The organism is Corallincola luteus, assembly GCF_004336975.1.
Lineage (GTDB): Bacteria > Pseudomonadota > Gammaproteobacteria > Enterobacterales > Neiellaceae > Corallincola > Corallincola holothuriorum.
On record NZ_SJXE01000009.1, the window covers coordinates 1 to 115,343 of the forward strand.

93 protein-coding genes (1 of these 93 running past the window's edge) are annotated in these 115,343 nt (G+C 49.2%); 35 read left to right on the forward strand and 58 right to left on the reverse strand.

Features of this window, described 5'->3' with window-relative positions; all coding sequences use genetic code 11:
* Positions 1 to 171 precede the first annotated feature (171 nt).
* From EZV61_RS15225 to EZV61_RS15260, 8 genes are all read right to left on the reverse strand, one after another.
* Complete coding sequence (locus EZV61_RS15225; RefSeq protein ID WP_131416693.1) at positions 172 to 375, reverse strand: hypothetical protein; 204 nt, start codon at positions 373 to 375, stop codon at positions 172 to 174.
* Positions 376 to 745: 370 nt separating this feature from the next.
* Positions 746 to 1,561, reverse strand: a complete 816-nt coding sequence (locus EZV61_RS15230) for an SDR family oxidoreductase (protein ID WP_131416695.1) — start codon at positions 1,559 to 1,561, stop codon at positions 746 to 748.
* 24 nt (positions 1,562 to 1,585) lie between these two features.
* The gene (gene mmsB, locus EZV61_RS15235; protein WP_131416697.1) at positions 1,586 to 2,476 is read right to left on the reverse strand and encodes a 3-hydroxyisobutyrate dehydrogenase; all 891 of its coding nucleotides are present in this window, start codon (positions 2,474 to 2,476) and stop codon (positions 1,586 to 1,588) included.
* A 55-nt stretch (positions 2,477 to 2,531) separates the two neighbouring features.
* Positions 2,532 to 3,677: an enoyl-CoA hydratase/isomerase family protein gene (locus EZV61_RS15240; RefSeq protein WP_240695219.1), complete on the reverse strand. Its 1,146-nt coding sequence runs from the start codon at positions 3,675 to 3,677 to the stop codon at positions 2,532 to 2,534.
* 70 nt (positions 3,678 to 3,747) lie between these two features.
* Positions 3,748 to 4,548: an enoyl-CoA hydratase gene (locus tag EZV61_RS15245; RefSeq protein ID WP_131416699.1), complete on the reverse strand. Its 801-nt coding sequence runs from the start codon at positions 4,546 to 4,548 to the stop codon at positions 3,748 to 3,750.
* A gap of 63 nt (positions 4,549 to 4,611) precedes the next feature.
* A complete protein-coding gene (locus EZV61_RS15250) occupies positions 4,612 to 5,769 on the reverse strand; it encodes an acyl-CoA dehydrogenase family protein (protein ID WP_131416701.1) in 1,158 nt (385 codons plus the stop codon).
* A gap of 14 nt (positions 5,770 to 5,783) precedes the next feature.
* Positions 5,784 to 7,280: a CoA-acylating methylmalonate-semialdehyde dehydrogenase gene (locus EZV61_RS15255; protein WP_170308612.1), complete on the reverse strand. Its 1,497-nt coding sequence runs from the start codon at positions 7,278 to 7,280 to the stop codon at positions 5,784 to 5,786.
* An 83-nt stretch (positions 7,281 to 7,363) separates the two neighbouring features.
* Positions 7,364 to 8,644 carry an acetyl-CoA C-acyltransferase gene (locus EZV61_RS15260; protein WP_131416705.1) on the reverse strand — a complete coding sequence of 427 codons (1,281 nt, stop codon included), beginning with the start codon at positions 8,642 to 8,644 and terminating at the stop codon, positions 7,364 to 7,366.
* 524 nt (positions 8,645 to 9,168) lie between these two features.
* Between EZV61_RS15260 and EZV61_RS15265 the strand changes: the two genes are divergently transcribed.
* The 7 genes from EZV61_RS15265 (at position 9,169) to EZV61_RS15295 (ending at position 18,701) form a co-directional block, all read left to right on the forward strand.
* A complete protein-coding gene (locus tag EZV61_RS15265; RefSeq protein WP_131416707.1) occupies positions 9,169 to 9,612 on the forward strand; it encodes a MerR family transcriptional regulator in 444 nt (147 codons plus the stop codon).
* Positions 9,613 to 9,668: 56 nt separating this feature from the next.
* Complete coding sequence (locus EZV61_RS15270; protein ID WP_131416710.1) at positions 9,669 to 10,838, forward strand: isovaleryl-CoA dehydrogenase; 1,170 nt, start codon at positions 9,669 to 9,671, stop codon at positions 10,836 to 10,838.
* A gap of 141 nt (positions 10,839 to 10,979) precedes the next feature.
* On the forward strand, positions 10,980 to 12,587 hold the full coding sequence (locus tag EZV61_RS15275) for a carboxyl transferase domain-containing protein (protein ID WP_165569635.1): 1,608 nt from the start codon (positions 10,980 to 10,982) through the stop codon (positions 12,585 to 12,587).
* 14 nt (positions 12,588 to 12,601) lie between these two features.
* Positions 12,602 to 13,459: an enoyl-CoA hydratase-related protein gene (locus EZV61_RS15280; RefSeq protein WP_131416908.1), complete on the forward strand. Its 858-nt coding sequence runs from the start codon at positions 12,602 to 12,604 to the stop codon at positions 13,457 to 13,459.
* Entirely contained in the window at positions 13,456 to 15,705 is a 2,250-nt protein-coding gene (locus tag EZV61_RS15285; protein WP_131416712.1) for an acetyl/propionyl/methylcrotonyl-CoA carboxylase subunit alpha, read from the forward strand. Before EZV61_RS15280 ends, EZV61_RS15285 begins: the two co-directional genes overlap by 4 nt.
* Positions 15,702 to 16,622 carry a hydroxymethylglutaryl-CoA lyase gene (locus tag EZV61_RS15290; protein WP_131416714.1) on the forward strand — a complete coding sequence of 307 codons (921 nt, stop codon included), beginning with the start codon at positions 15,702 to 15,704 and terminating at the stop codon, positions 16,620 to 16,622. Before EZV61_RS15285 ends, EZV61_RS15290 begins: the two co-directional genes overlap by 4 nt.
* Positions 16,623 to 16,655: 33 nt before the next feature.
* Complete coding sequence (locus tag EZV61_RS15295) at positions 16,656 to 18,701, forward strand: acetoacetate--CoA ligase (protein ID WP_240695221.1); 2,046 nt, start codon at positions 16,656 to 16,658, stop codon at positions 18,699 to 18,701.
* Between the two features lie 105 nt (positions 18,702 to 18,806).
* On the opposite strand, the gene EZV61_RS15300 is transcribed toward EZV61_RS15295, so the two are convergent.
* Complete coding sequence (locus EZV61_RS15300; RefSeq protein ID WP_130565443.1) at positions 18,807 to 19,943, reverse strand: SO_0444 family Cu/Zn efflux transporter; 1,137 nt, start codon at positions 19,941 to 19,943, stop codon at positions 18,807 to 18,809.
* Positions 19,937 to 20,365, reverse strand: coding sequence for a Zn(2+)-responsive transcriptional regulator (zntR, locus tag EZV61_RS15305; protein WP_131416716.1), 429 nt, complete (start codon positions 20,363 to 20,365; stop codon positions 19,937 to 19,939). The genes EZV61_RS15300 and zntR overlap by 7 nt, the downstream gene beginning before the upstream one ends.
* Before the next feature lie 186 nt (positions 20,366 to 20,551).
* Here zntR and EZV61_RS15310 point away from each other — a divergent pair, with 186 nt between their 5' ends.
* The 5 genes from EZV61_RS15310 (at position 20,552) to EZV61_RS15330 (ending at position 24,067) form a co-directional block, all read left to right on the forward strand.
* Positions 20,552 to 21,154 (forward strand): lipoprotein intramolecular transacylase Lit, encoded by a 603-nt coding sequence (locus tag EZV61_RS15310; RefSeq protein ID WP_158538044.1) that lies wholly within the window; start codon positions 20,552 to 20,554, stop codon positions 21,152 to 21,154.
* A 38-nt stretch (positions 21,155 to 21,192) separates the two neighbouring features.
* A complete protein-coding gene (locus EZV61_RS15315) occupies positions 21,193 to 21,657 on the forward strand; it encodes a hypothetical protein (protein ID WP_114338603.1) in 465 nt (154 codons plus the stop codon).
* 165 nt (positions 21,658 to 21,822) lie between these two features.
* Positions 21,823 to 22,026, forward strand: coding sequence for a hypothetical protein (locus tag EZV61_RS15320; protein WP_131416718.1), 204 nt, complete (start codon positions 21,823 to 21,825; stop codon positions 22,024 to 22,026).
* 55 nt (positions 22,027 to 22,081) lie between these two features.
* Positions 22,082 to 22,474 (forward strand): VOC family protein, encoded by a 393-nt coding sequence (locus tag EZV61_RS15325; RefSeq protein ID WP_240695222.1) that lies wholly within the window; start codon positions 22,082 to 22,084, stop codon positions 22,472 to 22,474.
* Positions 22,475 to 22,768: 294 nt separating this feature from the next.
* Positions 22,769 to 24,067, forward strand: coding sequence for a serpin family protein (locus EZV61_RS15330; RefSeq protein ID WP_131416720.1), 1,299 nt, complete (start codon positions 22,769 to 22,771; stop codon positions 24,065 to 24,067).
* A 61-nt stretch (positions 24,068 to 24,128) separates the two neighbouring features.
* Here EZV61_RS15330 and EZV61_RS15335 read toward each other — a convergent pair whose 3' ends face one another.
* Positions 24,129 to 25,277, reverse strand: coding sequence for an iron-containing alcohol dehydrogenase (locus EZV61_RS15335; RefSeq protein ID WP_131416723.1), 1,149 nt, complete (start codon positions 25,275 to 25,277; stop codon positions 24,129 to 24,131).
* Between the two features lie 196 nt (positions 25,278 to 25,473).
* Between EZV61_RS15335 and EZV61_RS15340 the strand changes: the two genes are divergently transcribed.
* Positions 25,474 to 26,352: an AraC family transcriptional regulator gene (locus EZV61_RS15340; RefSeq protein WP_131416725.1), complete on the forward strand. Its 879-nt coding sequence runs from the start codon at positions 25,474 to 25,476 to the stop codon at positions 26,350 to 26,352.
* Positions 26,353 to 26,485: 133 nt separating this feature from the next.
* On the opposite strand, the gene EZV61_RS15345 is transcribed toward EZV61_RS15340, so the two are convergent.
* The gene (locus EZV61_RS15345; protein WP_407642941.1) at positions 26,486 to 26,920 is read right to left on the reverse strand and encodes a hotdog fold domain-containing protein; all 435 of its coding nucleotides are present in this window, start codon (positions 26,918 to 26,920) and stop codon (positions 26,486 to 26,488) included.
* A gap of 529 nt (positions 26,921 to 27,449) precedes the next feature.
* On the opposite strand from EZV61_RS15345, the gene EZV61_RS15350 reads away from it, so the two are divergent.
* The gene (locus EZV61_RS15350; protein WP_131416727.1) at positions 27,450 to 27,941 is read left to right on the forward strand and encodes an Sbal_3080 family lipoprotein; all 492 of its coding nucleotides are present in this window, start codon (positions 27,450 to 27,452) and stop codon (positions 27,939 to 27,941) included.
* A 138-nt stretch (positions 27,942 to 28,079) separates the two neighbouring features.
* Here EZV61_RS15350 and EZV61_RS15355 read toward each other — a convergent pair whose 3' ends face one another.
* On the reverse strand, positions 28,080 to 29,045 hold the full coding sequence (locus EZV61_RS15355; RefSeq protein ID WP_131416729.1) for an electron transfer flavoprotein subunit alpha/FixB family protein: 966 nt from the start codon (positions 29,043 to 29,045) through the stop codon (positions 28,080 to 28,082).
* Complete coding sequence (locus tag EZV61_RS15360) at positions 29,045 to 29,794, reverse strand: electron transfer flavoprotein subunit beta/FixA family protein (RefSeq protein ID WP_131416731.1); 750 nt, start codon at positions 29,792 to 29,794, stop codon at positions 29,045 to 29,047. The genes EZV61_RS15355 and EZV61_RS15360 overlap by 1 nt, the downstream gene beginning before the upstream one ends.
* A 181-nt stretch (positions 29,795 to 29,975) precedes the next feature.
* Between EZV61_RS15360 and EZV61_RS15365 the strand changes: the two genes are divergently transcribed.
* From EZV61_RS15365 to EZV61_RS15375, 3 genes are all read left to right on the forward strand, one after another.
* On the forward strand, positions 29,976 to 31,640 hold the full coding sequence (locus EZV61_RS15365; RefSeq protein WP_131416733.1) for an electron transfer flavoprotein-ubiquinone oxidoreductase: 1,665 nt from the start codon (positions 29,976 to 29,978) through the stop codon (positions 31,638 to 31,640).
* Between the two features lie 106 nt (positions 31,641 to 31,746).
* Positions 31,747 to 32,541, forward strand: coding sequence for a substrate-binding periplasmic protein (locus EZV61_RS15370; protein WP_131416735.1), 795 nt, complete (start codon positions 31,747 to 31,749; stop codon positions 32,539 to 32,541).
* 96 nt (positions 32,542 to 32,637) lie between these two features.
* Complete coding sequence (locus EZV61_RS15375) at positions 32,638 to 34,836, forward strand: tetratricopeptide repeat protein (protein WP_131416737.1); 2,199 nt, start codon at positions 32,638 to 32,640, stop codon at positions 34,834 to 34,836.
* A gap of 76 nt (positions 34,837 to 34,912) precedes the next feature.
* On the opposite strand, the gene EZV61_RS15380 is transcribed toward EZV61_RS15375, so the two are convergent.
* From EZV61_RS15380 to EZV61_RS15405, 6 genes are all read right to left on the reverse strand, one after another.
* Complete coding sequence (locus EZV61_RS15380) at positions 34,913 to 35,326, reverse strand: hypothetical protein (protein WP_131416739.1); 414 nt, start codon at positions 35,324 to 35,326, stop codon at positions 34,913 to 34,915.
* A gap of 243 nt (positions 35,327 to 35,569) precedes the next feature.
* Complete coding sequence (locus EZV61_RS15385; RefSeq protein ID WP_131416741.1) at positions 35,570 to 36,382, reverse strand: hypothetical protein; 813 nt, start codon at positions 36,380 to 36,382, stop codon at positions 35,570 to 35,572.
* Between the two features lie 28 nt (positions 36,383 to 36,410).
* The gene (locus tag EZV61_RS15390; RefSeq protein ID WP_131416744.1) at positions 36,411 to 36,638 is read right to left on the reverse strand and encodes a hypothetical protein; all 228 of its coding nucleotides are present in this window, start codon (positions 36,636 to 36,638) and stop codon (positions 36,411 to 36,413) included.
* Positions 36,639 to 36,825: 187 nt separating this feature from the next.
* Positions 36,826 to 37,500, reverse strand: a complete 675-nt coding sequence (locus EZV61_RS15395) for a response regulator (protein WP_170308613.1) — start codon at positions 37,498 to 37,500, stop codon at positions 36,826 to 36,828.
* A 93-nt stretch (positions 37,501 to 37,593) separates the two neighbouring features.
* The gene (locus EZV61_RS15400; RefSeq protein ID WP_131416748.1) at positions 37,594 to 38,475 is read right to left on the reverse strand and encodes a YbaY family lipoprotein; all 882 of its coding nucleotides are present in this window, start codon (positions 38,473 to 38,475) and stop codon (positions 37,594 to 37,596) included.
* A 144-nt stretch (positions 38,476 to 38,619) separates the two neighbouring features.
* Positions 38,620 to 39,348 carry a sulfite exporter TauE/SafE family protein gene (locus EZV61_RS15405; protein WP_199405224.1) on the reverse strand — a complete coding sequence of 243 codons (729 nt, stop codon included), beginning with the start codon at positions 39,346 to 39,348 and terminating at the stop codon, positions 38,620 to 38,622.
* A gap of 215 nt (positions 39,349 to 39,563) precedes the next feature.
* Between EZV61_RS15405 and EZV61_RS15410 the strand changes: the two genes are divergently transcribed.
* Both EZV61_RS15410 and EZV61_RS15415 read left to right on the forward strand, forming a co-directional pair.
* Positions 39,564 to 41,450: a Na/Pi cotransporter family protein gene (locus EZV61_RS15410; RefSeq protein WP_205695397.1), complete on the forward strand. Its 1,887-nt coding sequence runs from the start codon at positions 39,564 to 39,566 to the stop codon at positions 41,448 to 41,450.
* Entirely contained in the window at positions 41,447 to 41,728 is a 282-nt protein-coding gene (locus tag EZV61_RS15415; protein ID WP_131416750.1) for a hypothetical protein, read from the forward strand. Before EZV61_RS15410 ends, EZV61_RS15415 begins: the two co-directional genes overlap by 4 nt.
* A gap of 18 nt (positions 41,729 to 41,746) precedes the next feature.
* Here the strand turns inward: EZV61_RS15415 and EZV61_RS15420 are convergent, their stop codons facing one another.
* Positions 41,747 to 42,640 carry a LysR family transcriptional regulator gene (locus EZV61_RS15420; RefSeq protein ID WP_240695223.1) on the reverse strand — a complete coding sequence of 298 codons (894 nt, stop codon included), beginning with the start codon at positions 42,638 to 42,640 and terminating at the stop codon, positions 41,747 to 41,749.
* A 130-nt stretch (positions 42,641 to 42,770) separates the two neighbouring features.
* Here EZV61_RS15420 and EZV61_RS15425 point away from each other — a divergent pair, with 130 nt between their 5' ends.
* Positions 42,771 to 43,022 (forward strand): DUF2798 domain-containing protein, encoded by a 252-nt coding sequence (locus EZV61_RS15425; protein WP_131416754.1) that lies wholly within the window; start codon positions 42,771 to 42,773, stop codon positions 43,020 to 43,022.
* Between the two features lie 95 nt (positions 43,023 to 43,117).
* On the opposite strand, the gene EZV61_RS15430 is transcribed toward EZV61_RS15425, so the two are convergent.
* A complete protein-coding gene (locus tag EZV61_RS15430) occupies positions 43,118 to 43,549 on the reverse strand; it encodes a hypothetical protein (RefSeq protein ID WP_131416756.1) in 432 nt (143 codons plus the stop codon).
* Positions 43,550 to 43,659: 110 nt separating this feature from the next.
* Complete coding sequence (locus EZV61_RS15435) at positions 43,660 to 44,103, reverse strand: hypothetical protein (protein WP_131416758.1); 444 nt, start codon at positions 44,101 to 44,103, stop codon at positions 43,660 to 43,662.
* 305 nt (positions 44,104 to 44,408) lie between these two features.
* On the opposite strand from EZV61_RS15435, the gene bfr (EZV61_RS15440) reads away from it, so the two are divergent.
* Together bfr (EZV61_RS15440) and bfr (EZV61_RS15445) are read left to right on the forward strand one after the other, a co-directional pair.
* A complete protein-coding gene (bfr, locus tag EZV61_RS15440; RefSeq protein ID WP_114338577.1) occupies positions 44,409 to 44,873 on the forward strand; it encodes a bacterioferritin in 465 nt (154 codons plus the stop codon).
* Positions 44,874 to 44,894: 21 nt separating this feature from the next.
* Positions 44,895 to 45,365 carry a bacterioferritin gene (bfr, locus tag EZV61_RS15445; protein WP_131416760.1) on the forward strand — a complete coding sequence of 157 codons (471 nt, stop codon included), beginning with the start codon at positions 44,895 to 44,897 and terminating at the stop codon, positions 45,363 to 45,365.
* A 169-nt stretch (positions 45,366 to 45,534) separates the two neighbouring features.
* On the opposite strand, the gene EZV61_RS19715 is transcribed toward bfr (EZV61_RS15445), so the two are convergent.
* Positions 45,535 to 45,678: a PEP-CTERM sorting domain-containing protein gene (locus tag EZV61_RS19715; protein WP_131416762.1), complete on the reverse strand. Its 144-nt coding sequence runs from the start codon at positions 45,676 to 45,678 to the stop codon at positions 45,535 to 45,537.
* A gap of 351 nt (positions 45,679 to 46,029) precedes the next feature.
* On the opposite strand from EZV61_RS19715, the gene EZV61_RS15455 reads away from it, so the two are divergent.
* A complete protein-coding gene (locus tag EZV61_RS15455; protein ID WP_205695398.1) occupies positions 46,030 to 49,002 on the forward strand; it encodes a DUF5060 domain-containing protein in 2,973 nt (990 codons plus the stop codon).
* A 211-nt stretch (positions 49,003 to 49,213) separates the two neighbouring features.
* Here the strand turns inward: EZV61_RS15455 and EZV61_RS15460 are convergent, their stop codons facing one another.
* From EZV61_RS15460 to EZV61_RS15470, 3 genes are all read right to left on the reverse strand, one after another.
* Entirely contained in the window at positions 49,214 to 49,984 is a 771-nt protein-coding gene (locus EZV61_RS15460) for a rhomboid family intramembrane serine protease (protein WP_131416763.1), read from the reverse strand.
* 139 nt (positions 49,985 to 50,123) lie between these two features.
* On the reverse strand, positions 50,124 to 51,416 hold the full coding sequence (gene codB / locus EZV61_RS15465) for a cytosine permease (RefSeq protein WP_131416765.1): 1,293 nt from the start codon (positions 51,414 to 51,416) through the stop codon (positions 50,124 to 50,126).
* 79 nt (positions 51,417 to 51,495) lie between these two features.
* Positions 51,496 to 52,776, reverse strand: a complete 1,281-nt coding sequence (locus tag EZV61_RS15470; RefSeq protein WP_131416767.1) for an amidohydrolase family protein — start codon at positions 52,774 to 52,776, stop codon at positions 51,496 to 51,498.
* A gap of 218 nt (positions 52,777 to 52,994) precedes the next feature.
* Here EZV61_RS15470 and trpB point away from each other — a divergent pair, with 218 nt between their 5' ends.
* Positions 52,995 to 54,218, forward strand: coding sequence for a tryptophan synthase subunit beta (gene trpB, locus EZV61_RS15475; protein WP_131416769.1), 1,224 nt, complete (start codon positions 52,995 to 52,997; stop codon positions 54,216 to 54,218).
* A gap of 125 nt (positions 54,219 to 54,343) precedes the next feature.
* Here the strand turns inward: trpB and EZV61_RS15480 are convergent, their stop codons facing one another.
* Both EZV61_RS15480 and EZV61_RS15485 read right to left on the reverse strand, forming a co-directional pair.
* Entirely contained in the window at positions 54,344 to 54,922 is a 579-nt protein-coding gene (locus tag EZV61_RS15480; protein ID WP_131416776.1) for a PEP-CTERM sorting domain-containing protein, read from the reverse strand.
* A 365-nt stretch (positions 54,923 to 55,287) separates the two neighbouring features.
* Complete coding sequence (locus EZV61_RS15485) at positions 55,288 to 56,565, reverse strand: esterase/lipase family protein (protein WP_131416779.1); 1,278 nt, start codon at positions 56,563 to 56,565, stop codon at positions 55,288 to 55,290.
* A 572-nt stretch (positions 56,566 to 57,137) separates the two neighbouring features.
* Between EZV61_RS15485 and EZV61_RS15490 the strand changes: the two genes are divergently transcribed.
* The 3 genes from EZV61_RS15490 to EZV61_RS15500 all read left to right on the forward strand — a co-directional run bounded on the left by EZV61_RS15490 (position 57,138) and on the right by EZV61_RS15500 (position 62,731).
* Positions 57,138 to 59,312, forward strand: a complete 2,175-nt coding sequence (locus EZV61_RS15490) for a glutamine synthetase III family protein (RefSeq protein WP_114338568.1) — start codon at positions 57,138 to 57,140, stop codon at positions 59,310 to 59,312.
* A gap of 329 nt (positions 59,313 to 59,641) precedes the next feature.
* Positions 59,642 to 60,133, forward strand: coding sequence for an Hsp20 family protein (locus EZV61_RS15495; RefSeq protein WP_131416781.1), 492 nt, complete (start codon positions 59,642 to 59,644; stop codon positions 60,131 to 60,133).
* Positions 60,134 to 60,307: 174 nt separating this feature from the next.
* Entirely contained in the window at positions 60,308 to 62,731 is a 2,424-nt protein-coding gene (locus EZV61_RS15500; protein WP_131416783.1) for a fatty acid cis/trans isomerase, read from the forward strand.
* Between the two features lie 64 nt (positions 62,732 to 62,795).
* Here the strand turns inward: EZV61_RS15500 and EZV61_RS15505 are convergent, their stop codons facing one another.
* Complete coding sequence (locus EZV61_RS15505) at positions 62,796 to 63,845, reverse strand: CNNM domain-containing protein (protein ID WP_114338565.1); 1,050 nt, start codon at positions 63,843 to 63,845, stop codon at positions 62,796 to 62,798.
* Between the two features lie 824 nt (positions 63,846 to 64,669).
* Here EZV61_RS15505 and EZV61_RS15510 point away from each other — a divergent pair.
* Positions 64,670 to 66,433: a S8 family peptidase gene (locus EZV61_RS15510; protein ID WP_131416785.1), complete on the forward strand. Its 1,764-nt coding sequence runs from the start codon at positions 64,670 to 64,672 to the stop codon at positions 66,431 to 66,433.
* A gap of 434 nt (positions 66,434 to 66,867) precedes the next feature.
* Here EZV61_RS15510 and EZV61_RS15515 read toward each other — a convergent pair whose 3' ends face one another.
* The 13 genes from EZV61_RS15515 to acsA all read right to left on the reverse strand — a co-directional run bounded on the left by EZV61_RS15515 (position 66,868) and on the right by acsA (position 82,732).
* Positions 66,868 to 67,416, reverse strand: coding sequence for a hypothetical protein (locus tag EZV61_RS15515; protein ID WP_114338563.1), 549 nt, complete (start codon positions 67,414 to 67,416; stop codon positions 66,868 to 66,870).
* A 189-nt stretch (positions 67,417 to 67,605) separates the two neighbouring features.
* Entirely contained in the window at positions 67,606 to 68,448 is an 843-nt protein-coding gene (locus tag EZV61_RS15520) for a DUF7281 domain-containing protein (RefSeq protein ID WP_131416787.1), read from the reverse strand.
* Positions 68,445 to 69,674 carry a phosphoenolpyruvate carboxylase gene (locus tag EZV61_RS15525; RefSeq protein ID WP_131416789.1) on the reverse strand — a complete coding sequence of 410 codons (1,230 nt, stop codon included), beginning with the start codon at positions 69,672 to 69,674 and terminating at the stop codon, positions 68,445 to 68,447. The genes EZV61_RS15520 and EZV61_RS15525 overlap by 4 nt, the downstream gene beginning before the upstream one ends.
* Before the next feature lie 12 nt (positions 69,675 to 69,686).
* Complete coding sequence (locus EZV61_RS15530) at positions 69,687 to 70,331, reverse strand: hypothetical protein (RefSeq protein ID WP_114338560.1); 645 nt, start codon at positions 70,329 to 70,331, stop codon at positions 69,687 to 69,689.
* Complete coding sequence (locus EZV61_RS15535) at positions 70,332 to 74,015, reverse strand: ATP-binding protein (protein ID WP_130565410.1); 3,684 nt, start codon at positions 74,013 to 74,015, stop codon at positions 70,332 to 70,334.
* Between the two features lie 68 nt (positions 74,016 to 74,083).
* A complete protein-coding gene (locus EZV61_RS15540; protein ID WP_131416791.1) occupies positions 74,084 to 74,917 on the reverse strand; it encodes a hypothetical protein in 834 nt (277 codons plus the stop codon).
* A 259-nt stretch (positions 74,918 to 75,176) separates the two neighbouring features.
* Complete coding sequence (locus tag EZV61_RS15545; protein WP_114338557.1) at positions 75,177 to 75,575, reverse strand: ACT domain-containing protein; 399 nt, start codon at positions 75,573 to 75,575, stop codon at positions 75,177 to 75,179.
* Positions 75,576 to 75,709: 134 nt separating this feature from the next.
* Positions 75,710 to 77,299 carry a methyl-accepting chemotaxis protein gene (locus EZV61_RS15550; RefSeq protein WP_114338556.1) on the reverse strand — a complete coding sequence of 530 codons (1,590 nt, stop codon included), beginning with the start codon at positions 77,297 to 77,299 and terminating at the stop codon, positions 75,710 to 75,712.
* A 228-nt stretch (positions 77,300 to 77,527) separates the two neighbouring features.
* Entirely contained in the window at positions 77,528 to 77,773 is a 246-nt protein-coding gene (locus EZV61_RS15555; protein WP_114338555.1) for a phosphopantetheine-binding protein, read from the reverse strand.
* The gene (locus tag EZV61_RS15560) at positions 77,761 to 78,981 is read right to left on the reverse strand and encodes a dihydrolipoamide acetyltransferase family protein (RefSeq protein WP_131416793.1); all 1,221 of its coding nucleotides are present in this window, start codon (positions 78,979 to 78,981) and stop codon (positions 77,761 to 77,763) included. The genes EZV61_RS15555 and EZV61_RS15560 overlap by 13 nt, the downstream gene beginning before the upstream one ends.
* Before the next feature lie 15 nt (positions 78,982 to 78,996).
* Entirely contained in the window at positions 78,997 to 79,971 is a 975-nt protein-coding gene (locus EZV61_RS15565) for an alpha-ketoacid dehydrogenase subunit beta (protein ID WP_131416795.1), read from the reverse strand.
* Between the two features lie 5 nt (positions 79,972 to 79,976).
* A complete protein-coding gene (pdhA, locus tag EZV61_RS15570; RefSeq protein WP_131416797.1) occupies positions 79,977 to 80,981 on the reverse strand; it encodes a pyruvate dehydrogenase (acetyl-transferring) E1 component subunit alpha in 1,005 nt (334 codons plus the stop codon).
* Entirely contained in the window at positions 80,978 to 82,732 is a 1,755-nt protein-coding gene (acsA, locus tag EZV61_RS15575) for an acetate--CoA ligase (protein ID WP_114338629.1), read from the reverse strand. The genes pdhA and acsA overlap by 4 nt, the downstream gene beginning before the upstream one ends.
* 399 nt (positions 82,733 to 83,131) lie before the next feature.
* Between acsA and EZV61_RS15580 the strand changes: the two genes are divergently transcribed.
* The gene (locus tag EZV61_RS15580; protein ID WP_114338551.1) at positions 83,132 to 83,605 is read left to right on the forward strand and encodes an NYN domain-containing protein; all 474 of its coding nucleotides are present in this window, start codon (positions 83,132 to 83,134) and stop codon (positions 83,603 to 83,605) included.
* Between the two features lie 33 nt (positions 83,606 to 83,638).
* On the opposite strand, the gene EZV61_RS15585 is transcribed toward EZV61_RS15580, so the two are convergent.
* The 3 genes from EZV61_RS15585 to EZV61_RS15595 form a co-directional block, all read right to left on the reverse strand.
* A complete protein-coding gene (locus EZV61_RS15585) occupies positions 83,639 to 84,055 on the reverse strand; it encodes a hypothetical protein (protein WP_131416799.1) in 417 nt (138 codons plus the stop codon).
* 780 nt (positions 84,056 to 84,835) lie between these two features.
* Complete coding sequence (locus tag EZV61_RS15590) at positions 84,836 to 86,173, reverse strand: polysaccharide lyase family protein (protein WP_131416801.1); 1,338 nt, start codon at positions 86,171 to 86,173, stop codon at positions 84,836 to 84,838.
* Between the two features lie 117 nt (positions 86,174 to 86,290).
* A complete protein-coding gene (locus EZV61_RS15595; protein ID WP_131416803.1) occupies positions 86,291 to 88,912 on the reverse strand; it encodes an H-type lectin domain-containing protein in 2,622 nt (873 codons plus the stop codon).
* A 207-nt stretch (positions 88,913 to 89,119) separates the two neighbouring features.
* Between EZV61_RS15595 and EZV61_RS15600 the strand changes: the two genes are divergently transcribed.
* Together EZV61_RS15600 and EZV61_RS15605 are read left to right on the forward strand one after the other, a co-directional pair.
* Positions 89,120 to 89,908 carry a helix-turn-helix transcriptional regulator gene (locus EZV61_RS15600; protein ID WP_165569636.1) on the forward strand — a complete coding sequence of 263 codons (789 nt, stop codon included), beginning with the start codon at positions 89,120 to 89,122 and terminating at the stop codon, positions 89,906 to 89,908.
* A gap of 32 nt (positions 89,909 to 89,940) precedes the next feature.
* Complete coding sequence (locus EZV61_RS15605; RefSeq protein WP_205695399.1) at positions 89,941 to 90,132, forward strand: NYN domain-containing protein; 192 nt, start codon at positions 89,941 to 89,943, stop codon at positions 90,130 to 90,132.
* A 335-nt stretch (positions 90,133 to 90,467) separates the two neighbouring features.
* Here EZV61_RS15605 and EZV61_RS15610 read toward each other — a convergent pair whose 3' ends face one another.
* The 5 genes from EZV61_RS15610 to EZV61_RS15630 form a co-directional block, all read right to left on the reverse strand.
* Entirely contained in the window at positions 90,468 to 90,809 is a 342-nt protein-coding gene (locus EZV61_RS15610; RefSeq protein ID WP_131416809.1) for a hypothetical protein, read from the reverse strand.
* Positions 90,810 to 90,938: 129 nt separating this feature from the next.
* Positions 90,939 to 91,676: a TIGR00266 family protein gene (locus EZV61_RS15615; RefSeq protein ID WP_233496483.1), complete on the reverse strand. Its 738-nt coding sequence runs from the start codon at positions 91,674 to 91,676 to the stop codon at positions 90,939 to 90,941.
* 9 nt (positions 91,677 to 91,685) lie between these two features.
* Positions 91,686 to 92,369: a TIGR00266 family protein gene (locus tag EZV61_RS15620; protein ID WP_131416811.1), complete on the reverse strand. Its 684-nt coding sequence runs from the start codon at positions 92,367 to 92,369 to the stop codon at positions 91,686 to 91,688.
* Positions 92,370 to 92,395: 26 nt separating this feature from the next.
* Positions 92,396 to 93,058 carry a TIGR00266 family protein gene (locus tag EZV61_RS15625; protein ID WP_131416813.1) on the reverse strand — a complete coding sequence of 221 codons (663 nt, stop codon included), beginning with the start codon at positions 93,056 to 93,058 and terminating at the stop codon, positions 92,396 to 92,398.
* Between the two features lie 56 nt (positions 93,059 to 93,114).
* Complete coding sequence (locus EZV61_RS15630; RefSeq protein WP_131416815.1) at positions 93,115 to 94,323, reverse strand: M48 family metallopeptidase; 1,209 nt, start codon at positions 94,321 to 94,323, stop codon at positions 93,115 to 93,117.
* 668 nt (positions 94,324 to 94,991) lie between these two features.
* Here EZV61_RS15630 and EZV61_RS15640 point away from each other — a divergent pair.
* Together EZV61_RS15640 and EZV61_RS15645 are read left to right on the forward strand one after the other, a co-directional pair.
* The gene (locus EZV61_RS15640; protein WP_165569637.1) at positions 94,992 to 96,053 is read left to right on the forward strand and encodes a beta/alpha barrel domain-containing protein; all 1,062 of its coding nucleotides are present in this window, start codon (positions 94,992 to 94,994) and stop codon (positions 96,051 to 96,053) included.
* A 206-nt stretch (positions 96,054 to 96,259) separates the two neighbouring features.
* Positions 96,260 to 97,102, forward strand: a complete 843-nt coding sequence (locus EZV61_RS15645; protein WP_131416819.1) for an alpha/beta hydrolase — start codon at positions 96,260 to 96,262, stop codon at positions 97,100 to 97,102.
* A 272-nt stretch (positions 97,103 to 97,374) separates the two neighbouring features.
* Here the strand turns inward: EZV61_RS15645 and EZV61_RS15650 are convergent, their stop codons facing one another.
* Together EZV61_RS15650 and EZV61_RS15655 are read right to left on the reverse strand one after the other, a co-directional pair.
* The gene (locus tag EZV61_RS15650) at positions 97,375 to 97,776 is read right to left on the reverse strand and encodes a hypothetical protein (protein ID WP_131416821.1); all 402 of its coding nucleotides are present in this window, start codon (positions 97,774 to 97,776) and stop codon (positions 97,375 to 97,377) included.
* Positions 97,766 to 99,754 (reverse strand): DUF4132 domain-containing protein, encoded by a 1,989-nt coding sequence (locus tag EZV61_RS15655; RefSeq protein ID WP_131416823.1) that lies wholly within the window; start codon positions 99,752 to 99,754, stop codon positions 97,766 to 97,768. The genes EZV61_RS15650 and EZV61_RS15655 overlap by 11 nt, the downstream gene beginning before the upstream one ends.
* A gap of 190 nt (positions 99,755 to 99,944) precedes the next feature.
* Here EZV61_RS15655 and EZV61_RS15660 point away from each other — a divergent pair, with 190 nt between their 5' ends.
* Both EZV61_RS15660 and EZV61_RS15665 read left to right on the forward strand, forming a co-directional pair.
* Positions 99,945 to 100,184 carry a hypothetical protein gene (locus EZV61_RS15660; RefSeq protein WP_131416825.1) on the forward strand — a complete coding sequence of 80 codons (240 nt, stop codon included), beginning with the start codon at positions 99,945 to 99,947 and terminating at the stop codon, positions 100,182 to 100,184.
* 19 nt (positions 100,185 to 100,203) lie between these two features.
* Complete coding sequence (locus tag EZV61_RS15665) at positions 100,204 to 100,845, forward strand: LysE family translocator (protein WP_131416827.1); 642 nt, start codon at positions 100,204 to 100,206, stop codon at positions 100,843 to 100,845.
* 78 nt (positions 100,846 to 100,923) lie between these two features.
* On the opposite strand, the gene EZV61_RS15670 is transcribed toward EZV61_RS15665, so the two are convergent.
* From EZV61_RS15670 to recC, 5 genes are all read right to left on the reverse strand, one after another.
* On the reverse strand, positions 100,924 to 102,813 hold the full coding sequence (locus EZV61_RS15670; protein WP_240695226.1) for an AsmA family protein: 1,890 nt from the start codon (positions 102,811 to 102,813) through the stop codon (positions 100,924 to 100,926).
* A 276-nt stretch (positions 102,814 to 103,089) separates the two neighbouring features.
* Positions 103,090 to 106,335 (reverse strand): RICIN domain-containing protein, encoded by a 3,246-nt coding sequence (locus EZV61_RS15675; protein WP_131416831.1) that lies wholly within the window; start codon positions 106,333 to 106,335, stop codon positions 103,090 to 103,092.
* Between the two features lie 535 nt (positions 106,336 to 106,870).
* Positions 106,871 to 108,733: an exodeoxyribonuclease V subunit alpha gene (recD, locus tag EZV61_RS15680; RefSeq protein WP_131416833.1), complete on the reverse strand. Its 1,863-nt coding sequence runs from the start codon at positions 108,731 to 108,733 to the stop codon at positions 106,871 to 106,873.
* On the reverse strand, positions 108,730 to 112,458 hold the full coding sequence (gene recB / locus EZV61_RS15685; protein WP_131416835.1) for an exodeoxyribonuclease V subunit beta: 3,729 nt from the start codon (positions 112,456 to 112,458) through the stop codon (positions 108,730 to 108,732). The genes recD and recB overlap by 4 nt, the downstream gene beginning before the upstream one ends.
* A 2-nt stretch (positions 112,459 to 112,460) precedes the next feature.
* Positions 112,461 to 115,343: the 3' portion of an exodeoxyribonuclease V subunit gamma gene (gene recC, locus EZV61_RS15690; RefSeq protein ID WP_131416837.1), read on the reverse strand. The gene runs 504 nt beyond the window's last position; the window shows 2,883 of its 3,387 coding nt (coding positions 505-3,387); its start codon lies beyond the right edge, outside the window; it ends in the stop codon at positions 112,461 to 112,463.

Genomic DNA, 115,343 nt, shown 5'->3' on the forward strand with positions numbered 1-115,343 from the left:
TTTTAGGAGAATACGATGGCTAGTTTTTTAGCAGGGATCAGTGCGTCAAACTTGACAGAGGGAGTCATACCAACGCCAAGCTAAAGGGCAAAGGCCAGCGGCTCCGCCACGTCGTGGCCTTTGTCCCCGAGGAGCGAAGCGACGAGTTAGTGAGCCGCATTGTTATATTTACTAATCACCTTTAGCCATATCTGGTGAAGATGGGTCAATATTTTTAAGTGAACCATCGTTTAAACCGTGTATGAGATGAATCAATTGTTCCATGTGACCATGAGAAAGTGCGAAGTGTACTCCGTCCTTAACAAAGACGTAACGACCCTGTTTATCTTTAAAAGCATCACCATTTCCTTTACGAATGACCTTGACTCTACTCATTGCTAAAAGTCCTACCTCTTACATTTCTGACGTAAATATAACAGTATAAGTAGAAGGAATTTTTCCTCCTATGCCGGAGCAAATATTTCCTTCTATGTCTAAACAGTAAAACTACCTTATCAGCTATTTAGCCGTTCAAACAAGCAGTTAACACACAGGTTTAGCAAAGGCTAAGCCGTGATCACGGGAAAGTTTCCTGTTATGCCGGAACGAAGCGAAAATACCTGCAAACGGTGCGAATGCGCCATTTAAAAAAGGGAGGATTCAGCGAGTACACAACACGTTAGGCACTCGCTTTTAATGTGGTTAATTACAAATCAGTAAAACTAACCGAGCCTGATATAGATTTGATCGGATGCTCCTGTTTTATCTACACCCTTATCCCACCATCCAGCTCCAACACCCGGCCAGTGTAGTAGTCATTTTCGATGATAAACCGGGCGGCGTGTGCGATCTCTTGCGCTTCGCCTAGCCGCTTGGCTGGGATCGCCTGCTTCAGTCGTTCCATCGCTTCCGGTTTCATGACTTCGGTCATGGGGGTGGCAAACACGCCGGGGGCGATGGCTGCAGCGCGGATACCAAATCGAGCCAACTCTTTCGCCCACGTGACTGTCATTGCTGACACGCCTGCCTTGGCTGCAGAATAGTTACTTTGGCCCATATTGCCGGCGCGGGAGACACTGGCCAGATTGATGATCACCCCTTCACACTGATGCTGAACCATCTGAGCAGCGGCTTCACGGCCACAGAGAAAACTGCCAGTCAGGTTGACATGCAGAACGGTATTAAACACACCGAGGGACATCTTATCGACCACCTTGCCCTCTTTGACTTTCAGCAGCATGTTGTCCCGCATAATGCCAGCGCTGTTTATCAGCACATGTAACGCACCAAAGTCGTTAGCAATGGCATCGAAACAGTGTTCCACTTCCGCCTCATTGGTGACATCAAGCACATAGCAGCGACAAATAGGTGGTTTGCTGGTATCTCGGGTGGTTTGCGAAGGCTCGCCCTCTGCCGATTGACCCTTTGCTGCTTCAATCAAGGTCGCCGTATCGCTGAGGGCATCGGCGTTAAGATCCAGCAAGGCCAAATGAGCGCCCTGGGCGGCAAAGCTCAACGCCATCGCACGGCCTAAACCGCTACCGGCTCCAGTAATAGCCACCACTTTACTGACGATCTGCATAACTTTACTCCCTCTGCTTTTCGCTCATTTGTTGTCGCTGAACCGCGTTAGTACACTGGAGAAATCTTTATCGTCCCAACCGTCGCGACCATGCTGGGCATAAATTGAACGCGCCATTGCACCCAAGGGCGTTGGCGTACCGCTAGCCAATGCCGTTTGCATTGCTAAGCCAAGATCTTTGGTCATCAACTTCACCATAAAACCGGGTTCATAATCATGACTGGCGGGGGCTGCTGGCATCTCGCCCGGCCACGGGTGGTACTTGTTCAACACCCAGTTGTCGCCCGAACTTTGTCGCATGATCTCGGTGAGCTTGGCAATATCCAAGCCATTATCGGCTCCCAACTGCAGCGCCTCACTGGTACCTATCATCAGAGCGGCCAGTAGCATGTTGTTACACGCTTTTGCTAATTGACCATCCCCCACTTTGGCACCAGCATGGAAGACGTTGGCGCCCATGTTTTTTAGTACCGGCTGCACTCGTTGAAAGGCCGCATCCGGCCCTCCCACCATAAAGGTTAAGGTAGCCGCCGCGGCCCCCACTGTTCCACCGGAGACTGGCGCATCTATCATCGAAGTACCCATCGCATCGGCCTGTACAGCAATCGTTTGCGAGGTTGTCGCGGCCACCGTTGAACAATCAACAAATAGGGTCGAACCGTTGCCATGACTTAATAAGCCGTGCTTAGCAAGATAGAGGTCTAATACCTGCTGATCACCGGGCAACATGGTGATGACGATAGCACTGCTCTCCACCGCTTCTGCGGCACTGCTCATCACTATTGCACCGTCCTGCTCTGCGGCGCTCACTGCGCTGGAACTCAGGTCAAACACCTTGAGGGTATGCCCAGATCGCAGCAAGTTCTGCGCCATCGGTAATCCCATATTGCCGAGACCGATAAAGCCGATAGTCATGCTATGTTCTCCTTCTTCCACTCGTCATATTCACTCCGCCTTTTCAACAAGAGCATCAATGACCTAATGAGCGCAGCGGGTGCACATCGGCAGGCCACGGCGAACTAAAATGATGTCGCACCACAGACTCTGGTACTTGGTTCACATCTGCAAACTGCCATTGCGGTTTGCGGTCTTTATCGATCAATAGCGCCCTTACCCCTTCGGCAAACTCGCCGCTCTCAGCACAACGGCACGACATGCCCAACTCTTGCCGAAAAGCTGACGCTAGATCTGCCGGTGGCTGCTGGATCATCTGCCAAATAAGATGGGCGGTGTTCGGACTCCCTGCACGCAAATTGGCCTGCGCCCGTTGCAACCAAGGATCTTCAGTATCCTGGTTTAGGATCGCTGCCACGACCTGTTGCAAGCTCTCGCCAGCACGAAGATCAGATACGGTTTGCTGGTGACTTAAGTAGCCTTCGGGCAGGGCGACATCTTTGTTTTTGATGGACAGTTCATGGTCACGAAAAAAATCGCTGAGCATGGCAAAATCATGGTTATCTCCCTGCCACGATAAATTCGCTAAACCTGCTTTCAGTTGAGTTTGTTTCGCAGAGCTCACCCGGTGATCCGCCATATTCAGATGCACCGCGTCACGACCGTTGATTTGCGCGCCTGTCAGCCCTAAGAACAGCCCCGCATTGTCAGGCATTTTCGGCAGAAACCAACTGCCCGCCACATCGGGATACAACCCTATAGATATCTCTGGCATTGCCAGTCGCGAACGTTCCGTTACCAAACGGTGACTACCGCCCACCATCAAGCCGATACCGCCGCCCATCACAATGCCATCACCCCAGACGATCACCGGCTTAGGAAAGGTATGGATCAAGTGATCTGTCTGGTACTCCTGAGTGAAAAAGTGACACACTTCCGCTTGTACCGTGTGGGGCGTTGCGACCATGGCATGATACATATCAACGATGTCGCCACCGGCGCAAAAAGCTTTGTCACCCGCGCCTTGCAACCAAACGGCAGCTATCTTTTTATCGTTTGCCCAAATGCGCAGCTGCGCTCCTAGCCCCTCCACCATGCTCAAGCTTAAGGCATTGAGCTTGGTTGGCGCATTCAGCGTTACCACCCCAATCTTGAAGCGCTTACCGACCGTCATCTCGCTGATCAAAAGATCCGCTGCCATGATCTGAGTTGTATCTGTCATGGGATTGCTCCAACCTCTTATTGACTGGCGTTATAGGGGCTAATGGTCAACGGCCAAGGGCACGCGAGCATCAACCGTTACGCCAAACCGGTGCGCGTTTTTCTAAGAAGGCCTGTACGCCTTCCGCCTGATCAGCAGTGCCAAATAGGCTGACAAAGTATTCACGCTCTTTTTCTAATCCCTGCCACATCGGGTTTTTCCGACCGTGTTGGATCAACCGCTTGCACGCTCCTACCGCCAGTGGGCTCTGCTTTTCGGCTTGTTTTGCCCAAGCCAATGCCGTTGTCAGTGCCTCACCTGTCTCTACCACGACTTCCACTAGGCCTATCTTTGCAGCTGTATCAGCATCCACTCGTTCACCGCACAAAATCATCCGCTTAGCCCACCCCTCGCCGACCAAGTGCGGTAAGTTTTGGGTGCCACCAGCACAAGGTAATAAGCCAACACTGGCCTCTGGCAGCGCCATTTTCGCGTGAGATTCAGCGATACGAAGATCGCACGCCATGGCAACCTCCAAGCCCCCGCCCATGGCATAGCCATTAATGGCTGCGATGGTTAAACCACGAAACTCACTCAATGCTTCAAACGCAGTACCAAAGCTATGCGCCATTGCACGCGCGGTTTCCGGGTCGCCATCGGCAAACAAGCTTAAATCGGCGCCGGCAGAAAAGAATTTATCGCCTTCGCCAGTGATGATCAGAGTGTAGATGTCACGCTCATTGGTCACGCTACGAATAAGCTGAGAGAGATCATCCAAGCTTTGCTTGGTCCAGGTGTTCGCTGGCGGATGACTGATGGTGATCACCAGCGTATGCCCATGCCGAGTCAGTTTGAGTAACTCACTGTCATGGATAGATAAATGCTCACTCATATGAAAACTCCTTACACCCATAAGCCCCTACCGGAGGCACCAACAGTTCGGCTTTTCAATGCCTTACGTAATGCTCGCCATGCCATCAGCCAACACCCGCCGACTAATAATCAACCGCATAATCTCGTTTGTACCTTCAAGGATCCGGTGCACTCGCAGATCCCTTAGATAACGCTCTAGGGGGTATTCATTAATATAGCCATAGCCACCAAACAGCTGCAGCGCATCATCAACCACCTTAAAGCCAACATCGGTAGCAAAACGCTTCGCCATGGCGGCATAGGTGGTGGCATCACTATCACCGTTATCAAGCTTGCTGGCAGCCATCCGCACCAGTTGCCGCGCGGCAACCAATTCAGTCGTCATGTCTGCCAACATAAACTGCAATGCCTGGAAATCGGCCAACGGCTTACCAAACTGCTTACGTTCAGATAGATAACGACTGGCGTCTTCCACAGCCTGTTGCGCGGTGCCTACGGAGCAGGTAGCAATGTTAATCCGGCCACCATCCAGCCCCTTCATGGCCAGCGCAAAACCCTGCCCCTCTTCAGCCAACAAGTAGTGCGCAGGCACAGCAACCTTGTCGAAACTAACACTGCGGGTAGCCTGACTGTTCCAGCCCATTTTCGGCTCACGACGGCCATAGCTAATGCCATCGGCATCAGCAGGCACCATAAAGGCACTGACCCCTTTCGGCCCGGAACCACCAGTACGTGCCATGACAATCAGTAGGTCGGTATCGCCCGCACCGGAGATAAACACCTTACTGCCACTGATCAGATAACTGTCACCAACCTTTTCGGCTCTGGTCGCCAGCGCCGCGGCATCACTGCCCGCATTTGGTTCCGTTAAGCAGTAGGAAGCCAATTTCTGACCGCTGGTTAGCAACGCCGCCCACTCTTCAGCCGCTTGATCTGTTGCCCAGGTAGAGACCATCCAACTGGCCATATTGTGAATAGTTAAATAAGCGGTAGTACTGGTACACCCCGCCGCCAGTTGTTCGAATATCAAACTGGCATCGAGCCGAGACAAGCCAAGCCCGCCATGTTTGGGCTGACAGTACAAACCACAAAAGCCCATCTCGCCGGCCGCTCTTATGACATCGATGGGGAAGGTATGCTCACGATCCCAATCAGCCGCACTTGGCGCTAACATCTCGCGAGAAAACTGCGCGGCGGCATCGACAAATGCGCGTTGTTCTTCATTCAGTTCGAAATTCACGACACAGACCTCACTTACTTCAATTGGATCGTCATATTGGGAGCGCCCGCCACATCGCCATCAAACCAACGGCTGGTGATGGTTTTGGTCTCGGTATAGAAACGCACCGCTTGCTTACCATAGGCGTGCAGATCACCAAAGAACGAGCCTTTCCAACCAGTAAATGAGAAACAGGGCAAAGGCACAGGTATTGGCACATTGATACCTACTTGACCAACCGTCACTTCCCGCTGAAAGGTGCGTGCCGCTGCGCCGCTGGAGGTAAAGATTGAGCAGCCATTACCAAACGGGTTTCGGTTAATCACAGTGAGTGCGTCATCGAGCGAATCTGCCGTCATCAAGAGCAAGACGGGGCCAAATATCTCCTGCTGATAGATCGCCATCTCAGGTGTGACATTCGCAAATAATGTTGGGCCGAGCCAATTACCATCGGCAGCGGTAAGGTCTGCAATGCGGAAGTCACGGCCGTCTAGTAAGCACTCTGCCCCCTCTTCTATCCCCTGTTGAATGAGTCCGGCCACACGCTGCTTGGACGCCGCACTGATTAATGGCCCGTAACCAGCCTCTGGGTCATTCCAAACCCCAGGCCGAACCTTTTTCATCTCCATCTGAATTTGCGGGATCAGCGCTTTGGCATCCCCCACCAATACCGCGACAGAAATGGCCATACAACGCTGGCCAGCCGCGCCCACAGAAGCGCCAACCAATGCATTTACCACTTGTGACGCATTCGCATCGGGCATAACCACCATATGGTTCTTCGCCCCAGCAAATGCTTGCACCCGTTTATTGTGTTGACTGCCAGTATGATAAATATGCTCCGCCACGGGCGCGGAACCGACAAAAGAAACAGCTTTGATATCTGGATGCGTTAACAGCGCGTCCACCTGTTTCGGCCCACCGTGGAGCACTTGCAGGAGATTTTTTGGCGCTCCGCATTCAACAAACAGCTCGGCAATGCGATTCGGTACAAGCGGATCCTGTTCTGACGGTTTGAGGATAAAACTATTACCGCACGCCGTCGCTAACGGAAACATCCATAGCGGGATCATGGCGGGGAAATTAAAGGGGGTGATACCGGCACACACCCCCAGTGGCTGCAAATAGCTGTAACAATCGATGCCACGAGCGGCGTTTTCCAAAGTTTCGCCCATCATCTGCGAAGCGATACCACACGCCTGTTCAACCACTTCAATTCCGCGCCAAACATCCCCTTTGGCATCGGCAAAAGTTTTACCTGTGTCCTGCGCCAACAACTCGCCAAGTTCATCATGATGCAACTTCAAGCTGTGCTGGAAGTTCAGCATCAATCGGGCGCGTTCCGGCGCTGGCACTTCACGCCACTGCAGAAAAGCCAGTTCAGCAGCGGCAACAGCACGTTCAAGCTGCAGATCACTGGCCGCTGTCTGAGTAGCGAGAACGTTCTGGTTGGCAGGGTTAACCACATCGATCATTGTTTGCCCTTCGCCTAGTTGCCACTCACCATTAATGAGGTGTTTCACTTGCTGCATCACAACGCTCCGTTAATTATCCTGCCGCCAATACCCGCTATGCCTTACTGGCAATCACACCTAACAACCTGTCGCCGAATCGGCTAAAGCGTTTCAATAGCCATCGCCGTGGCTTCACCGCCACCAATACACAAACTGGCAATGCCACGTCCTCCCCCGCGCTGACGCAACGCATGCAGCAGGGTCACAAGAATTCTTGCGCCAGTGGCTCCCAATGGATGACCCAACGCGCAAGCGCCGCCATGAACATTGACCTTGGCCGGATCTAAGTCCAGTTGCTGGATAGCCAACAATGTCACCATGGCGAATGCTTCGTTGATTTCGTAAAGATCTGGCGTGGTTGTCGACCACCCCAGCTGGGTTAATAACTTGGAAATGGCACCAACCGGAGCTTGCGTAAACTCTGACGGCGCTCGGGCGTGGCTAGCCTGCCCTAGTACTTTAGCCAGGGGCTTAACCCCTAACCGCTTCGCGTAAGCGCCTGACATCAGCAATAACGCTGCGGCACCGTCAGCCATTGAACTAGCATTGGCGGCAGTGACGCGACCTGATCGACCAAAGGCGGGCTTTAGCGTCGGTATCTTGGCTTCGTTGGCTCTAAACGGTGCTTCATCCTGAGAGATGACAGACTCTTTGCCGCGATGAATAACTGTCAGCGGCACGATCTCATCACTAAAATCGCCATCATTGATCGCCCGTTTTGCTTCGGTCAGCGAATGCAACGCAAAACCATCCATCTGTTCTCGGCTGATATCAAATTGTTCGGCAGAATCATCAGCAAAGCAGCCCATCAAACGCCCACTGTAGGCATCTTCCAAGCCATCCAAATAAAGATGATCAAGCATCTGACCATGGCCAAAACGCTGTCCTGCTCTGACGCTTGGCAACAGGTGCGGCGCGTTACTCATGCTTTCCATCCCGCCAGCGATCACGGCTTGCGATTGCCCCAAACGGATCTCGTCACAAGCCAACATGGCGCTTTTCATTCCTGAGCCACACACTTTATTGATAGTGGTACAGGCAACACTTTGTGGTAAACCGGCAAACAGTGCTGTTTGACGGGCAGGTGCTTGCCCTAAGCCCGCCGGCAACACGCAGCCCATATAAAGCGCTTCGATGAGGCCCCGCTTACTGTCGTCACATGCGCTGTCATTCAGATCACAGGTAAAGGCAAAGCCCGCCTGTTCGGCACACGCGGCGACAACAGCAGCTCCCATGTCGGTCGCACTTAGCGATGACTGCTGCCCAAGAAACGCTCCCAAAGGGGTGCGCTTAGCCGCACATATCAATACATCACTATCACTAAACGCCGGGACTGAAGCTGCTTTGTCTTCGTCAAACGAGTTGGTTATCAGCTCTTCCATTCCACCTATTCCGTCTGTTACCGATCTTGATAAGCACCTACTACCAGAGCCCTAACTAACCCTTGTTTGATACCTAACTAGCTCACCTGTCAGATAGAAAAAAGGCGGTGCTGGCTTAGCACCGCCGAGGTTCACTAATATCAAAACACAAAGGGATGACTCTTTTTATTTGCAGCACTTACACCCCTTATTAAGAATTACGCTAACGTAAACGTCAAGTCGTTGTTAAAACCTATGACCAAGTAGCGGCTTAAGCTATTGGCAACACAAGTTGACGGCATTAAAAACACACTTTATTAATGGCTTAGCACTTATATATCGGGGTTCTGAGGTAAGGAAAGCATAGGCAGCGTGGCAATTTTTCGTTACTATAAGCTGTGCACCGAGAAGATTTTTACGTTTAATCACGGCTTACAGGCCGCTCACAGTGGGCTTTCTTACATTTTTCAGCATCAATGTTAGCCGCCAACTTTACGTGCGCGTAAACCTACTCTAATGTTATTTCACAACACGACGAGCATCTTATGTCGGAAAAACAGACTTACAGCATCAGCGAGCTGGCTCAAGAGTTCGATATCACCACTCGCAGTATTCGCTTTTACGAAGATCAGGGCTTACTGAGACCAAAACGTCGCGGCCAAACTCGGATCTACGACAAGCAGGATAAAGTACGCCTGAAACTGACATTACGTGGTAAACGGCTTGGCTTTTCACTGGCTGAAACCCGGCGTTTGTTTGATATGTACGACGCCGACCGTACCAGTGAAACCCAGCTAAACACCATGTTGACGCTTATCGAGGAGAAGCGCGGCGTTCTGCGCCAGCAGTTGGAAGATATAAATGTCCTACTGATGGAGCTAGGCGCGGCGGAAAAACGCTGTCAGCAAGCCTTAGAAAAGGTAAAAGATGACAGCGTCCCGCACGGTGCAACAGCCTCAACAACAGCTGACAGTACCGTGGATAACTAAGCTCCGGCGCCATACGCTTTTAGACAGCCGCCGGACAAGTTTGCTCTGGAGTGGTGATGTTAGAGAGTTACATGGGATTGGCATGCGGACTAGATGATACGGGCCGCATGCTGCAACAACAGGTCAATAGCTTTGCTGCGGCTGAAATTGCACCCCTGGCTGCGCAGATCGATTCGGACAACGCCTTCCCTCACCCCCTCTGGCGAAAGCTCGGTGAGATGGGACTCCTTGGTATTACCGTCAGTGAGCAGTATGGTGGCTCCGCCATGGGGTATCTGCATCATGTCATCGCCATGGAACAGATCAGCCGAGCCTCAGCCTCTGTCGGTCTCAGTTATGGTGCTCACTCCAACCTCTGTGTGAATCAAATATTCCGTAATGGTAACGACCAGCAGCGGCAAGCCTACCTACCTAAATTATGCAGCGGTGAATATGTTGGGGCGTTAGCCATGAGCGAACCTGGCGCGGGCTCTGATGTGGTCAGCATGACCTTAAATGCCGCCGACAAAGGTGATCATTACCTGCTCAACGGCAACAAGATGTGGATCACCAATGGTCCTGAAGCGGATGTACTGGTGGTATATGCCAAAACAGATGCCGACGCAGGGCCAAAAGGGATCAGCGCTTTCATTATCGAAAGTGGTTTCAGCGGTTTCTCAACCGCGCAGAAACTCGACAAGTTAGGCATGCGCGGTTCCAACACCTGTGAGCTAGTGTTCCAGGATTGTGTGGTGCCAAAGCAAAACCTATTAGGCCCGCTCAACGACGGCGTCAAAGTGTTAATGAGTGGCCTAGACTACGAACGCGCCGTGCTAGCCGCTGGGCCGTTGGGTATCGCGCAAGCCTGTCTTGATGTGGTGCTGCCCTATGTTCACGAACGCAAGCAGTTTGGGCAGTCGATAGGCGAATTCCAGCTGGTTCAGGGCAAGGTTGCAGATCTCTACACCCGCCTGAGTGCAGCTCGCAGTTACGTCTACATGGTCGCCAGTGCTTGTGATCGCGGTGAATCAGTCAGAAAAGACGCCGCCGGTGCCATCTTATTTGCCGCAGAGATGGCAACACAAGCCGCGCTGGATGCAATACAGCTGCTTGGTGGCAACGGTTACATCAACGAGTACCCCACGGGTCGCCTGCTTCGAGATGCCAAACTGTATGAAATTGGCGCGGGTACCTCAGAGATACGTCGCATGTTAATTGGCAGAGAGTTGTTCCGAGAAACCGCTTAGGCGGTTTCTCAAACATGGCGTCGGCATTGCCGATGCTAATCCAGGGAGAAGGCGGCGGGCATAAAATAATAAACAAGAGCCCGCCAAGTTCTTCAGTGCTGATTAGCTTATCGATTCAGCGGTAGCAAAAAGGAGGGATAGGTGGCAATTATTACGTCCAAACTTCAGGCATCCGACAACGAGTTTCGCCAGCGCAGTGCCGCTATGCAAAAGCTGGTTGATGAACTGCAGTCACTACAAAGCAAACTGCAGATCGGTGGCGGTGAACAAGCACGCCAGCGTCATCTCGACAAAGGCAAATTGCTCGCCAGAGATCGTATCGATTGTTTGCTGGATGTTGGTTCGCCTTTTTTGGAGCTCAGTCCGTTAGCCGCCCTGCATGTTTATGAAGATGATATACCCTGCGCCGGTGTTGTCGCGGGTATCGGCAGAATCGAAGGCGTTGAATGCATGATCGTCGCCAATGACGCCACAGTAAAAGGCGGCACCTACTATCCGTTAACCGTAAAAAAGCACCTACGCGCCCAAGAGATAGCCGCCAAATGTCACCTGCCCTGCGTTTATCTGGTGGACAGCGGTGGCGCCAACCTGCCGCAACAGGACCAAGTGTTTCCAGATCGCGACCACTTCGGGCGTATCTTTTTTAATCAGGCAAACCTTTCTGCCGCAGGGATCCCGCAAATAGCCGTGGTGATGGGCCCGTGCACCGCCGGCGGTGCTTATGTACCCGCCATGGCCGATGAAAGCATTATGGTGGCGGGTAAAGGCACCATATTTCTTGGCGGCCCACCGCTAGTGAAAGCTGCCACCGGTGAAACCGTCAGCGCGGAAGATCTCGGCGGTGCCGATGTCCACTGCCGTCAATCCGGTGTTGCCGATGGTTATGCCCGCGATGATCACCATGCACTGCAGTTGGCTCGTCGCGCCATTGCCAACATTAATCATCAAAAAGCAGCCCCCCTTGTACAACACACGCCCGTTGAACCACGCTACCCCGCCAGCGAACTGTACGGCGTAGTCGGCACCGATCTGAAGAAGCCTTTTGATATCAAAGAGGTGATCGCCCGATTGGTTGATGACAGCGAGTTCGACGAATTTAAGCCGCTATTTGGTGAAACTCTGATCTGTGGTTTTGCCCGGTTACACGGCTACCCGGTCGGGATATTAGGCAACAACGGCATTCTGTTTTCGGAATCAGCTCAAAAAGGGGCACACTTTATTCAGCTCTGCTGCCAACGTCAGATCCCACTCATCTTTTTGCAGAATATTACCGGCTTTATGGTGGGACGAGAGTATGAAGCGGAAGGGATCGCCAAGCACGGCGCAAAACTGGTAACCGCCGTGGCCTGCGCCAAGGTACCGAAGCTCACGGTCATTGTTGGCGGCAGTTACGGGGCGGGTAACTACGCCATGTGTGGTCGCGGCTATGATCCGCATTTTCTCTGGATCTGGCCTAACGCACGTATCTCGGTAATGGGCGGGGAGCAAGCCGCTAACGTGATGGCAACCGTGCGCGAAGAACAGCTACAACGACAAAATAAGCCATGGTCGGACGAAGAGAAAGCCGCATTCAAAAAACCGATCAGTGAGCAGTACGAAACCCAAGGCCACCCTTACTATGCGTCCGCACGACTCTGGGATGACGGTGTCATCGATCCTGCACAAACCCGAGAAATACTGGCATTGGGGCTAAGTGCGGCACTAAATGCTGACAGCCAACCCAGTCATTTTGGCATCTTCAGAATGTAGGTCGAAACATGGATATGAATCAGCAACTCGCCCATATCAAATGCAGCATAGATCACCGCGGCGTGGCATCTATTACCCTTGCCCGCGAAGCCAAGCGCAACAGCTTTAATCAGCAAACGATAACGGAACTGATCACCACAATCGAGCTCTTTGCCGAACATCCGGGGATCCGTGTATTGCTGCTACAAGCCAAGGGTAAGGTGTTCAGTGCTGGTGCCGACTTGGCCGGTATGCAACAGATGGCAGACGCCTCGCCGGAACAGAACTATCAAGACGCGCGATTGCTGGCGCAATTGATGCGGGTATTAGACACCTTTCCTGCGCCAACGGTCGTTCTGGTGCAAGGCGCTGCCTTTGGTGGCGCATTAGGACTTATCTGCTGTTGCGATATAGCCCTGCTGGCAGATGATGCAAAATTCTGCCTAAGTGAGGTGAAACTGGGCTTAATACCCGCGGTGATAAGTCCTTATCTACTTCGCACCATCGGGCATCGGCAACTCTCTCGCTACTTACTCAGTGCCGAAATAATCAACGCCACAACGGCGGTCAACCTCGGTCTGGGTCACGCCAGTCATAAAGTAGACCAATTAGCGGACGCTGGAGAGCAGATGGTAAAACAACTTCTGCTAAATGCACCAATGGCACAACAGCGGGGCAAACAACTCATACGGCAGATCGCCGACCACCCGATTAATGACACACTGGCAGATGTCACGGCTGAAAAGCTGGCACTGATCCGGAATGATAGCGAAGCGCGTGAAGGATTAGCCGCGTTCTTTGAAAAACGCCCTCCCAACTGGCAGCTCAATGGTGATGAGGCCGCACTCAGTCAAGCAACCACCATTACAGATCCAAAGAGGTCGCAACAGTGAAGCAGCTATTGATCGCCAACAGAGGTGAGATTGCCTGTCGTATTATTCGCAGTGCCCGCGCAGCTGGCTGGCATACGGTAGCGATCTACTCGGACGTTGACGCCAATGCGCGCCATGTCCGTTTAGCAGACGAGGCACACTTGATCGGTGTCGCCGCAGCTGAAAAATCCTATCTGGCACAGCACAAGATCCTCAGTCTGGCGAGTACGTTAAACGTCGATGCAATACACCCCGGCTATGGTTTTCTCGCAGAAAACGCAGAGTTTGCCGCGGCCTGCGAACAAGCGGGTATCGCTTTTGTGGGGCCGTCATCAGATGCTATAGATGCGATGGGTGACAAAGCCAACGCGAAGGCAATTATGGCCGCTGCTGGCGTGCCCTTACTGGCCGACTATCGTGATGCTGAGCAACGCTTACCCCACCTGCAACAAGCCGCTCAGGCCATTGGCTATCCATTGCTGATCAAAGCCACTTGCGGCGGAGGCGGCCGTGGCATGCGCATTGTTGATCATGCCGATGACTTCGAAACAGCATTAGCCAGCGCGAAACGGGAAGCGAAAGCAGCGTTTGGTGATGACCGCGTGCTACTTGAGCCTTACTTGAAAACGCCGCGCCATGTGGAGGTACAGATCCTCGCCGACCAACAAGGCAATACCATTTACTTGGGCGATCGTGACTGTTCGGTGCAACGACGCCATCAAAAAGTGGTAGAGGAAGCCCCTGCCCCCGGTTTACCTCCGGCGCTAAGAACCGCGATGGGCGAAGCAGCGGTGCAAGCGGCAAAAGCCATTGGCTATGTTGGTGCCGGTACCGTTGAGTTTCTGCTGGATGACAAACAGCAGTTCTATTTTATGGAGATGAATACTCGGCTGCAGGTAGAACACCCGGTGACAGAGATGGTGTGCGGCATCGACTTGGTGCGCTGGCAGTTAGCTATCGCCGAAGGCAAACCACTAACAATGCAACAACAGCAGGTTCAGGTACGTGGTCATGCCATTGAAGTGCGGCTCTGTGCTGAAGATCCAGCATTGCAATTTATGCCCACCAGCGGCAGGTTAACCCGCTTGAAATGGCCAGCTAATGGCAAGGTATCGGCGGCGAAAGACACTGACCTGCTGCCCTATCAAGATCTGCCCTTGCGCATAGAGACAGGCTTCGAACAGGGTGATTTAATCCCTGCCAATTATGATTCGATGCTGGCAAAGGTTATCTATATGGCTGATAACCGGCAACAAGCCGCCGCCGGTCTTTATCAAGCATTAACGCAAACTGAGATAGCCGGTGTGGCCACCAATTTGGGACTACTCACTCAGGTGTTGGGTCATCCTGTATTCAAGCAAGATGCTGACCATTTGCAGTTCGGCGGATTGCACACGGGGTTTCTGCAACAGTACCAAATTTTAGAAAACCTGCAGGCAACCGCCCCCATTTACGCCTGGCATATGGCAGCCATAGCAATGATAAGCCGCTATGTGGGCTCAGATGCCAGCCCCTCTCATGAAGGTGGCAGCAACAACCCTTGGCTTACCTTGTCAGGTTGGCGTCTGAATGCCCCAGTAAAAAGCCTGATCGCGATACAGCTTAGCGCTGATGGCGTTGAGCCGAAATCAGCAGGCACGACACCACGTTTCACCATCTCCAAGGAAACATCGGCAGGCTCTACGGTTTGGCATCTCAACGATGATAGCGGCAGTTGGCGTTATCAAGCGCTGACAAGTCCGTCAGGGCAGATCAAGTTGAGGTTATTGGCTCGCCCTCTCGCTCCGGTGCCCAACACGAAAGAAGAAGCAACTGGCAACAGCAAAGACAGCAGCCTTGCGATTGGTCAGGTATTGATAGCAAAAATAGGTCAATGTGAGTTAAATAATCCCCGCCATAGCCATAGCCATAGCCATAGCATCACGCTAACCCTCACAAACTCCTTTGGCGAAGCTTACGCTGGCTGTCGCTATCATTGGCTATCGGCAACAGACAGCGCAGATGAGCCTATGCCGACTGAGAACTTGGATGCCCTGAATGCGCCACTTCATGGCACTGTCGCGGCGATTGAAGTCAGCAAAGGAGACACAGTAAAGAGCGGCCAACTGCTGATGGTATTGGAAGCGATGAAGATGGAGTATCCAGTAAAAGCGCCATTTAACGGCGAGGTTAGCAGGCTAAACTTTGCTGTTGGTGACACTGTTGAGCGTGGACAAGCACTCCTGGCACTGATCATGGCAGAAGAAGAGAGTGGAGCGGCCCCATGAACGACCATGTGACGTTAATGGAAGTGGGCCCACGTGACGGCTTGCAAGGTGAGAAGGTACTGCCGGTGGCAACACGATTAGCGCTAATAAAACAGCTATTAGCCGCTGGATGCCGCCATATTGAAGTGGGCAGCTTTGTAAATCCTAAGCGCGTACCGCAAATGGCCGATACGGCAGAGCTATTTCCCCTACTCCCATCAAATACTCCCGCACGTTTTTCCGCCCTGGCCGCCAACAGCCGTGGTTTAGAGCAAGCACTGACAGCCAACGCCGACGCCATCGCTCTGTTTACCGCTACCAGCGACACCTTTTGTCAGCGCAACATCGGCATGGACAGCGCGCAAAGTGTACAGCAGTTTCGTGAGCTAGCCGCCCATGCGCAAACATCCGGTCTGCCGGTTAGAGGCTATGTGTCAACAACCATCGCTTGCCCCTATGAAGGAAAAACCGCTCCGGCCAAGGTAGCAAAACTTGCATATGAACTGCATCGCGCCGGTTGTTATGAAGTGTCCCTCGGCGACACTATCGGCGTGGGCACACCGAGGCAGGTAAAGGCGATGCTGCAAGCAGTCCTGAGTGAACTTCCCGCCAGTGCAGTAGCGGTGCATTTCCACGACACCTATGGTCAGGCATTGGCGAACGTCTGTTGTGCCCTTGAACTAGGTATTCGCACCGTCGATGCGTCAGTCGCAGGGCTGGGTGGCTGCCCCTACGCACCAGGGGCTTCGGGTAACTTGGCTAGCGAAGATCTGATTTATCTGCTCAATGGATTGGGCATGAACAGCGGAGTGGATCTACCCTTGCTAGTAGCCGCGGGCGAATTCATTTCCCAGCAGCTAGGTAAACCTGCGTGCTCCAAGGTCAACCAAGCAATGCGTGTCAGTGTGAAACAGACGCACAGTGATGCAAAACTGTAATGCTAACCGTCGAGGCAAGGGCTCCATCAAGGAATGAATAAACACTCTCAGACATCCATGCCCTCCCCGGTATGGGCACCGTCGGACGAACGAGTTAAAAGCTCGGCGATGGATAAGTTTCGTCGCTGGATTAACACTCAATATCATTTGGCACTAGAGAACTACCAGCAACTGCACCGCTGGAGTATTGAAGAGCCAGAGCGGTTTTGGCAGTCGATCTGGATCTTTACTGAGGTCAAGGGAGAGATGGGCGTGGGCCCCTATCTACTTAACGCGGAGCGGATGCCAGGCGCACAATGGTTCCCCAATGCCACTCTCAACTACGCTGAAAACCTACTCTATCCCGAAGGCTTTGAGTGCTTCAACGACCATGAACGCGAGCAAATGAGCGACAAAGCAGCACTGATCTGTTTTGGCGATGATGGCATAGAGGGGATCAGGAAAGAGGTCACTTATCAGGTACTGCGACGCCGTGTTGCCAAGCTGCAACGTGCCCTAGAAGAGAGCGGGGTCGGTGCTGGCGATGTGGTTGCGGGCTACCTGCCTAACTGCTTCCAAACCGTGATAGCGATGCTGGCAACCTCTTCATTGGGTGCCGTATGGACCAGCTGTTCACCAGATTTCGGCGTAAAGGGCGTTCTGGATCGTTTCAGCCAGACCAAACCCAAAGTGCTGTTTACCGTTGATGGTTATCAATACGGTGGCAAAGAGATCGATATGCGTGACAAGTCGGCCGCTGTGGCCGATGCATTGCCATCGTTAAGCGCCGTGGTACAAGTTAATTTCCTCCATCCAGACGCAACGCTACCGGTGTTGCATAAACAGAGTAACGTGACCTATTTCCAGGTGTACATGGACAATGACGCCATAACGCCGACGTTTCACCCCTGCGCCTTCGATGATCCGCTATATGTCCTCTATAGCTCTGGCACCACAGGTACGCCGAAATGCATTGTCCACGGTATTGGCGGCACCTTACTGCAGCATCGCAAAGAGCATCTGTTACATTGCGACATCACTCAGCATGACGTGTTGTTTTTCTTTACCACATGCGGTTGGATGATGTGGAACTGGCTTGCTTCTGGGTTAGCCAGTGGCGCAACGATTGTATTGTTTGATGGCAATCCTTTAGATCGTGAAGACAAACTGTGGCGTATCGCTGAGCAGGAAAAGATCTCAGCACTTGGTACCAGTGCCAAGTACCTTTCAGCATTGGAACAATCGGGTTTTAAACCCGCAGTTCAGTGCCAACTCTCCGAGCTAAAGCTGATCATGAGTACCGGCTCTCCGTTATCACCCTCAAGCTATGACTTTGTCTATCAAGACATTGCTGAAGACCTCTGCCTGGCATCGATATCTGGCGGTACGGATATTGTTTCCTGCTTTGCCTTAGGCAACCCCACCCTGCCCGTATGGCGCGGTGAATTGCAAAGCCTAGGATTGGGCATGGATGTTGCGGTATACGATAGCGAAGGTCGTGCGGTGTTTGGCGAAAAAGGGGAACTGGTGTGTTGTCACCCCTTCCCCTGTATGCCGTTAGGGTTTTGGGATGATAATACCAACGACATACCCCATGGCCATAAGTATCACAGCGCCTATTTCGAGCGCTTCTGCAATGTATGGGCTCATGGCGATTATGCTGAGATAACGCCAAATAACGGTCTGGTGATCCATGGCCGTGCCGATGCCGTGTTGAACCCCGGCGGTGTAAGGATTGGCACTGCCGAGATCTATCGACAAGTGGAACGATTAGATGACGTAGTTGAGAGTCTCGCCATTGGCCAGCCGTGGGAAGATGATCAACGTGTGATCCTGTTTGTGGTACTGAAAACTGGTTCAGTACTGACAGAACTGCTGCAGCAAAAAATACGTCGGCAGATCCGAGACAACACCACTCCTAGGCATGTTCCCGCCAAAATCATTGCTGTCCCCGAATTACCCCGCACCATCAGCGGCAAACTGGTAGAGCTCGCAGTCAAACAGGTGGTGATGAACGAAACTGTCACCAACACAGATGCCTTGGCAAATCCCGAGGTATTAAACTATTTTGCTGCGCTGCCTGAATTGACAAAAGACTAACGCCGACCCTTTTACCACGGCCTTTTGCAAATAAAGCGAGAGTAAAAGGCGGCGTCAACAAAAACCAACGAGCGGGAAAATGCCCACGCCACATCTCTCACTCGGTTAGGACTTAGAACAGCAATCACTACCCTTTGATTCCGCTGTTTTGGCGCAACACCCAGTCTCTTTCGGTGACGGTGTTAAGTATCTAACGCGAATATCAATCCAAACCAAACGTAATATCGCGATCCCCAACACCAGCGCACACAGCTGGGCGAACAAGCCTTCTGACGCCATATGTTGATGCGCAGAGCCACTGATATCCCATGCTTGAGATTCAACCAGTAAATTGAGTAGATACCCAAACAGAAAACTGGCGATCACAACGCCACCTAAATAAGCCACTAGTGCACGCTTACCTAGCTCTTTACCAACAATCGCCAAGGTGCCCAAGTTGGTTGCAGGCCCCGCCATCATAAACACCAATACAGCACCGGGAGATACCCCTGCCATGAGGAGCCCGGCGGCAATAGGAGTCGATGCGGTGGCGCAGATATACATAGGCACGCCAATTAACGCCATCACCACAAAGGCGATAAAACCACTGCCCCACTGAGCCAGAAAACTGGCAGGCACCCAAGTCTGTACCGCTGCAGCAAATGCTAAACCGATCAGCAACCAGAAGGCGATATCCTTGAGCATATCGTGAAAAGAAAACCCCACACCGGCGACCAAGCGCTGATAAACAGAGGGCTGCTTTGTGACTGGCGGCAGTTCACTACTACAACTACTTTTTGAGCTACAACAGCTGGATGTTGCCTTCTCTGCGTCAGCTGATGCAGCAAGACTGCCATCAGAGGCTTCCGCTTTACCCACTAAGACACCGGACAAAATACCGCTGAAAATAGCAGCAATCGGACGCACGATCGCCATCACCGGACCAAGCAATGCATAAGTCACGGCAATAGAGTCTACGCCTGTCTCAGGCGTCGCAACTAAAAATGAAACCGTCGAGTTTTTCGAAGCGCCACTGCGACGTAAGCCCAATGCCGCAGGTACCACGCCACAAGAGCAAAGTGGCAGAGGCGCACCAATCACAGCCGCTTTCACCGTGGCCTTCAAACCTTTGCCGCCTAAATGGCGACTTAAGAAATCTGTTGGAACAAAACTCTTAATCAAACCAGCAACAATAAAACCGAGCAGTAGCCAGGGAGCGGATTCAATAAACAGTCCAATCAAATTATTGGCAAAATCTAACATGACACCTCCTGCGTAATAGGCTCGCCGGTTTCCAGCGCTTGTAAGATCGTGCAATGCTCTGCGGAAATATCACCACCGCAACACGCGTCATTCATCAGTTTCAAGGCGTCTTTAATCCGCCTTAATTCAGTAATTTTTTGCTCAATCTCGGACAGCTTATCCTCGGTCATCTGCTTCACTTCAGCGCAGGAATGGTGTGCCTTATCTAGACGCAGTGACAGTAGCTCTTTAATCCCGTCCAAGGTAAAACCTACCATTTTAGCTCGCTGAATGAACCGCAGGCGCTCCAAGGCTGCAGGCTCATAGAGGCGGTAACCTGCTGCAGTACGATCGGCTGGCAGGATCAATTCCATCTTCTCGTAATAACGTAACGTGTCATTGCTCACGCCCGTTAGTCGGGAGAGCTCGCCAATCTTATACATGGAACCTCGCTCAGATCTCACCGGATCATAAATATTCGTAATCTCTATACCGTAATGATAAACCCTAGAGCTAGGTCTAAGGTCAAGTGTTCACATTTTTTTAACTCTGGGCTGTGCAAAGCTATAAGGCTCGATATACTGCGGCCATCACTTATTCGATCCATATGCGTCAGGAACACGCCCTTTATGGCATTAGTAAGCAGACTAAGAACCATCGTATTGGCGCTCAGCCTGTTTTACGCGACCTTCTATCCCGCACTCGCATCAGTGATCTATACCCCTACCAGCTACCAAACCGCCTGCCATTTTCACGGGCGCTGCCTCGCCAGAGGAGTCGAATGGTTAGATCAGCGCATTGATGAGTTAGTGGAATATTGGCGTCATGATCGTTATCGATTACCGAGAAACTGGACCATTAAAGAACGACAACACCTAAAAGAAGTTAGAGCGATGTACGATCAATTGGTGTGGGGATTACCAATCGCGTTGATCCTGCTACTCGCCTTCGCCAACCAGAAGCAGATGTTAGCCGCCGCACGCTTTAATACGCTGTTTGTCGTGTCATTACTGCTGCTGATCCCAGTGTTTAACCCGTTCTGGAAAGAGGTTTTTCATCCGTTACTGTTTGATAACCTGATGTGGAAAAACAACCGTGCCGACACCTCCTGGTACTTTATGCCGAAGACCTTCTTTCGCGTCAGTACCATCTACATCATCTGCGCAACAACATTCGTAAACCTGATCATATGGCAATGGTTACGAATCTCCTCTCGCCGGAGAACAGAATAATAATCATTAAGATAGATAATCAAAAAAAGGAAGTTGTAATGAAAGCAATAATACTGGCCTCTTTCACCGCCCTAGTACTCAGTGGTTGTGTATCCGTTGATGTTGATGCCGTTCAAAGGGTTTCAGTAAAAGAAGCAAGGAACACTCAGCCAATCGATGGTACGGCGGCAACATGTTCTAGCATGGGAGAGCTCACCAAAAGCTGCGACAACTGGGATGGCGCTAACAAAGAAATTGAAATAGATGGCCATAAGATGCGGATCGGAGCCAATGAAGCAGGAACTACGGTATTAATAATGTTTCACTCCGATGATTGTGGCGTGAGCGAGCTTCCCTGCATGACAGGCGCAAGTAATACTGCATACAAGTTGCTAAAAAGACACTATGAGAATGCAGACATCAACATCATTTCAGTTCAAGCGTTTGCAGTTGGAGAATATGTCGCGGGCTATCTAATAACACTGGATAAAGATGGGTTCAGCGTATTTGAGAATGCAAGCTAAATAGGACCAGCCCCCCCAAAATACCGCGGTCAAATCTACCGCGGTAGTTCAGTAACTCACTTCGTATACGTAAACCTCTCATTGTTTCACTCCAAGTCGCTACACGAATTTAGATGGCAAGCAAAGGTATAACTTCGCGGAAGAAGTTCATTTGAAACGCAATGAATGGCTACTATCAAATGCCGCATATTGCAGTTCCATGACCCACGGGGAAATATTGATAAACAAAAACTCGCCGACATCGTAGCGCTAAAGCTGCCCAATCAGAACGGTTTTCATCCTAGCGAGATACAAGCAAAAGCTGTCACCAGCGAAGTAGAGCTAGCACAGTTGTTCCAACAGCAGGAGTTAACGCTGGCGATCCGCTAGCTGTTTTGCATTACTATATTGATAAGAGTTAGAGCTATCACTTGAAAGGTCACCGATGATAAAGCTAGAGCACATTGCCATCTGGACTAGAGATCTGGAGGGGTTAAAAACCTTTTACGTTGACAACTTCGAAGCCACAGCCAGCCAAAAATATACCAATGAAGCAAAAGGCTTTAGCTCCTATTTTCTCGCCTTTGATGGTGAGGCTCGTATCGAACTGATGCAAAACAAAAGTATTCCCGACTGCACCAACGATCCTTATCAACAGGCAACGGGTCTTACTCATATGGCGATATCCGTTGGCTCTGAATATGCAGTAGACAACCTGACCGAGCGCCTGAAAGCTGATGGCTACGAGGTACTGGATGGCCCCCGCCGCACTGGCGATGGTTACTACGAAAGCGTAGTGTTAGATCCAGAAAACAATCGGATTGAGATAACAGCTTAGCATTGATACTACCCATAACTACTCGGTAACTTTCATTAGCGCCCACTGTTGCAATAGCTTATATTAAGTTACGCTAGCTCAAGGTGTTAGCTATGTAAGCAAGCTCTACGCAATACCTATAAGTTTCATGGAGGAAGATAATTTGCAGCACAAATCATGGATAGCACTCGCCACCGCATTGACGCTCTACGGCTGCGGTTCTTCATCTGATTCGACTGAGCCCTCAGTACCGGAAGCGACAGCCCAGCTGAAGAGGTTCCCACACCGGAACCACCGTTTTTCACCACTTTCCCTGTGGATGAAGACGCCGTTACTGATATTCGAGATTATCTCGTTGAATCACCTGCACTACAGCTTGTAGAAGTCAGCGATGACCAAGTACTCACAACGATAGAAGATATAAATCGTCATAGTTTGGACGCTTATCAAGAGGTGATATCAAACTCTCGCAGGAACTGGGGCGAGAACAGCTTATCTTTGGTTGCTGGCTTTGAAGAAATTCGCGCGCAAGCTATGGTTGGCCTAGGAGAAAGAAACTCCTCTGTCGCTAATATGATTGATTCACGCCAAAGTGATGAACAGCTGAATGCTTCCTTATTAGAGATCCAGAAGGTCATCTGGCAAACACTGCCACCAGAACAACATACCGAAACAAACCATGTTTGGTTACAAACAAACTACCCACTGGATAGGCAATATCTTGGTGAATTAGAAAGCTACTATAACGCCAAGTTAGAGCCTGCCGATTTTATAACAAACAGTGACACTGTTGAGGACCTTATCGGCCAGTGGTTTGTAGCGCATTCAGGTTCATATCATTGGGGTTATGCAGCATCAAAAACCCGAGTCGTTCAAGCTACCACCTCCTACACAAACCTTAACTGGCATGAAAGTAACGTGGTGGAAGCAATATTTGAGTACGCCGAAGATTCTGGTACGTCCAATGATGAACTACTCGACAATATCTACCCCGGAAAGGTCGCTGCCATAGCAATCAAAAATTCCGCGGTGCGTTCAGCCAATACGGAATTTGAACAGTTCGATATTGCCCTTGGAAGTTCGAAGCTTATTCTACGAGTGATCATGCCGTTCCATGGTCATTTTGATGCAGTAGAACAAACCTATATCGAAGGCAATTTAGCGGACACAGTTGCTCTTCCATTAGACGAAGCTGACGCTGTAATTCTACCCTGCATCTCATTTGAAAAATCAGATTTGGAGCCTGAAGATACGAGCTTTTATGATTCAGATTTCGAACGAATCAACACTTACGGTGCGCTGGAGCTTAGCGTTTATAATCAATTCAGTAAGATAACACTAAACAAACATGGAATAACCAAAGAGTTTAATCAGAGCATGAGCTTACAAGGTACTGCAGAAGAAAATTATTATTTCGCTGGAGCCATAGGTGACGGCTCTGGCTGGTATAAAGTTACTCCTCACATTGATACCACTGGTATACAATCGATTATTCGCCCATTTATCTTTGAGCTCCGTGACCCTACCACCGATGTTGTTATAAATAATGGTAGAGTTCGACGCTTGGTATCGAGCGAAACACTTGCGGAAGATTTAGAAAGTTGTCGCAACTAATAAAAAACGAGGCACTACGCCTCGTTTTTTATGCTCTTAATTGTCTTCAATTCTCAGCAAACTACGCGACTGCTTGCTCCAATATTTCACGGCTCTGTTCAAGGCTGATTTTCTGATGTTCACCCAGCGCAGTCATACCGTGGCTTTCCAGGTTACCAACAATGCTGCTGATGGCGGCGGCTTTATCCGCGCCATGCTCGGTCAGCTGGGTTGGCACATCTAAGCTGTGATAGAAGGCTTCTATCGCTTGCACGGTCCGCTCTGCCAAGTCATCACCAGCATCGAAACCGAACACATTACGCCCCATCTGCTCCAGCTTGGCCTTTTTATCGGCCATCTGGTTACGTAACAAAGATGGCTGCACAATCGCCAGCGAACGAGCATGATCAACGCCATACAAAGCGGTCAACTCGTGGCCTATCATGTGCGTCGCCCAATCCTGTACCACACCGGCACCAATCAAGCCATTCAACGCTTGGTTAGCAGTCCACATCAAATTTGCACGCCAGCTATCGTTATCACGATCAGCAAATTGCGACGCTAACACCCTCAGATTCTTTAATAAGGCTTCTGCGTAACCATCCTGCACCATCGCATCTGCCGGAAAGGTCAAATACTGCTCACAGGTATGCACCCACGCATCAACGATACCGTTAGCCAATTGGCGCTCAGGCAATGTCTTCATTACATCAGGGTCCATTACGGCAAACTTGGGTTGTACCGCAGGTGCCAAAAAGGCCAGTTTGGTTTGCGTCGCGGCTTTAGTGATCACGGCGCCCATATTTGATTCTGAGCCTGTCGCTGGCAAGGTTAAGATCGCCGCCAATGGTACGGCCTCTGTCACCTGGTGTTTGCCTTCAAGGATATCCCAACCGTCGCCGTCATATAACGCCGCTGCGGCGACATATTTAGAGCCATCTATCACCGAGCCACCACCCACAGCAAGAATATAGTCAACGCCCTGCTCCTTCACGATAGCCACTGCTTTATTCAGTGTCTCCGCCGTTGGGTTGGCTTCAACCCCAGAAAATTCTAGCCAGTCATACCCTTCTAATGCCGCGCCCACTTGATCATAAACGCCGTTGCTCTTAATTGAGCCACCACCATAAATCACCAGCACTTTCTGCTGTTTCGGGATCAATCCACTAATAGAAGCAATCTGACCCTGACCGAACTGGATCTGTGTTGGATTAACATAAGAAAATTGCATTGAATTCACCCTTAATTTCTAAATTCTTTAACAACACGGACTCAACGAAGCGACAACCATCGCTCCATCGATAAACTTGTGACTAGCATAATAGTATTAATGGGCGTAACCAAATAGGTCGATTACTGCCTTTATCTTGCCTAATTCTATCAGGCAGTTTATTCTCTCTTTCAAATTGTCTGTACAGGTTATCCCTATGTCGATCGCGACACTGATGAATCATTACGTCGAAGCGCAGCAGCTCGATCATCTAGACGGCATTAAAGAAACAGGGATTCCAGGCGTGCGTTTTTACCGCGCCCCGCACAGTAGCGCCAGGCAGCCGCTGCTTTACCAATCCGGGATAATCATCATAGGTCAGGGTCGTAAGTTGATCCATTTAGGCGAGCATAGCGTTGGCTACGGCGCTGGTGACTATCTGGTACTTGGCGTGCCCCTGCCGCTGGAGTGCGAAGCCTTCACTGATGGGGATAAACCCATTCTCGGTTTAGTCATCGATATTGAGCCTGCCGTACTCCATAAACTGGTGGACCTAATTGAACAACAGACAACTGCAAACGACTGCCTAAATACACCAAGCCGCGGCGTCCATTCAGTAGCTTTAGATCCCGCAATGGAGCTATCACTAGAGCGATTGCTCACAGCAATGGCTTGCCCTTTAGATAGTGCAGTATTAGGCCAACATCTGCTGGAGGAGATCATCTATCGCGTATTGATGGGACCACAGGGCAACACCCTATTTGGACTCGCGCAGCAGGACGGACATTACGCCCGCATCGCCAAAGCGCTAAATCGTGTACACAGTGATTACGCAGCACCGATCACCATCGTTCACCTCGCAGATGAAGCCAACATGAGTGTATCTGCGTTTCATCGCGCGTTCCGCCAAGTCACCTTGGAATCACCACTGCAATACTTAAAGAAAGTTCGCTTAGTGAAGGCAAAGGAACTTATCTTGCTCGAAAGAAAACGCGCCAATGACGCTGCGCGACTGGTTGGTTACACTAGCCCTTCCCAATTCAGCCGCGAGTTTAAGCGCCACTTCAATCGCTCTCCGAGCACAATGCGGGCATAGTAATTCTTTCCCTGTAAACGAAAAGGCAAAAGCCCCCTCACTCTTGCCCTCTCCCAGTCTCTTTAAAAAAGAATTTAGGAACATTGGCTTTAACTATTAATGCTTTCATTTTGAAGCGGGAATAACCCAATAACTATTTGCTTGGCTTTTCTGAGATCCACAGATTAATACTGCCTTTGACCACGACCGTGTCATTATCGTCTAACGCGGTCACCGTGACAGGCATATCTCCGACCTGCCATGCCGACTGATCTACCTCAGCCACACAGCGGATGTCCGACCCTGCTTTCGCCGTGTAATCCAGTGTCATCCCTTTCGGGATCCAACGAAGGTGGCGAGGAATAGAGGCTTCCGCCATGGTTCCCATCGCCATCTCTAGGCCATTTGCGATGGCGATAACATGAACTGTACCGATGTGATTTTCAACACCACGGCGCTTGCGGATCAAACATTCGCACTTACCTGGAATAACCTGAGTAATACGCGGCGTAATTGTGCCGAAGTATGGCGCACGACGGCTGATGACCTTGCCAAATAACCAACTACTAAAGGGAAGCTTGGAGAGCAGTCTCTGGGTTCTCAGCACGTAATTTTCAGCCACAATATACTCCTAACATCTGTATTCTTCTGCAGATGGCTATCAAAGTGGATACATCTGTCATTCGTAGCGCTCAGTAAAACAAGTACTGGTCGGATGTGTCAACCTTAATATAATTCCACGTTAAACAACACTCGCAATTAACACATAATCAAGAGCATATAGTCCGGCGTGAATCAGGCGAACTATAGCCCGTCTCTCTGCAAGAGAAAGAGCCGTAACCAATCAATACAGAGTCGCGTCAGTGATACAAATAATCAAATCACTTATCACTCAACATAAAACGCTTGCGTCACCAGCTAGGTTAACAAACTGTTAATTTTTGTTTGAACTTATGTGACTATCTACTGATTAATAGGTAGACTATTGCCCGCTTTACCTTGAAACAAGTCTTATTAAATTTCTCGAGAACGATGAAGTTAGCATTAAGACGTGTGTGAAGCGTATATTTTGAAGGTTGTTTCCAACCGCCCATTAATTATCCAATGAAGGTCATGGAATGAAGTATTCAATAATTTTTGTGTTTATGCTTTTTGTCACCGGTTGTGCAACTGACAAGGGAGTCACTTATCTCGAACAAGTTAACGTAGAGCCCGGTGCAAAAATCGTCATTTTGAAAGATGAACCCACCAGAGAAAGCGTTTTGCCAGTATTGGTCAAGTGGTTCAAGGATAATGGCTACGACTCAACCGTTGTCATGGCAGTCAGCGAGTCGACCCCTGACGACTACGTATTTTCATATAGAGCATGGTGGGGTTGGGATATTGCTACTTATATGAAAGACGTTGAGATGACGGTCAATAAGAACGGTGAAAGGTTGGGTGCACTTAATTTTGATGCATTGCAATATGGTGGCTTTGGGAAGTTTGGTGATGCCGAACAACGCTTACAGATTTTACTGGATGTGTTATTTGGAAAAATAACAGTTGACCAAGCGAATGAACAATTAAAAGTCACACAAGAAGAAACTGCAGAGCCTCCTCTACGGTAACACCTGCCCTCCCACAAAAGCTAAATATCATTTAGCTTAATTAAAGAGCAGGGCTGAGGAGAGAGGACAACGATAACTTGTCACTCTCCTCTTACTAGCTAAGAGTCACTTAATTTAATTGCCAGCAATACAAAATATTTATGATTGAGGGAGTCTCTTAATCATTTCAGGAACAAGATCAAACAGATCACCCACCAAGCCGTAATCTGCCACATCGAAAATAGGCGCATCGGCATCTTTATTTATCGCGACCACCACTTTAGCGTCTTTCATCCCTGCGATATGCTGAATAGCCCCTGAGATCCCCAATGCGATATACAGATCCGGCGCAACTATCTTACCTGTCTGCCCGACTTGAAAATCATTGCCGATAAAACCCGCGTCTACAGCAGCTCGCGATGCACCTACAGCGCCATTAAGTTTGTCAGCCAGTTGTTCAACCAGATGAAATTGTTCAGCACTTTGTAGACCCCGACCGCCCGACACAACGACCTTAGCGGCGCTGAGCTCTGGTCGTTCACTTTCTGTTATCTGTTCACTTACAAACGACGACAAGTCATTCACGGCCAATGCTGCGATATCCTCTCTCACTCGCACCACAGTGACGGGATCACTGCCATCAGTTAGCGGCAAAGCAAATGCAGCACTACGGATAGTAATGACCTTAATAGCATCATGGCTACGCACTTTGGCGATGGCATTTCCCGCATACATTGGGCGAATAAATGTATCCTCGGATTCAATCGCGATCACATCAGACGTCATACCAACATCGAGCATTGCCGCTACCCGCGGTAATAGGTCTTTAGCAAACGTACTGCTACCAGCCACTACAGCTTGATAATCCACAGCCAGTGCCGCGATCACCGGCGCCAAAGATTCTGCTAAACCATGTTCGACCGCGGCACTCTCCAATAGGTGGATCTGTCCGAGCGGATAGCCCTGCAACTGATCTACGATATGGGCGCTAGACGCTCCCCACAACAACAGCTCAACATTCTCGGAGAGCTGCTGCGCTGCAGTCACCGCGCGGCAGGTTTGCTCACTGAGTCGCTGACCAGCAGCACCATCACTTTGTATCTCTGCGATCACTAACACGGCCATCAGATCACCCCCGCTTCATTGCGTAACTTATCGACCAGTTCATCGACACTACTGACTTTAACCCCGGATTTTCGGGGCGCGGGCGGCTTCAGTTCTAGTATCTCTATATGTTGAGACAGAGCCGATAGATGCTCATCAACCGGCTCCGATTCCAGCGGTTTCTGACGCGCTTTCATGATGTTGGGCAGAGATGCAAAACGTGGAGTATTCAAGCGCAGATCGGTAGTGATTACAGCAGGTAACGTCAGGCATAATGTTTGTAGTCCTGAATCCAGCTCTCGCGTCACATTGACCTTATTCCCGTCAATCTCGACTTTGGATGCAAACGTACCCTGTGACCAGTTCAGTAGCCCGGCAAGCATCTGGCCAGTTTGATTATTGTCGCCATCAATCGACTGCTTACCCAGCAGCACTAGTCCGGGTGACTCACGGTCAACCACCCCTTTAAGCAGTTTGGCGACATTTAGCGGTTCCAGTTCACTATCTGTTTGCAAGTGAACCGCACGATCGGCGCCCAATGCTAAGCTAGTGCGCAACAGCTCCTGACTTGCCCCGTCACCAATTGATACGGTAACCACTTCACTTGCAAGACCAGCCTCCTTCAGCTGCACGGCTTGCTCTACTGCTATCTCACAAAATGGATTAACGGCCATTTTAACCCCAGCGGTCTCAACCCCTGTGCCATCAGCCTTAACCCGCACCTTAACGCTGGGATCGACCACTCGCTTAATCGCTACTAAAACCTTCATTTCTACCCCATTGATTCAACCAGACTAGGCTAAATGCCTGTGCCATTAGCACGCCAGAGCGCTGCTGTAAGAATGGCTTTCCAATCTGTCATGTTTTGATTATCTTAGTTTTCGTTGACGTTAACGTAAACCTGTATCAAGGTGACAACTATCAGGTTTTGTGTAAAGGGAACTGAACAAGATGCAACGGGAACAGATGAGTTTCGATCTGCTGATCGTGGGCGCAGGGGCAGCGGGGCTTTCAGCAGCGATCCGAGCGAAGCAACTGCAGCCAGAAATGAATATCTGTGTATTGGAAAAAGGCCCGGAGGTCGGTGCACATATCCTTTCTGGTGCCGTATTCGACCCGATAGCACTGCAAGAGTTGTTTCCCGACGAACTCTGGCGCCAAGCTCCATTAGGCCTTAGCGTCAATCAAGATCAGTTACTTCGCCTCTCCCAAACAGCCAGCAAGTTGATGCCAGAATGGACTGTACCCAAAGCCTTACACAATGACGATTGCAAGATCCTGAGCCTTGGCAAACTCTGCCGCTGGCTAGCGGAACAAGCACAAGCATTAGGCGTCGATATCTTTCCCGGCTTCAGTGCGCATCAACTTAAATATGAAGGTGAACAAGTCGTTGGCGTGATCACCGGTGACATGGGGCGTGATAAGCAGGGAGAGCTTAAGCCCGGTGGCATGTTAGGGATGGAGATCCTTGCCCCTTATACCCTGCTGGCAGAAGGCTGCCGAGGTCACTTAGGCAAACAGGTCGTAAATAGGTTTGCGCTGGATGCAGGCAAAGATCCGCAGCATTACGCCCTTGGCTTTAAAGAAGTATGGCGCGTCAGTAAAGACAAGCACCAACCAGGGCTAACCCAACATACCTTCGGCTGGCCACTGACTGAGGGCAGTGGCCACAAAGCGAACGGCGGCGGCTTTATCTATCACGGCGAGAACCAGCAGGTATATATCGGGTTAATCGTCGACCTTAACTATCAGAATCCGCACCTGGATCCATTTGAAGAGTTTCAACAGTTTAAGCGCCACCCGATGCTCAATCATCTGCTCGCAGAGGGCGAGCGTCTGAGCTACGGCGCCCGCACCATTGCAAAAGGTGGTTGGCATTCATTGCCGAAAATGAGCTTCCCTGGCGGTATGTTGATCGGCTGCGATGCGGGCACATTAGATGCTGCACGTATTAAAGGCTCCCATACTGCGATGAAGTCCGGCATGTTAGCCGCCGAAGCTATCGCAGCCGCCGCAACTAAAGGAGCTGCAGAGGCAACAGAGAACACAGCGACGAACCATACAATCACAGATTTCGACAGTCGGGTCGAAAACTCGTGGTTAGGCAGATCACTTTATTGCCATCGCAACAGTGTCGCTAACCTACATCGTTTTGGGCTACTGGCAGGCGGGGCGCTAAATTGGTTAGAACAAAATCTGCTGAACGGACACCTTTTTTGGCATAGCCGCGACCAAAGCCATGATCATGAACATATGCTAACCGCGGCTGATGCGCCGCCTATCAACTATCCAAAGCCCGATAAAACCATCACCTTCAGTCGTACGGCATCACTGTTTTTGTCCAATCTAAATCACGACCATGACCAGCCAAATCATCTGCAACTCACGGACGACAGTATCCCGATCAACGTAAACCTAAGCCGTTACAACGAACCAGCACAACGCTACTGCCCCGCTGGCGTATATGAAGTACAACAGATCGACGGCAAAACCAACTTTGTTATCAATAGCCAAAACTGCCTGCACTGTAAGTGCTGTGATATTAAAGACCCTTCCCAGAATATTCAGTGGGTCACCCCGGAGGGTGGGTCAGGACCGCAATATACGGATATGTGACCAAAACAAGCGTATTAATCAGCTGAGTAATTTGTTGTTCTGCAACGTGAAAAATCAACTATTGTTAGAGATTAAGTAAGATCCCAACAGGATTAATGACGAGCCAATGCAGTTAGTTAATTTTAGCCCCTACAAACTAGCGCTGCTGTTGACATTCCTAGCCAGTGGGATCGTTGAATCAGCCGCCGGATCAAAGCTTAAATCTCCCGTTCAGCAAGGGACTATCCAGTTAGGCGTGCAAGACTTCCCATTCTACGCGCCATACTCGCTCTGGGAGAAAGATAGTTATCAGGGGTTTAATCGCGAGTTATTTGATCTTTTTGCGAGCTATTTAAATAAACAGATCCGCTACCAACCTTACTCAGTAAAGCGACGAACGTTGACACTGATAAGCGGCGAATCTGCGCTTATCTACCCAGATAACCCCCAATGGGCTCCAGAAGCAAAAAAGAGCAACAAAATATACTACAGTCAGCCAGTTACCAGCTATATCGACGGTGTTATGGTTACGCCATCTCAGCAGGCTATGACACTGCCCTCACTAAAAAGATTGGGCATTCTCCTCGGATTTACTCCACTACCGTATCAGGCGATGATCGACCGCGGTGATATTGAAATACATACCGATTCAAACATCGGAGTGTTAATAAACATGGTGATCAGTGGCGCGTTGGACGGGGTGTATTTAAATACCGCAGTGACTAAGCAATACCTGCAACAAATCATAGCTAAACCTAACGCTTTGGTGGTCGCCGAGCAGTTGCCGTTGATTCGCAGTTCACGCCATTTAAGCACAGCACACTACCCCGGACTTATCGCAAGCTTTGACAAGTTCCTGAAAACTCATCAGCAAAGTGTGGACGCACTGAAACAGAAATATGGCTTGCCGCATAACAACTGAGTATGGTCGATTACAGCACAATTCTTGGTTATCAATAGACATAGGCGTCAAGCCGAATAAAATACCCTGCATTAGACTCATCTTACGTGTACCCCCATGCTTCGTTACTTTGTCCCGCTTATCATCCTCTTCTGCTACGCAAAATTGGTGTGGGCTGATGAGCAATCACAACCCCTTCCAGAAGAGTTAGTCGCTGATAACACACTAAGCGCAGAACAGATCAGCAGCAGAGTGACGCTGATCGAACGCTATTTAACGGCTGGACACTATGACCAACAGCCCCACGTTAGATTGGAAGCGATGGACAGGTTGGTACAGTTGCTTCGTACCACTGGGCGACTGAAACAAGCGGAACAATATAACTTGCAACTGCTTGGTGACTCCTTAGAGCAGAGGCAGCCCTTGTACCAGATCCGGGCCGAAAATAACCTAGGTAATATTGCGTATACCCGCAGCAACTATTTAAAAGCGATCGCGCACTTCAAGACGGCACTGTCACTGGCAGAGCAAACAGACAGCCGTCGCGCCGTCGCCCGTGCCAACCTGAATGTGGCGCGCGGGTTACGAGCGATATCCCGCTTGTCGGAAGTGCAGCCTTATGCCCAAAAAGGGCTCACATTGAGCCAGCAAGTGGGTTACCTCGATGGCATTCTCTCTGCGAACACCCTGCTATCTCAACTGTTCGAAAAACGTGGTCAGTATGATCTTGCGTTGAGCTATATGCAGAAAAATTTAGCATTAGAAACCGAACTAAACGATGAGAGAGGGATAGCGAGTACGCTATACAACATTGGCTCACTGTACATTGACACTGGGGATTTCGAGCGAGCAGAAAGCTACTTCAACCAAGCACTTAACATTGACAAGAAATACGACAATGCCAGTGACATTGGCCACGACTACATGAAATTAGGAATACTCGCAGCCGAACCCAAACAGTGGGAACAAAGCACGCGGCTCCTTCTTCAAGCCCTTGAAAAATTCAAAAGCATCGACGCCAACAGAAACCAAGGTTGGGCACTCATCAATCTTGGCCGCAGTTACACCAAGCAAGGCCAGTATCTGCTCGCTGAAGGGGTTTTAAAACAGGGATTAGATAAAGCGACGACTGCCGAAGATAAACACTTAGTGGCACTTGGACAAAGATTTGAGGCCGAACTTGCCGGTAAATTAAAACAGTTCGACCGCGCCCATGCCTTGGTGGATCGCGCATTGGTAAAAGCCATCGAAGAAGAAGACCTCGATGGCTTAGCCAAGCTGTATTTGTTACGCAGCGAGCTGTTCGAATTAGAAAATATGCCGTTTAAAGCATTAAAGGCCTATAAAGAGAGCGCCCTGGTAGAAAAGAAGCTTTTTGGCCAAGGAAAAAATCTGACCATAGGTCACTTGCAAGCGAGCGTAGAATCACTTAACAAAGAGCATAAAATCAGCCTGTTAGAAAAGGATCGAGCCTTACAGCAAGCCGTTGCCAAACAACACAAGCTGGAACGAAACAGACTAATTACAGTTCAAATATTTAGCATACTAATTTTGATCGGGTTGATCCTCTACCTCTACAGCAAACGGCGGGTCGCGCAGTTAAAGAACCAGGTCATGGAAGAAGCTATCGCCCGAAAGAATAATCTGCTGGCAGAAGTTTCTCATGAACTCCGTACGCCGCTTGCTGTGCTTAAGCTACAACTTGAAGGGCTGGAATATGATCTAGTCGACGACCGCCAAGGAGCTTATCGCAAACTGCACGGAAAGATTGCTGAGCTTAACCAACTGATCCACGATATCTATCAGTTGGCTCGCGCGGATAGCGGACTACTGGAGTTGAACTTTCAAACACTTCCCGCCCTTGAGCTGTTAGAAGAAGCGGGAGACGAATTTCAGGAGCTCGGCGAAGATGCAGGATTTGATATTGAAGTTCGCTTAAACATCGATGCGCAACTGCATATTGATGTTGATGCTGTGCGCTTTAAACAAGTGCTGGTTAACCTATTGCGAAACAGTATACGTTACACCGACACACCGGGTTGTATTCGCCTCTTAGCAAGACAGCAAGCCCATGAACTGCATATCCGCGTGGAAGATTCTGCACCAGGCGTGATGAACGAGGATTTGCCAAGGCTATTTGAACGACTATTTAGAGCCGAAGGATCGCGCAGCAGGGATACCGGCGGCTCGGGTCTCGGCTTGTCCATCTGTAAAAGCTTAGTGGAGGCGCATTCTGGCACTATTGCTGCGGCAAGAAGCAAACGCGGCGGCTTACGAATAGACATACGCCTTCCAATCAGTACAGCAATGGGCTGATTGGATGCCGCCATCACCCCTTTAGAACTGCGATAGAAACCAGCATTGAATATACGCCTCACCAGCGATATCTTGCTTACTCAATACACGACTTAACACTATTAACAACTTGAATAGGCGCGCTTTTTGCCGAACCAACCCAGTTGCCGAATCGGCCAGAGTAGATCTCTCTTGCAAGGTAGTTAATTACCGCTTTATCTTGCAACCTGTCACTTGAGGTGAATGTGTCATGAACACTTGCGACATCAGTGGGATAAAGAGTCACCAAGCCTAATTCTTCCGCTGGTGGAACCAAAAGTCCTCCATCCACCGTCGATTCACTATTGCTCAAGGTGATCTCTGGCACTTCGTAAAAAATCCCCAGTACGTCACTGGTTTTGGTAATAACAGTGAGGTTGCTTTTACCTACATTCTGCAGGTGAAGATAGATCTGATATTGGTAACGCCCCCTGTCATCTAGCCCTGTGCAGACCACCTGCCCCTGTTTCACGATCAAATCATTCGCCCATAGAGATGACGATAATGCGCATAAAACCGTTGCCAAAACTAGCCCGGCACATCTGCAAAAGGTCATAAATTCACCAGTAAAGTAATTGTATTCAGCAGGTTATAGCACTTAGACTAATGAATTCTCAACGCCATATAGAGATATACTTAGGCTGCCATGATCTACAGCGACAAATGCAGGAGTTAAGCAACATAAAGCGCTCGCTAAAAAAAGCTGACATAGCGTCTAATGCCCTATAGAGAGTCCTACCACCTGCAAGCTTGCCGGCTGTGCACTGGCGATGAAATCGGTGGGGATGACAGGCGTTTGGGATGGCTCATCGAGTGACACCCTATTGATCATGCTTCGTCCTAACTTACAGGCGCCAAGCACTTCCCGCGCAAGTTTTATCTCTCGCCAGTGATCACTATGACGTAGCGTATTGATGGCCAGCCGATCCGAATCAGGCAAATGATCTGACGGGTGCAGGTCATGGCTCATCTTGGCGGCTTCCAAGCGCCATAAAAGTTCCAGATTAGCATCACGCATATAGTTAACTAGAAACTGACGACTGCTATCAGCATCCTCAACTGCCATTAGCTGGTCTCGTCGTTGGCTAACGCCATATAGGCGACTCAATTTTTGGCGAAGACCTTGTGCGGCTGCAGATATTTGGTCCGACCTTTTCAATGGCAGATGTTGCGGCAGCAACTTGATCTCCCCTCCTTCGCCGAAAACAACATCAAAACCGCTGCCAGCTCCCTTTAACATCTCCGCTAACTGATTGACCACGGCTTCGCTGGATTCTCCTCTGCCTAAATCCAGCCATTGCTCGCTATTTTGCGGCAAAGACAAAGGCGTAAAAACAATGAGGTCAGCGTTGTTAGACCCGATTTCGTCACTTGACGGAAGCAGGTTTACCTTAACAAACAGCGCCAGCAACCATATTGAAATTAAGCTAAACAAGATCGGAATAGCGCACTTATTGATCCATAAGTGCGCTTTTATAACTGTGCAATGCAGCTTGCCAACGATTTGCTGCTGATAGCTTGTAGCCATATTTGCTTACCGTCCCTGGTTTGCTCGTTTACTCGATTAGTGCCAATGTTTCTTCTGCTTGGCGCCGTATTCCCGAATGCAATGTGTCATCGGACGCCATCATGTTCAGTAACATTATCAGCTCTTGGGCGTGGTCTATGGTGACCCCGGGGGCTTGCTCTACGGCAAGCTTCAAGAATGGTGATTGTTCGATAAATCTTGATGTCTCAGAACATTTACTAAAATGCTGGCTGACGTTGTGGTTTGCAACACACATTAAAAACTCCACTGAATCGATTGAAAGCGCATAACTGGTAAGCGCTTTGCTTTAGCTCAGGAGAAGTATCAAACAGAAATGTGCAGCGATTGTGGAGATTGTGCAGGTCAGAGGTGTAACCAGGGATAATTCAGTAAATACCCAGCTAATGGCCACGCACCCTGCTTTTTTGCATTGTACGCTTCGACTAGCTTGCCGCCGGTTCGTACTTATAGCCCACTGAATAAACGGAGCAGACTGGCTCAGCTGGCATATTAAGACACTTAAGCTTCTTGCGCAGGTTTCGGATATGGCTGTCTACCGTGCGATCAGATATCACGCGATAGTCTTTGTATACCAGATCCATGATCTGTTGCCGTGAATAGATACGGCCGGGCTGACTGTGTAACAAAGCCAACAGGTTAAACTCTACCGCAGTAAGCTGCTCACTGACGTCACCATAACTGACCGTAAATCGCTCATGATCTAAAAGAAGCTGCTTTGTTGGCGCAGACTTTGGTTGAATACGTCGAAAAATCGCCTTTATTCTCATCACCAGTTCAGGTGCGCTAAACGGCTTACATACGTAGTCATCCGCACCGATCTCAAGCCCAATCAAACGGTCAACCTCTTCCGTTTTGGCCGTTACCATGATGATAGGCACTTCTGAAAAAGCTCTGATCTCTTTACAGCAGGTTAAACCATCTTTGCCTGGCAACATCAGATCCAGTAACACCAAATCGGGACGATGCTGTTGCACAAACTCCGCAACACCAACCCCTGTAGAAAAGTGGGTAACATTAAAGCCTGCCGCCTGAATGAATTTCACCACCATTTCAGCAATGTCGGCTTCATCTTCAACAAGTAAAATTGAGGGTTCCAAAGAGATATCCGTGTACCTAGCTTAGCCATATTTGTAAGGGCTGAACGAAACCATCAGCCCCACGCGAATGCTTTATCATCACAGCGCCGTATGCTATTGCCCGCGAACCAAGGTTGCAATCTCAACTTCATCGCCATTGAGTAAACTCAGCTGATGTTTTGTCACGGTGAAGTACTTGCTTTGAGACAGCATAGCCAACATCGCAGATTCCACCTCCATGATGCGCTGACACATCTTTCGTGTACCAGCAATGGGCCCAAAAGAGAGTGTGGGTCTACCCTCTCCTTCCGTACTGATCACGTAGTCGCCACGAAAATGATTACATCCTGAGAAACCTGATGCCGAACCACTGGTCATCAAGGTCAATTTCAGATTTGATTCTTCTGCTGTTTTAGCCAACACATCACCGTTAAGAGATAACAACGTCCAATCCCCGATAACGGCACTGATATCGACAGCTGACGCTGCAGGAGACTCGGTGGGCTCATCCACAGCAACCTCCGGCGCATCTACCGCTGCGCGTTTGCCACCAACCTTTTCAAGCAACATGTCAATCCGTGGCACGCCAAATGGCTGATACGCTTGTGTGGTTGTAAACAGCAGCTGGTCAGCCATGTATATCTGCCCACGCAAGCTATATCGTGCTTTCGGCTTTAACTTGGCCGGCTCATAACTTAATTCGAATTCGTAAGGCGGCGCCGTCGTCAAAGTTTGCCTTAAGCTCGCAACAGTTTCGCTCGCGGCATCCGCTTTCGACACATCTTCAAGCGATATAACCAACTCAGCACCCGGCGGCAAAGCGATCCTTTCACGGTAGCTAGCGCTCCCCACTAACTTAGCTGCCATTGTCTCTTCCTGTTGTGCTTGCTCAGTTGGAACCGTCTGGTTCTGACTGTCACAGCCAGTGACAATACCTGCACTCATGCCAGCAAGCATCAAGGTAGCGCCTAATCGGCAAAGGTGAAGTGTACGCATCTTAGAACTCCTATCGTTCCCATATCATCAGTATGGGAGCATAAACTTTGTTAACCATTACATTGGCATTAACGATAAACGCTAGCCTAAAAACCAAGTAAACGATCATTAACAACCAGTGAGGCACGAATTAAGCGAGCCGACCTAAATGCCTCCCCAAATAGCACCAACCAGTGCCACTGTTCCTGCGACGCCACAAAGCCACATTAAGATAGGGCGAAACCGGCCACCGTCAATATAGCCACGGCTGCGCGTTCCCAGCATCAGCCCCAATACTGATATTGGTACAAAGCTAAGGCTTTGCCATAACAGCTCACTATTTAAGATCCCACCGACACTATAGCCAGCCAAACTCAACAGACAGGAACACATAAAGTACAACGACAAATTGGCGCGGATCCGGTATGGCTCACCATGTTGCATCACCAAGGCTAACGGTGGGCCACCGACCGCAGTGGTCGAACCCATCACCCCCGAAACAAGCCCCGCCCAAGCTAATCGTCCTCGGGTGGCCTCAAATTTACGCCCCCAAAACGAAATAACCACAGCCATCAGCACCGCTGTCGCCACGGATATCTGTAGCCATTGCACGTTGAGTGTCATCAATAGCCAAACGCCGATAACCGTACCCGGCACCCTGGCGACAATAGGCACGGCCATCATTCTCAGTTGAATATGGTGCCGTAACTGCCAAACATTCATGGCGCTCAGGGGCAGCGCCACCACAGTGAGCATCACGGGCACCCACTCCGGCTTGATCAGCACGATAATAGGCGCCGCGACAATCGCCAGACCAAAACCCAGCGCCGATTGCAACCAGCAACCCGCCAACACCATTAAGGCCGAAATCGACCAAATCAACAGTTCACTCACAACAATCTCTAATATCCAGTTTCATGCCCGTTTGACCTGTCTGATAAAAGCGATAAAACACACTGAACGATATCGCCCTGGAAGGTACCCGAAATGCTACGCCCATCGGCCGCGTGTGACTACGTCAACGTATTAAAAGTCATTGAATGCGAATGCTTTCTTGATCACACCCAGCAAACAAGCGTTGGCTATACTGAACGATAGCCAAGGAGGTCATGATCAAGAAACTCATTCTCCCATTAATCTTAGTGCTATTAAGCTACGGCTTTTGGGCCATGCCACAGCTAAAGGAGATCTTAGCCGGCGTCGCTATTTTCCTGTTTGGTATGTTAGCGCTAGAGGACGGCTTTAAATCTTTCACTGGCGGTGTTCTAGAGCGCCTACTCAAGCGCACCACCAATAAACTCTGGAAAAGCCTGTCATTCGGTGTACTCACAACGACCCTGATGCAGTCCAGCTCACTGGTCACCATTATTACCATCTCCTTTCTCAGTGCCGGATTACTCCCCCTCATGCAAGGCGTCGGTATTATTTTTGGCGCAAACCTGGGAACAACCACGGGCGCCTGGCTGGTCGCCGCTTTTGGCCTAAAAGTAAAAATTTCCGCTTACGCCATGCCGTTGTTAGTGTTTGGCGTGATCCTGGTGTTCCAAAAACTAAAAACCTTAAAAGGAGTGGGTTACCTGCTCGCCGGTATCGGTTTCCTGTTCCTTGGCATTCACTATATGAAAGAGGGATTCGAAACCTTTCAATCCAGTATTGTACTCTCAGATTATATGGCGGATGGCATCGCTGGCCTGCTTATTTTTACCTTATTGGGAATGGCCGCGACCGTGGTCATGCAGTCTAGCCATGCCACCCTGGTATTGATCATTACCGCACTAGCCGCCGGACAAATCACCTATTACAACGCCTTAGCGCTGGCGATCGGAGCCAACGTTGGCACCACCATCACTGCCATCATCGGCGCGTTGGGGGCGAACATCGAAGGTAAACGCCTTGCTGCGGCGCATCTGGTGTTTAACTTGGTCACGGGTATCACCGCATTGGTACTGATTGTACCGCTAGCTAACTTGGTGGATGGCATTGCCGAAACCGTCGGCATCGGCGAACAAAACTACACCCTAAAACTCGCGCTTTTCCATACGCTATTTAACGCCTTAGGTATCGCGCTGATGTTGCCATTTATCAAAGCGCTGTGTCGCGGATTGGAGCACTACCTGCGCACCGATGAACGTCGAGAAAGCGTGTCTTTGCCTCTGTCCCGCCCCGATAGAAGGCGTGAACAGGTGAAGCCGCTCTATCTTAAAAAAGCCGTACTAAATAACCCTGATACGGCACTGAAATCGATGATCATGGAAACCCATCATCTATTCGATAACGTCTACGGCGTTATTGCCCGCGGCCTCATGTTGGATCGTTCCGTGGTTGAATCAGATAAAGACCTTAATTCACAGCTTGAATCTCCGGTTTCTAAAGATGCATTCTGTGATATCGATGAGCTGTACCAGCGTTACATTCAACCAGTCTATAGCGAGTTGTTTACGTTCGCAGCCACGGCACAGCCGGAAATGAACAGCGCACAAAGCAAAGAACTATTTGCGATAAAAGCCACCGCGCGCGATCTAGTCAACGCAGTCAAAGATATTAAACACCTGCAAAAAAACCTGCGCCAATATCTGGTGTCAGATAATGTGCATATTTGTCAGCAATATGGCGAGATCCGCAGCCAAATTGCGTTCTTACTGCGACGACTCTACTTTATCCGCCACGATTCCCTCGCGCAGGAAGACAACGACGCCGAGCTGGTGATCAGCCAATTACGCATGACACTAGAAAAAAATGACGTCATCTCCAATGACGCACTCGACGAACTTATCCGTCACCGTGAGCTAACCCCCAGAATGACAAGCTCATTAATGAACGACAGTCATTACTGTCGGTCTATATCTAAGAACCTGATAGATACCGTTGAAGTATTGATGACAGCAGGATCTGGCGGCGAAGGCGTGCTCAGCAGAGAGCTCGCCCTGGCACCCGAAGAAGTTGAAGCCCTACTGGCATCAGAGCAGTCTGAAACAGAAGCAGGAGATAATGGGTGAACAGGTCGATCGAACGTCTTGCCAGCTGGTTTAATCGGTTCCTCACCGAGGACGCCGAACACAACAAAGAGCAGCTGGAACGAGTAAAAAAGAAGCTGAATAAGCTGAAGCGTAAATCCCATATGCTGCAACAACTGATCGACGAAACTAACGATGAACAGGAAAAAGAGACATTACAAAGCGAACTAAAGATCGCCAAAGCGATCCGCATTAAAGCCCAACAAAAGTATCGTGAGTTAAAAGACGAATTTAAAACCACGCGTAAAAACAAAGAGTAAAGCGAAGTAATGCCGCAACTAATCACCGATAGATGAAAGTATCGTTTTTGCCTGAAGATGGTCAAATATCAGATCGCGAAAAGCCGCCACGCGAGCAGGGATCAATTTTCTATCCGCCCAAACCATATAAGCCACCCCTGCTGGGCACTCAACCTCGGCTAACACCTGAGTTAGCAACCCCTGCGACTGCAACGCATGTAGATTATCTTTTGGCATCAAGCAGATCCCCACGCCGTCACACGCAGCCTGAATGGAAAGCCGCAGACTATTTACAAAATACTTGGGTTTCAAAGGAATACGAATAGACTCACCGGCCTGATTAAATAACCAGCTCTGCTGAGTGTTTCCTGCCAACAGATCGTGGTTCAGCAGCTCCTCAACGGATGCAGGCGATCCGTGGGAAGCTAAATAGGATGGCGAAGCAGCAAGTGCGGTTTCAGAGCTAAACAGGCGTTTCTGCACTAAGTGTGGCGCTTCAGTCGCGCGGGTCACAATCGCTAAATCGATATGTTCATCGAAGAAGTGCTCAGTGTCAGAAGCAAAGTGAATATATATCCGTACCTGCGGATGTTGTGCCATAAAATCGATAGCTAGACCTTGCAAGAAGTAATCGGCGAACGGCTCAGGACAAGACACATGAACATCGCCCGAGTAGGTAGGCTGCACATTTGAACGTTGCCCCCACTGCTCTTGCAGCGCCATAAACAAACCTGCAAACCGCTGGTAATACTCCTCGCCAGCTGTTGTAAGCTGAAACTGCTTCGCATTGCGGTGAATGAGCTTTTCTCCAACCTGTTGCTCAAGTTGAGAGACCGCGCGCGATAGCGTAGGAGCCGACGCACCGACATGATGACTAGCCGCAGCAAAGCCACCAAACCCGACGGCTTGGCAGAACCAGTAAAGGTTCGACATCTCCTTAGCTTTCATATTTGCACGCTTAAGTTTCTATATTGCCTGTTTTTGAATGATAAGCCGCAGAGTAACCTAACACCAGTTTCGAACGCACATAGATATAGATCGACAAAAACATAGGGTGCAGGCAATGAAAAAACTTCCAAAGAAATTTCAATATCCACTGATAATTTCCATGGTTATGCCAACCATGTTGTTGGGCATGCCCGCCATCTTCGCTTTTCGCCAGCTACCCGGAGACAGCTTTCAGTTCAAGGAATGGGTCAACGTATGGCAAAGCACAGTAGTTGAGTTTGTTCCTTTCGCCTTCTTGTTGCTGGTCATTGTCGCGTCAACTGCCCGCTTACTTGTAACCAAGTTACTTATTGAAAACGACGCCTGAACCACTGTTACGGCATTGAAAAACGCGGAAGCAGCTAAAAGCAGTACGGGCGATGTAGGTAGTGAAATATCTCACCGACCGTTCTTTGACTGCTACTAATCGCCCCAACAGGTGTTTTCAGCTAGATCCTCTAACCATTCAAGAACAGCTTGCGATGCGCCCGGCGGAGACGGTAGCTCGTACATTTGACCATTAGACTCATCACCGATCTCTCCCACGACAAACGCCATCTTTCCGTTATTACGGCTATATAAGATTGTATTCCCGTTTATCTGCCCTGATTGCAACGAGAAGCCGACATGTTGTGGTGGCTGCCCTATTCGATGCTCTTGCGTTACACCCAAGGTAAGATTGCCCAGCTGAAATTCTCCGAATGTATGCCAAGCCATAGCGATCTTGATTGGAGATATCTTAATTGATTCAGGATCATCGGGATTAACTAATTGTTTAAGTGACCACTTTTCAAGCCCTGGCACTTCTTCAATGGCTTCACGAACCAAGGTGAACATTCTATTTTTTTGCATCATTAACCTTTACTTCAATGTCCGAGATTATCGCCATGGCGAATAGCGCATCTCAGAAAAACTACGATATGAGGGATCGCCCCGCATCCCGAAAAATGCTGTACCAGCGTTGCTTACTTGCACCGTTCCGCTGGATTTTCAACTACTGCCTTTATGTAAAGGCCAAATAGGGAGAGCGCTGTGATCACAGCGATTCCAAGGCCGACTATATCAAAGTGATAGTAAGTGACACCTGTTTGCAAACTCATGACAGGAATGAGCATAGCGGCCAGATTCAGCTTCCATGCCACCGCACTTATCGGCGTGGTTTTGGTGACAAAATACAGCCAAATCGTCGTGATAACGATAACGGGTGTTGTAATGATCATATGAATGAGCAATTGCATGCCACCCGGTTCGTGAGCCACTATCCAGCCGTGCAGTGACAGATAGATGACAGCAGCATAAACAAGATTACAGATTGAGACTGCAATGGCTGCGGTTAGATTTAGCATATGTTCCTTTTCTATTGTAGAAGGAAAATGTCCTCTTATACCGGAGGGAAGTTTTCCTGCCATCACTCATGAATCAAACCACTCTATCAGCTATTTAACTGCTCAAACAACCAGTTACAACACACTTTAGTCTGTTCTCATCGCTAAAAATGGATAACTTTGCAGCTATGTTGATATCCATTCGCAAGCACACTAGTAGCGACGGAAAAATACGGGTTTGGTTCATGGGCTCAAATCGACATACGAATAGCAACCATTCTAACCTAGATTATCAAACAGGTTATTTTTCAATTGTTTAATGGCAGTTCTCTGCTGCCCTAGCTACTTTTATAACTGGCTATCAATTCCTACTAATTTCCGGAGGCTCAATGCGCGGCGACACAGATATCATCAGCTGTTTAAATCAGGTTTTAACCACTGAACTGACCTCAATTAATCAGTACTTTCTCCATGCTCGGATGTTTAAGAACTGGGGACTGTCAGCGCTGAATGAGAAGGCTTATAAGAAGTCGATTAAGGATATGAAGCAAGCCGATGCGCTGATTGAACGCGTGCTGTTTTTGGAGGGGTTACCTAACTTGCAGAAGCTGGCACATCTACGGATCGGTGAGCACACCGAAGAGATGATCAGCTGCGACATGGAGCTGGAGCATGACCAACTGATCCAGCTACGCTCTGCTATCTCTTTGTGTGAAACAAAGAAGGATTATGTCAGCCGTCAGTTGCTTGAAGAGATCCTTGAGGATGAAGAGGAGTATCTTGATTGGCTAGAAACCCAGCAGCATCTGATCAAAGAGATCGGTCTCGAAAACTATCAACAAGCCCAGCTTTAGCAGCGGATAAGGAGAACAAAGATGAAAGGTAATGCAAAAGTCATCGGCGCACTAAACACCCTACTCGCGGCTGAACTAACCGCAATGGATCAGTATTTTGTTCACTCTCGCATGTATCAGGACTGGGGATTAGAAAAACTGTACGAACGCATCGCCCATGAGTTTGAAGATGAAAAAGGCCATGCCTCACTGCTGATTGAGCGAATTCTGTTTTTAGAAGGTGTGCCCTGCATGACCAAGCGCGACGGCCTGCGCATCGGTAGCAACGTAGAAGAGATGCTGCAAAACGACCTGCAGCTTGAGTACGATGTCGCCACCAGTCTAAAAGCAGCGATCGCGCTGTCTGAAGCAGAGCAGGATTATCAAAGCCGTGAGATCCTCGAAAAGCTGTTAGAAGACACCGAAGAAGATCACGCATACTGGCTGGAGCAACAGCTGGGATTGATCAAGCGGATTGGCTTACAGAACTATCAGCAATCGCAAATGGCGTAATTTTAGTCGCAAAATAGCGGCTGCAAATAAAAAAACAGGCTTAACCGCCTGTTTTTTTTTGGGTAAAAACCGGCAGGCTCATCGCTCTTATAAAACACAATACGCTTATCTAACGTAACAAAGCCCCGATCAAGGTCGAGGCTAATATTTGTTAAGACAAATCTCAGATCTAAGCAGAATGTCTCTTTCTTGCAAAAGCAAACCCTGCGACGGCTAAACCTAGCAAAGCGATACTAGCAGGCGCAGGAACTGTGGCAGAGTTCCACTGAATATTATCTACACCGTATGGGTTAAATCCGCTACCGAAGCCCATCCAGCGCACTTCATCCACCGCTGTCGAAAGCGCTAGCGTTGCTCATCACTTTATCGTGCCAAACATGATATTTAGAAGTTCAGCTAATGCACTTAATGAATACCTTGAACGCCTTTCTGAAAGCTAATAGTCAAAAAATAACTCCGAATTAACCTTTGCTTTATAAGGAAAAAATGCTTTTAGTCAATTTTTTGACGCAAGCACAACCTTTCGGCATACTCAGTAGTCTGACCACTTCAGCATTGTAGTTTCTGTGGGTTGTATTCCGGATTTGCTGTCGTGATCGACTGACTAAAAAGTCGTCCACCTTGGTCCTTTACGAAGGGCTCAGCCAATAATAGGAACATAATAATGAATAACGGGATACTAAAGGCACTGTGCCTTTTAAGCCTGCTGATTGGTCAATTTGCGTACGCCGCTCAAAATAACGGGATCGACCTATCCGCAGGCCCTGCTCCTTACGAAAACCTATTCGCCCGCAGCCATACAATGGTGGTTGCTGCAGTAGATCCTGATGAATGTGACACCACAGCAGAGTGTCGCGCCCAGTATGGCAATGAAGCCTATGACTGCGTTAACTCCTACTCAAACGAAAGCTATTGTCTATGCAATGACGGTGTCTGCAGTGAGTTGAGTGAGCCAGATGCGCCAGCACAAGAGCAACCGCAGTTAGGTGATGAATGTGACACCACGGCACAGTGCAAAAATATATATGGCGAAACCGCTTACGATTGTGTCAACTCACAATCAGACCAAAGCTATTGCCAATGTGATGATGGCGTATGTAGTGAACTAAATGAGCCGGATGAACCACCAGTAGAAGAAGAACCCGATTATGGGGATGAGTGCGACACCACTGCACAGTGTAAAAACATTTACGGCCAGAGCGCCAATGACTGTGTTAATTCACGCTCCGATCAAAGCTACTGCCAATGCGGTAATGAAGTGTGTCGTGATATGGATGGCGACACGGATCCTGAACCAGATCCTGATCCAACCCCTGGCGGCGAGGAAGAGATAACCGGTGAGATGCGCCAGTGGCACAAAGTAACAATCACCTTTGACGGCCCTAATAGCAGCGAGACAGCGTCTACTAACCCATTTACCGACTACCGTATGGATGTCACTTTCAGCAACGGCGACAACTATTTTGTCGTGCCCGGTTACTACGCCGCCGATGGTAAAGCAGCTAACAGCGGCGCTTCCTCTGGTAATAAGTGGCGCGTCCATTTTTCCCCGAATGTAACGGGTACCTGGGATTACTCAGTCTCTTTCCGCAAAGGTAAAAATGTTGTCTTTGAAAATGATCGATATGCTGGTCAGTCTGGCGGTGATATCGACGGTGTAGAAGGCAGCTTTGATATTTCTAAGAGTAATAAAACAGGCCGAGATTTCCGCGGTAAAGGCCTTTTGGCATATGTAGATGGCCGCTACCTCCGCTTCACTGGCACCGGCGAATACTTCCTCAAGCAAGGGGCTGACTCACCAGAGAACCTGCTGGCTTACACTGACTTTGATGGCGGTTTTAAATCTGACGGTAAAAAAGACCACCTGATTAAACAGTGGACACCGCACGTTGCTGATTGGAAAAACGGTGATCCCACCTGGAAGAATGGTAAAGGTAAAGGCCTGATTGGTGCGGTGAACTATATCGCCAGCGAAGGCCTGAATGCGATGTCGTTCCTAACCATGAATATCAATGGTGATGACCAAAACGTATTCCCTTACACCAGCTACGGTGAGCGTTACCGTATGGACGTTTCTCGCCTGGATCAGTGGGAGATCGTTTTTGCTCACATGCAAAGTAAAGGTATCTTCCTCCACTTTAAGACTCAGGAAACTGAAAATGATCAGCTACTAGATGGTGGCAATTTAGGTAACCAACGTAAACTCTACTATCGAGAGCTGATTGCACGATTTGGTCACAACCTGGCACTGAACTGGAATTTAGGCGAAGAAACGACCCAGACCACGGCTCAGTTGAAATCGATGGCCAAGTTCTTTGCTGATAATGACCCATACCAGCACCCGGTGGTATTGCACACCTACCCTGGTGAGAAAGAAAAGCGCTATGCGCCACTGTTAGGCAACGCATCTAAGTTGCATGGTCTTTCAATGCAGATGAGCAAAGCTAACTTTAGTGATGTGCATAGCCAGGTGGTTGAATGGGTACGCCGATCTAATGAAAGTGGCAGAGACTGGGTTGTTTCTGTCGATGAGCCTGGTGATGCTTCCCATGCCATGCGTCCAGACAATGATGCCGGTAACAGCCATGTTGATGGTCGTAAGAATGGCCTCTGGGGTACATTTATGGGCGGTGGCACAGGTAACGAATGGTACTTCGGTTATAGCCATGCCCACTCAGACTTAAGCCTGCAGGACTTCCGTAGCCGTGACAAATGGTGGGATGTAGCACGTTATGCATTGGAATTTTTCAATAACAACGACATTCCATTCTGGAATATGAAAAATGACAACAATATTAGCACCAACGCTAATGACTATGGTTTCTATAAGCATAACGACACGTACGTTGTGTACCTCAAACAGGGCGGCACAACAGAGCTTAACCTGAACGGCACGCAAGGTAGCTTCAACGTCTACTGGTATAACCCTCGCAGCGGCGGCGCTTTGCAGCAAGGTTCGGTGAAAAGTGTCTCTGCCGGTGGTTATCGTGCGTTGGGGAATGCACCCTCTAGCAGTAACTCGGACTGGGTGATCCTAGTACGTAAAGGTGATGACTCTGCACCGGTTGAGCCTGATAACGGCCTATTCATTGAGAAAGATGGCCTTGTTATCATGGAAACAGAAAGCACTAAATCAAACCTTGGTAAGTGGCAGAAAAAGCAGTCTGTTTCTGGCTTTACCGGCAGCGGCCATATCGAGTTTACAGGCAATGGCTCAAACGGTGGCCCAGCCACTTCCCCGCTGACTTATACCTTTAAGGTATCTAAAGCCGGTGATTACCAGCTGTATATCCGAGCGCACAAACGCTTAGATGGCCAGCCAAGTGATAAAAACAACGACGGCTATGTACGCATGGTGGGTGACTTTAGCGCAGGTGCCGGCGGTGCAGATCTGGCTGTTCTGAAGAAGGACACCAAGCTTTATGGCGGTAACGCATCAGGCTGGGGTTGGGCACGTAAACTAAACCCGTCCCATGACGAACACCTGAACCCAGTTTATAAGTTGAAGGCTAATACCGAGTATTCACTGATTGTCAGCGGTCGCTCTATCAAATGGAACATCGACCGATTGGTGCTTAGACACAGCAGTGTGAGTGAATCAGAAGCGTTAAACACTTCTTTACCTGAAACTAAGTAACCCCCCCCCCTTTGCAAAGCACTAGCAAATATTTGGCTAGTGCTTTTATTTATACCGCTAAACAACAACGATTTTTGATGCGTTAAGACAAGGGTTCAATACCATCTCGCCTTACGCGCCCCCATATAAACAACCCATCATGCGACGAACAGCCTTACTCCTTCAGAGAGTGACCGTAGCATTCGGCATTCGGCATACTGCACTAAACCAATCAATTTCTGGAAATGTGAATAGGTCTTGAACGCTGTGTTCTATTTGGTTCAGCGGCAAAAGGCGACGCTTCTGGATCCGCTTCTAACTCGGTTGCTACAGCATGTTCTGGTGATCTCTGCCACAAATCACCGATAGGATCTTGGTCCAGCCGCACCTCATCGATATCTTCTGCTTCAGGCTCTAATTCCCAGGAATACTTCTTCTCTTCTGGCTTGGGATCCCAACGCCAAAACAGCAGCGCTGATACGAGGCCGCCAATACCACCAAACAGGTGATATTCAAAACTAATACCCGGCTCGCGGGGGAATACAGTCAACAACATGCCACCAAACATAAAGAAGGCGATCATCATCAAAGCGATAGAGCGTTTATCACGACGAAACAGGCTGACAAAAAACAGATAGAAGAACAGCCCATGGGTAAGGCCACTGGCACCAAAGTGATAACTTTCCCTACCCCACAGCCAGACACCTAACCCGGACACGATCCAGACGATGCCAAGCACCCACCAGCGAGATCGTGGGTAGCCATAAAGCAGCGCAGATCCCAGCACCATCAAACCAACGCTGTTGGCAGAGATGTGAGCAATAGAGCCATGAATAAGCGGGCCGGTGAATACACCAATAAAACCACTAGCGGTGCTGGGGTAAACGCCCAAGTTGTGTAGGTTCCAGCCAAGCAGTAACTCCCCCAGTTTTAATAACCAGAGAAAGCCAACAATAATGGCGGTGACGGTAATGGCGTGACCTAAGGAATCGCTTCTCTTCATAACAATAACGTGGGGGCATTTATCTGTAGAAAAAGCCCCCGGCCAAAAATCAGTGATACTGACTAGAACTGTTACGAACCCATTTTCTGACAGAATTTAGTCAGTCGCCCGCAACAACGCTAAGTGCCCCATGCACCATCTAGCCCCGATTCAGCAGCCGGCACAGCACAACATGGGCGATCATGGCAGTTAATATCGCATTTAACGGCGCGATACTGAATATCCCCTCTGCTGGCGAAATCACTGAGGCGCCAATGGCCAAGCCCCATGCGATCATCGCGCCCCAGTTGACTGAACGAAAATCATGGCTGGCAGGAGATGGATATTGCCCACGGCAGCGCAAGTAAAAGTCAGCAATGATGATGCCGCCAATGGGAGGCAATGACACACTTAAAAACACCAGCCAATCGACAAAATTGTTGTACAGCCACTCCGCCAATAACGTACCAATAACCCCTGCGGCGATCACCAGGTGCACACGCTTAAGACCAGTGAGGTTGGTCAAACCTAACCCCGCTGCATACAAGGCGTTGTCATTTGTGGTCCAGATATTCAGTACCAATAGAAATATCCCCGCCCCCAATAGTCCTTGTAGAGCCAACACTTCGGCAATGTCTGCCACACCTGTGGCCATGGCGCCAACGGCACCGAAGATAAACATCAAACTATTACCAAAAGTGAAGCCGATAATAGTCGCGGCAACACCTATTTTTCGAGTTTTGGCATAGCGCACAAAATCTGGTGTGAGTGTCGCGCCACTGATAAAAGAGCCCACTGCAAGGGCAATACCCACGGCAAAAGTTAGGCTAGCCGTAGGCTCAACGTCCATCAGCGCCTGCAAACCACCCGGCGTATCAGAAATAGCCGTGCCAACGGAGGTCAAACCCAACAACAAGATGGCTGGTACCGCGATGACACTCAGCCACTCGATCGCTTTAAAGCCGACCACAACGGTATAGGTCATCACGATACCGCCGCCGATAATCAATGGCAGGTTAGGCACATCGATAAACTTGTTGATCGGGTAAGCGAACATCGCCACCCCCACGCCAAACCAACCAATTTGGGTGAACGCGAGCATAAATGAAGGTAACTTTGAGCCATTAACACCAAAGGCGTAGCGGGAGAGAACGTGGGTCGAGAGGTTGGTTTTTGCGGCGGCATACCCAAGCAAAGCGCCGTAGACGCCAAGGATCAAATTTCCCAACAAGATCACTACGATCAGATCCGGCCACAACTTAAAGCCCTGCCCCAATTTGCCACCGGTCCACATACTGGCAGCAAAGAAGGTAAAGCCAAGCATAACGGCTGACATCGCCAGTAACCCTCGACGCGCATTTTCCGGCACCGGTTGTTGGGCAAAATCCTCATGACTGGTAGCAAAGTCGTGTTCACTGTCATTCGGCGTTGGCGCTTGAGTGCTGTTGGACATTTAAGTAACTCCTATGGCATTCAAATTCGGATGGATAAGTTACGGCCGCAAAGCCACTGCCTGCGTTCGGCTACCCAGACTAAAAAAGCCCTTTACTAAAATTTACCTCGGTTTGGCTATCACCCAGTGTTAACTGTGGCTGAACCGGTGCCGTCCGCGATATCACCCGACCGCGACGCACCACAAACAAACGCGCCGGACGGAGCTGGATCGCTTCGATGGCGCTATTAGCCTGTAAAATGACTAAATCAGCATGACAACCGGGCGCCAAGCCGTAATCCCGTAATCCCATTGTTTTGGCACCGCTCACTGTGACCGCATCAAAGGCATGCTGCATGCCTTGTAAACTGGTCATCTGACCAATATGCATTCCCATTTGTGCCACATCCAGCATGTCGTGGGTGCCCATGCTGTACCAAGGATCCATCACGCAATCATGGCCAAACGCAACATTCACGCCAGCGGCAATAAGCTCAGGAACTCGGGTCATACCTCGACGTTTCGGATAGCTGTCGTGCCGCCCCTGCAAGGTAATATTAATTAGCGGGTTAGCGACTACATGCAGTTCCGCTTCGCGGATCAGTGGTATCAGTTTACTCACGTAGTAATTATCCATGGAGTGCATGGAGGTGAGGTGTGAGCCTGTTACCCTGCCCTGTAAGCCAAGGCGCTGAGTTTCACACGCTAGGGTTTCAATATGCCGAGACATCGGATCGTCACTTTCATCGCAATGCATGTCGACCATTAAACCGCGCTCTACAGCGAGTGCGCACAGCTGCTTGATTGACTCTGCGCCGTCTGCCATGGTGCGCTCAAAATGGGGGATGCCCCCTATCACATCGACGCCACGGTCCAACGCACGTTTTAGATTTTCAGCGGAGCGGGGGTAGCGCAGATAACCGTCTTGTGGAAACGCCACCAATTGCAGATCGATGTAAGGTTTCATCTCTTCACGCACTTCAAGTAACGCATCGACTGCCAGCAAGCTGTCATCACAGATGTCGACATGACTTCTTATCGCCAACGTGCCACGAGCAATCGACCATTGGCACATTGCCAACGCCCTTTGTTTAATCGCATCAAACGTGAGTTGCGGTTTTAGCTCACCCCATAGGGCGATCCCTTCCAGCAGAGTGCCGCTCTGATTGAGGCGCGGCTGGCCAAGACTCAACGCTGAATCCATATGAAAGTGGCTGTCAACGAATGGCGGGCAAGCAAAGGCACCGTTACCATCGATCTCGTTTACCGCTGACGCTGCAATATCCTTTCTAACCTCAACAATCTTGCCATCAGCAATGGCGATATCAACGCCCTGCTGGCCATCGGGCAGATTGACTCTGCGAATGAGTAGATCAAACATAGCGGTTTCCTGTCGGTACTTTTCGCTGCAAAACAATCGGTTGTACTTTACTCTCCCCAGTGTTGATGCTCTTACGTTTCAGATCCAGAAAAAGCTGGATGAAATCAAAAAAAGTTAGGTTCTATGGCTCGGCGTGGCACTAACTGCGGCCTTAACCACAAAATTAGAATGGGTTAATTGCTATAAAACGCTGCTAAAAAGCAGTAGAAGGCCCACACATGATAAATACATTTATCCATTCGCAGCCTAATCACGAAGGCTTTTTCGGTGACTTCGGCGGTAGCTTTATTCCCGAACAACTCCAAGCCATCATCGACGAGATCACTCAGGCGTATCAGGCCATTCGCCAAGATCCTGAATTTTTAGCTGAGCTGGCGCGGCTATATAAACACTTTGTTGGACGCCCAAGCCCGATTTTTCATGCGCAAAATTTATCAATGAAATATGGCGCAGATATCTACCTTAAACGTGAAGATCTGAACCACACGGGTGCCCACAAAATTAATCATTGTCTAGGTGAAGCGCTGCTAGCAAAAAAGATGGGTAAGGCCAAATTGATCGCTGAAACCGGCGCCGGCCAACACGGTGTTGCACTGGCAACAGCGGCCGCTCTGGTTGGCCTGAAATGCGATATATATATGGGCGAAGTAGACATCGCCAAAGAGTATCCCAACGTGGTGCGGATGCGGATCTTAGGCGCGAAAGTCATCCCTGCAACTCACGGTCGTAAAACCCTGAAAGAAGCCGTAGATGCCGCGTTTGACGCCTATATGACAGATCCTGTCAGTCAGTTTTATGCCATCGGCTCGGTTGTTGGCCCCCACCCTTTCCCAATGATGGTTAGAGATTTCCAATCTATTATCGGTAATGAAGCAAGAGAGCAATTTCTGCAGATGGAAGGCTGCTTACCAGACAACTTGGTTGCCTGTGTTGGCGGAGGCTCCAACGCTGTCGGTTTGTTTACTGCGTTTTTAAAGGATGAGGCAGTGGCGATGCACGGCATCGAACCAGGCGGCCGCACCCTCAACGAACCGGGCGAACATGCCGCGACATTGACCTTGGGAACCCCTGGGGTGATGCATGGTTTTAAATCGTATATGTTGCAAGATGATGAAGGCGAGCCTGGGCAAGTTTACTCAGTGGCCAGTGGTTTGGACTACCCATCGGTAGGACCACAACATGCCTATCTAAAAGAACTGGGGCGGGTGAACTACGACACCATCAGCGATGACGAAGCGATTGAGGCTTTCTTTGAGCTATCTCGACAGGAAGGCATTATCCCAGCAATAGAATCGGCTCACGCCGTAGCTTATGCGATTAAACTCGCCAAGCATGGCGAAGATGGCAGCATACTGCTTAACCTGTCTGGCCGTGGCGACAAAGATATCGATTTCGTGGTGGCAAATTACGGTGAAAAATTTGGTATTGACGAGATAACTTAAACCGCAACGGCGTATAGAAGATACCGTCAGCGGTTTGATTAAAAAAAGCAGTAAAAAACGGCGCAAAAAAGCGCCGTTTTTTTATTGTATTAGTGCCACGCTATAGAGCAGAGGAACTAAACAAACTATACCAACTTACGGCGAGCGGCGCCCATCCCTACCAAGGCTGCAGCCAGCAACAGTAAGGTTGCTGGCGCTGGAACAGAGGCAAGCGATTGCACATTGATGTTGTCAATGTTGACGCTAGTACCAGCAACACCGAAAGAGATAATCAGCTTCTCGATAGCAACACTGGCAAAAGGATTCAATATCGTATCCCAAGTAGTCTGGGCATCATCCAGGTTCAATGCACCACCAAAAAAGAACGCTAAATCACTACCTGCTTCACCAAAGATCTCAAACGTGGAGCCCAAATTATTCGCTGTCAGATCAAGGCTATCTAAAGTAAACAAACCGCCATCTACAGCAACCACTTCAACGGAGGCCGAAGGTGTTGTCGCATAAATAGAAGGACTTGGGTTACCAAAACCCGAGCCTCGCCAATCACCAAGGGTATTGGTCACTTGGAAGCCTTCTTCAGTATGACTGGCATATGCGCCAACGGGCACACTATCGAAATCGAGCAGTGCCGCATTCGCCGCAGTCCCACCAAGCATACCGAGCGCAGTGACACCGGCTAATAAACTATTTTTTGTATTCCACATAACTTCTACCCCGAGTTTATAAAAGTGCCCACTTCTCTACTAATTTGGAAGTGATACACGTTTTCAGCAAGATCTATCTAACTGATTATCAATCTCAAAAGCACAAATCACACCAAGGAATACAACCTATTGTATTTAAATAATAAAAATTTAAAAAAGATAAAAAAAGTAATCTTAAACAAAGAAGGCGTAAAGTAATCAGACACTAAAATCATGCTTAACACTAAGACTAAGCGCTGTATTTGCATGGTTTAAGCACCATTTCACTAAGTTGAATTAAATTCCATTAATAAATTGTGGTTTTTAGCGTCCAAGGCGTCAGCAGGATACAGGCAAGCTCTCAGCTATTTACCGATAAAGGCGTGTTACTCATTAAGAAGGTCATTTGCAGCAGCTAACCAATCAACCAGTCGTTCTCCAACTTCTGGTCGACTTAACAGCGCCAAATGGTTCATCGAGTAAAATGTATGGTGGTGACAATCTTCAAACGGCTGCGCTTTTTCAGCTAAATCATGATATCCCAAGGCACTGTTAAGCGGCACCAAGCCATCACCGACCAAGCGCTTAGCCAACGTACTGGCTTTTGATGCCGTTGTGGCTGCAACATTCAGACAGTTGACGCCTGTAGGCAATGCCACTGCCCGACAAGCATCTGAACGATGATGAAAGCGGTCTTCGCCATGCCACTCCTCTTCGAGCACTGTGCCATAACGCAGATCGGTTATCCCTGCACTTCGCAGTTTTGCCAGCCGGCTAAAAGGCGCAGTAAACGGCGTATGTAACAAGCTTCGGTGCAACCAACTACCAATCAGCTCTAGCGGCGCGCCGTGGTGAGGAGTACCTAAGAAAATAATATGCTTGAGACACCGCTGCCACTTCATACCGCATTGCTCCGCATGGTAACAAGCACTTCTAATCACCAAGCCGCCCATGCTATGGGCTAGCACAGTTAAATCAGCAATTGACTCCGGCCAATGTCCATGAAGTCGCTCAAGCATCTCTGCCAGTTGCCGACCATTTTCATACACGGGTAATCCGCTGTTATATCGCAGATAGATAGGTTGATAACCACAGGCTTGGCTGACTGTTTCACCATGATTAACGAGCCGCCCTTCATGCTGTTGTTGCCAATGGAGATCGTTTCGACACAAACCATGAACCATAAGTAAGATTTTGCCACCAGTAGAACTAAGCCCTGAGAACAATGCCTCGGTGCCCTCGGCATGTGAAAGGTCAATAAGTTCGCCATTCAACCGAAGCGTCATTGGTGTCGCAAACGGATTATGGGTTTGCTGCAACTGATCACCAATCACGCCGTTAAGCACGGCCATTAAATTCGCCCGTTTCGGTGATTCCTCTCCTTCTACCACTGTTTGCAGAGGTAACGCATTGAGCAGTGATACTGCACCTTTACTTAAAACGGCCGTTGTACCGCGAATAGACTTGTACACTAAGCCTGTGATCCCACCTGTGGTATGCGGCGCTTTACCCCCTTTCACACCAAAGCTACTCCAAATAGCTTGATGCACCCCCTCAGCAATATGCGAAACCTGGGTAACGGCCAACGCTGACAGTTGGGTAGCCCCAATAAGATCTTTCACCTTTAAAGGCGACTTACCTGATTTTACATCCCCGTTTTTCATCTAGTTAACCTACTTATAGCAACCTATGACAAAGCGCCTGCAGTCAGTTTTGGGTCATCACTGTTATCGCCTAATTTAGAGCAATAACTCGGCTCACTCTATTGAGCATAGCAAGCCTTACAACTTAGCCGCGGAGAAGTTGGAATATAAAAAGAGAAAGCTGCACAACTGATGACTTAAAACAGATATAACAACGACACCCATTTTAGTGAGAGGGTCTAGTTACCTAGCATGAACATAAACCTTTACGCATAGCACACAGCCACAATTGCACCGCTTCAGTGCAAAAACATCAAGAAGCTACGACTTGCACCAATTTGGAGCTTCATAAATACAAAGCAATCCTCTATCGCACCATGTTGGTGCCTTCGTGATGCAGGTAGACTTAGCTAATCAGCTAACAAAGATCCGAGCCGAGACTAAAACAATATATATATCAAATAGTTAAAAAATAATCTTCATCCCTGCAATATCAGTTCAAATTATGGTTCAAAAATTGCGTTACATCAGCAAACTGCGTCGTACGCGCAAACAGATCAAATGCAAAATCTTTAAATTATCCGGGGAATCAAATGAGCGGAAATCAAGCAAGGTTAATGGCTATCAGCAACATCACGAATGGTTCGGCGATGGATGTTTGCACACCGAAATTAATGAAAGACCTATGGGCATGTGACGTATTTGACTTCGCCAAAATGGAACAGTCGCTGTCTAAGAACGCCTTTAAAGCGATGAAGAAGACAGTCCAAACTGGCGCACCTCTTGAGCCAGCAACTGCCGACGTTGTTGCCGCAGCTATGAAAGACTGGGCCCACTCTAAAGGTGCCAAGTTCTTCTCTCACATCTTCTATCCAATGACTAACGCCACCGCAGAAAAACATGATGGCTTTATCATTACTAACTCTGATGGCCATGCAATTTCTGAATTCACAGGTAGCCTGCTGATCAAGGGTGAGCCAGACGGTTCATCTTTCCCTAACGGTAGCCTGCGTATGACCAACGCCGCCCGTGGATATACTGCATGGGATCCAACCAGCCCTGCTTACATCATGCACACGCCAAACGGCGCCACCCTGATGATCCCAAGCGTGTTCATGTCCTGGACTGGTGAAGCTCTGGATAAGAAGATCCCTCTGCTACGTTCAAACTCGGCAATGAACACTGCGGCGCAAAAAGTGCTTTCACTGATGGGTGAAACTGAAATCGCCACATTGAACTCAAGCTGCGGTGCTGAGCAGGAGTACTTCCTGGTCGATGAGAATTTCGCTGCCGCCCGTCCAGATCTGTTGTTAGCAGGTCGTACCCTGTTCGGCGCAGCCCCGGCGAAAGGTCAGCAGTTTGATGACCACTACTTCGGTGCTATCCCTGAGCGTGTTCAGGTGTATATGCAAGACGTAGAAAACACTCTGTATCGTCTCGGCATCCCAGCTAAAACACACCACAACGAAGTGGCCCCTGGCCAGTTCGAGATTGCCCCTTACTACGAAGCGGCTAACGTGGCTGCCGATCATCAGCAGTTGCTGATGACTGTGCTAAAAATCACGGCGAAGAAGCATGGCTTCCTGTGCTTGTTACACGAAAAACCATTTGCTGGTGTTAATGGCTCAGGTAAGCACGTTAACTGGTCTGTCGGTAACTCAACCCAGGGTAACTTGTTAGATCCAGGCTGTACGCCTGAGAAAAACCTCAACTTCCTGTTGTTCTGTGGTGCGGTTATTCGCGGCGTCCACAAATACGGTCCTTTACTGCGCGCAGTGATCGCATCTGCGGCTAACGACCACCGTTTGGGTGCCAATGAAGCACCTCCAGCGATCCTCTCTGTTTACCTGGGTGAGCAGTTAGAGAAAGTCTTTATGGATATTAAAGACGGCAACCTTAAACCAACAGTCAACGGCGGCCTGATGGACCTAGGTCTATCACAGATCCTGCATTTTGAGCGTGATCCTGGAGACCGTAACCGTACTTCACCGTTCGCCTTCACCGGTAACCGTTTTGAATTCCGCGCAGTCGGCTCATCACAATCAGTTTCCGGTCCATTGGTTGCAATGAACACCATGCTGGCCGATTCTCTCGATTGGATCGCTGAGAAGCTAGATGCAGAGCTAAGCAGCGGTGCAGACCAGACCACAGGCGTAATCAACGTACTGAAAGCGTTGATGGAAGAGCACGGTAACGCCGTGTTTGGTGGCGACGGTTATGCGACTGAATGGCACGAGAAAGCAGTTTCTGAGCGTGGTTTGAAGAACATCCCAACCACAGCAGATGCCTTGCCTGCATTCCTAGAAGAGTCAGTCAAAGAGCTATTCTCTAGTACCGGCGTATTAACACCGGTTGAACTGGAAAGCCGTTACGAAGTTTACTCGGAACAGTACATCCTCTCTATCGAAGTGGAAGCGAATTTGGTTGTAGATATCGCCACCACCTCTATCTACCCTGCAGCCATGAGCTACTTGTCAGAACTGACTGGTAGCATTGCAGGAGCATCAAGCATTGGCATTGAGCTGGATACATCAGTTGCCAAGAAAGTGGCCACCGACGCTAACGCCATGATGGCTGCAGTTAATAAACTTTCAGCTGCGTTGGAAAGCCACGACTTCCCATCTGTTGAAGCACACATGCAATATTGTGCCAATGACATTCGCTCACTGATGGACGAAGTACGTCTGTATGCAGACACGCTGGAGACGCAAGTTTCTGACGAACTGTGGCCGCTGCCTAAGTACGCTGAAATGTTGTTCATCAAGTAATCGTAAACAACTATCGAAAACTAAAAAGCCGCAGTAATGCGGCTTTTTTATCGCTTATTTTTGCTGAAAATATTCGTTAAAAAATCACCATACGTTTCGAATCACCGCAATCACACTCAACGTTCTATTACCGATAACTCTCAACTCGTGTCTGTTTTTAATGCTTCACCAAGGCAGCCAAATAGAACGCAAGAAAAATAATTCTCGTAAATAACCTTGAATCAAAAATTTTCCGCCCCTATCTCTTTAAGCACTGGTGAGAGGGCGAATATCGCGCTCACCGGTTCCGACAACAATGTCATGTATTGCTTCTAATGGAGAATATAACTATGAACACCATCGATTTATCACCACTTTACCGTAACAGTATTGGCTTCGATCAATTTGCATCACTGCTGGATCGTGCGCTAAAAAGCGACAACAACAGTGCTGGTTACCCGCCATACAACATCGAGGTGCTGGATGAAAACCAGTACGGTATCCAATTAGCTGTCGCCGGCTTCACGCTCGCTGAGCTGGATATCACGGTGGAGAAAAATGTACTAACGATCCGTGGTAACAAAGGTAAAGAAGAGGGTAAGAAATACCTCTACCAAGGCATTGCTCGCCGTGGATTTGAACGTAAATTCAACCTCGCTGACCACATTGAAGTACGTGGTGCGGATCTGGAAAATGGCCTATTGATGGTACATTTGATCAAAGAGATCCCAGAAGCGATGAAACCACGCAGTATCGCCATTAATTGTAAAGACGCAGCAACATCGCAGCCGCGTTTGAACGAAGCGGAAGAGCAGCAAACCGTCACCATCGACGCCGCCTAATCAGTAAAGCAGTCGTCAATTATACGGCTGATTATCTCTTCCTAATCAAGGGCTGCCTCTGCAGCCCTTTTTGCTATTGGTCTATTCTTGTAGCTGATATACAGGCGTGATAGTAAATATGAAACATATGGTTCACTGCCCTCTCCACTTCTCAATCGGTTGTAGAAACAAAGCATGAATAAAGGCCTAACGAAAACGTTTTCAAGTGAGTATGTTCACCATGTCTGGCGCAAAAACCGACGCTATTGGCTTATTACGCTTGTCTCATTGTTCTCAGGTTGTGCTGTTTACACCGGCCTGCATTACGACCAGCTTTACGGCTTTGCCGAGCCACAACCACGGTTGGTCAGCAAGCAAGATCCTGCCGCGCAACACTATTTAGATACCGTTCGCCCTATCATCGAAAAGCGCTGTGTCGCGTGTCATGCCTGTTACGATGCCCCTTGTCAGCTCAAACTATCCTCGGCGGAAGGGATCGACAGAGGCGCAAGTAAAGACCAAGTCTACGATGGCACACGTTTACTGGCCGATAAGCTCACCCGTATGTTTGTCGATGCGCAAACCACCGCCGAGTGGCGTGACAAGGCCTTTTATCCGGTCCTCAATGAGCGCGCACAAACAAAAGAAGCAAACCTAGAAGCCGGTGTGATGGCGCGTATGCTGCAGCTTAAGCAAGCACACCCGCTTCCTACAACCCCGCAATTAGACGCTGATAAATGGGACTTTGCTCTCGACCGCAATCAGCAATGCCCCGACATCGAACAGATGGCTAGCTATGAAAAAGATCATGCTCTATGGGGAATGCCCTACGGTTTACCGGCCATCCCCAAACCGGAACACGACATTTTGATCGACTGGCTGGCTAAAGGTGCCATCATGGCGACAATGCCAGAACCCAATGCAACAGACGCGAAAAAAATTGAGCACTGGGAAGTTTTTCTTAATGGCGACGAACTGAAGCAGCAACTTACCAGTCGTTACCTCTACGAGCATCTATTCCTTTCATCACTCTATTTCGATGAGCCTGACACAACACCTCGTTATTATCGTATCGTACGCTCAGCCACACCTCCCGGCCAAGCCATTGAGCCTATCGCCACACGGCGTCCGTTTGATGATCCAAAAGTTAAACGGGTTTATTACCGCCTGATGCCGGATCGAGAAACTATCGTCGACAAAACCCACATGCCCTACCGCCTCGATGCTCAGCGACTTGAGAATTGGCAAACTTGGTTTATTGACAGTGATTATCAGGTATCTGCGCTACCCGGTTATCATCCTGACGTTGCCTCCAACCCGATGCGGGCATTCCATGATCTACCCATTGATAGCCGCTACCGCTTCCTACTCGACGAAGCACAAAATACCATCATGAACTTTATTAAAGGCCCCGTTTGCCGGGGGCAGCTAGCACTCAATGTTATCAACGACCGATTCTGGGTGTTTTTTGTCGACCCGGACTTGATGAAATCAGCCAGGCTCAGTCAGTTTATCAATGAACAGGCTGTTAACCTCGACCTTCCGGCAGAGAAAGATACCGTTGTATTGCCACTCAGTAACTGGCTTAACTACAGCCACGCTGAACGCCGCTTTTTAAAAGCAAAAAGTGAGTTTATGAATAAGGTGTTTCAAGATGGAGAACATTTAACGCCAAATCTGATCTGGGATGGGGATGGGGTCAATCAAAACGCTTCGCTCACCATAATACGCCACTTCGACAGTGCCAGCGTCATGCAGGGGCTGGTGGGCAAGCCACCAAAAACAGCATGGATCATCGATTACACCCTGCTGGAAAGGATCCACTACCTGCTCACTGCTGGCTTTGACGTTTACGGTAATTTCGGCCACCAGTTACTCACCCGTATGTATATGGACTTCCTGCGAATGGAGGGCGAGTCAAACTTCTTAACCTTGTTGCCCGAAGAGAGCCGTAGTAAGGCGCTTCAAAGCTGGTACCAAGGGGCAAGTAAAGAACTGAATGACTATCTGGATACAGGCGTTGGCCAATTCCATCAACCCACAGCTATCCGCTACCGTACTGAAGATCCAAAAGCAGAACTATATGACTTACTGAAGCAACGCTTAGCTAAAGTACTTCCAGATAATTACGAAGTTGATAGCAGTCAATTGACCGAAACATCAAAAGCGTTATTGAAAAAACTAGAGGTAAATATCAGTGGTGATCGCGCCACCCTCTTTCCGGAACTGACATTTATTATGATTGAGCAAACGGATCCAACCGCAGCACCTCAGCTATTCACCCTGATGCGCAACAGTGCGCATAAAAATGTCTCCAGTCTGTTTGACGAAACGGATAACCGTGACACAGCCAAAGACAACATGACCTTGATCCACGGTTTAGTCGGCAGCTACCCCAGCGCCTTTTGGCATTTGCAGGAATCCGATCTACCACGACTCGTAGACACTATCAGTGCCGTTGAATCAGAGTCAGGTTATCGGCAATTACTTGATCAATATGGAATACGGAGAACCGCTCAGGACTTTTGGAGTTTCAGCGATCGCCTTAATCAGCAGTATATGCAGATGCGCCCAATTGAGGGCGGACTGCTGGATTACAACCGTATCGAAAATCGTTAAATAGCTAGGAGGCTATTTAACGCGCCAGAGAAATAGCAAACATGATCAGGCAGTTTAATCGCGGTTAGTCGTCGTGAACGATCTTACTCTTACGACGTAAACGATCACGAAAACGGCTTTTCGCTAACTGCTGCATATCTTCAGTGATATCTGTTTCATCAACAATTTCACGTCCTAACAGAGTTTCAATCACATCTTCCAGCGTCACGATTCCTGCTGTTTGGCCGTACTGATCCTCAACCAGAAACAGATGTTCCTTTCTGGAGATAAATAAGTCCAAGAGTTGTAAAACCGGCAGCTGCTCTGACACGCGATGAATTGGCTGAGCTAACTCCGCCAATATAGTATCCCCTTTGCCGTGTCGGGCTTGTTCCGACATCGCACGATGGTTCACTATACCAATAACATGATCGATACTCTCCTCATACACAGGAAAGCGGGTGAAGCGCTGTGTCAGCTCTTCGTTCAACGCATCAGTGACTGAACTCTGTTGGTTGAATGCATGCACGACTGTGCGTGGCGTCAGGATCTGCTGCGTAGTGCATTCCCTTAATCCAAGGATATTTTCAAGCAGCAAGCTCTCTTGTTTAGCAATAGCCCCCCCCTTATAACCCAAGGTGGTAAATGCCTGAATCTCTTCCCTACTGATACGATCCTGTTGATCTTTACTAAACAAACCTGTGATATAGCTCGACAACCACACCAACGGGAACACCAGTTTTACCAGAAATGAAATGAGCCTGGCAGACGGATAGGCCAAGCTACGCCAGTGCGTCGCACCCAGTGTTTTTGGAATAATTTCGGAAAGATAAAGAATGGCTAAGGTCAGTAAGACGGCAATCAGGCTTTCCCATTTAGCGCCAAAAAGTTGCACAGCCTGCGCACCAACACCTGCTGCCCCCATGGTATGAGCAAAGGTGTTCAAGATGAGAATACTAGAGATGGAGTGCTCTATATTATCTTTTACTCTGGATAACGCCTTTCCCTTCGTCTGATCGGCCTGGCAAGCACTTTCAACATAACTAGGAGTAATCGATAGCAGCACCGCCTCCAAGACCGAACAGATAAACGAAACACCAATAGCTACAAATAGATAAATCAGCAGTAGAGTCATTAAAAATCTTTTAAATCCAATAAGAAACAGGTTGAAGAGCTACAACAGCAAAGGTTTACCTCAGCGCCTGGAACGAAGTGAAGAGGCAAAGAATGCTGCTTTCCACAGGATACCAGCAAACAGAGATATACCGTTACTCTCCATTGCAGCAGGATAGATCAAAGCTGAGCAAAAATTGAATGAAATTTTTTGAAACAAACGACATAGCTGACGGCGTAAAACTTGGTAATAACCTACACAGGTTTAGGCAAGGATACCCACTATTGGCTCTCACCATGAGACATTCCATACCTCCCGGGCTCAAAAACCTCACTTCCGTAAAACTTACTGCACAGGCAGTTTCTATAGTTTTTTGTAACATTCACCAACTATTTTCCACCTGAGCAACCGACCTAATAAAGGGCGGGCTAATAATGAGTATACTAATTAACGTTTCCTGTTTGTTTAATTGAGATTAACATATAAAACCAATAGAGAATTAATCCTATGAATAAATAATGAGTTAATTAAAACCTATTGAATCATAAATACCAAAAACTAAACTACCCACGTTTAAAACGGATCGTATAGCATCAAAATAAAAACTCACAAAATTAGTGAAGACAAATATAAAAACAAAGATAAACATTCAAAAACAAATTTAAAATAAAAATGTTTACCCAATAAAAACAAACCACTTGGAAACAAGTGCAAAATATGCTTTACAAATAAGTCGCCTCACAATTCAAGTGCTCACTCATAATATTGTAAAAATCATAATCTCTCTCTAGGTTTTTATTTGGTTCTAAGACCAGAAAAATTAAAACAACACCAGAGAGAGAAAAATGAAACCATCAAACAGCAGAAATAAATTATGGTTGGCGCTACCGTTCACCGTCGCCATATCTACACCAATCTATGGCGCAGAACTCAGCGCCTTTGACGGCACATCCCAAGCACTAGAACGCCCCATTACCCTTGTTAAACAAGGACCCAAAAAACGCTACATCATCAAGTTCAAAGCAGCGTCTACGCCCTCAATGCTGACGACCGCAGACGCAACTGAATCAAAAAAGAAAGTCAGGAGCAAACTGTTACGATCTGGATTTGCTACTAACGCTAAAGTTATTCGTCAGATCGCAACCGGTGCCTTTGTTGTTGAAGGTTCGATGAAAGCGGGTGTCAGCCCACTAAACATGCAGCAGAATGCAATGGCCAGCGGAGAAATTGAGTACATTGAAGAGGACCGTTTGCTACGGCATTTTGCGGTACCGACAGATCCGAGCTACAGCCAGCAATGGCACTACTATGAAGCCACTGGTGGTATGAATTTGCCCGCAGCATGGGATGAGACCACGGGTAACGGCGCCGTCGTTGCAGTGCTTGATACCGGATATCGTCCCCACATCGATCTTGTCAACAACCTCCTACCCGGCTATGACATGATTTCAGACGACTTCGTCGGTAACGATGGCAATGGTCGTGACGCTGATGCCCGCGATCCTGGTGATGCCGCATCACGAGGTGAGTGCGGTGGCGGTCAACCTAGCCAAGATCAATCTTCGAGCTGGCACGGTACCCATGTAGCGGGCACCGTCGCAGCAGAAACTAACAATAGTACCGGTGTCGCGGGTGTCGCATATAACGCAAAAATAGTACCTGTACGCGTACTCGGAAAATGTGGTGGCTACACATCAGATATCGCTGACGGCATGATTTGGGCAGCAGGAGGAAACGTATCAGGCGTACCCGCTAATGCCAATCCAGCCCAGGTGCTTAACCTTAGCCTTGGTGGCGGTGGGAGCTGTGACAACACGACTCAGGCCGCGATCAATACCGCCAGAAACTTAGGTGCAACTGTGGTGGTTGCTGCTGGTAACTCTAATGCCAATGCGGCCAATTATAGCCCAGCCAGTTGTAGCGGCGTGATCACTGTGGCAGCAACCAATCGCAATGGTGGTCGTGCATATTACTCTAACTACGGCAGTGTAGTGGAAGTCGCTGCGCCTGGTGGCGATGTTCGCAGCTCAGCGAGTAACGGTATACTGTCCACGTTAAACAGTGGTGCAAACGGTCCAAGTAGTGATAATTATGCGTGGTATCAAGGCACATCGATGGCCTCCCCCCACGTCGCGGGTCTGGCTGCGCTGTTATATGCCGCCGATCCTAATATTACGCCCAATGAAATCGCCACAGCCATTCAACAAACGGCCCGCCCTTTCCCTGCATCATGCTCAAGTTGTGGCGCAGGTATTGCCGATGCAGCAGCGGCTGTTGATTATGTACTAGGTAATGATGGCGGCGGTGAACCCAGCGGAGGCTTTACTGAAACCAACCTTGCTGACACCCGTCGTGGTTGGCAGTATTTCACCGTCGAAGTACCCGCAGGGATTAACAAGCTAGACGTTACTATGAGTGGTGGATCAGGAGACGCTGATCTCTATGTGCGTTACGGCGCAAAGCCAAGCACCCGCAACTGGGACTATCGCCCTTACCTAAATGGTAACAACGAATCGGTCAGTGTAAGCAACCCCAACTCTGGCGTTTGGCATATAGGTGTTAGAGCCTATAGCACCTACAGTGGCGTCACGCTGCAGGTAAGCTACTAAACAGATCGAGCTAACCGCACTGCAAGTGACAGGTTTGATGTTAATGCCGCTTACCAAGGGTGAGCGGCATTATTAAGGGCACGTTTCGTTGGCTTTTTAATCAACGACGATAACCTTTTAAGTAGATAAAGGTAAAGATGAAAAAATTTCCCAAAAGGCAGCTTGCGCGAAACGCTTAATAGAAACTAACGAGAGGTATAATTTACACCAATGACTTTGACTCTTACGGGGTCAATTAGCCATATCCGACGCGTGAAAGACGCACATAAAAAATCGGAATCCTGAAAACAGAATTCCGATTTTTATCTCTTTAAAAGAGCCGTCAAGTGAACATTTAAACCGTTAACTTATCAGCATTATCACCGTAGTGATTTTTGGATGTTCGAGTAATCAACACTCAAACGCCAAGGGCAATTATCATCACTGCTGTTGTATCAAAATCTAAAGGCGATTTTCAACAAGCCCGAGACAACCGTTAAATCATCATCGTCATCGCCAAGATCCTCATAATCACTAGGATCTCGAACAGCAAGAGAGAAATCTAGAGCAACGTATTCCCAATTGTAGCCCAACCCGCCGTTAAGCTGCAGACCTGAAAAATCTTCATCTAAACCAAACGGTCCATCTAAATTTTCACTAAAAAATCCACCACCAATATACGCTTTGAAGCCTTCGGTCATCAGGCCCGTGCCAAAATAACCAAGTAATTCGAAGCCATCAATTTCAAGAGATGAGAGATCTTCATGCTCAAGGGAGTAATAGTTTCCTCGAACTGCAAAATTATCGTTTATCGCATAATCAGCCGAAAGAGCATAACCTTCAAAGGTGTCATCACCATAATCATCACTATCAATAATTAATGCATAGCTGCCCACACCAACCGACCACTGCTTTGTCTCTGACTCAGCAATTGACTCGGCGTTGGCTAAAAAGGGAGCGAAAGCAAGGATGAGAATGAAAGGTAAACCAGCAAAAGTCTTCATATAGTTCCTTCTATATTGTATATATTCTAAATTAGCTAAACAGGGATGGCATTCTAACAAGAAATTCAATGGGTAAACAACACATTACGAATGGGTATTTCACATTTAGTTAACAACTTTATTGCGCAACATCAGTGCAGCAACGGTTACTCTCGCTCAATCTATTTCAGGCCATCAAGTGACTGACAGTCACTTCGTTAGTGGTATTAGTCGCAACTCAACTTTATGCGCCAACATATGCTGCTGTTTGATGCTGCGTTTATGCTTTTTTAATTCCGTCCACAATGGCTGCCAAGCCGCTAGCTCTGCCCCATCCAGATACTTCGCTGCCTGATGCTGTTTATTGAAGTCATCGCTACTTCCAACAGCGATTAAGTCATCAGTAAAATCACAGATCAGCAGGCTATTTACTTTAGGTGTGGTCAGGGCGATTTTTAGACCATCGGGGTCAAGATCAGGAAATACCACAATCTGTACTGTTTGAGGCAAACGCTCGATAAGATGACACACCCCTTTAGCCACACTATCGTGACCACGGTAAGTGGCCACAGCGGTTCCCAGTTCGGCCGGTAAGTTCGCGCAATGCCAGTGGTCAAACACATCGAGATTTTCCACGATCACCAACACATCAATCAGCGCTAGCGCTAAGTCGTCGATAGCGACCCGTACACTCATTCTAGGCTGCAGTTTTTCTACACCAGCGCATGGCAGTTTGCCGCCTTGGCTTGTTAATAGAACATACTGCTGTTCGGGCTTCACTGGCGCTAACTTTTCATTCACTAGTCCACTGCGGGCGGCATCTATGCGATGACCAGTGGGTGCGTCATCTAATAACAGGTCACCGTAGCCGCTGCGCTTTGCTTGTTCGCGCAACCACGCTTTGTCTTTGAACTGGAAACGGATCAAGGAACCTTCGATCCGCTCCTGCAGTTCAAACTCATCACAGATCGCCCGCCAACTCGGATTAAGCGTCACTTCATCGCGCCAATAGCGGATCTGTCGCCTGAGAACCTCCAGCTGGCGTTTATTCATCGCAAGCCGACCGACACATCCCGGATCACCACATTGGCAAACGGTGCGCGGGTTTCAGTTTCAGGGTCTAGTTCAAAGTAGGCTTTTTGCTCCTGCGGCAAGCCTTCGTAGCCACCTATCACCTGATAGAGCCAGCTTTCTGCATCGTATTCCAACTGCTGCTGTTGCAAATAATCCAAGGCGGACAAACTGGCAGCACCGGGTTCAAAATTATCGATGACATGAACAAAATACTCGCTGACCGCTGCCTTAATCGGATGTTCATCCAGTTCGTAATCTGGATTGTCCTGCAAGATCACTGAATCGCTATGCTGCGGGGCGGCCTGAGTAAATCGCGCCAGACGGTTGGCCTTAATATGCGCCACCAATTCGACTAATGTACTCTCGTGGGCGCTGTTATGAATATCAACACTGGCCGCAGCTATGGCTGCATCCGCCTGGTTAAACAGTGCTGGGATCTGTTTGTGGGACACATGGTTGCCCACCTCATAATCAGGATGCTGCTCGGTATACAGCAGCCAGCCTTTCAACAGTTTGGCACGGCCATGGATCTGCCTAAAACGTCCTAGCAGTTGCAGTAAACGCCCCTGCACCACACTCAGTTCCTGAATACATTGACTGATATTTTGCTGCAAATTCGCCACTAATAGGCGGCGAAGTTCCCGAATATCGCCAGCAATGTCCGCCAACTCTTCAAAGCTGATCATCTCCAAACCTGCCAGCAGTTCGCTGACCTGAGATTGCGCTAATTCATTTTCGCGGATCTTGGCATTAATGGAGCTAACGTAACCGAACTCATTGTTGATGCGACTCCACATCACGCGGATCGAGTGCTGTAAGCCTTCGCTGAAGGCATACACATGCTCAGAAAGATCACGATAGTGAGCATCAGCGGCGGCAATATCGCCCTGATGGCGGGCTTCGGTATAGTGCTGAGCCAAGGTTTTAAACGCGGCGATCGCCGATCCGGCGTTGGCATCGATCTGGCGATTACGCTCATCCTTTAACGCCTCTTCCAGCAAACTACGTACAGCGTGTCGTAGATGCAGATCAGCCCCCGGCTCTGGTCGATATAACACGCCAGCTTTAACCAGTTTGTCTTGTACCTTGGCCTCGACCTGATGATCGCCTATAGAACCTGAGATATAAGCATCCATAATGGCATCGCCATGGCGGGCCAATAGGCGTAAAAACTTAGTGCCCGCTTGATGCAGATTATTACTCATACTCTGCTCCTATCACAGCAAGCTACCCTGGGCGGTGGCGGCTTCAGCATGCGCCTCCAGATCCAGCGCCTCAGTTTCATTGATAAAGCGGATCACCTCGTACAGGTAATCGATTTTTCCGGTGGCAATATAGTATTGCTTCTCCGGGTTCGGGCGCAGTAAGTACCCCAGCTCAACCAAGCGCTTGAAGATCTGCTTAATCTGGCCATCCACTTGCGTGCTTTGTGAGCCAAACAAGCGGTACTTGCTTAGCTTATCCAGTTGCTCGCGAAACGCGGGCGTATCCTCAATAGTACTTTGCAGTTCAGTTAACCTTACTGGCGAGCCTTCACTGAGCGGCGCGTCTTTACCCTCAGCCTCCTGCACTAACATCAGCCACTGAGTAAGCGGTATCAAGCCGTTAACGATATCTTTAAACTGCTGTGCAACCACTTTGCGTTCGTCATCACCGAGTTGGCGATAACCACAAAAAAACACTTCCGAGTCACTGCCGGCACCACACTCACTGAGGGTACGGTTAAGCACATTCAGGTGTTGCTCGACCTGCTCGCGGCGCGCCGGATCTTTAAGCAGGCGCCAGCCCTCTTCATCACTGGTGCGACAGATAAATGCCCCCTGCAGCAGGCGTTCAATCACATGTCCCATGTTGGATAACATCTACACTACCTCCTGCTGCATCTGCGCGGCTTTTTGCTTTAACTTTTCAGCAATGGGATCTATTTTCGGCTTAACCACTTGCAGTTGTCGGCTCTGTTTGTTGATGATGTAGCGGTTGCTGAACAGGCTCAACACCTCTGCGTCTGGATTTGGGAAAGCCCCCAGCACACGGATCTGATTGTTACCGCAGGCATCAAAGATCTTCTTAATATTGTTGTGGGCCAACGTACCCAACTCATCGATTGGCCAATGGATCACGGTTTGCGATCTCCCCCGCAACAAACGGGTAAAGGCCAGCAAGAACTTACACAAAATCAGGTAAGCCATACCGTGGCTGGAGGATTCGTTTAGTTGGCGGTCGGTACGGATCACCAGATCCGAGTTCCCCTCCCGCAAACGCAGTTCGATACCAAGCAAGCTGGCAACCCCGCCACTGAGCGCCGAACGGCCAATAATCTCTAGGGCGCGGCGCATGCTGCTGGTGTACTCTTCGCTGGGTAGCGTATTGAAATCTTCTGCCTGCCAGTTCTTGTATGCCTGCACAAACTCTTGCAACTGTGGCCAGAACTCCAGCTCCGCCACACGCGAGCGGATCTTCACCGCCGATTCAGACACACCATCAAGAAACAGTTCCTCATCCACTTCGCGGGTGATGCGGGCGCTCTGTGAGGCAATACGATTATCAATGCTGTGCAGGACATCGTAGTAGTTGTTCAGATCACGGCCATAGGTACGTCCAAGCTGTTTAACAGCAGTGATCTTTTGAGGCACCAGCTCGTTAATCAACCGTGCCAGTTCAGGCACTAGCTTGCGATAATCCAAACTACGCACGCCGCTCTCACCAATCAGCATGCACTCTTCGCGAGAGCGCTCCCATGTTTCCGCCAATGACGAACCATACTGGTTAGCGATCTCGCGATCGAAGCGGTCCACGCCATCTTTCACGGCCGTCAGCAGCTGTTCACGGCTATGCAGTAAAGACTCACCAAGGTTCAGCCGCTCGTTCAGCGAACCGGCCACTTCAACAGCGTCCCGCGGCAGTTGCAGTTCATTTAAGCGACGTAACAGGGTTTTCAGTTTTTCTAGGAGCTCTTCTGACTCCAGACGGATAGCCTTAGCCTGCTGCAGCTGACTTTCCAATGTTTGCCGCTGCTGTTTAAACTGACTGTTAGCAGCGGCCAGTTGTTGCTGTAGCTCGGCTTGTTGATTCTGCAACTCGCTAAACTGGCTTTGCAGCTTCGGCTTGCGCTGAGTCCACTGCACCTTGTACCAGACCAAGTAGTTCGCCACTTCGTCGCGCATCCGCTCAGTGTCCTGGATCTGCCGTTCCAGCGCTTCAATTTCCCGTTTTAATTTACCGATCTCACTGTCATCAACACCACGGGATTTCAATTCACGCTTGTACCAATCACTGCAGGCCTTTAACTCCTGTTTAGCTTTGGCCTGACGCTCCGCCATCTCGTCTCGCAGTTGTTGCAATTGACTATCAATAGCGCCAACGACCTCATCCCAATAGGCCCGCTTTTCCATACTGGCTTCACGTTCCAGCGACTTCTGTAGCTCCAGCCACTCAGCTTGCTCGTTAACTAACTGCCCCAGTTGATGCGCAATTTGCTCTAACTGCTGACGCGCCGCCAGCTTCCGCTCAGCCAGCGCGGCATCGATGCGAGTCTGCTCGTTGCGCTTCTCTTCTTGCAGACGCTTAACGTCAGCACGGGCGTTCTTCAGCTCGGTTCCGGCAAAGACAAGTTCGCGGCGCACGTCGTCCAATACTTGCGATGCCTGTACCAAGGCCTGCTCAGCCTGCTCCTGCTGATTGCGGGTTTCCACCTGACGTTCTTCGGCTTGTGCTAACTGCAGTTTCAGCTCCTGCTCTGAGCGGGCATATTCTGGGGTCTCTAACGCAGAAAGATCCAACCACACGCGATAGAGCGCTTCTGCGCCATCGGCGGTTAGACTGGGCTTTAGATCCGAGCGTTGCAGCAGTTCCGGATGGATCACCTTACCCAGAGTTCCTTCCCATTGTGGATGTTCTTTACGCAGAAACTCCAACAGCGAGTGGTGGCCTGGATACAACAGTTCATTAAGCGCACGGGTTTGGCTCTCGCATTCGTTGAGGCGGCGAGTCGTCTGGCGCAACGCCTCGTCAGCCGTTTCCTGCTGACGCTTGGCGATCTTTTCCTCTTTGTGTAGACGCTCCTGCTTCTCCTCTACCGCTTCGCGACTCTCATCAGCAAGCAGGATCCGCTCGTCGAAGATCATCAATGCTTGCTTCTCTTCGTCGATATAAGTGACGCCGTCTAACTTGGCTTGCTGCTCCGCTTTCGCTAATTTCAGTTCATACTCGCGCTCTTTAAAACGTGCCTGTCCAGACTGACGACGTTCACTGAATAGTTTCTCTTGCGCCGCTAAGTCATCATGCTGCTGCTCACGCTTGTTATCACGTTCCTCTTGCAAGGTATCTTTCTGCTCATTGAGCTCACTGAGTACTCGATTAAGCTGACGGTCGATCTTACTGCGACGTTCGTTATAAGCGGATTCAATGTCCTGATGGGCTTCGGTGAGCAAACGGAAGCGAGCTTCCAGATTTGCAAGATCATCTCGCCATGCCGTCATCCGCTCTAAGTTGGCACGCGCCTGTTCAATATCTTTGTCCTGATAGCTTTGATACTGGTCTTCAATATTCTGCAGCTCGCTGTCAAAGCTCTCTAACTCCCCCTTAACCACAGACAACTGCTGATTAAGGGTGTCGCGCTGATCTTTCCAACCGCTTTCCAGTTGCTTATGCTCATTGCCTAATAGCTCTATTTCGGCTTTGGCGTCGCTTTGCCGCGTTAGCTGCAGCGACTCGTCGGCTTGATAGCCCCGCTTTAGTCCCGCCAAGCGCAATTCGCATGACAGCAGCTCGTTGTACTGCTGCTCCAGCCGTTCAAACTCCGGCCTTATTGCTGCGAACCCTTGGATTAATTGGCTTTCACGGATCCACCCTTCAACCTTTTGCGGATTAAGGCTTGAAGCGGGCGGTGTCACACCATCCTCTTCCAGAATGGCGGCGATCATCGACTTGATCGTCTCCATCTTGCCCTCTTTCGAGTGCACAGCGCGCGCCAGTTTTTCGATATGTCGCAGGGTGTGTTCGCTATCACACAACGAGAACTGCCGCGCCAACGTACGGAGTTCAGCTTTGCTACTGCCACTGCTCAGCGCCACACGGTCATTCTGAATAATGCCGCGGAATTCACGGGTATTAAGCTGGCGAGTCACTGCCAAGCCTTTACTTTTCATCACCCGACCAAACTCTTCCATGGTCAGAAACGTCAACGTTTCACCATCCCGCTGCTTGAGGTAATCCTCCAGATCAAACCCTTTACCTAGCAGGCGATAACGTACCCCATTGCGATCACTAGCCGCAGCCATCACCGCTTGGCAAAATTCACCGTCCATCCGCTGATATTCATAGACGATATAGCTGTCCTCTCGCGGCAGATACCACTTTTCAAAACTGTCCCGGGTCGACGGCACGACACGGCTGGGGTATTCACCATAGAACACCGGCACCAGACGCTGCAGCGTGGTCTTTCCCGATGCGTTAGTACCGCAGATATTGGTGTGGCCATCGAGCGCCAATTCCACTACACCGGGTAAGTGGGTGTTAATCAAAATAATGCGATTTAAAGCTGACATAGTTGTTCTTACTGTCTGTGTTGTTCAAATAATGGCCGAGACGCCTGTTGCGTTACCCTGAGTGACATCTACTCAGTGTTAACGCGATCCCTCAGCAGCATCTCTTGCTCCATAAATTTTCGGGTTTTCGCAAATGCTTTTTCCAGCGCGACAAAGCCCAGTTCGGATGCCAGCTTGCGTCCACGCATGTAGCTTTTATCCGATTTTGGCTGACACTTAAACAGTGGCAGCCAAGCACTATAATCATGGGGTTGTAAATAACTGACCTGGGTCGAAACGCCCTCTTGCTGCTCCCGATTACGGCGCATCTGCTTGTTTAATGCCGCATACATCTCAAGCCCTGCGGTATCGTAGTCAAATGCGCAGATCACTTCGGCATAATGCTGGTACCAATGAACTCGCTGTGGGGACAACCCCTGAGAACCACTGGCCAGAGCCACATCCGTGTTAGCCAGCGTCAGAGTCTGCCCCAGCATGTCACTGGCAACATCAAGCATCAGCTCGGGATGAAAGAAATTCTCTTCGTTTTCCACCAGCAATAACTGCTTTTTCGCCGCAAAGCCCTGCACCGCACCCTCGGGCTTCAGAAGCACGACATCAGGACGCGCATCAGGTAAGCCCATACGATATACCAGCAGGTAGCTGCACGTGGTTGTCGCCAGATGGGAATCGCCTTGGGCACTGGCTTGGATGCGGTTGGCTGGCTTTTCGGCAGCGGCAAGCAGCTGCTCGTAACGAATAGGATCTATCACCGTCACTTGCCACTGCTTTGCACCACGTTTAGTGACAGTGAATATATCACGCCAATCGTCTTCATAGCCCAGCGGTAACAAGCCGTGAAACTTGTCCCAATTAATCTGTTTACCTGCGCGGATCTGTTCGAGATAACGTTTAAGTGACATAACCGAAGAAAATCAGTCCCTGATTGGCCTGACAGTGAATTCAGCAAGCCCAAAAATAAGGGCTAATAATAAAACTGTCAGAGAATATTAACCATGGAAAAACACAGATAATGTGGGCTTAATTGGATTAACTGCTGAGTTGTTGAGCAAGCGGCAAATCCGAACATGCCCAATCATAGAAATCAGCTGTAGCGCAGTAACCTGCATTGGTTTGATAAAATGTCGTGCTCAACTTAAGTCAGCGGCCAACTGCGTCAGATTATGTGGTAAGTTTGTTCAGAATGGCTAATGCGTCATCTGCTCTATCTACGGGCACAAACACATGGTCATGATAGTAAGCGGCGATGACGTTGGCGCTGATCCCCTGCTCAGCAAGTTTACTTGATACCACAGCGGTTAAACCGACAGCTTCCAGGCTTGAATGCACATCAAGAGTGATACACCGGAACACCCCCTGATACCCCATCTCGGCAACGTCGGCTTCTGTTTTGGTAATAACTAAGGTAAGCCCCTCTTTTTCTCGAAAGGTCGCAACAGGAAACAGATCTGCATAGTCACCATAAGCGGCATCACCGACATGGCAAAACACATATTCGACACCGCTCAGTGAAGGAGACAGGGCTTTTAGTAAAGTATCTAGATCAGAGATCGCAGACATAAGAGCATTCCTTTCCATGAGGTATGAAACTAGTAAAGTTAGCTTAGCTCAGTTCACCACCCCATATAAAAGAAACGCCTCTATATCTATAGAGGCGTTTCCGAATAAATGCAGGAGTTCAAGCTTACAACTGTTTAACTTACTAAATCTCGCTTGTTGTCCCAATACTGTGCAGCTAGCTTTTGCATGTTTGTCGCCAACTCTCCCACTTCGCTACAAGCGGAACTGCTTTCCTCTGCTTCGGTCAGCACCTCATCGGCAATCGACTTCATATTGCTAATATTTCTACTGACTTCCTGCGCCACCGAACTTTGCTCTTCAACGGCCGTGGCAATTTGCAGATTCATGTCATTAATTTGGGTCACCGCAATGCTCACCGCTTCCATGTTTTCTTCTGCGAGATGTGCAGATTCCACACTGCTATTGGCACGGGCTTGCGCCGCCATCATCGCTTCTGCAGAGCTCTTCGCTTCACTCTGCAGGCGAGTGATCATCTGCATAATCTCTTCAGTAGAGTTATGAGTACGATTCGCTAAGGTACGCACTTCATCAGCAACAACCGCAAACCCCCGCCCTTGCTCACCGGCACGGGCAGCCTCAATCGCAGCGTTAAGCGCCAACAAATTGGTTTGTTCAGCAATAGCACGGATAACATCAACCACAGAGCCGATATTTTCACTCTCTTTCGCTAAGGCATCGACCAAACCAGCGGTATTCTCGATCTCCCCAGAGAGGGTCTGAATACTGGATACGGTATCGGATACGAGCGCAGCCCCCTCTTTCACTTTGGTATCAGCTTCCTGAGCCGAAGACGCGGTTGATTGCGCATTACTCGCGACTTCATGGATGCTGGCGCTCATCTGTTCTACCGCAGTTGCAACCTGATCGGTTTCACTATGTTGGCCCTGAATATCAGCGATGGTCGCACCTAAGCTCTCTTCCATTTTACGGGATGCTCGCATCAGGCTAATGGAATAATCATTCAGGCTGCCCGCCATCGCGACAGGTTCGGATTGCAGCGTTTTCAACATCAGTTGGATCTGTCCGACCTCATCCTGGCGACCGGTATAAACATACCTGGCCAATGGGTCATTGGCATACTCCTTCCCCTGTTTCGCCAGCTGAAATAGAGAGCCGTGTGACCAATGATAAAGTAAAGAGGAGATCACCAAGCCAATACCAGCAATTCCCCAAGCCGCACCGGCTTCAGTCAATTGGCAGCCAATACCACCGGCAATCGCTGCGGCAACAACGAGAGAAAGCTGAAATTTGGTCGCAATAGAAAAGCCAGCGTTTAACTCTTTCGGTGTTTCGTCACCACCACGTAGCTTGGCATACAATGACTCAGCACGAGCCACCCAACTTGCTTTAGGCTTGACTCTAACAGACTGGTATTCTTCGGTTTTTCCATCGCGCTTAATAGGTGTTGCGTAAGCGTCAACCCAATAGTGATCACCATTTTTACGGCGGTTCTTAACCAAACCCATCCATGATTCACCGGATTTCAGCCGTTGCCACATTTCAGCAAAAGCTTGGGACGGCATATCTGGGTGGCGGATCATGTTGTGCGGTTGGCCCAACAGCTCTCGTTTATCAAAACCACTGGTTTCAATAAAATCCGCGTTAACATATTTAATCGTTGAGTCTAAATGGGTAGTGGAAAGGATATTGGCGCTATCAGGGTAATTAAACTCTTTTTGAGTGACAGGGTTGTTCAAACGCACGGCAAAACCTTCTCTGAATTAGTATCGAAACAAGCACGGTCCCTTAATTTTCTTGGACATCCAGTCACTGCTCTTGATCACAATCTAACACACTCAATGAAAGGTTATATTTCATGGTGAAAAATGTGAGAACTGTGAGCGTGTTTTACCGTCAGGATTAATACCTAGCTCACAAATAGCGTCTGCAAATTGTAGCTATTGTTTAATTATAAGCCACGAATGCTGGCGCTATCTCATCCTGGTCAGAAGATAGTCGAGCATCTGGCCCAGCTCTAGCACCTGGCGATAGTCAGCTTCAGGGATAGTGATCCCGGTGCGTAGATTCACCGCAGCAACTAAGCGCATAAAATCCATCGAATCTAGATCCAATGCATCCCTTAAATCTTCATCATCGGGCACATCATCGGGTTCAACATCTGGGGCTATATTCACTAGCTCTTCAATCACCATGTCCCTTAGTTTTATGCGTTCCATAACGCCTCCGGTTTCTGCAAACGTTTATTAAGTTCGGTTAAAAACCGACTACCGTAATGGCCATCTGTCACTCTATGGTCTGCCGACAGTGTTACTGTCATCACCCGTCGGATCACGACCTTCCCCTGTTCAACAACAACGGCCTCTCTGGGACAACCCAAACCAACAATCGCCACTTGCGGCGGGTAAATAACGCCCCACATCGCTTCGACACCACGATCACCAATATTAGACACAGTAAAACTAGGAGCATCGAGATCAGAGAATTTCAGCGTGCCCTGCTTCGCGCGCTCTACCAAAGCTTGTAGCTGCTGCATCAGTCCGTCGACACTTAAGTGGTCAACATCACGAAGCACAGGCATCACTAAACCTCCACCTCGCAGGTTGACCGCATTGGCGATATCGATAGTTTCGGACGGAGCAAAGCGCTGCAAATAATGCCCATTTAACTGCGGATACTTCACCAGGCTTCGCGCAATGACACGCAACAGCGGCGCAATCAATAAGATGCGTTGCAACGGTTCACGCTCGCCGTTCAGCAGAGAAAGGTGTTGCTCCAATAGAGTTATATCCAGTGTGTGGCTTAAATAGTAGTGAGGGATCTGCTGTTTTGATCGCGTTACAGTCGCAGCAATGGCGTCACGCATCTGTTGCGGATCAAAACCACTACGAGAAGGGGTCGGCTTCGGTTTCTCCACGAGAGCCGCTTGAACATCCACCAACCGGATCGCTCCATCAGGGCCTGAACCAGCCACTGCGGATAATGGCATATTATGCTGCTGAGCCAGCTCTCTGGCAGCAGGAGAAGCAGGGTAAAAAACAGACGTTTTACCACCTGAAGCGCTCCCTAGCGGTTGACAAGGGCTTTGCGAAGCAGCTTGTTTCCCTTTATTCGCGACAGATGAACCAGGCAAATCGTTTAACTTTGTTGCACTTCTTTGAGCCGATATCACAGCGAGATCCGCTTCATCATTTAACTGTGACAGCTGCGCGATTGGTTGGCCAACGGGCGTTTTCTGGCCAACCTTAATTAGCAGTTCAGAGATACACCCCTCATCGTATGCATCCAGCTCTATCGCTCCCTTGTTGGTCTCAATCACAGCGATAGGATCGCCTCTTTTCACCGTATCACCGACTTTAACCAGCCATTCGGTCAATACGCCCTGCTCCATATCTGAGCCAAATGAAGGCATGGTGATCTCTTTCATCAGATCATCCCTCCATCACGCTACTAGTTGCCGAGCCGCAGCAACGATAGCGCTAACCTGAGGTAACGCCGCCATTTCGAGATGCGCCGGATAAGGAATAGGCACCTCCGCACTACAAACTCTGGTAATGGGCGCATCCAGCGACCAAAAGCCCTGTTCGCCAATCAATGCTGATATCTCCGCCGCCATGCCTCCGCTTTTCCATGATTCGTCGACGATCAGTACCTTGTGCGTCTTGGTCACTGCAGCAAGCAATGCATCAACATCTAGCGGACGCAAGCAGCGAAGATCCAACACCAGTGCGTCAATACCGACGTCAGCCAACTGCTCGGCGGCACCCATACTCTTCGCTAAATTTGCGCCCCATGTAATGATCGTCAGATCATGCCCATCGCGGCGCACCACTGCCTGCTCCATCGGTGCAATCGTATCGCTTTCACAGAGGGTTTCTTCTTGGTTATAAAGCATCACATGTTCAAACATGATCACAGGATCAGGATCGGCAATTGCCATCTGCAACATGTATCGGGCATCGGCAACTGTACCGGGGTAGATCACCTTCAAACCGGGAATATGGGCATACCACCCCTCAAAGCTGTGAGAGTGCTGTGCGGCCAGCTGCTTCCCCGCACCACAGGCCATACGAATAACAATGGGGACACTGATCTGCCCCCCCGACATATGCCTCAATGTCGCCGCGTTATTAACTATCTGATCCAAGGCTAGCAAGCTGAAATTCACCGTCATCACTTCAACAATAGGCCGCATTCCGCCAATAGCAGCGCCGATCCCTGCACCTACAAAACCCGACTCAGCCAGCGGCGTATCGATCACCCGTTCCGCACCAAATTGGTCGAACATCCCCTTTGAAACGGCATAACACCCGCCATAACGCCCGACATCTTCGCCCATCAAAAAAACGCGAGGATCAGCAAGCATCGCCTCAACCATGGCGTCATGAATTGCGCTGCGAAAACTTAACGTTGCCATTAGCGCTACCTCCCCTCTGGTTTAGACGTATCGTGAAGGGTATAAACATGGCGCATTAAATCTGTTTCTGGCTCCCAATCTGCCGCCTCTGCAGCTTCTACCGCCCGTTCAATCTCTTTATCTACCGCTTGCTCCAACTCACTGACTTGCGCTTGCTCAATCAGATGATTCGCCATCAACCATTCTCGTAACTGCACGATCGGGCCTTTTGCGCGCCACTCAGCAACCTCATCACTATCGCGATATAACTGAGTATCGAACATCGAGTGGCCTTTAAAACGGTAGGTTTGACACTCAATAAACTGCGGCAAACCGGTATTCCGGATCGCATTGCAAGCCACCTTGGCAGCGGCTTCCACATCCACCACGTTCATGCCATCAACCACCTGAGCCGTTAAACCATAGCTGGCCGCTTTGCGATAGATGTTCGGTTCCGACTCCTCAATGGCCAGCGGCGTCCCCATGGCATAGCGATTGTTCTCGCAAATAAACAGCACAGGCAGGTCCCACAAGGTCGCCAGGTTCAAGCTTTCATGGAATTCACCTTCCGCCACCGCGCCCTCGCCAAAAAAGCACGCGGTTATCTGATTTCTACCGCAAAGCTTATCTGCTAACGCCAAGCCAACGGCAATGGGCAAACCACCTGCTACGATGGCATTACCACCATAAAAACGATTTTTAACGTCGAATAGGTGCATTGAACCACCGCGGCCGCCACTGCAGCCTGTTACCTTGCCGTACATCTCTGCCATCACCGAATTCATCTCCACACCACGGGCCAGAGCATGACCATGCTCCCGGTAGGTAGCCACCACCGCATCGGCGGGCATTAGCGCTTGCATTACGCCCACTGCGATCGCCTCTTCACCATCATAAAGATGAAGAAAGCCGCGGATTTTTTGTTGCTGATAAAGTACCGAGCAGCGCTCTTCAAAACGCCGAATGCGGATCATTTGCTGCAACAAAAACAACAAATGTGGCGTGCTGATATGTAGCTTGCCATTGCTCATGATTCATCACTCTCTAAGGTTGAAATATCACCCTCAGGTAATCCCAGCTCCCGGGCTTTAAGTAAGCGCCGCATTATCTTGCCGCTACGTGTTTTGGGAAGGTTCTGACGAAACAGTATTTCACGGGGTGCAACGGCTGCGCCCAAGCGTTTTCGGGCATGCGCCATCAAGGCTTGTTTCAAATCATTGTCGGGTTCATTGCCTGGCTTCAATGCCACGTAGGCTTTTACCAACGCCCCTGCCGTTTCATCGGGCACCCCGATGACGCCCACCTCTGCAACCGCAGGGTGCTCCATCAACACACTCTCCACCTCAAAGGGGCCAATCAGATGACCGGAAGATTTGATCACGTCATCGGCGCGACCGACAAACCAGTAATAGCCATCGTCATCACGCATCGCTAGATCACCGGACAAATACCAATCATCAACAAAGCACTTCTCATAACGCGCCTGCTCATTAAGGTAGCCACGGAACATCGATGGCCAGCCGGGTTTCAGGGCTAATTCTCCTACCTGATTATTGGCAACAATGGGCGTAATGTGACCATCATCTTGCCGGGCAACAATGGCAGCCGTGATCCCCGGCATCGGCCGCCCCATGGATCCTGGGCGCACTGGCTCAGAAGCGAAATTAGCGATCATGATGCCGCCAGTTTCGCTCTGCCACCAATTGTCGTGGAATGGCATACCAAACACCTGCTGACTCCAGCGTACCGCTTCAGGATTAAGCGGCTCACCCACTGAGGCCATAAAGCGTAACGCAGATAGATCGTGATGCTTAATCAGTTCGCCACCGGCCTTCATCAACATGCGAATGGCCGTCGGCGCGGTGTACCAGATATTCACTTTCTGCTCAGCCAACACTTGATACCAGTGTTCAGGGTCAAATTCCTGCTCATCAACGATCAAGGTAGTGCGATTACAAAGGGGAGAAATAATGCCGTACGACGTACCAGTTACCCAGCCGGGATCGGCGGTACACCAGAAAACGTCGTCAGCTCGCAAGTCGAGGGCAAAATAGCCGGATATTCTATGGTAAGCGACGGCACCGTGAACATGCATCACCCCTTTCGGTTTACCTGTGGTGCCAGAGGTGAAATGCAGTAAAGCCAGCTGTTCATGGTCGAAGGCTCTCACCGGAAAATCGGGAGCAGCCTCAACCATGGCACCATCAAGATCAATACAGTTCTCAGGCAGTTCGCCTTTAATCCCGTACAGCAACACATGCCTCAGTCCCGGCATTTGCTCTCGCCAAGGCTGCACTTTCTTCTTGTACAGTGCATGGCTGGTCACCAACACCCGAGCTTTACCTATCTCCATGCGGGCACGAACAGGCTCAGGGCCAAAGGCAGAAAACAGCGGTGAAAAGACAGCCCCAAATCTGAGCGAACCTAACACAGCGAAATAGAGTTGCGGAACCCGGCCACAAAGGCCAAATACGGTATCGCCCACTACGATATTTAACCGCTCTAGCACGCTAGCAAAGCGAGCGGATTGCTCTGCTAGCTGCTGGTAACTGATATCCCTGTTTTGTCCGGATTTACTTAACCAACGGATAGCCGTTTGCTGACCAAATCCTTCATCGACATGGCGATCTGCAGCCTCATAAGCGATATTAATGCCGCCGGGCAATCCCTTAAGCATCTGTTCTGCTTGTTGCCAGGAAAACTGCGCATAACGGGTACCATAGTCGTTCAGGTTATATTGTCCCTTACGATGACCTGACTTACTTATCTGTTCAATATCCATCACATCCTCCACACATGGAGATCCATCAGGTCATGACACAGAAGTAGTACGAGTTAATTGCATGAATGGTAAAGCGCTTTGGATTGGGCTACCCATGGCAAGGAGCTGTAGCCAACGACCCATTCACATCGTCTGGTGGCACGACCAGTCATTACTTATCTCTAGCCTAGCTCACGAGCAGAGAGTTTTCTTGCCTACAAATTGACCTGCTTCAAGCAAGCTAGCAACAATAGTTAAAACCGGACAGACACTGACCAAGGCAACAACTAAACGCGACGAAAATGAGCATAATATTGCGCAATAAGTATGAAAATAAGCATCAAAGCGCTTATAGTGGCAAGCATTGACCATGCCTTCTTAGAGTTGGCAATCAGCCGATCCCCCACTACGGAATACACCTTGAAAAAAATAGCCTTATTCGTCGACGTACAAAATATTTACTACACCTGCAGACAGGCCTTTGGGCGCCAATTTGATTATCACAAGCTGTGGCAGCGGATCGGTTATGAAGGTGAAATAGTCACGGCCAATGCGTACGCCATTGCCAGGCAAGACGATGGACAAAGGAAGTTTCAGGACGCCCTGCGCCATATCGGATTCGAGGTAAAACTTAAGCCATTTATTCAACGCGCTGATGGTTCGGCTAAGGGTGACTGGGATGTTGGCATTACCATCGACATAATGGATATTGCACAGCAGGTAGATACTGTAATACTGTTATCTGGTGATGGAGATTTTGATCTGCTATTACAAAAAATCACGGAGAAGTACGGCGTGACCACCCATGTTTACGGTGTGCAGGAACTGACGGCCAATAGCCTTATTCGTTCTGCCAGCCATTTTCATCCAATAGAACAAGACCTACTGAAGTAGGCCTTGTTGTCGTAATAAACTCAGCGATAGAACCTAGCTACCGCAAGGTTCATCAGTCACCTGCCAAACGACGGGTTCCCAATACTCGTTTCTCTTTGAGTATCTTTTCTCGGGGATAAATTTCGCAGCCAAGTTGTAGCGTTTATTAGCTTCAACTTCGATCTCCAACACTTTGGAATAACCTCGATTATTTCCTGCAACGCCAAGTCGCGAGTCGGTGATTTTTTCATACATTTTGAATGAGTGCTTTCCCGGTGCTAACTCATACGCACCTTTGTTAACCACATTACTGCCATCAATTTGATCAATCGATGCCATATAGAGATCCTGAGTTTTTGGAGGAACAAAGAACACTGAAGCGCGACCACAAGCCTCGCCAGCCTCTATGTTATTACTTTGACACGCAGACAAGGTCAGCACACAGGCCAACATTATAAAAGTTTGCTTCATAGTGGACATTCCATTCAAAAATAGACTCTAAACAACCCTAGTCACGTTGCTGAAAATTGGCCAGCACAGACCACGGGGCGTCACTATCTTTGTAGACAATAAACTTGGGAAATTAATTCACTGGTACATAGTAAATTTTTGCTGTAGGCCAATAAGTTCTGTTTGCCACTAGCAATTGAAAAAACAACCAACGGGAAACTGGAAGCTAATCCGAAGGGATCAAAAGGGCAGTTTTAGTACTGCTTTCCGTATTCGATTCTCTCCATTTTTATCACATGTTCATGCCATGTGTTGCCACTGTCTTCAGACAGCCAAAGCTCAATTTTAGATAGTTTAAATCAGACTCATCTTCCGTCTTACAGCTTGATTGAACACAAGTTGACCAAAGCAAGCCACGGGATGGAAATACTCGGTTATCTCACTGGCTGTCAGCGATATTCTCAGAGTAATGATCTACAGTATCTCCAGATCTATAAGTTGACTCACCCACAATATGAGGACCGCTCGGTAAATCCAAGACTATATCCAGCGAGATCAACACACCGTCTTTATTTATTTGAGAATCGAAGGTAACAATCAGGTTGGACTGAGGCTTTTTACGTCTTTTTGCAAAGAACTAATGCAACGACAGGACATATATGGACACCCCGGATAACGCGGGTCTACTAATTAAAGTCGAGAAGATCTGTTGAAGCAATCAGGCTGGCGAACCAGTTATGATTCGAGTTAATACCTGCGCCCCAGCGGCAAGCCGGGCGCGCAGTCTTAACTTACCCTGCTCTATCGGTTGAGCTGCTTGAGAAACAGTGAGCGATAACCGATGCTGAAACCCGGCTCGACCTCATCTTCATACAAGCCAATTTTCAAGTAGTAGTTTTCTCCTGCCCCATCAATTCTGGCGCATTCAGTTTCCACATTCTGATTGGCAATCGGGTAGTTTTCACCATCGATAGTCAAGGTTAGTGAATTGCTAGAAGGTTTGATGGTGTAAACCACACGGTGCCAACCCCGAGTGAAAACTGCTTCATTGCCATCTTTCATCACTGTCTCACCAGCACTTCTTACCTTGACCCCACCTCCCGAAAGCATTTTTACAATGATTGGAGGCTTGCCCGATCCGCATTTAATCTGAGAGATCGTGGTATCGAACCCATCGGGCACTTCGCCAACATAAATATCAAAGTCGATACGATAATCCCCCACAGGCATATGGGCCACTTTTGCTTCCGTGCGGCGGCTATCTCCCGGATCGCGTGTATCCGACTGCGTAACCGTCAGTACTCTCTCGCCGGCCACATCGGCAAAATCGAATCCCAGATTATAGTCATCGTCTTTGCTGCCACCGGTTCTGAATTTAAGCACCCAATCTTCAAAACGCTGCAGGGTATCGATGTGGCTGAAGTGGATAAAACAGCCCTGCGGATCAAAAACACAGCTGTTAGATAGATAATCCCACGGCGCATAGGATTGCTCCCCCGGGTAGCCCGGCTGCGGTTTGGGCTCCTGACCAGAATTATCAGGCAAGGGTTGTGGCTCTGACACCAATACCGGCTCGAAAGCGACCAGGTACATTTTCTGTCCCGCCTTGCTCTTCTCGTTGCCCCCCAGCTCAACCAGGCCACGCCCGAACCGCTTGCGGTAAATCTTAAAATTGGGGCCGGTGGTTTTCACCTGGCCTCTGACTTTTTCAAACAAATTCAACCAACCAGGCTTCTTCCCTGAACGCTTGTCATATAACACGTAAATATAGGTATCGCGTTCAAGATTAAAACTGATAAGCGAAGATGTCTGCAGCGACTTATCGGCATTTGCGGTACGCAAAAAGCGCGCCTGAGGCAGCAGGCCTACGTCAGTAAAAGTGTAGTTTTCATCGATATAGACACGATTTCCCTGCTGCAGTCTGGGTATCAATCGGTAATCCCGGCCACTGGCGATATGCAGGTTGCTCAGCGCTAATTCGGCTGCAATTGCGTCTGATTTATTGCCAGCGCTGACTGTAAAAGAACAGCAGGTGGCAACACAAACAGTGATAACCGCGAAAAAACGCCAGCGAAAAACAATCGCCGAACTAACAAATAACCTTCTCAACAAGATCAGGAGCGCAGTGTTTTTATTCATTATGATCACCTATAGCAAGCCTTAGAAAAACATCATCCACCTGCACCGCTCATACAACACTTCGATCGATGATGTTTCATGGCCGGGCTGACTATTTTTGCAGCCCGGCAGACAGAGTTACTCCTGGGTGACAGTCAGCCAGCCAACCTGTTCGGCGACATGGCGGATCTCATCATCTTTCGAGCGCTCTTCTTCCACTTTCAGTCGCCACTCACCATCCGCTTGCTTGTGACGCAGAGCAACCGGATCTCCTCCCAAAGTTGTCTGAATGGTTGCAAACAGTAGGGCAGATTGTACAGGCGCTACAGTTAATGGCTGCCAGCGATGATTCATCGTGGCGTCGGTCAAACCAGCAACCACTCGCATCCCTATCATGCTGGCCTCGCCCGGACTGAGCGCGATCACATTTAGCTGTTCCAGTGCATGGTTATCATCATTCGCTTCCTCTTCCTGCAGGCGAAGTTCAAAACCATCCGCAGTACTGGTGCGCATTCGCACCACGGTTGCCTGCGCACCAAAATCGGTTACCTGCTGCGCCAAGACCACGGGGGTAGTCGAGAAACTGTTTGTATAGCGGTACTCCTGCCATTGATGATTAACGGTGTTTAATAGCGACGCATGTAGCTGTATGCCCCCCCATTGATGATCGCCGGCAGCGACAGCCAAGTAGGACAACGTTTCCTCTGCGTGAACGCCATCCTGATAGTTCCACTCGTCAAGCTGGAACTCGAAGCCTTCGGTTGTGACATCACGCACTCGCACCGTCAGTGGATTAGGCCCTGCATAGCTAGGGGGACCCATCACAACCACCGGGGGCGCAGCAAACGCCTGATCAAAACGTACCGAATGCCACTGATGCGCGTCAGACTGTGCAACTGTTAGCTGCCCCATGGCTGCAGGTATGGCCGGCTCAGCCGCCAGAAGATACATACTGCGGGCACCGGTGTCTTGGCTCTGATTTGCCCCTAGCACCACGGTGCCGGCATCGAACTGACGGGTAAATACATTGAAGCTGGTATCAGTGGTTGTAACCACGGTTTCGGTTTGCTTCCAACCCTTCATCCACTCAGGCAAATCGCTGGCACGCACATCAAACAGCAGATACAGCCTGGTTGGCTGCAGCAAACCTACCTCTAAGAACTCATCCCCAACTGCATCACTATCGTCATTGGCAGTTACGATACTGGTCAACCCCGCCAGGTTACCCACATCGGTGAAGGTATAGCTGCGATCGCTGTAGATGCGACTGCCATTAACGAGTGCCGGGCCGACATAGTAGTCACCATCACTGTTGGCGCTGAGCCAGTCGATCAAGTGGGTTTCGTAAACAGGTTTAAACACAACCGAATACATGCTGCGCGCCCCTGTCCTATCCCCCTGGTTTCCACCCAACACCACATCACCGGCATCAAAACGCTTGCGGTACACCTTGAAATCGGTATCGCTACCTTTGACTATCTCGCCGGTAGACTGCCAGTCACTCAGCCATTCAGGGAGCTCACTGGCGCGAATATCGTAAAGCACGCCGATCAACGCTGGCTGATTGAGCGTAAATCGCAAAAAGTAATCATCACTGCGCTGATCATCATCATTAGCCGTTTGAATAAACGGTTGACCACCCCATCCTCCCACGTCAATAAAGTGGTAACTGCGATCACTGTAAACCTTACTGCCCTCCGACAGCGCCGGCATTAGCCGATAAGAGCGCCCAGAGTCAGCGCGCAATTCACTCAGCAGCGGCTGTTGCTCTGGCCCACCAGGCTCTTCAGGCCGAACATCGTCAACTGGCACACCGTTAATCTGCAGTTGAGTCAACTCAACGTAGTCATAGCGGCGGCTAGAGTTGGTGTAAGTGATCGCCAGAGTATCAATTTGATCAGGTCGAAAGTCTTGTGGGAAAGAGCCCGTCAGCAGTGGTCCGCGAGCACCGTTCATAGTGACCCACACCTCAAAATTCTCGGTATCAAGCATCTTGACATCAAACTGCAGTAAACGTGCTTCACCAAATGGCATGTTTGGCCCCCACGACTGGGGCTGCGTGCCCCAATCATCCCCTTTAGAGAAGCCGCAGTGATCCACCGCCTGACACTCATCACTCATCAATCCGTTTTCACCAGGATTAATGCGAGACCAGAGATTGAGATTAATGTGACTCTCCATTTTTCCGCCGCCGTGGTCTTCACGTAAGCGGCCACTGACCGAGTCAAAACCTTCACTCAGGTGCGGGTGAATGCGCACCTGAAAGCCGCGATAGTGGTTAAAGTCATAGGTATAATCCTCTTCATCACGCCCCTCATAATCACAGTTACTTTTCTCATCATTGCCCTCGCAACTGTCATTACCAACACTCACACCGCCAGAATCAAAAAAGCCGATACGGAAATCCCCCGTGCCCGCCAGGCAACGAAGATAGCGGTCACTGATCCCTTCCCCTTGATCGGTCGGATCTGAGTCGCTGCAATCAAAATCTTTGTTAGATTCGCTGTAACCGTCAGAGCGCCACATCATGCTGAACTGCAGAGTCTCGCCCGGTATTAACGGCTGAGCAGGCAGATAGCGGTGCACAGTGGTTGGCTTCTTTACCGGCGACCAGCGCATACCGTCATCAACAGCCGTGATGCCACTGCCGCTGTTTGACTGATACCAGCCGTTGTAGTCACCACTCGGGTTACTCCAGGCTGGCAAGCTAGCCAGTAATATCGCTAATGCGCCAAGACCATGATGTGAGGTTGTTGCCATGGGCTTCTCCTTCGCCTATTTATTCTTATGATTAATGTCTCAGCAATTTTCTGCCCTTGGCGCAATAATCAAATGCATAGCAGTATCAAATAGCTTTGAAATAATCTCATGGATGCCGTAATCGAACTTGGATCACGCTGTAAAGAGCGATTTATCTGTGAAACCCACTTTCCGGAGCTTAAAGCCAGGGGTATTTGGTTGTGTGGGATGTCAGAATTGCACGATCACCACCATATCGATCGTACATTCGATCAGCGCTTTATGCTGGTATTCACCCTTGAGGGTTGTAGCCACTTTGATATTGATGGATTTCGAGGTGACATGACTGCGGGCAGCTTGCTATTCGTGCCTGCGAACACCCGATTTCAATTTAATCTTGGGCCGGAAAAATACCGTAAATCAGTCTGGGTCATTGTCGATTGCATGCCGTTCTGGACAGACATAGAACAACGTCCCTGGCGGGTGCCCTGCCGGGAGAATGAACAGATAGCGCGCTGCCTTGAGAACCTCTATGCGGAGCAGCAGCACCCTTCAAACAGTCGCCTACGTGAACTGCAGATCGAAACATTGAGTTGCTACCTGCATCGAGTGCTATGCCGAAAAGCACCTGAGTCTTACGATCCGCGATTGGAGCAGCTATTGCGCCAAGTGAACGAGTCACTGCAACGTAAGTGGAGTATCTGTGAGCTATGTGAGCACGCAAACCTATCCAGAGCGCAGCTGCATAGGCTGTTCAAAGAGCATTACCACTGCTCTCCGGCCGAGCTAATCACCCGCATTCGACTAAATATGGCTGAATACATGCTTTGCGTAAAACAAAGCTCAATCGCCGAAGCCGCTTATGCAGCAGGCTACAATGACCCTTTCTACTTCTCTACCGTATTTAAAAAGTATCATGGACTTTCCCCAAGCTGCTATCAGAAGAAGCGGAACACGGGTCAAAATACGGATAGCCTCATCACAATGCGCCGCCGAGCGACGGATTTATTGAAGTAAACATAGGCATACATGTCTTTCGTGGCATGGATATGGTGTTCCCGCTATCCGGCGATGGCGATTTTGATCTGCTGCTAAAACGAATAAACGAAAAGTACGGCATGAAAACACGGGTAAATGGCGTGCCCGCGCTGACGGCAAAACCTCTGATAGACAGCGCGAGCCTGTTTTATGAGATTGAAGAGGATTTACTGAAGTTAAAGCTCGCTATTATCAACAGCTGACAAGCCCTAAGCGCAAAAGACAACGGAATTGAGCTTTGAGTATTTGAGCTAGCTCTTTCTGTTTAATCACTACTGCCCTTTTATTCTTTCGTCAACAATAACACCATGTCGATAGAGGTTGTGGAATGTGCCCCTGAATAAGTGAAATTTACCAACAATAAAGTCGCAGGCCCCGCTGAAGAATTTTCCATTGCCGATATCGAATCTGCCTCTCTCCATAAGAGCATAATAACTCCCTTTATTTACTGCAGAACAATAGAAATACCTGCATTTAACTTTACTGTTTTTCCATCCATGGCCAAAGCGGTACACTCTTGCAAGCATTAGATCCGCAATCATGCTGCCCTTATCACTGGCATCTTTAAACAAATCAATAGCTTGCTGATAGTTTTCTCGACGCCAGCTCCCAAGTAGTAAAGTTTACCTAACCCTATATAACCATGAACGTCTTGATATTGCTCGATTACCTTGCGATAACACTCCGCTGCTTTCTGTAGATACACACTATCGGTATATTCACTGACCTCCTCGTAAATGAGCCCCATCTCAACTAATGCTTCTTGTACGTCATCGTCATAGAGTCTTTGGAAAACATCCAAAGCCTCGTGATGCTTTCCGTCCGCAACCAGTGCCGTAGCTTTGTCCCATTCAGGGCCGTGTTTTTCATCACAGTACATAGTCGGTTAATCGAAAGCCCTGATTGTTAGTGCACTAATATTTCTCTGCACAGTAAGATTCTATTGAAGAGTTTCCACCCCACCACTTAACGAAACAGTCAAGCAGCGGGGCGGCACTTCTCACCGCACTTACTTCTTATTTACCGGCCTAAACCAATGCGCCCAGCCGACAAAAGCGCTGGCGCCGCGGGTTTGGATCCAGACTTTACCCTTACCACTAAAGCGGCAAACAAACCCTTCGCCTGAGAAGAACAGAGACTTATAACCACCCACTTTGGTGACTTTGTATTCCAGCCCTTCAGTGAAGGCGACGATGTTGCCGGTATCCACGACGTAGTCTTCTTCAACGTCAATCTCGATCACCGCACCGTACGAGTTGAAGAACAGATCTCCAGTGCCTTTCGCGCGGATCAAAAACAGACTTTCACCAGAGAAGAAGCCTTTCACCAGCCCCTGCCATTTGCTTTCAATCTCGATATCCGGGCCACAGGCAACAAATGCACCGTTTTGCAGATAGATGGTGTCGTCGTTCAGATACTGATGACACAGATCGCCCGGTGTACCCGGCGCAATACCCACTTCACCATCCACACCTTCGGCGGTGAATTCGTTAATGAAGATGCTTTCACTGGTCAGCAAACGGCTAAGACCGCCACGCATCTTGGTTTTCATCTTCATATTAGTGTCCATGGTCGCCATTGCTGAGGCTTCCACTTTCAACATGTTGCCCGCGGGCAGTTGTACAGTCACAAAACCGTAGTCTGGCTTACCAACCATCTCGAACGCGTAGCCTTTTTGCTCGGGTTGGCTTACTGACGAAGCAGGCTCAGGCGCTTGAGTATTATCTTCCATAGTTAACTCGCTCATTTTTGCTCCTTAGGCTTTACGCGCTCGTAATGAAGGCCCAAGGGCGTTCCCAAAACTAGAGGTATTGTGGCTCTGACACCAAACCGTGCCCGTACCCTTAAACTTACACACCAAACCTTCACCACCTAACCAGGAGTGCAACCAACTCTTACCGGCTTTGGTGATGCTGAAATCCAGCGTTTCATCGAACGCGACGATATGACCGGAATCGACAATATATTCGCCATCAACCTCAACCGGATAGATAGCACCAAACGAAGAGAGTATCACCTTGCCTTGGCCCTTGAGGTTCAGCCAAAGAACTCCCTCACCGGAAAATAAGGACTTAAATCCCTGCCAACCTAGATCGACGTCGATACCGCTGTCACTAGCTAAGTAGGAGCCGCTTTGTACGATCAAAGTATCGTTATCCAGCTCCATGGTCATCATGTCTCCCGCCAAATCCGTGCCGAAGAACACAGTACCGGAGTCACCTTTCGGCTCAAAGTGGTTGAGGAACAGTGACTCGCCGCCAAGCATACGCTTGGCCGCTTTAAACAGGCCACCAGAGTTCTTTTTGTGGGTAGTTGTGGTGATATCCATGTTGCCGCTCATGGCGATCATGGCACCTGCTTCAGCAGTGATAGTTTCTCCCGCCTGCAATGTCACTTTTGCCGCCGTATTACCGGGGCGATGAGTCAATTCAATATCCATTTATTTACTCCTATTAACGCCCTGGTTTATCGGAATTTCGGATTCAGCCAGCTCGACAAGCCAGACAAACTGCGGGTTTGCACGATAATTTTCCCTTTGCCCTGTACGCGAGTCACTAGGCCTTCACCGCCAAAAAAGCTAGAGAAAATACCTCCTGCCAGTTGTAGCTTTAGCTTGATGCCTGGCTCGTAGGCCACCAAATGCGAGGTATCAACAATATATTCGCCATCCACCTCTTTCTCGACCAGCGCGCCATAAGCACCGTAAAACACTTTACCGGTACCTTTGACTGTCAGCTTAAACAATCCTTCACGGGCGATAAATGAGACAAAGCCTGCCCAACGCAGGCCCAGTTCAACGCCGTCGGAAGACGCAAGATAAGCCCCTGGCTGGAGATGAAACTCTTCGTCATTTAGCTCGATGCAGCGGATCTCGCCCGGCACTGGCTGCACTAGGGTCACCCGCCTGTTAGCATTGGTATTGTTGGTAAAGCGGCTCACAAACAGTGTTTCACCACCCAGATACTTTTTCAGTAACCCTCTGAAGAAGCCCCCGTTGAAAGTCGCAGTAAGATCGAGATCGGCATCCATGCTGCTCATGGCATCCGACTCGCTGACAATGGTTTCTCCTGGCTCTAAATCGACATCGATATAAGAAAACGCCTGGGAGCCTTTTATTTCAGCTTTCATTCCCTTTTCCTTGTGGTCAGCGGTGAGAACTGTCACCGCACAAATTGAAATTAGTTTTATCGACCTGCTTCGAGCACAACACCAGATTCATTAAGTTCCAGCTGACTGTCGTCATCAACCACAAACCCCTCAACACCGGCTTTTAGCCGGGCAAATGGCTGCGACAGGTCGAGAAATTCTGACGTTGCATTCGAGTTGTAGTCCTCTAGGGCATTAATCCGTTCATCCGTGGCGGGGTGAGAGCTGATAAAGCCCATGCCCGTCTTTATCCACTCCTGAGTATCTTCATCACCCAACTCGGCTAGCTTTTCCTGCTCTTTAGCTTGCATCTTTTGGAAGAAACGAGCCAAACCGGTGGGGTCGATGTTGGCTTTAATCAGTAAGGCATGACTGAGCCGATCCGCCTCTGATTCAAAATCCCTTGAATACCCCTGGCTAATCAGCAAAGGGGCCGCATCGGCTACCACAGCTAAGACACCGGACACATCGCCAATCAGCGCACTCACGGCAACATAGATCCCAGCATGGGAGATCACGTTACGAATACCATGACGCTCTCGAACATGGACGATTTCGTGCCCGACGACACCCAGTAATTCAGCGGCATCGTCAGCAGCTAAAATCAATCCTGAGTTAATCACGACAATACCACCGGGCAGTGCAAAGGCGTTCAAATTGCTGTCGTTGACGATATAAAAGTGATAATCAAAGCGCCGTTTCGGTAACAGATCGATCAGTGGTGTCACCAAGGGCTCAAGCAAACGTGCCGATTGCTCATCGTCCATTAACTCGGCACTAATCTGATACTGGGCAAAACTGGATTCACCCAGCTGCTGTTCCCACTCTACGGGCACTTGCTCAGCGATCACGGCACTGGCACGATGCAGGTTCATCAACGCGGCAATGGGCACAGCTAAACAAACCAAAAGCACCACCACCAACAGCGACCAGTTAAATAGATGCTTAGAGCGAGCACCGCGCATCATACCGGCCAGATGGGGATACTGTTTAAAGTGAGGGTCTTTGAGGACAGATTTATCCGAGGTATAAAAACGCCAATCAGGCCGGCCTGGATGGGTAAAAAACACCAAGCGATCGCTGGCCCCACCCTGCTCCATCTTCAACTCATTCAGACTTAATTCGATCTGCTGATCTGCAATGGTAAATATCAAATGCGAACTGCCCACCCGTAACTGACCGGAAGCTTTACCTTTCGCGAGAGACGAATGCACTCCATGACACGGATAGAGAGAGGTTTCAGACATTGTGCGGCGTATTCCCTGTGTTGATTAACTCACAACGCCATGGACGACTTGACAAGTTGTTACCAGTTCAGTCCAGCAAGGCCACTGCAAGCGCTATTAAAAATCCCTTAAACTTCAATCAGTCAGTTACAATCAATCGAAGCACTTTATACCAATCCGCATAAGAATATGATTTACCAGCGGGAATTTAAATCACTTTAGGCAAGGCAGGTGACTGAAGGCATAGTTGTTCTACGCCGAAATCAGCTAACGCTGCATAAAGTGATTTAAAACCCGCCCTACGGGGAAGTCTGGGCAAGCCCACTTCTACGTTGTAGCCATTTGCAAGGGAACAACCATTGCGGCATGACTGCGCCTTGAATTGAACTTGCCCAGACTTCCTGGTTGACCATATCTTTATGCGGATTGGTATTACCTTGAGCTGCGCATTATAAGCTGGCCAATAAGGAGCAACCTTGACCAAAGTCCAGTTTCTGGAGTCGAATCGCATCGGCAACAGTGATGTCGATAAATAAGGTCTGATATCTCTGTAAGACCAACGAATGATGTTTGGACGATCCCTGCGACTCTCTGATCCGGCTCAGAACTTGGGCTATTTTTACGATACTCATTCAAAGAGATAACACTTAAAATGGCTTCCTTTCATCACCATGGCTGAGGCAGCACCTATGCAATTCGAACTTTATGATATAAGCAAAACCTACGAAGATAATTACCAGAATGGTCCTTTCTTTGCGGGTGACATGCCGACCCGCCCTGCGACTAAGCAGATGCAAAAGGTGTTCGACTTTGAAGTGAACTCTCGTCTGGGTGTCCCTGCTGGTCCACTGCTCAATAGCCATTGGTGCGATGTCTATGCCCAACTGGGTTTCGATTTGCCGGTTTATAAAACCGTGCGCAGTGTCGAGCGCGCTTGCCATCCCGCGCCGAACTGTATCTTCCTCAATGCCGAAAATCAGTTTAGTCATCAGGATATCAATACCCAGATGAAACCGGGCGTACGCCCTTCGCTGGATGAAAAGATCACCATCACCAACTCGTTTGGCGTACCTTCACTTTCGCCCGAGGTATGGATGAAAGATATTGAAGCGGGCAACAAAAAAATGGGCTCCGGCCAATTGATGCCGGTGTCCGTTAACGGTACGCCAGGGTTGGCTGAACGCGATTTAGTTGAAGATTATGGCTATGTCTCTGCCATGGCCAAAGAAGCTGGCGCCAAGATCATTGAAGTGAATTACTCCTGCCCTAACTTGGGTGGCAGCAAAGAGGGTGCCCTGTTCTCAGATCCGGAAAACTCTGCACTGGTCTCGAAAAAGATACGTGAATCGATCGGCGACACGCCACTGATGATCAAACTGGGCTGGATGCCTGCAGAACAGCTGGAGAAGGTGATTGCAGCCAACCGACCTTACGTTGATGGCTTTGCTGCGATCAATACCATTCCTCGCAAGATCGTCAACGACCAAGGCGGCTCAGCCCTGCCGGGTGAAGGTCGATTGCAAAGCGGCACCTGTGGCTTCGCCATCGGCGAACTGGCCGAAGAAGTGACCAGCAACCTGATCAACCTGCGAAGCAAGTGGAAAGATGATTTTGTTATCTGTTCCGTCGGCGGCATGATGACCGCGCAAGACCTGCACCGCCGCCTGGAGATGGGCGCTGATATGGTGATGAGTGCTACTGCCGCCATGTGGGACCCATATTTGGCCCAGCGATTCCACGAATATAAGTAAGCAGATCACTCGCAGATTGATTTTTTAAACCGCCTTCCGGCGGTTTTTTATGTACAGGAAGTACAGTACACCCGCAGCACTTCGCGGGGTGAGCCTTGCCGCGGGGGCATGGTACCCAAAACGCTTCTTGGGGCATGCTAATGCACAGGAGCGGCAGCTTACTTAAAGCTACAATTCGGAACAGCAAGTCATGATAGGAGAGATTGATGCAAGGCAGAGAGCTAATACGGACGAGATGGTGTTTATTGATTGGCGTGCTACTCATTATTAGCGGCTGCCGCGATGCCATGGTTAACGCATTTGCGTTTTATCCTGAACGCTTACCGCCTGAAGCCGCTGCCCCATCAGATGCTGAAGAGTTGATATTGAATACGCCAGATGGCGAACAGTTACAGGCTCTTTGGTTTGATGCACAATCCGATAGAACGGTGCTGTATCTGCATGGCAATGCAGGGCACCTTTTCTATCGCATTGACGACGCCAGAAAAATCGCTGCCATCGGTGTTAACGTTTTGCTGCTTAGCTATCGTGGCTATGGCAAGAGTAGCGGCTCACCTTCCGAACAAGGACTGTATACCGATGCGCAAACGGCGCTGGACTATCTGTTAACAGAACGTGGGTTCGAAGAGCAAGATCTGTTTATCTACGGCCGTTCTCTTGGCTCAGCGATGGCTGTCCACATCGCCCAGCATCGACAGCTGGCCGGACTGGTATTGGTTACGCCCTTTTCCAGCGGTAACGACATGGCAAAAGTCATGGGGATGGGTTGGTTAAACTGGGCGCTAGGCTCGCCATTAGATTCGATTCATAAAGTACCTAATGTCCCTGCCCCCGCCCTGTTTATTCACGGCGACGCCGACGACATTGTGCCGTTTGCCTTAGGGCAAAAACTATATGATGCATATCCAGGTGCAGAGAATAGCCATAAACGATTCATTGCCGTGCCCGGCGCAGACCATAACGACCTGAGTGTGATTGCCTATCCAGACTATTGGTATTGGATTGAAGCCTTTATGGCTGAAGTAAGCGAAAGTGGTGCGAAGAGCTAAATCAAACAAGAGCGATCATGCTAAAAAACGATTGGCGAGTTGGTACTTTGCGAGAAAGAGATCTATCAAGGCATCTGCATGGCCGCAGCCAGATTTAATAAGGTGTTTGATGATCAATTATGTTGAAAATCACCGCAGCTGGTCAGCCTCATTATAAAATAGACATTCTGTACCCCTTTTATTTTTGTCTTTGGTTAGCAATTAGTTGCCTATAGCAGAGCAGCTAACTCACATAGGCTGCTCTGTTTCGCATATAACATCGACTAGCTCACTTAACCCCCAACAAGTGGAGGTAAACGATAGAACTCTAGGGTAGACGATTTACGGACATCAACAACCGCATCTAAGCTAGTCAGTTGCTGGTCGTCATAAACAACAAAATAACCATTTATCTCAAAAGCGTTTAACGCAGATTCCTGAAGATTTTTCAATTCTGCCTCAGTTTTGGCGCCACTATTATCAACCAATAATGCCCAACGTTTTTCATCTGTTAAGAAAGTGCTGTTTTTATTAGAGAGAAGCGCCGCCTCCAACTCTACTTCGACACGTAGCGCAATAACCTCTCCTAAGGTAAGCGTGCTTTTTACGAGAGAAAGAGGTAACGGCGACGAGCCCTTACTCGCACTGCTCAAATCAAAACGGTCGAATATGCGTAGCTCGAACTTACTCGACATTTGAGACCTCTAGTCCCATCTGAGAGAGAATTTCCGTGTCCTTGATCTTGTCATCCGCGGCAAGCAACATCGCTTTAGACAAGATTAATGAGAGCATTTCATCTCCCTCAAAAGGCAGCATCACATTGGCCTTTTTTCGTGACTCAACAATACAAAGGTATCGGCTATTTGGCTTAATAAAGACACTGCCTGAACCACAGTGAATTCTGTAAGTTTGCCTTTTGCCTTCAACCTCAAGAAACTTGCCATCTATCTTGAGCTGTTTTGCGATTTTCAACTTAGGGATAAGTGCTGAAAGCACTTGTTTTCGAGTCTTAGCTGTCTCTGACAGTTCGCCTGCTGTTAGCTTATACCAGTCTCTATGGCGCTCTCTCCACTCTGGGTCATTCGCTATGTTGCTAACACTGACGAAGAGGTCGACATCTCTCATGATCTCAGAGTAAATGAGCGATTCAACGTTCTCTAAGTCGCCGCCTTTACCGTCAACATCAACAGTCAATCGGCCAGTTAAAACGGTGGAATAATACCCATGAGCAACCAACCCGTAATCATCATTTCCTCTTGCGTCGAATCGCACACTCGTCTCAAACGCTGGAATACCAATAACCGCTTCATTCTGTGAGCCACAATCCCACTGCCCACCAAGGGTCTGGTGCCAACCACGCTGATCGGTTAATGCATGAAACTGTAAATGATTAAGAACATGGCCACTAAAACGCTCGCTATACACCTGTGATTTGCGCTCTGCGTCCGTTAGTGAGTATGTTTCTCGAAATGCCTGCTTAAAGGGTTGGGTAATTTCAGCCTTAACGATAAAAGTTCGCCATTTCAAAACCTGCTCAGTTGAGGCATTCAGGGGGTGCCATAGGCTAACGAGGCTCTTGGGAGCCGGTTCCACAACTTTGCCGGAGCAATCGACAAACTGATCATCCTGCCATATTGCATCAACGACACAGTTCTCGTAGCTGAAGCGCCAAATGAGTCTGCGAGCAATAAAGCCAATAAGCCTATGTTCGAGATATTGGTCCTGCCAATCGGCAAAGGGCAAATCGCTCTGTAGCCGATAAAGTCCCTCAATACGTTTAACGTGTGAACTGGATGCAAGCTTGATACTCTTGTCCAGTTGCCTTAACTGTTTCAGCGCTTCTACATGCCCGGTTTTTACAGCCTGAGGCACTGACTTTTGGACCTTTCCCGTCTTGGTGCAGGACCACGTGAGTGACGACCGCCCATTTCCAATCAACGCCAACAAATAGGAGTACTCACCCAACTCACCTTGTTTGTAACCTACCCCCGACAATTCGTAATCAGAGGCAATTACAGAAACTAGTTGCTCGGTTGTTGTTTTTCTTAATTCGGCAGCTTTGTCGATACAGCGATCGATATTAGAGGTCGCTCTTTTGTATTTGGTCTGAGCTCGAAGATCGAGGAGTTGTCGAAGTCCGTGGCTGCCCTGCATTTTTGCCAGACACATAGCTGCCGCATTTGCGACTTTGGCATTGCGCGGACCTACGAGCGGAATCTTGGAAAACATATCTGCCGCGACAGTACGCATCAAAGTGGCAGTATCAGCATCATTGAACGTGTCACATAGCCAAATAAGCCCCTGGAGAACGTCTGAGCCAGCATTGTTGTGGGCGTAAACGATAGAGTAATCATCGAAGCTGCGATTGAAATCACCATCAGGCTCTTCATCCGTCCGCTTCTCTTTTAACAAAGGAAGGCACTCGTTTAGAAAGCTTAAAAACGATTCATCACCAACGGCAGAGAATAATGGTTCAACTTCTTTGAGCCACTTTGTCTTTGGTGCTGACCCCTTGTCTCCGCTACAGTGACGCAGCAGGTTGGACCAACTAAACTGCAGTTCATCGGTTTGCGAACCGATAAAATCAAGCGCTTTTACCGCCCAAGGCTCTCCACTATCAAAGAGCTTCTCTAGCTCAGATACCTTCGAACATCTATCCGAAATGGTGTGCATAGTATTCCCTTACATTGAGATAACAACACTATTCATGGGTAATTTAAATAGATCGAACTCAGGTGTCGATGGCTTTACCTTAGTTTTGGGAACTCCATATGCGAGCGATAAAAATAACTATATTCTTTGCTTAGGTAGGAAAAGCCATTCGACACGATGATTAAATAACGATGGTTTTCTGCGGGGTGTAGTGAACGACAATAACCTCAAAGGCTGGCTACAAAAGAGCGAGCTGTTTCACTCAATCGAACAACTTGAAAAGCATCGAGTATGGCTCGCTAAAATGGCTCTCCATTTATTTCAAACGGCACTAAAGACTGAGCCGATGGAGCTCGATAAACTGCGTAATAATCTACATGCTATTCTAACCATCTCAGATCAGTTCTTACCCGACGCCAAATTAGATAGGGCGAAGGATCACCTTTACTAAACCTTAAAGAGAGGAACGGATGTCAACCGAACTGATTATCAGCTTCTGCCTCGTCGCTTTACTCAGTGGCATGGTGCCTGGCCCCAATGGCTTGCTCATTGTGAGCCACTCCCTCACTCTCGGCAGAAGAACAGCCCTTATCACGCTTTCAGGCACCCTTTGCGCTTTTTACGCCCATGGCCTGTTTTCAGTGGTTGGGATCTCCGCTCTGATCATGAGTTCTTCAGAATTGTTTATGTTGGTCAAAGCCCTAGGTGTCGCTTATCTCTGCTACCTAGGCATAACGTCGCTATGGCAGGCAATTAATTCAAATAGAAACGTACAGAAAAATACACCCCAACCATTAGCGCATCGACTTAGCTACAAAAAAGCTTGGTTACAGGGGTTTATCACCAACCTGCTGAACCCAAAAGTATCGATGTTTTATCTCGCACTATTTCCGCAGTTTTTATCTGAGTCATCGGATATCGTAACTACCACTTTTTTTCTGGTCACAGTACAAATCATCATAGTGGGTTGCTGGTTCGCATCGTTGGCACTACTTGCTCATAAAACAGTCGGACTAGGAAAACCGATGCTGACACGCCTCCTCAAAGGCGGTGTTGGCGTGTTGATGCTTTGGTTTGGGGTAAAACTGGCTAAAGTCCAAACCAGCGCTTAAATACGACTCCTTTCATCGGATATTTGAGGAGCCGAGGTGCCTTCTAAACTGCAAACACCATGACTGTGCGCTATCAACCTACTTAGCATCATTCTCAGAAATGGTAATGCAGTTATCGGCGTTATCTCCTAAATCTCCCAGTCCCGCCAGTGCGGCTGGCGGAAAGATAAATAGGCTGGCGATACCTGCCACACGACGCGCTGCACCCAATTTTTCTAAAGATGATTTAGGTTCATAAAATGTACCCGTTACCGCCAATGGAACACCAAGGCTAATAGCTGATGACTTGGGTTTTGGGGTAAACACCATATCTAAGGTTTCCTTGCCAAAATCTATCGTGCCAGCACCTCGCACAGTAGATTTTTTCGTATCAACCACCACTGCCGTCGGCTTCGACACACCGTCTTTAACGGTGACATGCGCAGCTAAGCAATTCATTTTTACTCGTTTGTCATCTTTATCACCTAATTGTGAAATCAATAAGCGGCGAATGGAGGTTGTAGTCTCAGCCGCCCGCAACTCCGCAGTGCCTTCACTTATCAACGCTCGCCCTTCCCCCGTCATACTGGCCATCAATGCAGCTAAAGAATCACCTTGGCCTTGAACATCCACATTGACATGTCCCTGCCCTTCCAAAAACGTCATATCGGTCATCAAACCAACGATTTCGGCCATTTCCACATCCGTTCCTGTGGCTTTAATATGGAACAAGGGCAGTTTGTGTGATGAATCGATGGTCGCATCAGCGGAGACCTTGCCGTGAAACATCTCTGTCGCTTCAATCGCAAGCATCAACACATCATCACTGAGTTTCATATCCAACACGCTGTTGGCAGCATGCAAAGCCGCAAAAGAAAACTTCTGAATATCTAACTGAACATGGCCATCAAAATCACGCATCCAATTCACCGAAAATGGTCTGTCGCTAAACACTTTTTCCGCTGAAACTTGTTCAGTTGTGCTGGAATTATCCGTGCTTGTTGCCGCCAGCAAGGGATCAAGGTTAAGCACCTTAGAGTGAAGCTGACCATCGACACGCCAACGCCTCGTGCTCTCTTTCAGCGTTAGGCTTCCTGCGATATCACTTTCACCAACCCGAACATTGATGTTTTTAGCATTAAACTCTGCTACACCGTGGCGCAAATCAAACGCTAGGTGCCAAGGCATAGGTGATGACAATTCGAGCCCGGTAAAGTGCTGCAACTGCGACAAGTCATCGCCGCTTGCGTTGACATGAACATCAAGACCTTTCAGTTCGAAAACATCATCTGTTTTACCACTGATATTGAACGCTAATCCCTGCGTAGTTAATGAAATGTCGCCTTGCCATGGCTCACCGTTAAAATGCCTTATTAAACTGCTCATTTCACCAGCGACAAGCAGTTCAACGCCATCTAACTTGCCACTAACATCCCAGGAAAATTGCTCATTTCCAGATTCGCTGGGCTCAATCCGTAAGGAGTCTATACCCAACGTATGTTCGTTTTGCTTGGCGGTATCGCGCCACACAATGGCTGAGTTTTCGACCACTATCCATTCAAATGTTGGCAGAACAGCGTTCGAATCACCAAGTTGCCCCTCAAATTTCCAGTTACTGATGCCATCGGCATTTTTTTCAAATATCACTTCAGCGCCGCGTAACCGTACTTTACGAACATGTAGCTCGCCCATAAGCAAAGGTAGCCACGCCATCTGAATATCCAGGTAATCTGTTTTCAACATCAGTGGAGTTGAGCCCCAAGGCGCATTCGCCAGGGAGACATTGTTGATGGCAAAATACGGCTGAGGAAAAAGTTTCAACTCAGCATCACCAGTAATGGTCAAGTGACGCCCTGTGGTTGCTAACACACGTTTTTCCAGCTCCACCCGATATTCGTTGGGATCGACAAGATGAAAGGCCACGCTCAACAAGACCAAGCCGAGTATAAAAAAGCTGCATAGAACCACTAATAGACGCTTGGTTATCATCACTTATCTTGTTCCTCGATTCGGCGGGTAATAAAGCCAGTGTTCAACATGCGGGGCGACTAATAGGATATAACAAACTGTTCAGTCAGTGAGAAAAGATCAAGCACGCCCTATTAGCGATAGCGTTAAATCACGTTGGCGATGAAACCTGGGTAATGAAGCCAGAGTTATGAAACTAGAGTAATGCAGTGAGAGTAAAGCAGGACGTCGCTCGATGCTATAACGGCGGCATTAGCTCAGCCTAAACTGAGCTAATGCCACTGGATAACGCGCTATTTAGTTCATGAATCGGAACTGTTGATTAAGCCCGTTAATACATTGCCATTGATGCATGTTTGCACCGTTGGCTTCCGACACACCTTTGATGTCGGCACACTTATCACTCTTTCTTGACCGTAATTCAAACCAACCATCGCCGAGGTCAACTATCCGCCAATGCTGATTTTGATTACTGCCCTGGCAGCTGTACTGCTGCAATTTTGCACCATTATTTTTACTGCCATACGCAAGATCTAAACACTTGTCACTGACCTGTGAACGAATGCTATACCAGCCACTACCCTGTTCTTCAAAACGGAAACGTTGATTAGCATTGTTGGTATTGCAGGACCACTGATGGTAAATCGAACCGTTATTTGTATTGCCGTTAGCGACATCCATACAGCGCTGACTATGACGTAACTGCAGATTGACCCAGCCTGTCGACGGCTGAAGCGCAGCACTTTGCAATGTAATGTCATTTATCTGGTCTGTGGCGAGGTTTTCCGTCCATGATGAGCCAACTGGACGAATACTGCTTTTAGCGATGTAGCCTTCGCCAGCTTCAGCGTCATAACCTAGATCTACCGTTAGCGTTACTGTACTTTCACCGGCAGGAACCGTTTCAGTAGCTTCACCGAGCCAGGTATCAGCAGACCAAAACTCGACCACAACATCTCGCTGTTCTGTGGCGGCATAAGCCACCTTAAAGCTGAAGCGAGAGCCTACATCTTGCTGTCGTTCGATGGCTGCAAAGCTGATGCCATCAACCTTGGGCAGTGGCGAAATGATGCTGATATCGTTCAACTGATCTGTATCGATATTCTCGCGCCATGTGGTATTGGTGGGACGAATAGCCCCTTTCAGTTGATAATCGTTAGCGCCCGCCAAAGGTGCCTCATTTAAATCAACAAACACATCTGTTGTGCCTGCCCCCGCATTAACAGCCGTTTTTCCTGCTGCTAGCCAGTTGCTGCCATCCCAAACTTCAACAACCAAATCCCGCGCTTGCGTAGCGGAATAACGCACAGCAAAGCGATAGCGAGTCCCGCTTTCTAACTCAGTGATGAGTTCAGCAAACTCAAACAAGTCCTCACTTGGCGCATTCGCGGCTTCAATTCTTATCCCGTTAATTTGGACATTGTCGATGTTAGATTGCCAATCGGCCCCCACCGGACGAATGCTCGCTTTAAAAAGGTAGCCTGTCGCTCCACTGACAGTCGGTTGTGGTAGGGAGACGGTCAATGCCGTCACATCACTGCCGGCGGATACTGACTTACGTGAAGACGTGATGTACTGATCTTGATGCCACAACTCAAGTACCAAATCTCGGCCAATTGAAGCAGAGTATTCCACATTCACGGTATAGCTATCCGCAGGTGCTAATTCACTTATTTGGTCAGCAAATCGAATCGTATCTTCTTTGCCCGAGGTCTCAGCCCCACTATGAACTTCCAAAACCACAGAGCTGACTCGGCCGCCATTATCAGGGAACGTCACAGTCACCACTGGGTTCTTAGACAGCAGTTGATTATCAACAGGGATATGAATGGCACCGAAGAACTCACCTCGAGATGATTGGTCGCCTCCTTTCCAGTTTGACGGTACTGATACCTTACTGCCATTTATCATCACTGTCGGTTTTTTCGAACGCTGATGAGAACGACCCAGGCTGAGTTTCAATAATGAATGGCCAGTGGCCACTTTAACGTCACGAAAACGGAAAGTGAGCGCCTTATTGGCGATAATAGATTGTAGGTGATCATCTGAGTAATAAGTCGCCACATCAAGAGACTCAGTAAACTGAATTGCTTCAGCAAAAGTGTATTCAATAACCACGGTTTCACCGGGGATCAAAGTTAAGCTAGAAGGCGCCATCACATTGTTTTCATCGCGATAGACAGGCTTAGAATTGGCGTAAATTTTAAGCTGCTTTTGACGCACATTAGTTACCTGCCCCATCTCATTAACGAAGGCTAGTGACACACTTTGTTCAGTTTCAGCAAGGCTGTTCAACGCAACATACGCCTTATTGCCATCAACAAACGCTTGCACCTGCACATCTTCATTTGAAGACAACGCTTTAACACGGTGGCCAGTCACATTTGCCCATAACTGATAGAAATGGATCCGGGGAGTCCAGAAGAAACGTTGTGGTTTGCCATTACTGATACTGCTTGGATCAGGACGTAAAACAACCGCACCATAGGGTGCCCAGTTATTCCCAGCATTGTAGTGCCAGGCCGCTTTACCGGTAATAAATGGAATAGAGGTCAACAGGCGATCCTGTCGATCTAAAAGTTGGAACAACATGTTATTGATGGAACGGATCGACTGAACACTTTTTATATCGCTATACCCGTCGCCGTAGCCTTTCTCGATGCCACCATATTCACTGATGGTTACCGGCTTAACACGATCCCATTTGTAATGGCTATAGGTTTCCAACAAATCAAGAATCGCTTCCAGATTGCTACCTGAACGCTGATTGTTAGCCCCTGTCACATTCACCCCGTCATAAGGGTGAACCGAAAACGAATCAATATAGGGACCCGCCTCGTCCATGAATTGCTTCATGCGACCATTAAAGTGGCCAAAGTCCCATAACTCCATCGAAGGCCAAGCACTGGAGTAGCCAATCACCTGCGTATTAATATTATCCTGATCGAACTTCCTTCCGATCTCTTTAAACAACTGAGTCATTTCAGCCCGCGCTTTATCATCACTGATGCCGAATTCTCCGGCATGGACAAACGGCTCATTGATCGGCTCGTAGAATAGTGGACGCGATGTATCATCAAAATAGTACTTAAAATAGTTTGCAGCCCAAGCCGCCGCCTTTACTGGATCTTGTCCTGCCGTATAAGCCGCTTTCGGATGATCGGTAACGATATTTCGAGTGGACAAAAAGGCGTAATTAGGGTGCTTCTTCGTCGACTGAACATTTCGCTCACCATTGCTTTTTGCGGTGGCCTGATCAGGGTATGAGCCATGACCTTTGTGGGCGGAAAACGGACTCCAAAATTGGCGTCCAAAGCCGACATTGAGATCATTAACCAGATAATCCAACTCCTCTTGAGTTACCTGGTTTTCTAACGCCGTCATATGAATGTTGAAGTATTTACTTCGATCAAGCTCAGACACGCCACCCACAAATTTTTGGGTGTTGAGATCGATTGTTACTTTATCTTCCGCATGTATCGCGATGCTCATCAGAGAGGTCGCCACAAGCACCATCCCTCGAAACCACTGCTTCAGTTCCATCTTCCTTTCAACCTTCAATCAGAATATATGTTTATTGTTTAAAGCCTGTTTGACGAGTCAGCAAACGCCAAAAAGTCACCATTAAGCGATCCTATTACACGTTCACCTTAATTAGCTTTAACCTTTAAAAACAATAAGTTACAAACCCAAGGAAAGGTAGCAATATTTAGAAGCGGAGGCAATTGAACAACGAATTTGGATGTAAATAATCAGATACGCGAACGCCTCACCCGTTAAACATCAACACGCACCATTAACAATGCGTCTGCAAAGAAGGTCATCCGCCATAAATCGAGATAGATAAGAGCGTGTGCCTGACACATGCGTCGACCCTCTGCTTCTAAAAAAAAAGCCGCGATTTACGCGGCCTTTAGCAAAACTTAAAGCGAAGTTAGCCTAATAACGCACTTTCAGGGTGACACCGCAATAGGCTCTATAAGCACGTATACCAACATGCCACACATCTGCGGTAGGTGTACTGATAGCGACCAATTCATTATTGCCGCCACTTGCGGAGGCAAATACCGAAATAACGCTATCTATCCTGCATCCGCTCCGCCAGCCCGGAATAACGTTCACTTTTTTGTGCCAGCGCGGCGCGCCAGATATGTTGGCCGCCAGCCACATAGAGGTGCTGCTTAGCGCGGGTCAGACCGGTATAGAGCAGTTCAGGTGTGAGTAGCGGACTCTCCTGCTCGGGTAGCAATAGAGCCACATGAGCAAACTCTGAGCCTTGGGTCTTGTGGATCGTCATCGCATACACAGTTTCGACTTGCGGCAAGCGCGCTAGGCTGATCCGTTTATACCCCAGACCTTCCTGCTCAAACCACGCAGCTAAGCGGCCATCTTCCATCGGCCAGATCAGGCCGACATCACCATTGAACAGACCGGTGCTATAGCTGTTCTGGGTCACCATCACAGGGCGCCCAGCATAGTGCTGCTCGGGCTTAATACGTCCGTTGCGCTGCGCCAGCCACTGCTCAATGCGCACGTTCAATTGCTCGACACCACGATCACCGACTCGTGTTGGTACCAGAACGCGAAATCTGGCTAACGCGGCAAATGCTTCATCCAGCGTTGACGCGCGCGCGATATCTAAGAAATAGTGAGCGCTGGCCAGCGGTAACCACTCTTCGACCATGGCTGCGTTGATGTAACTAAGCTGGTTGGCATCATTATGTTGAAAGCTTATTTGCTGGACACAGCGATCCATTAACCGCTTCGTTGTCGCGTCAATGTCTGCTTCGATCACCTCTTTGGCAAATACACCGATCTCGCCACCAAAACGGCGACTTTGGGTCAGCAAAGTCAGGTGATCATAGTTAGCATTAATCGCCGTGGGCACCTGCTGACCACACAGCTCATTTATCTGTGCCGCAGCCTGCGGAGAATAGCCGGGGTGCTCGGCACAAGTAAGATCGGCCATTACCCGTCCCACCTCCACCGAAGGCAACTGTTCAGCATCACCGAGTAATACAAGAGTAGCGTCGTCGGGTAAGGCACGCAGCACCCGCGCCATCATCGGCAGATCAATCATCGACACTTCATCGATGAGCAGCAGATCACAGCGCAGCGGCTGTTCGCGATTGAATTTTAAATCTAGGCTCTGCGGGCGGTAGCCTAATAAACGATGTAGTGTGGCAGCTTGTTCAGGGATAGCTTCAACAATAGCCGCATCGATGCCTTGTTTAAGCATGTCGCATTTAGCATCTGCGATAGATTCTTTTAACCGTTGGGCGGCCTTGCCGGTAGGCGCGGCCATCTGGATCTGTAACTGACATTCATGAGCCGCTTGTAGTGCCGCCAATAAGCGCGTCACGGTATAGGTTTTACCTGTACCGGGGCCGCCAGAAATGATACTCAGTTTGCGCCCCATGGCATTGGCCACCGCAACCTGTTGCCAATCTGGCTCCGCCAACGATGCAGCTGATGCCACCGGAAACAGCTGCGGTAATAACCCTGTCAGCCGGGCTTGTTGCTGGCCAGATAAAGGCGACAATTGCAACTTACTCTGCAGCGCTGCCGCCACTTCCCCTTCAAATAGCCAATAACGACGAATATAGAGCAGACCGGTCTCAGCATCATAGACCACGCCTTTGTTAGCATCCGGCGCACACGATATCGTAGCCAAACAATCAGCCAGTCGATCTTGCGATGGAAACAGATAGCCTTTTTTATCCGCTTCTCTGTCATCCCAAAACAACTTGTTGGCCACCTGAGATAACGGCAAGCAGCTGTGACCTTGGCGCAGCGCCCACTGCAACGCCAGTAACAGATGAAATAGCAACTCCGGCCGTTGCGGCGCAAGCTCTAAACTCATTTGCTGAGCGAAAAAGTAATCGATCGCCTCGATATCAGCCAATTGCTGTTGGCACTGTTCACTGTTGCGGTAACTCATGCTTGCCCTCCTTCATCATCAAAAGAGAACAACTCACCTTGTTGCGGCATTGCCTCGGCGCTCGGTGATGCCACTGGCTTAGCCGTTGCTTCATTCGCTGCCGCCAGTTCTTGGTCAGCAAACACGGCGTCTAGTTGTAACAGCAACGACGTATCCACTCGACAACTAAACACACCAGCAAACGGCATGCCCGTCGGCGCATCAGGACTCATTCCTCTTAGGTACAGGTAGTACACACCGCCAATATGGCTTGCTGGCTCATAATCAGGTAATCGCACCTGCAAATAGCGATGTAATGCCACGCTGTAGATGAGGTACTGCAGGTCATAGAAATGGGCCTGGTTATTCTGCATCAGTGCGTCGCTACAGTAATCCGCCAGAGACTCTCCTAAATGCGTCGATTTGTAATCAGCGACATAGTAGCGCCCTTGATACTCAAAGATCAGGTCAATAAATCCATGCATCATACCCGCCAGCACCTCCCGCCCCGGCAGGGTAATTGGCGCGCTCCAACCGCGATGTTGTTGTAAACATCGCGCGATCTGAGATAGTGATACCTTCGCCATGGGGAAATAGAACTCGGACTCACGCAGGGTTTGTGGCCAGCTCAAATCAGCTAAAGTAAATGACTCTTGATTAACCAACGAGGGAAGCTCAGCGTGCAGGCATTCAATCAGCCAATCTCGCAAAGCTTCATGCTGGTTATCATCTAAACGGCCAAACCGTTGGATCGGCGCTTCCATCGACCATTCCCAATGAGGCTGAGAAAAGTCAGTGTGTTCCAAAATATCGTGGAGCAAATTACCAGCATCCGCACCTTTACGCAGAGTAAAGCGCAGTGGCAGCTCTCTTGGTAAGGCAGGTGTTGGCTCTGCTAACACCACGTCATCATTGTCGGCACGCTCTTTACTCTCTTGCCTGACATGAGCGGCATTGCGCACCAAGGCAGAAAACGAACTCAAGGACCAATTATCATCAACATTGGCGGAAAAAGTGATCGCAGGCAAATCAGGTAACGGCGATGGCTGCACAGCCAGATCCAGCTCAACGCTATTGTCTGGGCAATCCAAAATGATTAGCTGACTGGAACCATCACTGCTTTGACTTAACTCGTTCAGTTTGTCTGGCCATTCGTCGTTATCCTTAATCTTCAGCGCCAAACCCAAGGGTGACCGGGCACTGTTTTTAAATGGCACGACACCAAGATAACAACGATGGGCAGCACGGGTGACGGCCACATAAAGTAAACGGATTGACTCAGCTTCGCCTTCCGCAGTGGTTTGGCGAATGGCCTCGTCGGTTTGCCCCACCAGACGCACTTGCGCCTGGGTTTCGACATCGTGATATTCAAAATAGTCATACAGAGTCTGACCAAAACGCGCAGGATCTTTATAATGACTGGCAAACGGAATAAACACGATAGGGTATTCCAACCCTTTCGATCCATGCATGGTGACAATGCGGATCAGGTTGGCGTCGCTCTCCAACCTCAGCTGCGACTCTTCGCTTGCTGACTGGTGCTGACACTGCTCTTTAAACCACTTCAATAGCTGCTGTGGGTGTTTATGACGGCGAGAAGCTTGCTGCAGCAGCTCCGCCAGGTGCAGCATGTTGGTCAACGACCGCTCATGATTATCCGGTGCGGGTTGATAATCATGGTGAATAAGCTGCATCAGCATCGCCATACAGCCTCGCTCCAGCCACAATTGCCGAAGTAGCAACGCCCGTTGCCGCTGCTGTTCCCACAACAGTTCATGATCAGGATCGCGATACTTCGCTAATTGTTCGGCAGTACCGCCCATCAAATAAGTAGAAAGCGCCGCTGTCAGCAAGGCATCGTTTTCACACTCCAACAGCCCTTCTAACACACGCAATAGCTCACGCGCTTCCGTTGAACTGTAGATATCCTCCTTATCGCTAAGATAGACCGAAGGATAGCCCGCGTCAGCGAGCGCTTGACGCATAAGCGCGGCTTCCGCACCCCGACGCACCAAAACAGCGATCGCCTGCTCTTTGACCGGCTCGTTACCCAGTCGCGCCTGCTGAAGTAAGCGGACAATCTCGCTAACGCAGTGCTCTGCCATCGCTTGTTGAAGATCTGCTGCGCTGACTTTATGCGAGCTAGACTCGCGATCAACGCCCTTCTCGTCTTCTTCATCGCTCACCGTTGCCAGCGCCGACTCGGGTAGCCAAAGGTAATTCAGTGCGTGTCGGTCTGCGATAGGATCGACCAGCGGCGTACTATTCGCTTTGGCTTTGACGGTATGATTCACCCGCTCATAGCCAATGTCGTAGCCAAACAGATCCTCCGGCATTTCCTGGCTCAGCGGCTGCCCCCAAAACAAACGGTTATAGCCGGTGACCACCTCCGGCACCGAGCGCCAGTTGGTATCCATCACCCATTGATAGTCCGCCCCCTGGCGCGCCTGCAGATAGGTGAAGATATCACCGCCTCGGAAGGCATAAATCGCCTGTTTCGGATCACCAATCATTAGCAGCGTATGTTGTTCAACGCCTTTTGGATAAAGATGATCGAAAATCGCATACTGCAGCGGATCTGTGTCCTGAAATTCATCGACCAGCGCCACCGGGTATTGCTGGCGCAGCGCGTCAATTAGGGGCTGGCCATGTTCCGATTGGATCTGCACACTGAGCTGGCTGATCAGATCGTCAAAATCCATCAATGCCTGCGTTTTCTTGGCGTCAGCAAAGCGTTGACGAACAGACCGGATCCCTTCGACTACCAGCTGATAAGCAGGCACTTTGCCTAACTGCTTCTCGAACGCTCCCTGATAGCTTTTCCGCTGTTTATCAAAATCACCTCGCAGCTCTTTAAACGCCGCGAAAATCGGTACCAAGACCGATTTGAGTTCCTCTTTGCGATAGCGATTACCATTAATAAAGTCACCGGCCGCCTTCGGACACGGCGTATCATCATCGCACGCCAACCAAGCGATCAGCTCTTCCCACTCAGCTTCACGTTCGGCCGCCTGTTTATGGGGCAATACCAGCAATTCAAACACGGTTGTTTTATGGGGCAACAACTCAGCTAACACTTGCTGTTTCCTGGCAAAAAACAGCGTATTAAAGTGCGGACCGATATCGTCTGCAAACGCTTGCTGCATCGCTTCTGCCACAGGCGCGATCACCTCACTCGTGGAATGCAAAGCGGAACGAAATTTGTCGTAAAAAGCTTCTGGTGTATGCCAGCCTTCCGCAGCGAGCAAGCCAAAACGCGCCGCATCATGATTAATACAACGGATCCAATCGCGCACCGCTTCCATCAGCAGTTCGCTGGTATCTGCTTCCATCGCCACTTCAAGAGGAATACCACTGCTAAATGCCTGTTGCTGCAGTGCCCGACGGCAAAAGCTATGAATAGTGAAGATTGCTGCTTCATCGAGTTCCAGCAGCGCAGGCTTAAGTATTTGCTGAGCTTGCTCGCGGCTAAACAGTGATTCCATATGAGCGAAGAAAGGATCGCTGACTCCCAACTCGCCCCAATTTTCAACCGCGCTACGTAACTCTTTGTCGATACGGCCACGGAGCTCTTCCGTGGCCGCTTTGGTAAAGGTCATCACTAGGATCTGCTGTACTGTCAGTTGCTTTTCCAGCAACAAACGCAGATACAACCGGGTAATATTGTAGGTTTTTCCTGTCCCGGCACTCGCTTCAATGAGATGACGTCCCTGCAGGGGTAAAGTAGCGGCATTGAGCATCTTCATGCTTACTTAACCTCCTGCAACTGCTGATACAGCGGCAGATATAGATCGGCAAGTGATCGTACTACACGCTCATCTAGAGGGGGGACTAACGGATAAAACCACTGAAAATAGTCGTCGGCCATAAGACCACGGACGTTGTCATCACCAGCAATGGTTTTACGCCATAACTGTTGTACGGTCAGATCTTCAACATCAGGAAGCGGCTGTTCAGCGCTGGCTTTACCAAACAGGGTTTTCCCCAAACCGCCGTGTAACAAACTCGGCGTTGTTAACGACTGCTGCCAATAACTTAGCCAGTTAGAAAGCTCGGCTCTAGCCTCTTGCGGCGATAGCGTCGCGGCGAACACTGCTTGCCGCGCACTCCAGCTTCTACCGCGATTTGGCGTATGCAAAAACACACCACGGCTCTGGCAAGGCTGATCTCTTACCACCGTCGCCACAAGATGATGTAGCCGCAAACCTATCTCATCTTTGGCTTTGCGACTGGCAGGCCGTCCCAACAACAGCTCTGGGCAATTTGCATCATCAACATGCTGACGCCACGACAGGTCCGCACTCAAAGTTATACCGTCGATCTCAATATTTACCGCTTCGGTGGTGATCTCACCAAACTGCGTCAATTTGTCGCTGTAGAGCTGTGCTTGCTGTTGCCATTCATCAAACAGCGCATCGGTGATCGGCGATTCAGGCAGGTGACCGCTTAAACTATGCCGCAGCTTAACCTCTTCGGTGCTTTGTCCTGCTAACATCTGCTGGGCAAACGCTTCCCGGATCAAATAGGCCTGTAGCGAATCGCTGGCAAAAGGTTCAGGATCTTCCAAGCCGAGCGCCAATTCATTAAAACGCAACGCCAGACGCTGTTCGGCGAACTGCTTTAACGGATTATCGAAGCCTTTAATAATGGTAGAAAGCGCTACCGGTTCAACTGGCAGCTCCAACGCTGGCAGTTGTAACTGATTTTCACGTAGCGCCCCCGGTTGCTGCAGTCGTGTCCATCCCGGATCAAAGCTGGGGAAACGCCCCTGATAACTGTCTCGACTAAACGGGTGCAACGATTGCTGCAACAGGTCAGCAGGCCCTTGCGCCTCATCGTCAGCCTCTAATAACTGCCAACCATACCCTCGCTCTAGGTAGTCCATCAGCTCTTTTAGGATCAAACTGGGTTGGCGTTCGCTATTGTTACGAATATTCCGCCCCTGATAACTTAAATAGAGAGTTTCACGAGCGGAGATCAACGCTTCCAGAAACAGGTATCTATCGTCACCACGACGCGAACGATCTCCGCTGCGGCGGGGCTGCTGCGACATCAGGTCAAAACTCAGAGGCGTACTTTGTCTTGGAAACTGGCCATCGTTTAATCCCAGCACCGCGATCACCTTAAACGGGATACTCCGCATCGGTACCATAGAGCAGAAGGTGATCTGTCCGGTCAGAAAATGGTTACCACCATCCGGCTGGGTAAAGTGGTGATTAAGGTAGTGGCGGATCACTGCCAACTCAATTTTATCGCCATAGTCCGCTTGCGCCGTGTATTCCGCCAGACTATTGATCACCTGCGAAATAAGGTCGCTGGCGTCCTGTTCATTACTAGCGTCGGGGGCAAAAAAGCTCTCTTTTAGCCCCAATAGATACACTTGCCACTGTTCTGCTGTGCGTGATTTCAGCAGTTCCGCCGTGTGCCACTGTAAACGCTCCAATAACTGCATCAGGCGGCCAAGCAATACCGCTTGCTGCCCTTCGACATGGGGTAACAGCAGTCGACATCGCTGACCTTCATCACCGCCAGCTGAATTTCGATCGATATAGAAACTATCGCCTTGGGCAAATCCCAATAACAAACGACTGAGGCCCCACTGCCAGGTATAGGTCTCGCTGCTTGCGTCCTGCTGAGTGATCGTGCGTTTATGTTCTTGATCGCGCCCCCAATGGATCGCGGCCTCTTTTAGCCACCATTCAACTAACGTCAGTTCATCATGGCTAAAGCCAAATTTTGCCTGTAATGCTGGTAAGCGCAAATAGTCGAGGATCTTACTGACTTCAAAACGACTGTCGGGTAGCTGCAGCAACTCACAGAACACAGCAATCAATGGTTCGGCATCAAGCAGTGTTCTATCAGCAATTGAACAGGGCAGTTTTGGACTCGCGCTGCCATCCGCTTTGTCCCAAGGGCGTCGAAACACAGCATCGATATAGGGCGCGTAATCCTCGATCGCTGGGCACATCACTAACACATCTTGCGGCTTAAGATCGGGCTTGTTCTGAAATTGATGCAACAGGTAATCGTGTAGCGTCTGTACCTCACGCAGCGCACTGTGGGCTGTACTGATAACCACAGAGTCATCGACAAAACGAGGAGGTACTTCGGCAGCACGAGCATCCTGCAACAGCAAGATATCGCGCTGCACACAGTTCAATACAGAAGCTGTAATTTCTCTTTCTGTTTTGTTAGCTGGTTCATCAAACGCACTGATCTCATAACTTTTCACTCCCTGCAAAGCATTGAAGAACTCTTTACCCTGTTGGCCGAGATTGGCTAACAACGGGTTGCCTAAATCACTTTGCTCATCCGTCCATGACAGCACCTGCTGCTCGCGCTGCTGTTTTGCCAGCAGCTTATCGCTCTTCAGATCACCCCAAAAGGTGACGCAGGGATTAAGGTGAAACAGGTGCACTTGTGTATGTTCAGCTAACGCTTCGAAAAATGCCAAGGTCTGCGGTGCTAACGTATTGATGGCAAAGATCAGCACTTGCTTTGGTAGCTTAGAGACGTTGGCGGGTATCGCTTCTATCGCTAACTGTTGCAGATGTACCGGATGATTGGGCTCCTGTGCCACAAGCGCACACCATAACCAGCGCTGCCAGCGCTCGGTATGTTGCCCTTGGCT

What these genes read in the sequence shown, in the direction of transcription:
- bfr (WP_114338577.1), top strand. Translation starts at nt 44,409, where the DNA reads ATGCGCGGCGACACAGATATCATCAGCTGTTTAAATCAGGTTTTAACC.
- EZV61_RS15310 (WP_158538044.1), top strand. Translation starts at nt 20,552, where the DNA reads ATGGCATTAGTAAGCAGACTAAGAACCATCGTATTGGCGCTCAGCCTG.
- EZV61_RS15260 (WP_131416705.1), bottom strand. Translation starts at nt 8,644, where the DNA reads ATGGAAGAGCTGATAACCAACTCGTTTGACGAAGACAAAGCAGCTTCA.
- EZV61_RS15425 (WP_131416754.1), top strand. Translation starts at nt 42,771, where the DNA reads ATGAAAAAACTTCCAAAGAAATTTCAATATCCACTGATAATTTCCATG.
- EZV61_RS15645 (WP_131416819.1), top strand. Translation starts at nt 96,260, where the DNA reads ATGCAAGGCAGAGAGCTAATACGGACGAGATGGTGTTTATTGATTGGC.
- EZV61_RS15600 (WP_165569636.1), top strand. Translation starts at nt 89,120, where the DNA reads ATGTCAGAATTGCACGATCACCACCATATCGATCGTACATTCGATCAG.
- EZV61_RS15435 (WP_131416758.1), bottom strand. Translation starts at nt 44,103, where the DNA reads ATGGCAGGAAAACTTCCCTCCGGTATAAGAGGACATTTTCCTTCTACA.
- EZV61_RS15615 (WP_233496483.1), bottom strand. Translation starts at nt 91,676, where the DNA reads ATGAGCGAGTTAACTATGGAAGATAATACTCAAGCGCCTGAGCCTGCT.
- EZV61_RS15485 (WP_131416779.1), bottom strand. Translation starts at nt 56,565, where the DNA reads ATGAAAAACGGGGATGTAAAATCAGGTAAGTCGCCTTTAAAGGTGAAA.
- EZV61_RS15280 (WP_131416908.1), top strand. Translation starts at nt 12,602, where the DNA reads ATGAATCAGCAACTCGCCCATATCAAATGCAGCATAGATCACCGCGGC.
- EZV61_RS15355 (WP_131416729.1), bottom strand. Translation starts at nt 29,045, where the DNA reads ATGGCCGTGTTAGTGATCGCAGAGATACAAAGTGATGGTGCTGCTGGT.
- EZV61_RS15610 (WP_131416809.1), bottom strand. Translation starts at nt 90,809, where the DNA reads ATGTACTGTGATGAAAAACACGGCCCTGAATGGGACAAAGCTACGGCA.
- EZV61_RS15360 (WP_131416731.1), bottom strand. Translation starts at nt 29,794, where the DNA reads ATGAAGGTTTTAGTAGCGATTAAGCGAGTGGTCGATCCCAGCGTTAAG.
- EZV61_RS15665 (WP_131416827.1), top strand. Translation starts at nt 100,204, where the DNA reads ATGTCAACCGAACTGATTATCAGCTTCTGCCTCGTCGCTTTACTCAGT.
- EZV61_RS15365 (WP_131416733.1), top strand. Translation starts at nt 29,976, where the DNA reads ATGCAACGGGAACAGATGAGTTTCGATCTGCTGATCGTGGGCGCAGGG.
- EZV61_RS15650 (WP_131416821.1), bottom strand. Translation starts at nt 97,776, where the DNA reads ATGTCGAGTAAGTTCGAGCTACGCATATTCGACCGTTTTGATTTGAGC.
- codB (WP_131416765.1), bottom strand. Translation starts at nt 51,416, where the DNA reads ATGTCCAACAGCACTCAAGCGCCAACGCCGAATGACAGTGAACACGAC.
- EZV61_RS15500 (WP_131416783.1), top strand. Translation starts at nt 60,308, where the DNA reads ATGAATAAAGGCCTAACGAAAACGTTTTCAAGTGAGTATGTTCACCAT.
- EZV61_RS15675 (WP_131416831.1), bottom strand. Translation starts at nt 106,335, where the DNA reads ATGGAACTGAAGCAGTGGTTTCGAGGGATGGTGCTTGTGGCGACCTCT.
- EZV61_RS15560 (WP_131416793.1), bottom strand. Translation starts at nt 78,981, where the DNA reads ATGAAAGAGATCACCATGCCTTCATTTGGCTCAGATATGGAGCAGGGC.
- recB (WP_131416835.1), bottom strand. Translation starts at nt 112,458, where the DNA reads ATGAAGATGCTCAATGCCGCTACTTTACCCCTGCAGGGACGTCATCTC.
- EZV61_RS15255 (WP_170308612.1), bottom strand. Translation starts at nt 7,280, where the DNA reads ATGCAGCAAGTGAAACACCTCATTAATGGTGAGTGGCAACTAGGCGAA.
- EZV61_RS15470 (WP_131416767.1), bottom strand. Translation starts at nt 52,776, where the DNA reads ATGTTTGATCTACTCATTCGCAGAGTCAATCTGCCCGATGGCCAGCAG.
- EZV61_RS15655 (WP_131416823.1), bottom strand. Translation starts at nt 99,754, where the DNA reads ATGCACACCATTTCGGATAGATGTTCGAAGGTATCTGAGCTAGAGAAG.
- EZV61_RS15340 (WP_131416725.1), top strand. Translation starts at nt 25,474, where the DNA reads ATGTCGATCGCGACACTGATGAATCATTACGTCGAAGCGCAGCAGCTC.
- EZV61_RS15375 (WP_131416737.1), top strand. Translation starts at nt 32,638, where the DNA reads ATGCTTCGTTACTTTGTCCCGCTTATCATCCTCTTCTGCTACGCAAAA.
- EZV61_RS15420 (WP_240695223.1), bottom strand. Translation starts at nt 42,640, where the DNA reads ATGTCGAACCTTTACTGGTTCTGCCAAGCCGTCGGGTTTGGTGGCTTT.
- EZV61_RS19715 (WP_131416762.1), bottom strand. Translation starts at nt 45,678, where the DNA reads ATGGGCTTCGGTAGCGGATTTAACCCATACGGTGTAGATAATATTCAG.
- trpB (WP_131416769.1), top strand. Translation starts at nt 52,995, where the DNA reads ATGATAAATACATTTATCCATTCGCAGCCTAATCACGAAGGCTTTTTC.
- EZV61_RS15540 (WP_131416791.1), bottom strand. Translation starts at nt 74,917, where the DNA reads ATGTCACTTAAACGTTATCTCGAACAGATCCGCGCAGGTAAACAGATT.
- EZV61_RS15270 (WP_131416710.1), top strand. Translation starts at nt 9,669, where the DNA reads ATGTTAGAGAGTTACATGGGATTGGCATGCGGACTAGATGATACGGGC.
- EZV61_RS15315 (WP_114338603.1), top strand. Translation starts at nt 21,193, where the DNA reads ATGAAAGCAATAATACTGGCCTCTTTCACCGCCCTAGTACTCAGTGGT.
- EZV61_RS15370 (WP_131416735.1), top strand. Translation starts at nt 31,747, where the DNA reads ATGCAGTTAGTTAATTTTAGCCCCTACAAACTAGCGCTGCTGTTGACA.
- EZV61_RS15640 (WP_165569637.1), top strand. Translation starts at nt 94,992, where the DNA reads ATGCAATTCGAACTTTATGATATAAGCAAAACCTACGAAGATAATTAC.
- EZV61_RS15535 (WP_130565410.1), bottom strand. Translation starts at nt 74,015, where the DNA reads ATGTCAGCTTTAAATCGCATTATTTTGATTAACACCCACTTACCCGGT.
- EZV61_RS15590 (WP_131416801.1), bottom strand. Translation starts at nt 86,173, where the DNA reads ATGAATAAAAACACTGCGCTCCTGATCTTGTTGAGAAGGTTATTTGTT.
- EZV61_RS15630 (WP_131416815.1), bottom strand. Translation starts at nt 94,323, where the DNA reads ATGTCTGAAACCTCTCTCTATCCGTGTCATGGAGTGCATTCGTCTCTC.
- EZV61_RS15265 (WP_131416707.1), top strand. Translation starts at nt 9,169, where the DNA reads ATGTCGGAAAAACAGACTTACAGCATCAGCGAGCTGGCTCAAGAGTTC.
- acsA (WP_114338629.1), bottom strand. Translation starts at nt 82,732, where the DNA reads ATGGATATTGAACAGATAAGTAAGTCAGGTCATCGTAAGGGACAATAT.
- EZV61_RS15230 (WP_131416695.1), bottom strand. Translation starts at nt 1,561, where the DNA reads ATGCAGATCGTCAGTAAAGTGGTGGCTATTACTGGAGCCGGTAGCGGT.
- EZV61_RS15430 (WP_131416756.1), bottom strand. Translation starts at nt 43,549, where the DNA reads ATGATGCAAAAAAATAGAATGTTCACCTTGGTTCGTGAAGCCATTGAA.
- mmsB (WP_131416697.1), bottom strand. Translation starts at nt 2,476, where the DNA reads ATGACTATCGGCTTTATCGGTCTCGGCAATATGGGATTACCGATGGCG.
- EZV61_RS15595 (WP_131416803.1), bottom strand. Translation starts at nt 88,912, where the DNA reads ATGGCAACAACCTCACATCATGGTCTTGGCGCATTAGCGATATTACTG.
- EZV61_RS15585 (WP_131416799.1), bottom strand. Translation starts at nt 84,055, where the DNA reads ATGAAGCAAACTTTTATAATGTTGGCCTGTGTGCTGACCTTGTCTGCG.
- EZV61_RS15245 (WP_131416699.1), bottom strand. Translation starts at nt 4,548, where the DNA reads ATGAGTGAGCATTTATCTATCCATGACAGTGAGTTACTCAAACTGACT.
- EZV61_RS15325 (WP_240695222.1), top strand. Translation starts at nt 22,082, where the DNA reads ATGATAAAGCTAGAGCACATTGCCATCTGGACTAGAGATCTGGAGGGG.
- EZV61_RS15625 (WP_131416813.1), bottom strand. Translation starts at nt 93,058, where the DNA reads ATGAAAGCTGAAATAAAAGGCTCCCAGGCGTTTTCTTATATCGATGTC.
- EZV61_RS15510 (WP_131416785.1), top strand. Translation starts at nt 64,670, where the DNA reads ATGAAACCATCAAACAGCAGAAATAAATTATGGTTGGCGCTACCGTTC.
- EZV61_RS15455 (WP_205695398.1), top strand. Translation starts at nt 46,030, where the DNA reads ATGAATAACGGGATACTAAAGGCACTGTGCCTTTTAAGCCTGCTGATT.
- EZV61_RS15490 (WP_114338568.1), top strand. Translation starts at nt 57,138, where the DNA reads ATGAGCGGAAATCAAGCAAGGTTAATGGCTATCAGCAACATCACGAAT.
- EZV61_RS15300 (WP_130565443.1), bottom strand. Translation starts at nt 19,943, where the DNA reads ATGTTAGATTTTGCCAATAATTTGATTGGACTGTTTATTGAATCCGCT.
- EZV61_RS15670 (WP_240695226.1), bottom strand. Translation starts at nt 102,813, where the DNA reads ATGATAACCAAGCGTCTATTAGTGGTTCTATGCAGCTTTTTTATACTC.
- EZV61_RS15320 (WP_131416718.1), top strand. Translation starts at nt 21,823, where the DNA reads ATGGCTACTATCAAATGCCGCATATTGCAGTTCCATGACCCACGGGGA.
- EZV61_RS15350 (WP_131416727.1), top strand. Translation starts at nt 27,450, where the DNA reads ATGAAGTATTCAATAATTTTTGTGTTTATGCTTTTTGTCACCGGTTGT.
- EZV61_RS15555 (WP_114338555.1), bottom strand. Translation starts at nt 77,773, where the DNA reads ATGGAACGCATAAAACTAAGGGACATGGTGATTGAAGAGCTAGTGAAT.
- EZV61_RS15290 (WP_131416714.1), top strand. Translation starts at nt 15,702, where the DNA reads ATGAACGACCATGTGACGTTAATGGAAGTGGGCCCACGTGACGGCTTG.
- EZV61_RS15530 (WP_114338560.1), bottom strand. Translation starts at nt 70,331, where the DNA reads ATGTTATCCAACATGGGACATGTGATTGAACGCCTGCTGCAGGGGGCA.
- zntR (WP_131416716.1), bottom strand. Translation starts at nt 20,365, where the DNA reads ATGTATAAGATTGGCGAGCTCTCCCGACTAACGGGCGTGAGCAATGAC.
- EZV61_RS15385 (WP_131416741.1), bottom strand. Translation starts at nt 36,382, where the DNA reads ATGGCTACAAGCTATCAGCAGCAAATCGTTGGCAAGCTGCATTGCACA.
- EZV61_RS15460 (WP_131416763.1), bottom strand. Translation starts at nt 49,984, where the DNA reads ATGAAGAGAAGCGATTCCTTAGGTCACGCCATTACCGTCACCGCCATT.
- EZV61_RS15495 (WP_131416781.1), top strand. Translation starts at nt 59,642, where the DNA reads ATGAACACCATCGATTTATCACCACTTTACCGTAACAGTATTGGCTTC.
- EZV61_RS15335 (WP_131416723.1), bottom strand. Translation starts at nt 25,277, where the DNA reads ATGCAATTTTCTTATGTTAATCCAACACAGATCCAGTTCGGTCAGGGT.
- EZV61_RS15565 (WP_131416795.1), bottom strand. Translation starts at nt 79,971, where the DNA reads ATGGCAACGTTAAGTTTTCGCAGCGCAATTCATGACGCCATGGTTGAG.
- recD (WP_131416833.1), bottom strand. Translation starts at nt 108,733, where the DNA reads ATGAGTTACCGCAACAGTGAACAGTGCCAACAGCAATTGGCTGATATC.
- pdhA (WP_131416797.1), bottom strand. Translation starts at nt 80,981, where the DNA reads ATGAGCAATGGCAAGCTACATATCAGCACGCCACATTTGTTGTTTTTG.
- EZV61_RS15505 (WP_114338565.1), bottom strand. Translation starts at nt 63,845, where the DNA reads ATGACTCTACTGCTGATTTATCTATTTGTAGCTATTGGTGTTTCGTTT.
- EZV61_RS15410 (WP_205695397.1), top strand. Translation starts at nt 39,564, where the DNA reads ATGATCAAGAAACTCATTCTCCCATTAATCTTAGTGCTATTAAGCTAC.
- EZV61_RS15400 (WP_131416748.1), bottom strand. Translation starts at nt 38,475, where the DNA reads ATGCGTACACTTCACCTTTGCCGATTAGGCGCTACCTTGATGCTTGCT.
- EZV61_RS15545 (WP_114338557.1), bottom strand. Translation starts at nt 75,575, where the DNA reads ATGTCTGCGATCTCTGATCTAGATACTTTACTAAAAGCCCTGTCTCCT.
- EZV61_RS15520 (WP_131416787.1), bottom strand. Translation starts at nt 68,448, where the DNA reads ATGAATAAACGCCAGCTGGAGGTTCTCAGGCGACAGATCCGCTATTGG.
- EZV61_RS15525 (WP_131416789.1), bottom strand. Translation starts at nt 69,674, where the DNA reads ATGAGTAATAATCTGCATCAAGCGGGCACTAAGTTTTTACGCCTATTG.
- EZV61_RS15620 (WP_131416811.1), bottom strand. Translation starts at nt 92,369, where the DNA reads ATGGATATTGAATTGACTCATCGCCCCGGTAATACGGCGGCAAAAGTG.
- bfr (WP_131416760.1), top strand. Translation starts at nt 44,895, where the DNA reads ATGAAAGGTAATGCAAAAGTCATCGGCGCACTAAACACCCTACTCGCG.
- EZV61_RS15240 (WP_240695219.1), bottom strand. Translation starts at nt 3,677, where the DNA reads ATGACAGATACAACTCAGATCATGGCAGCGGATCTTTTGATCAGCGAG.
- EZV61_RS15515 (WP_114338563.1), bottom strand. Translation starts at nt 67,416, where the DNA reads ATGAAGACTTTTGCTGGTTTACCTTTCATTCTCATCCTTGCTTTCGCT.
- EZV61_RS15225 (WP_131416693.1), bottom strand. Translation starts at nt 375, where the DNA reads ATGAGTAGAGTCAAGGTCATTCGTAAAGGAAATGGTGATGCTTTTAAA.
- EZV61_RS15480 (WP_131416776.1), bottom strand. Translation starts at nt 54,922, where the DNA reads ATGTGGAATACAAAAAATAGTTTATTAGCCGGTGTCACTGCGCTCGGT.
- EZV61_RS15605 (WP_205695399.1), top strand. Translation starts at nt 89,941, where the DNA reads ATGGTGTTCCCGCTATCCGGCGATGGCGATTTTGATCTGCTGCTAAAA.
- EZV61_RS15390 (WP_131416744.1), bottom strand. Translation starts at nt 36,638, where the DNA reads ATGTGTGTTGCAAACCACAACGTCAGCCAGCATTTTAGTAAATGTTCT.
- EZV61_RS15295 (WP_240695221.1), top strand. Translation starts at nt 16,656, where the DNA reads ATGAATAAACACTCTCAGACATCCATGCCCTCCCCGGTATGGGCACCG.